Source organism: Amycolatopsis bullii (assembly GCF_014654205.1).
GTDB classification, from domain to species: Bacteria; Actinomycetota; Actinomycetes; order Mycobacteriales; family Pseudonocardiaceae; genus Amycolatopsis; species Amycolatopsis plumensis.
In genome coordinates this window covers 1-107,362 of sequence record NZ_BNAW01000029.1, presented here as the reverse complement: position 1 = coordinate 107,362, position 107,362 = coordinate 1, and the positions used below count along the sequence as shown (strand labels likewise).

The 107,362-nt window shown below is 71.9% G+C and carries 113 protein-coding genes and 1 pseudogene; 35 read left to right on the top strand and 79 right to left on the bottom strand.

All coding sequences use genetic code 11. The features are described from left to right. Nucleotides 1-714: serine/threonine-protein kinase (locus IE317_RS28180; protein ID WP_191314372.1), on the bottom strand; the 714-nt coding region annotated here is incomplete at its 3' end. Between the two features lie 137 nt (nt 715-851). On the opposite strand from IE317_RS28180, the gene IE317_RS28175 reads away from it, so the two are divergent. After that, nucleotides 852-1,310, top strand: coding sequence for a hypothetical protein (locus tag IE317_RS28175; protein WP_191314363.1), 459 nt, complete (start codon nt 852-854; stop codon nt 1,308-1,310). 23 nt (nt 1,311-1,333) lie between these two features. Here IE317_RS28175 and IE317_RS28170 read toward each other — a convergent pair whose 3' ends face one another. From IE317_RS28170 to IE317_RS28140, 7 genes are all read right to left on the bottom strand, one after another. Continuing rightward, entirely contained in the window at nt 1,334-1,933 is a 600-nt protein-coding gene (locus IE317_RS28170; protein WP_191314362.1) for a dihydrofolate reductase family protein, read from the bottom strand. Nucleotides 1,934-1,997: 64 nt separating this feature from the next. After that, entirely contained in the window at nt 1,998-2,819 is an 822-nt protein-coding gene (locus IE317_RS28165; protein ID WP_191314371.1) for a helix-turn-helix domain-containing protein, read from the bottom strand. 49 nt (nt 2,820-2,868) lie between these two features. After that, nucleotides 2,869-3,633 (bottom strand): PIG-L deacetylase family protein, encoded by a 765-nt coding sequence (locus IE317_RS28160; RefSeq protein WP_229902956.1) that lies wholly within the window; start codon nt 3,631-3,633, stop codon nt 2,869-2,871. 217 nt (nt 3,634-3,850) lie between these two features. Beyond that, nucleotides 3,851-4,636, bottom strand: a complete 786-nt coding sequence (locus IE317_RS28155; RefSeq protein ID WP_191314360.1) for a tyrosine-protein phosphatase — start codon at nt 4,634-4,636, stop codon at nt 3,851-3,853. A 46-nt stretch (nt 4,637-4,682) separates the two neighbouring features. Further along, on the bottom strand, nt 4,683-5,888 hold the full coding sequence (locus tag IE317_RS28150; RefSeq protein WP_191314359.1) for an RNA polymerase sigma factor: 1,206 nt from the start codon (nt 5,886-5,888) through the stop codon (nt 4,683-4,685). Then, nucleotides 5,885-6,238 (bottom strand): YciI family protein, encoded by a 354-nt coding sequence (locus IE317_RS28145; protein ID WP_229902959.1) that lies wholly within the window; start codon nt 6,236-6,238, stop codon nt 5,885-5,887. The genes IE317_RS28150 and IE317_RS28145 overlap by 4 nt, the downstream gene beginning before the upstream one ends. 23 nt (nt 6,239-6,261) lie before the next feature. Continuing rightward, nucleotides 6,262-6,987 (bottom strand): dihydrofolate reductase family protein, encoded by a 726-nt coding sequence (locus IE317_RS28140; RefSeq protein WP_191314357.1) that lies wholly within the window; start codon nt 6,985-6,987, stop codon nt 6,262-6,264. Nucleotides 6,988-7,269: 282 nt separating this feature from the next. Between IE317_RS28140 and IE317_RS28135 the strand changes: the two genes are divergently transcribed. Then, nucleotides 7,270-8,235, top strand: a complete 966-nt coding sequence (locus IE317_RS28135; protein WP_229902955.1) for an SMP-30/gluconolactonase/LRE family protein — start codon at nt 7,270-7,272, stop codon at nt 8,233-8,235. 31 nt (nt 8,236-8,266) lie between these two features. Here IE317_RS28135 and IE317_RS28130 read toward each other — a convergent pair whose 3' ends face one another. Further along, on the bottom strand, nt 8,267-8,635 hold the full coding sequence (locus IE317_RS28130; protein ID WP_191314355.1) for a VOC family protein: 369 nt from the start codon (nt 8,633-8,635) through the stop codon (nt 8,267-8,269). A gap of 88 nt (nt 8,636-8,723) precedes the next feature. Here IE317_RS28130 and IE317_RS28125 point away from each other — a divergent pair, with 88 nt between their 5' ends. Then, nucleotides 8,724-9,347, top strand: coding sequence for a winged helix-turn-helix transcriptional regulator (locus IE317_RS28125; protein ID WP_191314354.1), 624 nt, complete (start codon nt 8,724-8,726; stop codon nt 9,345-9,347). An 11-nt stretch (nt 9,348-9,358) separates the two neighbouring features. Here IE317_RS28125 and IE317_RS28120 read toward each other — a convergent pair whose 3' ends face one another. From IE317_RS28120 to IE317_RS28110, 3 genes are read right to left on the bottom strand one after another with little or no spacing between them, the layout of a single operon-like run. Next, nucleotides 9,359-10,252, bottom strand: a complete 894-nt coding sequence (locus IE317_RS28120; protein ID WP_191314353.1) for a LysR family transcriptional regulator ArgP — start codon at nt 10,250-10,252, stop codon at nt 9,359-9,361. 50 nt (nt 10,253-10,302) lie between these two features. Then, complete coding sequence (locus tag IE317_RS28115; protein WP_229902954.1) at nt 10,303-10,863, bottom strand: phosphoribosyltransferase family protein; 561 nt, start codon at nt 10,861-10,863, stop codon at nt 10,303-10,305. Nucleotides 10,864-10,903: 40 nt separating this feature from the next. Further along, a complete protein-coding gene (locus IE317_RS28110; protein WP_191314352.1) occupies nt 10,904-11,764 on the bottom strand; it encodes a helix-turn-helix transcriptional regulator in 861 nt (286 codons plus the stop codon). Nucleotides 11,765-11,847: 83 nt separating this feature from the next. Between IE317_RS28110 and IE317_RS28105 the strand changes: the two genes are divergently transcribed. The 5 genes from IE317_RS28105 (at nt 11,848) to IE317_RS28085 (ending at nt 15,118) form a co-directional block, all read left to right on the top strand. After that, nucleotides 11,848-12,228: a nuclear transport factor 2 family protein gene (locus tag IE317_RS28105; RefSeq protein WP_191314351.1), complete on the top strand. Its 381-nt coding sequence runs from the start codon at nt 11,848-11,850 to the stop codon at nt 12,226-12,228. A gap of 89 nt (nt 12,229-12,317) precedes the next feature. Then, nucleotides 12,318-12,683 carry a YciI family protein gene (locus IE317_RS28100; protein ID WP_444859549.1) on the top strand — a complete coding sequence of 122 codons (366 nt, stop codon included), beginning with the start codon at nt 12,318-12,320 and terminating at the stop codon, nt 12,681-12,683. After that, complete coding sequence (locus tag IE317_RS28095) at nt 12,680-13,906, top strand: RNA polymerase sigma factor (RefSeq protein WP_191314349.1); 1,227 nt, start codon at nt 12,680-12,682, stop codon at nt 13,904-13,906. Before IE317_RS28100 ends, IE317_RS28095 begins: the two co-directional genes overlap by 4 nt. Continuing rightward, the gene (locus IE317_RS28090; protein WP_191314348.1) at nt 13,903-14,709 is read left to right on the top strand and encodes a hypothetical protein; all 807 of its coding nucleotides are present in this window, start codon (nt 13,903-13,905) and stop codon (nt 14,707-14,709) included. Before IE317_RS28095 ends, IE317_RS28090 begins: the two co-directional genes overlap by 4 nt. Before the next feature lie 67 nt (nt 14,710-14,776). Then, a complete protein-coding gene (locus IE317_RS28085) occupies nt 14,777-15,118 on the top strand; it encodes a VOC family protein (RefSeq protein WP_191314347.1) in 342 nt (113 codons plus the stop codon). A gap of 21 nt (nt 15,119-15,139) precedes the next feature. Here IE317_RS28085 and IE317_RS28080 read toward each other — a convergent pair whose 3' ends face one another. Beyond that, nucleotides 15,140-15,724: a CGNR zinc finger domain-containing protein gene (locus IE317_RS28080; protein ID WP_229902953.1), complete on the bottom strand. Its 585-nt coding sequence runs from the start codon at nt 15,722-15,724 to the stop codon at nt 15,140-15,142. Nucleotides 15,725-15,802: 78 nt separating this feature from the next. On the opposite strand from IE317_RS28080, the gene IE317_RS28075 reads away from it, so the two are divergent. Beyond that, nucleotides 15,803-16,972, top strand: coding sequence for an MFS transporter (locus IE317_RS28075; protein WP_191314346.1), 1,170 nt, complete (start codon nt 15,803-15,805; stop codon nt 16,970-16,972). Here the strand turns inward: IE317_RS28075 and IE317_RS28070 are convergent. Beyond that, entirely contained in the window at nt 16,969-17,859 is an 891-nt protein-coding gene (locus tag IE317_RS28070) for a LysR family transcriptional regulator (protein WP_191314345.1), read from the bottom strand. The genes IE317_RS28075 and IE317_RS28070 overlap by 4 nt on opposite strands. Before the next feature lie 83 nt (nt 17,860-17,942). On the opposite strand from IE317_RS28070, the gene IE317_RS28065 reads away from it, so the two are divergent. Continuing rightward, nucleotides 17,943-18,791 carry an EamA family transporter gene (locus tag IE317_RS28065; protein WP_229902952.1) on the top strand — a complete coding sequence of 283 codons (849 nt, stop codon included), beginning with the start codon at nt 17,943-17,945 and terminating at the stop codon, nt 18,789-18,791. Here the strand turns inward: IE317_RS28065 and IE317_RS28060 are convergent. The 13 genes from IE317_RS28060 to mraZ all read right to left on the bottom strand — a co-directional run bounded on the left by IE317_RS28060 (nt 18,788) and on the right by mraZ (nt 34,623). Next, nucleotides 18,788-19,618 (bottom strand): NAD(P)H-binding protein, encoded by an 831-nt coding sequence (locus tag IE317_RS28060; RefSeq protein WP_191314344.1) that lies wholly within the window; start codon nt 19,616-19,618, stop codon nt 18,788-18,790. The genes IE317_RS28065 and IE317_RS28060 overlap by 4 nt on opposite strands. 135 nt (nt 19,619-19,753) lie before the next feature. After that, on the bottom strand, nt 19,754-20,590 hold the full coding sequence (locus tag IE317_RS28055; RefSeq protein WP_191314343.1) for a cell division protein FtsQ/DivIB: 837 nt from the start codon (nt 20,588-20,590) through the stop codon (nt 19,754-19,756). A gap of 4 nt (nt 20,591-20,594) precedes the next feature. Beyond that, complete coding sequence (murC, locus tag IE317_RS28050) at nt 20,595-21,983, bottom strand: UDP-N-acetylmuramate--L-alanine ligase (protein ID WP_191314342.1); 1,389 nt, start codon at nt 21,981-21,983, stop codon at nt 20,595-20,597. After that, nucleotides 21,976-23,100 (bottom strand): undecaprenyldiphospho-muramoylpentapeptide beta-N-acetylglucosaminyltransferase, encoded by a 1,125-nt coding sequence (gene murG / locus IE317_RS28045; protein ID WP_191314341.1) that lies wholly within the window; start codon nt 23,098-23,100, stop codon nt 21,976-21,978. The genes murC and murG overlap by 8 nt, the downstream gene beginning before the upstream one ends. After that, nucleotides 23,097-24,599: a putative lipid II flippase FtsW gene (gene ftsW, locus IE317_RS28040; RefSeq protein ID WP_191314340.1), complete on the bottom strand. Its 1,503-nt coding sequence runs from the start codon at nt 24,597-24,599 to the stop codon at nt 23,097-23,099. Before ftsW ends, murG begins: the two co-directional genes overlap by 4 nt. Continuing rightward, the gene (gene murD, locus IE317_RS28035; RefSeq protein ID WP_191314339.1) at nt 24,586-25,992 is read right to left on the bottom strand and encodes a UDP-N-acetylmuramoyl-L-alanine--D-glutamate ligase; all 1,407 of its coding nucleotides are present in this window, start codon (nt 25,990-25,992) and stop codon (nt 24,586-24,588) included. Before murD ends, ftsW begins: the two co-directional genes overlap by 14 nt. Nucleotide 25,993: 1 nt before the next feature. After that, entirely contained in the window at nt 25,994-27,076 is a 1,083-nt protein-coding gene (gene mraY / locus IE317_RS28030; protein ID WP_043785144.1) for a phospho-N-acetylmuramoyl-pentapeptide-transferase, read from the bottom strand. Continuing rightward, the gene (locus IE317_RS28025) at nt 27,073-28,575 is read right to left on the bottom strand and encodes a UDP-N-acetylmuramoyl-tripeptide--D-alanyl-D-alanine ligase (protein ID WP_191314338.1); all 1,503 of its coding nucleotides are present in this window, start codon (nt 28,573-28,575) and stop codon (nt 27,073-27,075) included. Before IE317_RS28025 ends, mraY begins: the two co-directional genes overlap by 4 nt. Then, entirely contained in the window at nt 28,572-30,116 is a 1,545-nt protein-coding gene (locus IE317_RS28020; protein WP_191314368.1) for a UDP-N-acetylmuramoyl-L-alanyl-D-glutamate--2,6-diaminopimelate ligase, read from the bottom strand. Before IE317_RS28020 ends, IE317_RS28025 begins: the two co-directional genes overlap by 4 nt. A gap of 260 nt (nt 30,117-30,376) precedes the next feature. After that, entirely contained in the window at nt 30,377-32,302 is a 1,926-nt protein-coding gene (locus tag IE317_RS28015; RefSeq protein ID WP_191314337.1) for a peptidoglycan D,D-transpeptidase FtsI family protein, read from the bottom strand. Continuing rightward, nucleotides 32,302-33,033: a hypothetical protein gene (locus IE317_RS28010; protein WP_191314336.1), complete on the bottom strand. Its 732-nt coding sequence runs from the start codon at nt 33,031-33,033 to the stop codon at nt 32,302-32,304. The genes IE317_RS28015 and IE317_RS28010 overlap by 1 nt, the downstream gene beginning before the upstream one ends. Continuing rightward, complete coding sequence (gene rsmH / locus IE317_RS28005; protein WP_191314335.1) at nt 33,030-33,977, bottom strand: 16S rRNA (cytosine(1402)-N(4))-methyltransferase RsmH; 948 nt, start codon at nt 33,975-33,977, stop codon at nt 33,030-33,032. The genes IE317_RS28010 and rsmH overlap by 4 nt, the downstream gene beginning before the upstream one ends. Nucleotides 33,978-34,191: 214 nt before the next feature. Then, the gene (gene mraZ, locus IE317_RS28000; RefSeq protein ID WP_014467434.1) at nt 34,192-34,623 is read right to left on the bottom strand and encodes a division/cell wall cluster transcriptional repressor MraZ; all 432 of its coding nucleotides are present in this window, start codon (nt 34,621-34,623) and stop codon (nt 34,192-34,194) included. 506 nt (nt 34,624-35,129) lie between these two features. Here mraZ and IE317_RS27995 point away from each other — a divergent pair. After that, on the top strand, nt 35,130-36,095 hold the full coding sequence (locus tag IE317_RS27995; RefSeq protein ID WP_191314334.1) for a hypothetical protein: 966 nt from the start codon (nt 35,130-35,132) through the stop codon (nt 36,093-36,095). A 53-nt stretch (nt 36,096-36,148) separates the two neighbouring features. Here IE317_RS27995 and IE317_RS27990 read toward each other — a convergent pair whose 3' ends face one another. Genes IE317_RS27990 through IE317_RS27975 form a run of 4 tightly spaced genes read right to left on the bottom strand, consistent with a single transcriptional unit; the run spans nt 36,149 to nt 38,322 of the window. Beyond that, nucleotides 36,149-36,874: an ESX secretion-associated protein EspG gene (locus tag IE317_RS27990; RefSeq protein WP_191314333.1), complete on the bottom strand. Its 726-nt coding sequence runs from the start codon at nt 36,872-36,874 to the stop codon at nt 36,149-36,151. Beyond that, nucleotides 36,871-37,428: a PPE domain-containing protein gene (locus IE317_RS27985; protein ID WP_191314332.1), complete on the bottom strand. Its 558-nt coding sequence runs from the start codon at nt 37,426-37,428 to the stop codon at nt 36,871-36,873. The genes IE317_RS27990 and IE317_RS27985 overlap by 4 nt, the downstream gene beginning before the upstream one ends. 14 nt (nt 37,429-37,442) lie before the next feature. Continuing rightward, complete coding sequence (locus IE317_RS27980) at nt 37,443-37,988, bottom strand: DUF3558 domain-containing protein (RefSeq protein WP_191314331.1); 546 nt, start codon at nt 37,986-37,988, stop codon at nt 37,443-37,445. Beyond that, nucleotides 37,981-38,322, bottom strand: a complete 342-nt coding sequence (locus IE317_RS27975; protein WP_191314330.1) for a hypothetical protein — start codon at nt 38,320-38,322, stop codon at nt 37,981-37,983. Before IE317_RS27975 ends, IE317_RS27980 begins: the two co-directional genes overlap by 8 nt. Before the next feature lie 273 nt (nt 38,323-38,595). Between IE317_RS27975 and IE317_RS27970 the strand changes: the two genes are divergently transcribed. The 4 genes from IE317_RS27970 to IE317_RS27955 are packed head-to-tail and all read left to right on the top strand — an operon-like array spanning nt 38,596 to nt 43,791. Next, nucleotides 38,596-39,663, top strand: a complete 1,068-nt coding sequence (locus IE317_RS27970) for an AAA family ATPase (RefSeq protein ID WP_191314329.1) — start codon at nt 38,596-38,598, stop codon at nt 39,661-39,663. Between the two features lie 29 nt (nt 39,664-39,692). Beyond that, entirely contained in the window at nt 39,693-40,967 is a 1,275-nt protein-coding gene (locus tag IE317_RS27965; RefSeq protein WP_191314328.1) for a DUF58 domain-containing protein, read from the top strand. Next, entirely contained in the window at nt 40,964-41,230 is a 267-nt protein-coding gene (locus IE317_RS27960) for a hypothetical protein (protein ID WP_191314327.1), read from the top strand. The genes IE317_RS27965 and IE317_RS27960 overlap by 4 nt, the downstream gene beginning before the upstream one ends. Further along, the gene (locus IE317_RS27955; RefSeq protein ID WP_191314326.1) at nt 41,227-43,791 is read left to right on the top strand and encodes a transglutaminase family protein; all 2,565 of its coding nucleotides are present in this window, start codon (nt 41,227-41,229) and stop codon (nt 43,789-43,791) included. Before IE317_RS27960 ends, IE317_RS27955 begins: the two co-directional genes overlap by 4 nt. 327 nt (nt 43,792-44,118) lie before the next feature. Here IE317_RS27955 and IE317_RS27950 read toward each other — a convergent pair whose 3' ends face one another. The 3 genes from IE317_RS27950 to IE317_RS27940 all read right to left on the bottom strand — a co-directional run bounded on the left by IE317_RS27950 (nt 44,119) and on the right by IE317_RS27940 (nt 46,826). Continuing rightward, complete coding sequence (locus IE317_RS27950) at nt 44,119-44,523, bottom strand: DUF3040 domain-containing protein (protein ID WP_191314325.1); 405 nt, start codon at nt 44,521-44,523, stop codon at nt 44,119-44,121. 250 nt (nt 44,524-44,773) lie between these two features. Further along, a complete protein-coding gene (dinB, locus tag IE317_RS27945) occupies nt 44,774-45,994 on the bottom strand; it encodes a DNA polymerase IV (protein WP_191314367.1) in 1,221 nt (406 codons plus the stop codon). A gap of 106 nt (nt 45,995-46,100) precedes the next feature. Then, a complete protein-coding gene (locus tag IE317_RS27940; protein ID WP_191314324.1) occupies nt 46,101-46,826 on the bottom strand; it encodes a methyltransferase domain-containing protein in 726 nt (241 codons plus the stop codon). Between the two features lie 106 nt (nt 46,827-46,932). On the opposite strand from IE317_RS27940, the gene IE317_RS27935 reads away from it, so the two are divergent. The 5 genes from IE317_RS27935 to IE317_RS27915 all read left to right on the top strand — a co-directional run bounded on the left by IE317_RS27935 (nt 46,933) and on the right by IE317_RS27915 (nt 51,810). After that, nucleotides 46,933-47,835, top strand: a complete 903-nt coding sequence (locus IE317_RS27935; protein WP_191314323.1) for a ParA family protein — start codon at nt 46,933-46,935, stop codon at nt 47,833-47,835. A gap of 3 nt (nt 47,836-47,838) precedes the next feature. Beyond that, nucleotides 47,839-48,648 (top strand): DNA-formamidopyrimidine glycosylase family protein, encoded by an 810-nt coding sequence (locus IE317_RS27930; protein WP_191314322.1) that lies wholly within the window; start codon nt 47,839-47,841, stop codon nt 48,646-48,648. 124 nt (nt 48,649-48,772) lie between these two features. Further along, nucleotides 48,773-49,819, top strand: a complete 1,047-nt coding sequence (gene add, locus IE317_RS27925) for an adenosine deaminase (RefSeq protein ID WP_191314321.1) — start codon at nt 48,773-48,775, stop codon at nt 49,817-49,819. Nucleotides 49,820-50,186: 367 nt separating this feature from the next. Continuing rightward, nucleotides 50,187-50,747: a GNAT family N-acetyltransferase gene (locus tag IE317_RS27920; protein WP_191314320.1), complete on the top strand. Its 561-nt coding sequence runs from the start codon at nt 50,187-50,189 to the stop codon at nt 50,745-50,747. A 31-nt stretch (nt 50,748-50,778) separates the two neighbouring features. After that, complete coding sequence (locus tag IE317_RS27915) at nt 50,779-51,810, top strand: quinone-dependent dihydroorotate dehydrogenase (protein ID WP_191314319.1); 1,032 nt, start codon at nt 50,779-50,781, stop codon at nt 51,808-51,810. On the opposite strand, the gene IE317_RS27910 is transcribed toward IE317_RS27915, so the two are convergent. The 7 genes from IE317_RS27910 to rimO all read right to left on the bottom strand — a co-directional run bounded on the left by IE317_RS27910 (nt 51,782) and on the right by rimO (nt 58,875). Further along, nucleotides 51,782-53,191 (bottom strand): allophanate hydrolase-related protein, encoded by a 1,410-nt coding sequence (locus IE317_RS27910; RefSeq protein WP_191314318.1) that lies wholly within the window; start codon nt 53,189-53,191, stop codon nt 51,782-51,784. The two genes, IE317_RS27915 and IE317_RS27910, sit on opposite strands and share 29 nt — an antisense overlap. Before the next feature lie 499 nt (nt 53,192-53,690). After that, nucleotides 53,691-54,671 (bottom strand): phage shock envelope stress response protein PspM, encoded by a 981-nt coding sequence (gene pspM, locus IE317_RS27905; RefSeq protein ID WP_191314317.1) that lies wholly within the window; start codon nt 54,669-54,671, stop codon nt 53,691-53,693. Between the two features lie 25 nt (nt 54,672-54,696). Further along, nucleotides 54,697-55,542: a PspA/IM30 family protein gene (locus IE317_RS27900; protein ID WP_191314316.1), complete on the bottom strand. Its 846-nt coding sequence runs from the start codon at nt 55,540-55,542 to the stop codon at nt 54,697-54,699. A gap of 236 nt (nt 55,543-55,778) precedes the next feature. Then, entirely contained in the window at nt 55,779-56,237 is a 459-nt protein-coding gene (locus tag IE317_RS27895) for a helix-turn-helix domain-containing protein (RefSeq protein WP_191314315.1), read from the bottom strand. 99 nt (nt 56,238-56,336) lie between these two features. Beyond that, nucleotides 56,337-56,798: a CinA family protein gene (locus tag IE317_RS27890; RefSeq protein ID WP_191314314.1), complete on the bottom strand. Its 462-nt coding sequence runs from the start codon at nt 56,796-56,798 to the stop codon at nt 56,337-56,339. A gap of 2 nt (nt 56,799-56,800) precedes the next feature. Next, entirely contained in the window at nt 56,801-57,442 is a 642-nt protein-coding gene (pgsA, locus tag IE317_RS27885; RefSeq protein WP_191314313.1) for a CDP-diacylglycerol--glycerol-3-phosphate 3-phosphatidyltransferase, read from the bottom strand. Next, nucleotides 57,439-58,875: a 30S ribosomal protein S12 methylthiotransferase RimO gene (gene rimO, locus IE317_RS27880; protein WP_191314312.1), complete on the bottom strand. Its 1,437-nt coding sequence runs from the start codon at nt 58,873-58,875 to the stop codon at nt 57,439-57,441. The genes pgsA and rimO overlap by 4 nt, the downstream gene beginning before the upstream one ends. Nucleotides 58,876-58,962: 87 nt before the next feature. Here rimO and IE317_RS27875 point away from each other — a divergent pair, with 87 nt between their 5' ends. The 3 genes from IE317_RS27875 to IE317_RS27865 all read left to right on the top strand — a co-directional run bounded on the left by IE317_RS27875 (nt 58,963) and on the right by IE317_RS27865 (nt 60,631). Then, on the top strand, nt 58,963-59,481 hold the full coding sequence (locus IE317_RS27875) for an amino-acid N-acetyltransferase (RefSeq protein WP_373309128.1): 519 nt from the start codon (nt 58,963-58,965) through the stop codon (nt 59,479-59,481). Nucleotides 59,482-59,569: 88 nt separating this feature from the next. Continuing rightward, nucleotides 59,570-60,004 carry a phospholipase gene (locus tag IE317_RS27870; protein ID WP_191314310.1) on the top strand — a complete coding sequence of 145 codons (435 nt, stop codon included), beginning with the start codon at nt 59,570-59,572 and terminating at the stop codon, nt 60,002-60,004. A gap of 15 nt (nt 60,005-60,019) precedes the next feature. Further along, nucleotides 60,020-60,631 carry a nitroreductase family protein gene (locus IE317_RS27865; RefSeq protein WP_191314309.1) on the top strand — a complete coding sequence of 204 codons (612 nt, stop codon included), beginning with the start codon at nt 60,020-60,022 and terminating at the stop codon, nt 60,629-60,631. Here the strand turns inward: IE317_RS27865 and IE317_RS27860 are convergent. Together IE317_RS27860 and IE317_RS27855 are read right to left on the bottom strand one after the other, a co-directional pair. Continuing rightward, nucleotides 60,624-61,046, bottom strand: coding sequence for a hypothetical protein (locus IE317_RS27860; RefSeq protein ID WP_229902950.1), 423 nt, complete (start codon nt 61,044-61,046; stop codon nt 60,624-60,626). The two genes, IE317_RS27865 and IE317_RS27860, sit on opposite strands and share 8 nt — an antisense overlap. A gap of 39 nt (nt 61,047-61,085) precedes the next feature. Beyond that, nucleotides 61,086-63,572: a DNA translocase FtsK gene (locus tag IE317_RS27855; protein ID WP_191314308.1), complete on the bottom strand. Its 2,487-nt coding sequence runs from the start codon at nt 63,570-63,572 to the stop codon at nt 61,086-61,088. A gap of 156 nt (nt 63,573-63,728) precedes the next feature. Here IE317_RS27855 and IE317_RS27850 point away from each other — a divergent pair, with 156 nt between their 5' ends. Continuing rightward, nucleotides 63,729-64,535 (top strand): lysophospholipid acyltransferase family protein, encoded by an 807-nt coding sequence (locus IE317_RS27850; protein WP_191314307.1) that lies wholly within the window; start codon nt 63,729-63,731, stop codon nt 64,533-64,535. Nucleotides 64,536-64,637: 102 nt separating this feature from the next. Further along, nucleotides 64,638-65,252 (top strand): NAD(P)H:quinone oxidoreductase, encoded by a 615-nt coding sequence (wrbA, locus tag IE317_RS27845; RefSeq protein WP_191314306.1) that lies wholly within the window; start codon nt 64,638-64,640, stop codon nt 65,250-65,252. Nucleotides 65,253-65,287: 35 nt separating this feature from the next. On the opposite strand, the gene IE317_RS27840 is transcribed toward wrbA, so the two are convergent. The 3 genes from IE317_RS27840 to IE317_RS27830 all read right to left on the bottom strand — a co-directional run bounded on the left by IE317_RS27840 (nt 65,288) and on the right by IE317_RS27830 (nt 66,988). Continuing rightward, entirely contained in the window at nt 65,288-65,851 is a 564-nt protein-coding gene (locus IE317_RS27840; protein WP_191314305.1) for a hypothetical protein, read from the bottom strand. A gap of 70 nt (nt 65,852-65,921) precedes the next feature. Further along, complete coding sequence (locus IE317_RS27835; protein WP_191314304.1) at nt 65,922-66,464, bottom strand: hypothetical protein; 543 nt, start codon at nt 66,462-66,464, stop codon at nt 65,922-65,924. 47 nt (nt 66,465-66,511) lie between these two features. After that, on the bottom strand, nt 66,512-66,988 hold the full coding sequence (locus IE317_RS27830) for a hypothetical protein (RefSeq protein WP_229902949.1): 477 nt from the start codon (nt 66,986-66,988) through the stop codon (nt 66,512-66,514). On the opposite strand from IE317_RS27830, the gene IE317_RS44710 reads away from it, so the two are divergent. The 3 genes from IE317_RS44710 (at nt 66,981) to IE317_RS27820 (ending at nt 69,749) form a co-directional block, all read left to right on the top strand. Then, nucleotides 66,981-67,166 carry a hypothetical protein gene (locus IE317_RS44710; protein ID WP_229902948.1) on the top strand — a complete coding sequence of 62 codons (186 nt, stop codon included), beginning with the start codon at nt 66,981-66,983 and terminating at the stop codon, nt 67,164-67,166. The two genes, IE317_RS27830 and IE317_RS44710, sit on opposite strands and share 8 nt — an antisense overlap. A gap of 183 nt (nt 67,167-67,349) precedes the next feature. Next, the gene (locus IE317_RS27825) at nt 67,350-68,297 is read left to right on the top strand and encodes an EamA family transporter (RefSeq protein ID WP_191314303.1); all 948 of its coding nucleotides are present in this window, start codon (nt 67,350-67,352) and stop codon (nt 68,295-68,297) included. Between the two features lie 75 nt (nt 68,298-68,372). Beyond that, the gene (locus IE317_RS27820; protein ID WP_191314302.1) at nt 68,373-69,749 is read left to right on the top strand and encodes an amino acid permease; all 1,377 of its coding nucleotides are present in this window, start codon (nt 68,373-68,375) and stop codon (nt 69,747-69,749) included. 119 nt (nt 69,750-69,868) lie between these two features. Here the strand turns inward: IE317_RS27820 and IE317_RS27815 are convergent, their stop codons facing one another. The 8 genes from IE317_RS27815 to thyX form a co-directional block, all read right to left on the bottom strand. Then, nucleotides 69,869-71,512: a VWA domain-containing protein gene (locus tag IE317_RS27815; protein WP_191314301.1), complete on the bottom strand. Its 1,644-nt coding sequence runs from the start codon at nt 71,510-71,512 to the stop codon at nt 69,869-69,871. Between the two features lie 140 nt (nt 71,513-71,652). Next, nucleotides 71,653-73,302 (bottom strand): ribonuclease J, encoded by a 1,650-nt coding sequence (locus IE317_RS27810; protein ID WP_373309131.1) that lies wholly within the window; start codon nt 73,300-73,302, stop codon nt 71,653-71,655. A 44-nt stretch (nt 73,303-73,346) separates the two neighbouring features. Beyond that, a complete protein-coding gene (gene dapA / locus IE317_RS27805) occupies nt 73,347-74,360 on the bottom strand; it encodes a 4-hydroxy-tetrahydrodipicolinate synthase (protein WP_191314299.1) in 1,014 nt (337 codons plus the stop codon). 90 nt (nt 74,361-74,450) lie between these two features. Next, nucleotides 74,451-75,932, bottom strand: a complete 1,482-nt coding sequence (locus IE317_RS27800) for a serine/threonine-protein kinase (protein ID WP_191314298.1) — start codon at nt 75,930-75,932, stop codon at nt 74,451-74,453. A 196-nt stretch (nt 75,933-76,128) separates the two neighbouring features. After that, the gene (locus tag IE317_RS27795) at nt 76,129-76,563 is read right to left on the bottom strand and encodes a hypothetical protein (RefSeq protein ID WP_191314297.1); all 435 of its coding nucleotides are present in this window, start codon (nt 76,561-76,563) and stop codon (nt 76,129-76,131) included. Nucleotides 76,564-76,587: 24 nt separating this feature from the next. Continuing rightward, a complete protein-coding gene (locus IE317_RS27790) occupies nt 76,588-77,829 on the bottom strand; it encodes an Nramp family divalent metal transporter (protein WP_191314296.1) in 1,242 nt (413 codons plus the stop codon). A 137-nt stretch (nt 77,830-77,966) separates the two neighbouring features. Continuing rightward, complete coding sequence (locus IE317_RS27785) at nt 77,967-78,356, bottom strand: ACT domain-containing protein (RefSeq protein WP_191314295.1); 390 nt, start codon at nt 78,354-78,356, stop codon at nt 77,967-77,969. Next, nucleotides 78,356-79,108 (bottom strand): FAD-dependent thymidylate synthase, encoded by a 753-nt coding sequence (gene thyX / locus IE317_RS27780; RefSeq protein ID WP_191314294.1) that lies wholly within the window; start codon nt 79,106-79,108, stop codon nt 78,356-78,358. The genes IE317_RS27785 and thyX overlap by 1 nt, the downstream gene beginning before the upstream one ends. Nucleotides 79,109-79,226: 118 nt before the next feature. Here thyX and IE317_RS27775 point away from each other — a divergent pair, with 118 nt between their 5' ends. Together IE317_RS27775 and IE317_RS27770 are read left to right on the top strand one after the other, a co-directional pair. Continuing rightward, nucleotides 79,227-79,745 (top strand): toxin-antitoxin system HicB family antitoxin, encoded by a 519-nt coding sequence (locus IE317_RS27775; protein ID WP_191314293.1) that lies wholly within the window; start codon nt 79,227-79,229, stop codon nt 79,743-79,745. A gap of 12 nt (nt 79,746-79,757) precedes the next feature. Then, nucleotides 79,758-80,681, top strand: coding sequence for a DUF4097 family beta strand repeat-containing protein (locus IE317_RS27770; protein ID WP_191314292.1), 924 nt, complete (start codon nt 79,758-79,760; stop codon nt 80,679-80,681). A 145-nt stretch (nt 80,682-80,826) separates the two neighbouring features. Here the strand turns inward: IE317_RS27770 and IE317_RS27765 are convergent, their stop codons facing one another. Both IE317_RS27765 and IE317_RS27760 read right to left on the bottom strand, forming a co-directional pair. After that, nucleotides 80,827-81,423, bottom strand: a complete 597-nt coding sequence (locus IE317_RS27765) for a TlpA family protein disulfide reductase (protein WP_191314291.1) — start codon at nt 81,421-81,423, stop codon at nt 80,827-80,829. A gap of 1 nt (nt 81,424) precedes the next feature. Beyond that, nucleotides 81,425-82,639 carry a winged helix-turn-helix domain-containing protein gene (locus IE317_RS27760; RefSeq protein WP_191314290.1) on the bottom strand — a complete coding sequence of 405 codons (1,215 nt, stop codon included), beginning with the start codon at nt 82,637-82,639 and terminating at the stop codon, nt 81,425-81,427. A 113-nt stretch (nt 82,640-82,752) separates the two neighbouring features. Between IE317_RS27760 and IE317_RS27755 the strand changes: the two genes are divergently transcribed. After that, the gene (locus tag IE317_RS27755; protein ID WP_191314289.1) at nt 82,753-83,310 is read left to right on the top strand and encodes a GNAT family N-acetyltransferase; all 558 of its coding nucleotides are present in this window, start codon (nt 82,753-82,755) and stop codon (nt 83,308-83,310) included. Between the two features lie 66 nt (nt 83,311-83,376). Here the strand turns inward: IE317_RS27755 and IE317_RS44705 are convergent. After that, a pseudogene (locus IE317_RS44705) lies at nt 83,377-83,679 on the bottom strand (GtrA family protein); the annotation flags it as partial. Nucleotides 83,680-83,925: 246 nt separating this feature from the next. On the opposite strand from IE317_RS44705, the gene IE317_RS27745 reads away from it, so the two are divergent. After that, nucleotides 83,926-84,444 carry a hypothetical protein gene (locus IE317_RS27745; protein WP_191314288.1) on the top strand — a complete coding sequence of 173 codons (519 nt, stop codon included), beginning with the start codon at nt 83,926-83,928 and terminating at the stop codon, nt 84,442-84,444. Here the strand turns inward: IE317_RS27745 and IE317_RS27740 are convergent. The 15 genes from IE317_RS27740 to IE317_RS27670 all read right to left on the bottom strand — a co-directional run bounded on the left by IE317_RS27740 (nt 84,409) and on the right by IE317_RS27670 (nt 99,273). After that, nucleotides 84,409-84,588, bottom strand: coding sequence for a DUF397 domain-containing protein (locus tag IE317_RS27740; protein WP_308443409.1), 180 nt, complete (start codon nt 84,586-84,588; stop codon nt 84,409-84,411). The genes IE317_RS27745 and IE317_RS27740 overlap by 36 nt on opposite strands. A 13-nt stretch (nt 84,589-84,601) precedes the next feature. Continuing rightward, complete coding sequence (locus tag IE317_RS27735) at nt 84,602-85,435, bottom strand: helix-turn-helix domain-containing protein (protein ID WP_191314287.1); 834 nt, start codon at nt 85,433-85,435, stop codon at nt 84,602-84,604. 23 nt (nt 85,436-85,458) lie between these two features. Then, a complete protein-coding gene (locus IE317_RS27730) occupies nt 85,459-86,013 on the bottom strand; it encodes a hypothetical protein (RefSeq protein WP_229902947.1) in 555 nt (184 codons plus the stop codon). A 261-nt stretch (nt 86,014-86,274) separates the two neighbouring features. Next, nucleotides 86,275-86,721, bottom strand: coding sequence for a tetratricopeptide repeat protein (locus IE317_RS27725; RefSeq protein ID WP_191314286.1), 447 nt, complete (start codon nt 86,719-86,721; stop codon nt 86,275-86,277). Beyond that, the gene (gene dapB / locus IE317_RS27720; RefSeq protein ID WP_191314285.1) at nt 86,718-87,458 is read right to left on the bottom strand and encodes a 4-hydroxy-tetrahydrodipicolinate reductase; all 741 of its coding nucleotides are present in this window, start codon (nt 87,456-87,458) and stop codon (nt 86,718-86,720) included. Before dapB ends, IE317_RS27725 begins: the two co-directional genes overlap by 4 nt. Then, a complete protein-coding gene (locus IE317_RS27715; protein ID WP_191314284.1) occupies nt 87,455-88,819 on the bottom strand; it encodes a M16 family metallopeptidase in 1,365 nt (454 codons plus the stop codon). Before IE317_RS27715 ends, dapB begins: the two co-directional genes overlap by 4 nt. Before the next feature lie 78 nt (nt 88,820-88,897). Then, nucleotides 88,898-91,153 carry a polyribonucleotide nucleotidyltransferase gene (locus IE317_RS27710; protein ID WP_191314283.1) on the bottom strand — a complete coding sequence of 752 codons (2,256 nt, stop codon included), beginning with the start codon at nt 91,151-91,153 and terminating at the stop codon, nt 88,898-88,900. Nucleotides 91,154-91,375: 222 nt separating this feature from the next. After that, nucleotides 91,376-91,645 (bottom strand): 30S ribosomal protein S15, encoded by a 270-nt coding sequence (rpsO, locus tag IE317_RS27705; protein WP_003084034.1) that lies wholly within the window; start codon nt 91,643-91,645, stop codon nt 91,376-91,378. A gap of 132 nt (nt 91,646-91,777) precedes the next feature. Further along, the gene (gene thpR / locus IE317_RS27700) at nt 91,778-92,281 is read right to left on the bottom strand and encodes an RNA 2',3'-cyclic phosphodiesterase (RefSeq protein WP_191314282.1); all 504 of its coding nucleotides are present in this window, start codon (nt 92,279-92,281) and stop codon (nt 91,778-91,780) included. Beyond that, nucleotides 92,281-92,754, bottom strand: a complete 474-nt coding sequence (locus IE317_RS27695) for a helix-turn-helix domain-containing protein (protein WP_191314281.1) — start codon at nt 92,752-92,754, stop codon at nt 92,281-92,283. Before IE317_RS27695 ends, thpR begins: the two co-directional genes overlap by 1 nt. Nucleotides 92,755-92,831: 77 nt before the next feature. Next, nucleotides 92,832-93,815: a bifunctional riboflavin kinase/FAD synthetase gene (locus IE317_RS27690; RefSeq protein WP_191314280.1), complete on the bottom strand. Its 984-nt coding sequence runs from the start codon at nt 93,813-93,815 to the stop codon at nt 92,832-92,834. A gap of 27 nt (nt 93,816-93,842) precedes the next feature. Continuing rightward, entirely contained in the window at nt 93,843-94,748 is a 906-nt protein-coding gene (gene truB, locus IE317_RS27685; protein ID WP_191314279.1) for a tRNA pseudouridine(55) synthase TruB, read from the bottom strand. A 150-nt stretch (nt 94,749-94,898) separates the two neighbouring features. Further along, nucleotides 94,899-96,221, bottom strand: coding sequence for an MFS transporter (locus IE317_RS27680; protein ID WP_191314278.1), 1,323 nt, complete (start codon nt 96,219-96,221; stop codon nt 94,899-94,901). 299 nt (nt 96,222-96,520) lie between these two features. Next, nucleotides 96,521-97,843 carry an MATE family efflux transporter gene (locus IE317_RS27675; RefSeq protein WP_191314277.1) on the bottom strand — a complete coding sequence of 441 codons (1,323 nt, stop codon included), beginning with the start codon at nt 97,841-97,843 and terminating at the stop codon, nt 96,521-96,523. Nucleotides 97,844-98,283: 440 nt separating this feature from the next. Then, nucleotides 98,284-99,273: a DHH family phosphoesterase gene (locus tag IE317_RS27670; protein ID WP_191314276.1), complete on the bottom strand. Its 990-nt coding sequence runs from the start codon at nt 99,271-99,273 to the stop codon at nt 98,284-98,286. A gap of 25 nt (nt 99,274-99,298) precedes the next feature. On the opposite strand from IE317_RS27670, the gene IE317_RS27665 reads away from it, so the two are divergent. Further along, nucleotides 99,299-100,330, top strand: a complete 1,032-nt coding sequence (locus tag IE317_RS27665; RefSeq protein WP_191314275.1) for a TRM11 family SAM-dependent methyltransferase — start codon at nt 99,299-99,301, stop codon at nt 100,328-100,330. 12 nt (nt 100,331-100,342) lie between these two features. Here IE317_RS27665 and IE317_RS27660 read toward each other — a convergent pair whose 3' ends face one another. Both IE317_RS27660 and IE317_RS27655 read right to left on the bottom strand, forming a co-directional pair. Then, a complete protein-coding gene (locus IE317_RS27660; RefSeq protein ID WP_229902946.1) occupies nt 100,343-101,479 on the bottom strand; it encodes an SPFH domain-containing protein in 1,137 nt (378 codons plus the stop codon). A gap of 35 nt (nt 101,480-101,514) precedes the next feature. Then, nucleotides 101,515-101,742 carry a hypothetical protein gene (locus IE317_RS27655; RefSeq protein WP_003084005.1) on the bottom strand — a complete coding sequence of 76 codons (228 nt, stop codon included), beginning with the start codon at nt 101,740-101,742 and terminating at the stop codon, nt 101,515-101,517. A 160-nt stretch (nt 101,743-101,902) separates the two neighbouring features. Between IE317_RS27655 and IE317_RS27650 the strand changes: the two genes are divergently transcribed. Further along, a complete protein-coding gene (locus IE317_RS27650; RefSeq protein WP_191314273.1) occupies nt 101,903-102,445 on the top strand; it encodes a TetR/AcrR family transcriptional regulator in 543 nt (180 codons plus the stop codon). Then, nucleotides 102,442-103,068, top strand: a complete 627-nt coding sequence (locus tag IE317_RS27645) for a class I SAM-dependent methyltransferase (protein WP_191314272.1) — start codon at nt 102,442-102,444, stop codon at nt 103,066-103,068. Before IE317_RS27650 ends, IE317_RS27645 begins: the two co-directional genes overlap by 4 nt. Before the next feature lie 51 nt (nt 103,069-103,119). On the opposite strand, the gene IE317_RS27640 is transcribed toward IE317_RS27645, so the two are convergent. From IE317_RS27640 to infB, 5 genes are all read right to left on the bottom strand, one after another. Further along, nucleotides 103,120-103,524 (bottom strand): hypothetical protein, encoded by a 405-nt coding sequence (locus IE317_RS27640; RefSeq protein WP_191314271.1) that lies wholly within the window; start codon nt 103,522-103,524, stop codon nt 103,120-103,122. Nucleotides 103,525-103,630: 106 nt separating this feature from the next. Then, entirely contained in the window at nt 103,631-104,449 is an 819-nt protein-coding gene (locus IE317_RS27635; RefSeq protein ID WP_191314270.1) for an alpha/beta hydrolase, read from the bottom strand. Nucleotides 104,450-104,452: 3 nt separating this feature from the next. Beyond that, the gene (gene rbfA, locus IE317_RS27630; protein ID WP_191314269.1) at nt 104,453-104,938 is read right to left on the bottom strand and encodes a 30S ribosome-binding factor RbfA; all 486 of its coding nucleotides are present in this window, start codon (nt 104,936-104,938) and stop codon (nt 104,453-104,455) included. Nucleotides 104,939-104,957: 19 nt separating this feature from the next. Then, nucleotides 104,958-105,251 (bottom strand): DUF503 domain-containing protein, encoded by a 294-nt coding sequence (locus IE317_RS27625; RefSeq protein ID WP_091315631.1) that lies wholly within the window; start codon nt 105,249-105,251, stop codon nt 104,958-104,960. Between the two features lie 76 nt (nt 105,252-105,327). Continuing rightward, nucleotides 105,328-107,362, bottom strand: a 2,035-nt coding sequence (gene infB / locus IE317_RS27620; protein WP_191314268.1) for a translation initiation factor IF-2, incomplete at its 5' end; no start/stop codon positions are given.

Sequence of the window (107,362 nt, the reverse complement as noted above, 5' to 3'; positions counted from 1 at the left end):
GGCCATCAGCGCCTCGAGCACCGGCGCGAACCGCCCGGCGCGCTCGGTGGGCGCGGTGCGCCCGGCGGCGGCGCGGCGCACCTGCGCGAACGGGCCGTCCTCGCCCGAGCCCCACGGCGACCGGCCTTCGATCGCGGCGTAAAGGGTCGCCCCCAGGGAAAAGACGTCCGAGGCGGGCCCGGCTTCGGCGCCGTCGGCCACCTCCGGCGCGACGTACCCGAGCGTGCCGGTGAGCTGGGCGCCGCCGGTGCGGGTGACCTCGGTCCAGCGGGCGATGCCCAGGTCGGTGAGCTTGGCGACGTCGTCCGCGGTCACCAGGACGTTGCCCGGCTTGACGTCGCGGTGGACGATGCCGCGCGCGTGCATGTCCGCCAGCGCCGCGGCGAGCTGTGCGCCGATCCGCCGGACCCGCTCCTCGGGCAGCGGCCCGTCGTCGTCGACGAGCTCTTCGAGGGTCCGGGCGGCCAGGTACTCGGTGACCAGCCACCGGGCGTCGCCGTCGACGACCGTGTCGAACACGGTGACGACGTTCGAGTGCAGCAGCCCGGCGCCGATCCGCGCCTCCCGCCGGATCTGCCCGGCGTCCTCGCCCAGCGCGCGTTTGAGCGTCACCTGCCTGCCGAGCTCGAGATCGACCGCCCGCCAGACGACGCCCATCCCACCCCGGCCGAGCTCTTCCTCCAACCGGTAACGGTTGGCCACGACCCTCCCCATGCCCACCCATGGAGTGTACGAAATCCCGTGTCGGACCGCTGACCCCGCGTCACCGGAGCGGCTTTCCGGGACCGGTCCCCGAGACCCAGCCCGATACTCCGGAAGCAGCACCCGGTGCGGGAAGTCGTGAGGGAGCAGTGACCGAGACAGGCGAGTTTCCGCGGGTGCGTCTGGCCTGCGTCCACAGCGAGCGGTACCGCGAGTACCTGGCGCCGGCCACCACCGTCCGGTACTCGCTGAGCGACATCCCGGTTCCGAGGCCCGCCACCGGACTCGTCGAAGCCACGGTGACCTGCGGCTCCTGTGGGAGCCGGGTGCGGGTGCGGGTATTCGGCCGCGCGCGGCGCCGCCGGTGGAAGCTGGCCTGGTTCGGCCTGTTCCTGCTGGGGGCGTTGATCGCCACGCCGTCGACCGGCCGTCTGGTCGCCTTGGACGCACTCGGCGAGCCGGCCGCGCTGCCGTACGTGCTGCCGATGCTGGCCGAAGTCCTCGGTCTTGGCGCGGCGGTGGCGGGAGCCACGTTCTTCTGCACCGACGACGGGGTGCGGCTGACCTCGTTGTGGGGCGACGCCGGGCACCGCCTCCGCCGGTGGTGAGGAGGCGGGAGCCAGGCGCGGGATCAGCCTTCGCCGCCGGTCCCGCCGCGCACCCGATAGCGCAGGTGAAGCACCCGGTTGCCCCGGATCACCACGTCGGGATCCTCCAGCAGGTGCTGCGCGTCGACCGGCCCGAAGTACCGCTTGCCGGACCCGAACACCACGGGGACGACGTCCATGCGCACTTCATCGACCAGCCCCGCGGCGAGCACCTGGCCTCCGACGTCGCCGGCGGCGACCTCGACCACGCGGTCACCCGCGAGCTCCTGGGCCTTGGCCACGGCTGCCTCGATGCCGTCGGCGAAGTGGAACGGTGCCTCGGGGTTCCAGCCCTCGGGTGGCGGCCGGTGCGTCACGACGACCACGTGGCCGACCCCGCTCGGCGGCTTGCCGTCCCAGCCGTCCGTGATGTCGAAGACGTGGCGGCCGGCGATGGTCACCGCGATCTCGTCCCAGTACGGCCGGAGGTAGTCGTAGGACTGCTGCGACACCTTCACCACGCCACTGTCGTCCAGCGGGACGTCACCTCCGGACAGCCAGTCGAACAGCGGTCCGGGCTGGTCGTTCTCGTCCGCGACGAAGCCGTCCACCGACACCGAGCCGTACATGACCACCTTGCCCACGGCACTCTCCTCTGCTTGGGGGTGCCCAAATTAGCCGCTCGTGCGCGGTGGCTCTTGTAAGAAATCAATCGGACGGCAGCGGCCAGCCGTTCAGCACGTGGCCGGGGTGTTCGCGCAGGAACCGCCGCCGGACTTCGACGTACCGGGTCGGCGTGAGCCCGGTGAACGCCCGGAACTCGTGGCCGAAGTGGGCCTGGTCGAAGTAGCCCGCGCCGCCGGCGAGGCCGCTCCAGTCGATCGGTCCGGCGGGGTCGATCGCGAACACGGTGGCGGTGAAGCGGTGGGCGCGGGCGAGCCGCTTCGGGGTGACGCCGACGAGTTCCTTGAACCGCTTCGCCAAATGAGTGCCGCTGACACCGGCGGCCGCGCTGAGGTCGCCGATCGCCACCGCCCCACCGGCCGCCGCGATGACGCTGCCGGTCCGGCTGACCAGTCCCAGACCGGCGGTCTCACGCAGCCGTTGCCGCAGCTCTTCCTCGAACAGCGCCAGCATCTCGTGCGGTCCGTCCGCCGTGGCCAGCCGGTCCCGCAGCCCGGCAACCGCGGCCCGGCCCCAGATCTGCTCCAGCGTCACCGGCCGGTCGCACAGCTCGGCCGCGGGCATCGGCAGGAACGGCGCCAGTCCCCACGGCTTGACGTGCGCGCCGACGGACCGCGTCCCCGGCGGGTAGCCGAACTCGAACGCGCGGGTCGGCATGCTGATCACGCAGCCGTCGGCGTACTCGGCCGGCTCGGCGTCGGTGCCGCCGCGGATGCGGAACGGCGCCCCGAGGTTGACGACGAGCAGCGCGGTCGGGGCCGGCGGCAGCGTCAGCCGGGCGTACGGCGGCGCACCCTCCAGGTAGTAGAGGTCGTCGATCAGCCCGTCCAGCGGCGGCCGCGGCACCCGGGACACGTACTCCACCCCCCAGCTCCTCCCGCCGGCCGGACCCGAGTCAGTCTTCGGTGGTTTCCGTGGGGAGTTCCGGCGGTGCCTGCAGGTCGTGGGCGCGGAAGAGCACGGCGTGCTCGACACCCAGGGCTTTGCCGCCCATCGCGGCGAACTGCGGGATGAAGTCGGCGGGCGCCGGGTGGTCCGGGAGGGCGGCCAGGTAGGCCGCGTGCGCCTCCAGTGAGGCGACACCGCGGCGCAGTGGTTCGCCGGTGATGTCGACGCCGTGGGTCGGGTTCGTCATGCCCGGGGTGAGGTACCAGCGCGCGGAATGCGGTTCGAGGCCTTCGTCGTCGATCTGCTCCGGGAAGACCCACCGGTTGCCCGCGTCCCGGATCGCGTCCAGCGTCGCGAGTCCGGCCGCGCGGTGGTCGGCCTGGTCGAAGCCGTACGGCGTCTCGACTTCGAAGCTGCTGCCGAAGACGACGTCGGGTTTGAAGCGGCGGATCTCCCGGCAGATGTCCCGGCGCAGGTCGAGACCGTGGACGAGGACGCCGTCCGGGTGTTCCAGGACGGTCAGGTGCTCGACGCCGACCGCGGCGCAGGCGGCCTGCTGCTCGGCCACGCGCAGGCGGGCCGTTTCCTCGGGCGGGTTCGGCATGCCGGCCTCGCCGCGGGTGAGCAGGAGGTAGCCGACCTCGATGCCGCGGGCGGTCCAGCGCGCGACGGCCGAGGACGTGCCGTACTCCATGTCGTCGGGATGCGCGACGACGCAGAGCACACGCCGGAAGGACTCCTCGGGCAGAACTGGCAACGTCATGCCGGACATCCTGCCGCATTCCGGGCCCGTCGGGGGCGACGACGAACCCGGCACCGTCAGTCGACGGAGATCGCGTCGAGCGCGCGGCGGACGAGGCCCGGCAGCGCGAGGACGACGGACGTTCGATCGCCCGTTCGGCCGATGGCACCCTGCGGCGAACGGCTGGAAATCAGGTGATGATCCTCTACGACCGAGAGCGCGGGCAGGGCCGTTCGGAGCCGGCGCCTCAGTGCCGGGGCTGCCCCAAGAGCCTGCCGCGCACGCTCTGGAGTTCGCTCGCGGTGACCCCGGCGCCGAGCAAGTACTGCTCGGCCTCGAAATCGTCGAGGGTCGCCAGGACGGCCTCCTCGGTCGTGGTCCCGCGGGCCGCGAGCATCGCCTGGATGACCGGTTGCTGGTCTTCGGTTCCCATCGCCGCGTACAGGGCCTTGAGCGCCTCGGCGGACAGGGCGTAGTCCGCCGCGATGGCGCGGGGTTCGACGTCGGCCAGTGCCAGCAGCAAGAGTGCGACCAGCCCGGTCCGGTCCCGGCCGCCGCCGCAGTGGAACAGGACGCCGCCGGGCTCGGCTCGGGCGATCGCCTTGATCACCGCGGCGCACCGCCCGGCCTTCTGCCGGAGGAAGACGGGGTAGTAGAGCGGGCTGCCGTTGAGCCCCTCCCGGTTGACGCGCTGCCAGAACTCGAGGTCGTCGATGTCGTCGAGCGGAACTTCGACCCGGCCGACGGCCGCCGGCGTGGTGGGGCCGTCCGGGGCGGCGGCGAACTGCGCCGAGCCCGCCTGCGCCGTCACCGGACGTTGCGCCGGCCGGATCTCGTCCGCGTTCCGGAGGTCGATGATCGTGCGGACGCCGGACTCGCGCGCCTGGGTCCAGCCCGCCTCCGTGACGAACCGGAGGTCCGCGCCCCGGAAGAAGGCGCCGAAGGCGGTCGTGCCGCCGGACCTGGTGGGCAGTCCGCCGAGGTCCCTGGTGTTGAAGAAGCCTTCCCAGGCCACCGCTCTGCTCGTGTTCATCGCCGGCCGCTCCGTCCTGGCTGTGTCGTCGGTCTGGTCAGGGGTATCACCTCAGCCGCGCGGCGCGGGCGAGGAGGTGGCGCCGCTCGGGTTCGCTGGTGGTGCGCCGGGCCGCCTCCTGGTAGCCGGCGCGCGCCGCCGCGTGGTCGCCCGCCATTTCCTGCAGGTGTGCCCGCACGGACACGAGGTGGTGGGAGAACGAGCTGCGTTCGTCGGCGGAGAGGGCGTCGAGCAGCGCCAGCCCGGCGGCCGGTCCGTGGACCTCGGCCACCGCCACCGCCCGGTTGAGCGTCACCGCCGGGTTGGGGGCCACCCGCTCCAGCACCGTGTACAGGGCCAGGATCTGCGGCCAGTCGGTGACCTCGGCCGTGGGTGCTTCGTCGTGGACCGCGGCGATCGCGGCCTGCAGCTGGTACGGGCCGACCGGGCCGCTCGCCAGGGCACCGGTCACCAGCGCCACGCCCTCGGCGATGGCTTCGGCGTCCCAGCGCGTCCGGTCCTGTTCGCCCAGCGGCACCAGCGACCCGTCCGGGGCCGTGCGGGCCGGCCGGCGGGCGTCGGTCAGCAGCAGCAACGCCAGGAGCCCGGCCACCTCGCCGTCGCCGGGGACCAGCCGGTGCAGCTCGCGGGCCAGCCGGATGGCCTCGGCCGTCAGCTCGGCCCGCACCAGCCGCGTCCCCGACGTCGCCGTGTAGCCCTCGTTGAAGACGAGGTAGACCACGTGGAGCACGGCGCCGAGCCGCGCGGCCTGTTCGGCGGGCGGCGGCAGCTCGAAGCCGGCTCCGGCCGCCTTGATCCGGTGCTTGGCCCGGCTGATGCGCTGGGCCATGGTCGCCTCGGGCACGAGGAAGGCCCGGGCGATCTCGGCGGTCGACAGCCCGCCGACGGCCCGCAGCGTCAGCGCGATCTGCGACGACGGCGTCAGCGCCGGGTGGCAGCACAGGAACAGCAGGGTGAGGGTGTCGTCACCGGCTTCGGCCTCGCCGCCGGCGGGAGGAGTGCGGAGCGCGTCGGCCTCCTCCCGCCGTCGGCGGGCGGCGTCGCTGCGGACCTGGTCGGCGAGGCGGCGCGAAGCCACCGTCACCAGCCAGGCCCGGGGGTTCTCCGGCCACCCCTCCGCCGGCCACTGGGCCGCGGCCGCCAGCAGCGCTTCCTGGACGGCGTCCTCGCAGGCGTCGAACCGGCCGTAGCGGCGCACCAGCACGCCGAGCACCTCCGGGACCAGCCGCCGGACGGCCTGCCACCCGGTCACGGCTCGACGTTCGCCTCGTGCATCAACGGCCGGACCTCGACCCCCCAGTAGCGCGCCGACGGGGCGCGGGCGGCGATCTCCAGTGCGCGGTCCATGCCGTCGCAGTCGACGATCATGAAGCTGCCCAGGAACTCCTTGGCCTCCGCGTAGGGACCGTCGGTCACCACCGGTGTCCCCCCGGTGACCCGGACCATCTTGGTGTTCTCCTCGTCGGCGACGCCGTAGGCGCCGACGAGCTCGCCGGACTCGAACAGCTCCTGGTTGAGGGCGTCGGTCTCGCGGATGATCTCGGCGAGGGTCTCCGCACCCACCGAGTTGAAGGCTTCCTCGTTGCCGTAGATCAGGAGCATGTACTTCACGGGACGTTCCTCTCTCACTGCCCGGCCGTGGCCGGTCCGACCAGCTCGCCGCTCGCACCGCGATCGTCCAGCACCAGCTCCGACCGTCCGGTCACGGTATAGCGGACGTGGGTGACCCCGGGCGACTCGACGACCCGGACCGGCGCCAGCTCGATGCCCTCGCCCGGGCCGAGGCCCAGACCGGGGCCGAACAGCCGCTGGCCCTCGCCCAGCAGCACCGGCGCGATGTGCAGGTCGAGCTGGTCGAGCAGCCCGGCGGCCAGCACCTGGCGCAGCAGCTCCCCGCCACCGGCCACCGCCACGTCCTTGTCCCCGGCGGCGGCCCGGGCCAGCTCGACGGCCCGCTCGGGCCCCTCGGTGACGAAGGTGAAGGACGTGCCACCCCGGCGTTCGAGCACTTCCCGGGGCCGGTGGGTGACGACGAAGACCGGGGCGCGGAACGGTGGTTCCTCGCCCCAGGGCACCTCGCCGGCGTCGAACATGCGCCGTCCCATGACGTAGGCCCCGGCGGACGCGAACATCTCCGCGACGATCTCCGAGTCGGCGGACTGCTCGCCGCCGGCGAAGCCCTGCCGCTCCCGCCAGGCCATGGCGTCGACGGCCCAGCGGGTCACCCGGAAGAACCCGGGAGCTTCGGGGCCCCGCATCCAGCCCTTCATGTCCTGCTCGCCCCGCGGGTCCCGCGGCCCGGTGTAGCAGCCGTCGAGGGACACCGACATCTGGGCGGTCACCTTGGTCATCGTTCGCGCTCCGCTCGTGGTGGCGGCCCCTTTCCGGCCGCCGATACCCCCCAGTCGGAGCCGGTTTCCCGTTCTCGACACGAGTCGGCGAGAAATCCGGAGAAAGTTCGACCGGGGTGGTGCCCTCCGGGGACCGCGGTGAGTTACCCACTCACCGGTCTTGCCGGTGGTCAGCGGATTACGCTACGGTGCGATTGGGAGCGCTCCCAGGATCCGGCCGAGCACGGAAGGAGAGCCGCCATGGCTCACCACGGGACAGCGCGTCACCGTCGCAAGTGGACAGTGACAGCGGCGGCGGTCGTCCTCGCGGGCGCGGTGGCCCCCGCGGCCTCCGGCGCCACCACGGCCTCACCGTGCACCCCCGGAGCGACCTACGGCGCGCCGTTGCCGAGCCGGTCGGTGGCTGCCCAGCTCATCCGGAGCGGGTTCAGCTTCCTGGAAGGGCCCACGTGGGACCAGGGCACGGGCACCCTGTTGCTGTCGAACATGCAGAATCCGACAGGCCCGCAGGGCGTGCAGCCGTCGTCGATGCTCCGGTACACGCCGCCGGCCACGTTCGAGACGTTCATCGCCGACTCCGGCAGCAACGGCCTGGCGATCAGCGCCGACGGCACCCGGGTGCTCGCCGCCACCCACGACAACCGCACCATCTCCGCCTACCGCCTGGCCGACCGCAGCCGGACGACCGTCGCGGCCGGCTACCTCGGCCACGCGTTCAACTCGCCGAACGACCTGACCACCGGCCGCGACGGCACCACCTACTTCACCGACCCGAACTACCAGCGCGGCAACCGGGCGGACGAACAAGGCGGCCACACCAGCGTCTTCCGCGTCCGCGACGGCGTGGTCGCCCTCGTCGACGACACGCTGCCCCAGCCGAACGGCATCGTCCTGTCCCCCGACGGCAAGACGCTCTACGTGGGAGCCACCGGGGCCAACGCGATCATGAAGTACACGGTGTTCCCGGACGGCACCACCGGCAACCGCACGACGTTCGCGAGCATGAAGACCCCCGACGGCGCGACCATCGACTGCGCGGGCAACCTGTACTGGGCCTCCTACGACGAAGGGCTCGTCCACGTCTTCTCGCCGTCAGGCACGCAGCTCGGCACCATTTCCGCCGGCCGCAACACGACCAACGCGGCGTTCGGCGGACCGGACGGGCGAACCCTGTACATCACCTCCGGCGTGTCCGGCGGGTTCGGCCTCTACCGGACGCACCTCGACGTGCCCGGCAATCCCTACTGAATCCGCCGGTTCACGGTTTCCGGCGCGCCCGTCAGGCCGGCCCCGCGAGGCCGACGAGGTTGCCCTCCGGGTCGGTGAAGTGGGCCACCACCAGGTCGCGCCCCGGTGCGCGGTCCGGCCCCATCCGGCGGGTGCCGCCGAGGCGTTCGGCCTCCGCGAGCGCCGCGGCGACGTCCGGGACGCCCACGTAGAACACCACGTGCCGCTCGTAGGCCGCACCACCGCCGACGCCGCCCGGGATGCCGTCCGTTTCCACGAACCCGTAGCCGTCCGGTTCCGACACCCGCTCCGACACCGGGCCGGAGGTGTCGAACTCCCAGCCGAACAGCTCGCCGTAGTACCCGCGCAGCCGCGCCGGGTCGGTGCCGATGATTTCGAAGTGCACGACCGGTCGGCCCATGACCGTTCCTTCCCGTCGACGTCCGGACACGGCCCACCGTACGCCGGTGTAGTTGTTAAAAACAACCACGCAGTTGTAGATTGAAAGCATGCCGACGAGCCGCAGCTACGGGGACGCCTGCACGATCGCCCGCGCGCTGGACGTCGTCGGGGAGCGCTGGGCCCTGCTCGTGGTGCGCGAGCTGCTGCTCGGGCCGCAGCGGTTCTCCGACGTCCGCCGCGCGCTGCCGGGCGCCAGCTCGAACCTGGTCACCGACCGGCTCCGCGAGCTCGAGGGCCACGGCGTCGTGGCACGCCGGAAGCTGCCGCCCCCGGCCGCGGCGACCGTCTACCAGCTCACGGAACCAGGCCGCGAGCTGGAGCCGGTCGTGCTCGCGCTGGGTGCGTGGGGCGCGCGACTCCCGCGCCCCGAGCCGGCATCGCTCGGGGCCGTCTCCGTGCTGCTGTACCTGCGCGAGTCCGCCCGGCCGCGCGCCACCGCGTGCTACCGCCTCGAACTGGACGCTCGCGTGTGGACGGTCCGCACCGAGCCGGGCCGCCTCACCGTCGAGCCGGGCGAGCCCGCCGCCCCGGACGCCACGGTCCGCACCGATCCGCCGACGTTGAACGCCCTGCTCGAACGCCCCGCCCACCTCGCCGGCGCGATCGACGACGGCCGGCTGGCGATCGAGGGCGACCTGGCCGCCGTCCGCCGGCTGCTGCGCGAACACTGACCCGTGCGGGTTCAGGAACCCGGGCCGCGCAACGACGACGACGCCGCGGCCGCGACCGCTTCGGCCACTGTGGACAGCGCGGGCAGGTCCAGTTTCCACTGCTGCCAGTAGAGCGGCACGTCCACCGGCCGGTCCCGCACGAGCGGCACCAGCGTCCCGGCCCGCAGCCCCGGCGCCGCCTGCACTTCCGGCACCATGCCCCACCCGAGGCCGGCCGCCACCGCGGCGACAACCATCTCCGACGCCGGGACGTGGTGGCGCAGCGCGCTCGCCCCGGCCCCGCCGAGCAACCGCACGAACGCGTCCTGCAGGTCGTCGTGGTCGTCGAACACGACGACCGGTGCCGCGGACAGGTCCGCCCGCAGGTCGCCGGTCACCCACCGCGCCACGAACCCGGGGCTGGCCAGCGGGAGGTAACGCAGGGCGCCGAGCGGGCGCACCGAGCAGCCCTGCACCGGGGTGGCCGAGGACGTCACCGCCGCCATCACCCGGCCCTCCCGCAGCAAGGTGGTGGTGTGCTCCTGGTCCTCGCGGTGCAGTTCGAAGCAGATCGGCGGGTCGGCGACCACGCCGGCGAGCGCCGGCAGGAACCAGGTGGACAGCGAATCGGCGTTGACCGCGATCGGCACCCGGACGGGCTCGCCGCTCATGCCCAGCTCGGCTCGCGCGTCCCGCTCGAGCGCCGCGAGCCGCCGCGCGAACCGGACCACCACCTGCCCGGAGCCGGTGACCCGCACGGGTTTCGTGCGGGTCACCAGCACGCTCCCGGTCCGCTGTTCGAGCGCCTTGACCCGCTGGCTCACCGCCGACGGCGTCACGTGCAGCACGGCGGCGGCGGCGTCGAACGTGCCGGCGTCGACGACGGCCAGCAGCGTCCTGACCTGGTCCAGGGGCAGATCTGTCATCACGCACATTGATGTTACGACGGGATCATCAGCAGCCCTGTTGGCGCGCGTCAGAGCTCCCGGACGTGCAGCAGGGACCGCACGTTCAGGTGCCGACGCACCCGGGCGCTGTCCAGCGCGTCGACCACGGTCGCGGCGCCGAGCCAGGTGGCTTCGGCGTCCTGCGTGAGCAGGTGGGCGACGTGGGCCTGGCCGCCGGTTTCGATCCAGTCGTCGACGAACAGCACCCGGTCGCCGCTGCCCACCAGCCGGCGGCGGAAGCCGAGGCTGAGGTGCCGGTCCTGGTAGTCGGGTGGGGTCGTCCGCCGCAGCCAGGCGTCACTGTCGACCGGCGTCCCCCGGTTCTTGCACACCTCGACGAACCCGACGCCGAAGTGGAGCGCGACCAGCGGTCCCAGCAGGCACCCGCTGGCCTCCGGGCCGAGGACGACGGTGGGCGGCCGGTCGGCGAACAGCCGCGCCAGCGCGGGCCCCAGGCCGGCCAGCAGCTCGGGCCGGCGCCACCAGCCCGTGACGTCGGCGTACCAGCGCTCGTCCGTGCGGTCCCCGCGCCACGTGAAGGCGCGGCGAAGCCCGGACTTCACCTCGTCCAGCCGCACGTCGGAGTACATCAGCCGATGATCGCTGCGCCGGCGCACCCGGGCAATCGGTTTACCCCCGCTGCCGCACCATGACCCGGAACCCGATCGGCGTCTGCCCGGTGCGGGCGCGGAAGTACTTGCTGAAGTGCGTCGCGCTGGGAAACCCCAGCCGGACGGCGATCCCGGCCGCGGTGTGCTCGCTGTGGGCCAGCAGCCGCCGGGCTTCGAGGACGACGCGCCGATCGATGAACTCCTTCGCGCCGACCCCCGCCGCGGCGAGCGTGGCCCGGGAGAGGGTCCGGGCCGAGTAGCCGAGGGCGCTCGCGTAGTCCTCCACCCGGCGCGTCCAGGCGAAGTCCCGCTCGACGGCGTCGCGGAACCGCAGGTACGTGGGATCGGGCTCGGGAGCCGGGCGGCCGGTGGTCAGGTGGGCCAGCCGCAGCACGAGCACGGCCAGCAGGTGGCGCAGAACCGCCGTGTGGACCTCCAGGGGCAGCCGGCCGAGGGCGTGGAACTCGGCGGCGAGGTGGCCGGCCGCCAGGTCCAGGGCCGCGGCGTCCTCCGGCAGCGGGCGGCGCAGGACCGGGGCGTGCGGGTCGTCGATCCCGGCGGTGGCGGGGGCGGGGAAGTCCGGCCGGAACAGGATCAGCGTGCCCTCGGCGTGGCCGAGGTCGCCCCACTGGTGGACCTGGCCGGGACGCACCCACAGCCAGGAGCCCGGTTCGAGGGTGTAGCCGGTGAAGTCCGCCGTGTGCCGCAGCCGGCCGGCGGTGAGGGTGAGCAGGTGGTGGAAGTCCGGCCGCCGCGGGACGGCGAGCTCCTCGGCCGGCACCCGGCGGCGCAGGTCGGCCAGCGACAGCACCTCGACCCCGGCGGGCGTGCCGGCCGGGGCGGTGAAGGAGATCTCGGGAATCTGTCGGATTTTGGCCATCTCTGGTCGCCAGCGTATCCGCCTGGGCTGGATTTTCGCCGCTAGCTTGACGACGAGCCGTCCGAAAGAGACAAGGAAGACCCGTGACCGATCCGGAGCAGAACAAGGCCACCGCCCAGGCCTTCTACGACCTGATGTTCAACCAGTGCCGCCCCGCCGAGGCCATCGACCGCTACGCCGGCGACACCTACACCCAGCACAACCCGCACGTCGCGGACGGCAAGCAGGCGTTCGTCGACTACTTCGAGCGCATGGCCGCCGAGTACCCCGGCAAGCACGTCACCTTCAAGCGCGCCTTCGCCGAGGGCGACCACGTCGTCCTGCACTGCCACCAGACCTGGCCCGGCGAGGACTACGCGGGCATCGACATCTTCCGCTTCGACGAAGCCGGGAAGATCGTCGAGCACTGGGACGTCCTGCAGATCATCCCGCCCACCTCGCGCAACGGCAACACGATGTTCTGAGCGACGCCGCCTGTCGAGTTACGGTTGCGCTGTTCGTCATCCTCTTCGACGCGAGCACCACCGTCCGAGCTGGAGGACACGTGCAGTACATGCTGCTGATCTTCGACTGCGACCGCCCCGAACCCGGCGACCCGCGCTTCCCCGAGGCGCTGGCCAGGGTGAACGCCTTCGCCGACGAATGCCGCCGGCGCGGTGCCTTCGTCGCCGCGCACCCGCTGCAGGGCGAGCACACCGCGACCACCGTGGCGGTCCGCGACGGCAAGACGCTGATCACCGACGGTCCCTTCCTCGAGACCCACGAGCACCTCGGCGGCGCCTACGTCCTCGACTGCCGCGACCTCGACGAGGCGCTGGAACTGGCCGCGCTGTGTCCGATGGCCACGCAGGGCACCATCGAGGTCCGGCCGCTGGCCGGCGTGCCGGGCCTGAACCACCGGACGACGACGGGCGCATGACTGCCGCGCCCGTCCTGCAGGCGGCCTACCGCGAACACCGATCACGGATGCTCGCCGCGCTGGTCCGCGTCCTGGGCGACTTCGAACTCGCCGAGGACGCGCTGCAGGAGGCGTGCGCGCTGGCCCTGCGCAAGTGGGACGACGCCGGGCCGGACGACCCCGTCGCCTGGCTGCTGACCGCGGCCCGCAACAGCGCGATCGACCGGCTCCGCCGGGCCCGGCGCGGCCGGGAGAAACTCGCCGAGCTCGACGCACCTCCGGAGGCGACGACCGTGGATCCCGGCGCGGAGAGCCTGCTCGGCGTGGGCGACGAGCGGCTCAGCCTGATCTTCACCTGCTGCCACCCCGCACTGGCCGAGGAAGCGCGCGTCGCGCTGACGCTGCAAGCCGTCGCCGGGCTGACCGCGGGGCAGATCGCCCGCACGTTCCTGGTCGGCGAGCCCACGCTGGCCCAGCGGCTGGTGCGCGCCAAGCGCAAGATCCGCGACGCCGGGATCGCCTTCGCCGTCCCGGCGGACCACCTGCTGCCCGAGCGGCTCTCGGGTGTCCTCGCGGTGCTCTACCTGATCTTCACCCAGGGCTACACCGCGGTCCCGGACCAGCCGGAGTTCCGCGAGCTGCAGCAGGAGGCGATCCGGCTCGCCGAGCTCGTCGCGACCCTGATGCCGGACGAACCGGAAGCGCTCGGCCTGGCCGCCCTGCTCCTGCTCCAGGACTCCCGCGCCGCGGCCCGCTACACCGCCGACGGCGACGTCGTCCTGCTCGAAGACCAGGACCGCACGCGCTGGGACCGCGCCGAGATCGCCGAAGCGGCCGGATTGCTCGACCGGGCCCTGCGGCTCGGGGCACCCGGGCCGTACCAGCTGCAGGCCGCCATCGCGGTCCTGCACGCCCAGGCACCGGACACGGCCCGGACGGACTGGGCGGGCATCGCCGGTCTCTACGGCCGGTTGCTGGAGCTGAACCCGTCCCCGGTGGTCGCGCTGAACCACGCGGTCGCCGTCGCGATGGCCACCTCCCCGGCCGAGGGGCTCGCGCTCATCGACCGGATCGGCGGCCTCGACCGCTACCACCTGCTGCACGCCGCCCGCGCCGACCTCCTGCGCCGCCTCGGCCGCACCACCGAAGCCGCGGCCGCGTACCGGCGCGCCCACGACCTAGCCACCAATCCGGCCGACCGGCGCTACCTCACCGGCCGGTTGCACGCCTTGGAGTCCACATGAGACTGTCCGTTCTCGACAACGGCCACCGCCGCCGCGCCAAGCTGTTCCTCGCACTGACCTCCAGATCGTCCGGAGTGGACAGTCCCGACATCGTCAAGATGCTGCTGTACCGGCCCGGGTTCGGCAGCCGCCCGCTGCTCGAACTCACCGCGGACGCGATGCGCGGGCCGTCGTACTGGACCGCCGGTGAACGCGAATACCTCGCCATGGCCACCGCCCAGGTGCACGAGTGCCCGTTCTGCGCGGTCACGCACGCCGAACTCACCCGGATCGCCGGTACCGGTGAAATCGACCCTGGTGACCCCGCTTCGGCGCGTCCCGAACTGGCCGCCGTGCGGGTGTTCCTCGAGAACGTCAGCCGGGACCCCGCCCACGTCGATGCCACCGCCGTCGCCGGCCTGCCCCGGCAGGCGGTCCTCGACGCGCTGCGCGTGAACCTGGTGTGGAACGTCGTCAACCGCCTCGCGAACGCGTTCGGCTTCGTCCTCCGGGACGGCCAGCTCGAGACGGGGACGCGGTCCCTGCACCGGTTCGGCTACCGCTTCCCGCGGTTCCTGCTCGCCGACGGCCCCCGCACCGAGCTGGCCGACGTCGCCGCCCGGCTCGACGACGAGCTCCCCGAGCCCCTACGGGCGTACGCGCAGACCGTCCGCGAGGCGTCCCACCGCATCACCGACGCCGACATCGAGCGGCTCCGGTCCGCCGGCCACAGCGAAGACGAGATCTTCGAGGTCACCGTCGCCGCGGCGGTCGGCGCCGCCTTGACCAGCTTCGAGGCGGGCCGCCGGGCGGCCGGGGTGTGATCCTGTCGAGTCTCGCCGCCGCCGTTCGTCCTCGGGTGAGTCAACCGACGCACCGGAAGGAACCGACATGCCCGGACAGGTCAACTGGATCGAGCTCCCCGCCGCCGACACCGCCAAGGCGCGCACGTTCTACGGCGCGCTGTTCGGCTGGGACACCAGCGAGTTCGGCGGCGACTACCACGTCATCGGCAACGGCCCGGCCGGTGCCATCACGGCCGCCGAACCCGGTTTCACCCACCCGAGGGTCTACTTCGCCACCGAAGACGTCGACGCCTCGGTCAAGCGGCTGCACGAACTCGGCGGGCGCAGCGAGGACGTGCAGACGGTCCCGGGTGTCGGCCGGATCGCCCACTGCCACGACGACCAGGGAACGCCGTTCAGCCTCTACGAACCCGCCGACCCCAGCTGAGCCGACGCCGGCGACGGCGGTTCAGGAGCTGAACGTCGTCGCCGGCTCGTCCGCGCCACCCAAGGCCTGGAAACCGGTGGTGACCTTCGCTCGATAAGTCGACTTCTTCGCCTGGTTCCCGCAAACCCCCATCGAGCACCACCGCCGCGTCCCCGGCCGGGACGTGTCCAGGAACAACGCGCCGCACCGGGCTCCCGCGCACTTCCGGACCCGCGCGAACTCCGGTGACGTGACCAGCTCCAGCGCGTCCCGCGCCAGCAGCGCGAGCATCGCCGACGCGGGATCCGCGGCCTGCCAGCGCAACTCACCCGACGGCGTCAAGGAAGGCGCCGGTACCGGCAGCGCCGCGACCCGGTTCAGCCGCTGCCGCGTCGACGGGCGCACCGAGGTCGTCAGCAGCTCGTGAATCGCCTCGCGGACGGCACGGGCCTCGTCGGCCGACTCCGGCCGGACCGGCGCGGCGAACGGGCCGAACCGGTCGATCCACGCGCCCCACGCCGACGCGTCCGGCAGCTCCTCGGTTTCCGACGGGGTGCCCCGGTACCGCAGCGTCCGGATGAAGTCGAGGCACAGGCGCCCCGCTCCCGAGCGGAATCTGTCCGTCATAAGCGTCACAGTACGCCGGAACCGGTTTGACTGGTACCGTCGAGAACCGATCAAACCGGTTCCACGATGGGGGCGCACATGACCGAGACCGAGCAGAAGGCCCCGCCCGGCTGGCTCGTGCTGCTGCTGGCCGTCTCCTGTGGACTGACCGTGGCGAACCTCTACTACGCCCAGCCGCTGCTCGCCGAGCTGCGCCAGACCTTCGGGATCGGCGAGGCCGCCGCCGGTGGGGTCGTCACCGCCACGCAGATCGGGTACGCCGCCGGGATGCTGCTGCTCGTGCCGCTGGGCGACCGGCTCGAGAACCGCGGCCTCGTCGCGACCCTGCTGGCGGTCGCCTGCGCCGGACTGGTCGCCACCGGCATCGCGCCCGGGTTCGCCGTGCTGCTCATCGCCTCGCTGGCCGTCGGGGCGGCGTCGGTCGTCGTGCAGATCCTCATCCCGTTCGCCGCCGACATCTCCCCCGACGCCATCCGCGGCCGGATCGTCGGGCGGGTCGTCAGCGGGCTGCTGTTCGGGATCCTGCTCTCGCGCGTCGTCGCCAGCCTGCTCGCCGCGGTGACCGGCTGGCGGGTCGTGTTCCTGATCTCGGCCGGGGCGATGGCGGCGCTCGCCCTGGTGCTGCGGTTCATCCTGCCGCCGCGCGCGCCCAAGACCGACGTCCGCTACGGCGAACTGCTCCGCTCGACGTTCGCCATGGCGCGGAAACACCCGCCGCTGCGCCACCGGGCGCTCTACCAGTCGGCGATGTTCGGCGCCTTCAGCGCGTTCTGGACGACCATCGCGTTCGTCCTCACCGCGCCGCCCTTCAACTATTCCCAGCTCGGCGTGGGCCTCTTCGCACTGGCCGGTGCGGCCGGGGCCGCGGTGGCGCCGCTGGCCGGCCGGTGGTCGGACCACGGCCACGGCCGCCGGCTCACCGCGGGCGCCTTCGTGCTCTGCGCGGCGGCCTTCGCGCTCGCCGGTTTCGGCGCGCACAGCGTCATCCTGCTGGCGATCGCGGCGATCGCCATCGACACGGCGGTCCAGGCGACGCTGGTCACCGGCCAGCACGTGATCTACCAGCTCGACCCGGCGGCCCGCGCCCGCGTCAACAGCGTCTACCTGGGCACGTTCTTCGTCGGCGGCGCCATCGGCTCCCAGGCCGGGTCGATCGCCTACCACCTCGGCGGCTGGACGGCGGTCGTCGTGTTCGCCGGCGTGCTCCCGCTGCTCGGCCTGGCCGGGATGACCCGCACCCGCGTCTAGCGGGCCAGCAGACCCAGCACCAACGCCAGCGGCGGCCACGCCTCCCGCCCCCGGAGCGTGCACGCGAAAGCACGCTGCCGCACGTCCGGACCTGCGAGCGGGAGCAGCGTCACCCCCGGCCGCGTGGCACGGTCCGCCGGCAGCAGGCCGACCGCCGGGGCCGGGCCGGTCGCGATGAGGTCCTCGACCAGCTCGAGGGTGTCCGCGCGGTGCGTCAGGCGGGGCTCGAACCCCGCCATCGCCGCCAGCCTGCGGACCACGTCCCCGTCCGTGCTGTCGCGGGAGTTGACGATCCAGCCGTGGTCGCGGAACGCCCCGAAGACCGCCACCGTCCCGTCGCCGCGCACCCGGGCCGCGTCGGCGGCCGGCACGGCGAGCCCCCACTTCGCCGTCCACAGTGGACGCGCCTCGACCGCCGCGTCGGTGCCCGCCGGGGCGAGTTCGTAGTCGTAGGTGAGGGCGAGGTCGATGTCGTCGGCCAGCAGCGCGGCGAACGCCTCGGGCGGTTCGTACTCGCTGATCTGCAGCTCGACCCGCGGGTGGTGCGCGGCGAGCGCGGCCGCGGCCGGCAGCAGCGAGCGCCGCACGGCGGTGGCGAACCCGGCGACGCGCACGGTGCCGGCCGGCTCGGCGTGCGGGTCGAGGTCGGCGCGGGCGGCCTCCACGGCGGCCAGGATCGTGACGGCGTGCTCGGCCAGGCGCCGTCCCGCGGGGGTGAGCCGCACGCGCCGGCCGTCCGGTTCCAGGAGGGGCACGCCGGTTTCCCGGGCCAGCACCGCGATCTGCTGCGAGACCGTGGACGTGGTGGTCCCGAGCAGGTCCGCCACCGCACGCATCGAGCCGTGCCGGGACAGCTCGAGGAGGAAGCGGAGCCGGCGGGTGTCCACGGTGCCATTGTCCAGGAATGACGAACGGAATGTCCATGATTGCCACGTGGACGTGAACGGTCGCGGTGGGCTTTGCTGGAGCCGTGCCCTCCTCGTCCCGCACCGGAGCGACCCTCGCCGTCGCCGCCATGCTCTGCGTCCAGCTCGGTCTCGCCGTGTCCGTCGGGCTGTTCGACCGCATCGGCCCCGAGGGCGCGGCGTGGCTGCGCCTGGCCTGGGCCGGGGTGCTGCTGCTCGTCGTGGTCCGGCCGCGTCCGTCCTCCTTCCGGCGCAGCACCTTCGCGGCCTGCTGCGCCCTGGGCGTGGTCACCGCGGGGATGACGATGCTGTTCATGGAGGCCGCCGCCCGGCTGCCGCTCGGCACGGCGAGTGCGCTGGAGTTCCTCGGACCGCTGACGGTCGCCGCCACCCGTGGCCGCAGTCGGCTTTGGCCCGCCCTCGCCGCGGCGGGGGTGGTGCTGCTGACCCAGCCGTGGCGGGGCGGCGCGGACCTGGCGGGCATCGGCTGCGCGCTCGGCTCCGCCGCCTGCTGGGCCGGCTACATCGTGCTGACGCAGCGGGTCGGTGACGAGGTGGCGGGCGTGCGCGGGCTGGCGGTGTCGATGCCGGTGGCGGGGATCGTGGCGACGCTCGTCTACGGGCCCGGCGTGGTCGAGCACCTGACGTGGCCGCTGCTGGTCACCGGCCTCGGGCTCGCGGTGCTGCTGCCGGTGGTGCCGTTCACGCTCGAAATGCTCGCGCTGCGACGGCTGACCGCTCCCGCGTTCGGGACGCTGATGAGCCTGGAACCGGCGATCGCCCTGCTGATCGGGTTCCTCGTGCTCCACCAGGTCCCGGACGCGAGCGCGGCGGCGGGCGTGGTGTTCGTCGTGGCGGCCGGGATCGGCGCGGAGCGGACGGGGACGCGGGAGCCGGCCGGGCAGCCGGCCTAGGCGAAGACCGCCCGGTTCGCCTCGGCCCATTCCGCGTACGTCGTGCCCGGACGGCCCAGCAGGTCCTCGACGACACCGGTCGGCACCTGCGGGTGCCGCAGGGTTTCCGCGAAGCCTTCGAGCAGCCAGCCGACGGCGTCTTCCGGGATGCCGTACCCGATCCACTGCGCGCGCTGCTCGGCCGGGGTCAGCTCGCGAAACCGGATTTCCTTGCCCAGTACCGTTCCCAGGGTCTCGGCCTGTCCGCGCAGGGTGATCGCTTCCGGTCCACTGAGGACGTAGGTGGCGCCCGTGTGCCCTTCGGACGTCAGCACCCGGGCGGCCACCGCGGCGATGTCGCCGAGGTCGATGGGCGTCTGCGTCGCGTCGCCGTAGGCCATCGCGACCTCGCCCGCGCGGACCATGGGTGCCCAGTCGAGCGTGTTGTTCATGAACACGCCGGGCCGCAGGAACGTCCAGGCGAACCCGGCGTCCCGGACGGCGGCTTCGACGGCGGCGTACTCGTGCCCGCTCGACCCCTCGTGCTCGTCCCCCACGCTGCTGCCCGACAGCGCGACGACCCGCGCGACCCCGGCGTCGGCCGCCAGTTCGCAGAACCGCCGGACGGTCCGCGCCATCGGCGCCAGGTACACCGCCGAGACACCCTCGAGCGCCACCGGCAAGGTCGACGGCCTCGCCAGCGACCCGACGACCACCTCGGCCTCGGCCGGCAGCTTCGCGCGTCCGGGATCGACGGTCAGCGCCCGCACGGGCACGCCCGCCGCGACGAGTTCGTCGACCACCAGCCGGCCGACGCTGCCGGTCGCGCCGGTCACCAGGATCGTCATGAGCGTCCTCCCTCGTTCTCGTATGCCGTACGAGATCGTACGCCATACGAGAACCCGCCGCACACGGTTTGCCAACCCCAAGAAGGAGACCAACCTGCGTACCCTGAGGGTCAGCCTGCGTACCTGGAAGGTCGGTCAGGAGGTGATGGTCGGCAGTTCCGGTGCCGCGACGTCGTAGACCTTGCCGTCCTGGGTGAGGAGGGCGGCCAGGACCTTCGCCTTGCGGTCCGTCTGCTCCGCCGTCCCCCAGCGGACGATCTTTCCGTTGGCCAGCGTGAACTCCACGCTCGCCGGTGTCTTCGCCGTCGCCGTCGTGACCTGCTTGAGGAGCTGCTCCGGGATGACCCCGAGCACCGCCGTCACCGCGCGGGTCACCGGGTCGTCGGCCGACACCTTCGGCAGCTTGAGCTCCGGCAGGCCCGGCGGGCGCGCCGCGACCGTCTTGAACACCACGCCCCCGCCGTCGACGAGGTGGACGCCGTCGCCGCCCGGGCCGCTGTCGAAGAACGCGATCGCCGTCCGCTCGGTCACCGTGATCTCGACCGTGTTCGGCCACGAGCGGGACACCTCGACCGTCGCGATGCCCGGCATCCCCGCCACCCGGTCGCGGATCTCGTCGGTGCTCAGCCGCAGCATCGGCTTGTCCGCCGGCACCGCCGCCACCGCGCGGATCTGGTCGGCCGGCACCGTGCGGGCCCCGCTGACCGAGACGTCCTGCACCCCGAGCATCGAGCTGAAGAAGAGCAGGTAGACCAGGGCCACCACGGTGAGCACGGACAGCAGCGCGACCCACCGGCGGCGGATCTCCGCCTGCCGGTTGGGCCGGTTGCGCGGCGACGGCTTGGCACGCGCGGCGCGGGTCCGGCGGCGCTCCTCCTCGGAGCGCCGCCCCCGTCGTTGCCGGGCCAGGGACGCGCGATCCTCTTCCGCGGAGGAGGCGGACGGCGGACGACGTTCCCTGGTCGGACTCATGGCCTCAGCGCTTGTCCAGCTCGGCGAGGATTTCCGGCCCCAGCTGCGTGACGTCGCCGGCGCCCATGGTCACCACGAGGTCGCCGGGCTTGGCCAGCCCGGCCGCCAGCGGCGCCGCGACGTCGAACGCGGGCTCGTAGTGCACCGACGCGGTCACCTGGTCCGCGATCAGCGCGCCGGTGACGCCCGGCTCGGGCTCCTCGCGCGCGCCGTAGACGTCCAGCACCACGACCTCGTCGGCCAGCGACAGCGCGGAAGCGAACTCCGCCGAGAAGGTCTTGGTCCGCGAGTACAGGTGCGGCTGGAAGACCACGATCACCCGCCCGGACCCGGCCGCCGTCCGCACCGCGCGCAGCTGCGCGGCCACCTCGGTCGGGTGGTGGGCGTAGTCGTCGTACACCCGCACGTCGCCGGCCCGGCCCTTGAACTCGAACCGCCGCCGCACCCCGCCGAACGCCGCGAGCCCCTCGACCATGCCTTCGACCGGCGCCCCGAGCTCGATCCCGGCCAGCAGGGCCGCGACCGCGTTCAGCGCCATGTGCTCGCCCGGCACGGCGACGCGCACCGAAACCTCGGTCCCGTCCAGCTCGAGCCGCACGACCCCGCCGTCCGGCGCCGGGACGTAGTCCAGCACCCGCGCGTCGGTGGCCGTGCGGCCGTAGCGGCGGACCCGGACGCCCAGCTCCGCGGCCTGTGACCCTAGCTCGTCCGCCGCGGCGTCGTCGGCGCAGACGATCAGCAGCCCGCCCGGCACGATCCGGCTCACGAACTCGGTGAACACCTTCGTGTAGGCCTCGGCCGTGCCGTGGTGGTCCAGGTGGTCCGGCTCGACGTTCGTCACGACCGCGACCGACGGCGAGTAGGTCAGGAACGAGCCGTCGCTCTCGTCGGCTTCGGCGACGAACACACCGCCCTCGCCGTGGTGGGCGTTCGCGCCGGACTCGTTGAGGTCGCCGCCGATGGCGAACGACGGGTCGAGCCGGCAGTGCTGCAGCGCCACGGTGAGCATCGACGTCGTCGACGTCTTGCCGTGCGTGCCCGCGATGCAGGCGACCCGGTGGCCCTCCATCAGCCCGGCCAGCGCCTGCGCCCGGTGCAGCACCGGGATGCCCGCCGCCCGCGCCGCCGCGAGCTCGGGGTTGGTCTCCTTGATCGCCGTCGAGACGACCACGGCCGACGGCGGCTCGGAAAGCGCGGAGATGTTCGCGGCCGCCTGGCCGACGAACAGCTCGGCACCCTGGGCACGCAGCGACAGCAGCGCGCGCGACTCCTTGGCGTCCGAACCCGACACGAAAGCCCCGCGGGCCAGCAGGATCCGCGCGATCCCGGACATCCCGGCCCCGCCGATCCCGATCAGGTGCGCCCGGCGCAGTTCCTCAGGCAACTCAAGCACCGGCAGCCTCCAAGACGATCCGGGCGAGGGTCTCGTCGGCCTCGCGGTGGCCCATGCCGACCGCCGCCGCGCCCATCTTCGCGACGCGGTCGGCGTCGGTGACCAGCGGGACGACCAGCTCGGCGACCTTGGCCGGGCTCAGCTCGGCGTCGTCGATCATCAGCGCGGCCCCGGCGTCGACCGCGGGACGGCCGTTGGTGGCCTGCTCGCCGTTGCCGATCGGCAGCGGGACGAACACCGCGGGCAGCCCCACCGAGGTCACCTCGGCGACGGTCATCGCGCCCGACCGGCAGATCGCGACGTCGGCCGCGGCGTAGGCCAGGTCCATCCGCTCCAGGTACGGCACCGGCACGTACGCCGGCTTGCCCGGGAACTCCTGCACGACCAGGGTGTTCTTCGGCCCGTGCGCGTGCAGGACGCCGACCCCGGCGTCCGCGAGGTCCTTCGCCGCGCCGGACACCGCGGCGTTGATCGACTGCGCGCCCTGCGAACCGCCGAAGACCAGCAGCGTCGGCGCGTCCGGGTCCAGGCCGAAGAACTCGCGCGCCTCGGCCCGCAGCGCGGCCCGGTCCAGGGCCGTGATCGACCGCCGCAGCGGGATCCCGACCACCTCGGCGTTCGGCAGCGTCGTCCCCGGAACGGCGACCGCCACCCGGCGAGCGAACCGCGCACCGACCTTGTTGGCCAGGCCGGCCGACTTGTTGGCCTCGTGCACGACGATCGGCACGCGCCCGCGCGCGGCCAGGTAGGCGGGCAGCGCGACGTACCCGCCGAAGCCGACGACGACGTCCGCGCCGACGCGCTCCAGCACCTCGCGGGTCTTGCGCACCGAGTCGCGGACCTTCAGCGGCAGCTTCACCAGCTCCGGCGTCGGCTTGCGGGGCAGCGGCACCGGCGGGATCAGCTCGAGGGGGTAGCCGCGGGCCGGGACGAGCTTGTTCTCCAGGCCGCGCTCGGTGCCGAGGGCGACGACCTTCGCGTCCGGGCGCAGCCGCATGACGGCGTCGGCCAGGGCGAGGGCGGGTTCGATGTGTCCTGCGGTGCCACCTCCGGCGACCACGACCACCGGCGCTTTGCCCGTGGCGGCTCGCTCGGTTCCCTTGACGGGCTTACTCACCTATGACCTCTCCGGTTCGCGGTACTCCGGGTACCACGGCTCGCTGTTGTCCGCGCGGCCCCGCCGCGAGACGTGGCCGTGCTCGTCCGTGCCGCGCTGCGGCGCACCGGCTCGCGGACCGACCTGCGTCGTTCCTGCGCCGGGGCGGGCCGGGCCGCACGGGGCGCCGGCCGGGCCGCCTTCGCCCCACTGCGCCCCGCCCCCTTGCGCGTGGCGGGCGGACGGTACGGGTCGGGCGCGGGCAGCCGCAGCAGACGCCCGAATTTACCCGGCCCCTGCGTGCGCAGCGCGGCCACCGCCTCCGGTTCGTGCCGGGCGGCGTTCGCGAGCACGCCCATGATGAGCATGGTGATCACCAGCGAGGTGCCACCGTAGGAGATGAGCGGCAGCGTGACGCCGGTGACCGGCAGCAGGCCGACGACGTAGCCGATGTTGATGCCGGCCTGCGCCACCAGGAACACGGTCAGCGTGCCGGAGACGATCCGGATCCACGGGTCGATGTTGCGGGTGGCGATCCGCAGCCCGACGACGGCGACCCCGCCGAACAGGACGAGCACCACGACGCAGCCGATCAGCCCGAGCTCCTCGCCGATCAGGGCGAAGATGAAGTCGTTCTGCACGTTCGGCAGGTAGCCCCAGTTGGACGTGCCCTGGCCGAGCCCCTTGCCGAGGAAGCCGCCGTCGGCCAGCGCGAGCTTGGCCTGGTTGGCCTGGAAGCCCTCGGCGCTGACGTCGGCGTCCGGCGAGAGGAACGACATGACCCGGGCGAGCCGGTAGGGCGCGATGACGGCCAGCACGAGCACCCCGGCCAGGCCACCGGCGAGGATGACGCCGAACAGCCGTTTCGGGGCGCCGGCGAACCACAGCAGCGCCAGCAGCACCACCGCCAGGGTGACCGTGCCGCCGAGGTCGGGCTGCAGCATGACCAGGGCGAACATCAGCAGCGCGATCGGCACCACCGGCACCAGCAGGTGCCGCCACTGGTGGATGACGTTGTACTTGATCACCAGGATGTGGGCGCCCCAGAAGGCCAGTGCGACCTTCGCGGCTTCGACCGGCTGGAAGGTGAACTCGCCGATCTTGAACCAGCCCTGCGAGCCGTTGACCTCCGAGCCGAGCGGGGTGAGCACGAGCACCAGCAGGCCGAGGCAGATCACCGTTGCGGTGGCCGACATCCGCCGGATCCGCTCGAGCTTGACCCGCAGGCCCAGCCAGAACACGACCGAGCCGAGCGCGACGAACACCAGGTGCTTGATGAACAGCGAGTACACGCCGCTGCCGGTCTTCGGGTTGTAGGAGGCGACCGACGACGCCGAGAGCACCATGACGATGCCGATGACGGTGAGCACGCCGGTGAGGGCGAGCACCAGGTGGAACGACGCCAGCGGCCGCGAAAGCCACGCGGTCAGCGCGGTCCGGAAGGCGACGAAGCCGCTCTCCTTGCGCTCGCGGCGCGGCCGCTTCGGCGGCGGTTCCGGCTTGTTTTCAGCTGTCGTCACTCGGCTCCCCCGCTGCGTCGTCGCGGAGGACACGCACGGCCGCGGCGAACGCGTCGCCGCGCTCGCCGTAGCTCGAGAACATGTCCAACGACGCCGCGGCGGGTGCCAGCAGCACCACGTCACCGGGTCGGGCCATCGCGCTGGCCGCATTCACCGCCGCAGTCATGGGTTCATCGTCACCCGGACGGAGGCTGTTCACCGGGACATCCGGCGCGTGTCGCGCAACCGCGGCGGCGATCACGGGTGAATCCACGCCGAGGAGCACAACCCCGCGGAGGCGGCCCGAGATGCTGCTCACCAGTTCGTCGACCGAGGCGCCCTTGAGCTGGCCCCCGGCGATCCACACGATCGACTCGTGCGCGCGCAGGGACCCGGCGGCCGCGTGCGGGTTGGTCGCCTTCGAGTCGTTGACGTACCGCACGCCGGCCACCTCGGCGACCTCGACGGCCCGGTGCGGGGCCGGCTGGTACTCGCGCAGGCCCTTCAGCACGGCCTCGGGCGTGACGCCGTGGGCGCGGGCCAGCGCGGCCGCGGCGAGGGCGTTCGCGACGTTGTGCGGGCCCGCCGGGCGGACGTCCGTCAACGTGGCCAGTGCTTCGGCGCTGTTCGCCGGGTCGGCCACGAAAGCGCGGTCGACCAGCAGGTCCTCGACCACGCCGAGTTCCCCGGCGCGCGGGGTGTCGAGCTGGAAGCCGACGCGGCGGGCGCTCTCGGGCGCGTGCTCGGCGGCGATCCGGGTGGACCAGTCGTCGTCGGCGTTGTGCACGGCTACCTTGGCGCGGGTGTAGACGCGGCCCTTCGCGGCCGCGTACTCCGCCATCGAGCCGTGCCAGTCGATGTGGTCCTCGGCCAGGTTCAGCACCACGGCCGCGTCCGGGGCCAGCGTCGAGGACCAGTGCAGCTGGAAGCTCGACAGCTCGACGGCCAGCACGTCGTAGCCCGCGCGGACCGCGTCGAGCGCCGCGTACCCGATGTTCCCGCAGGCCACGGCGTTGGCACCGGCGGCCTTGAGGATCGACTCCAGCATGCCGGCGGTGGTCGTCTTGCCGTTGGTGCCGGTGATCACCAGCCAGCACGGCGGGTGCTCGCGCAGCTGCCCGACCCGCCAGGCCAGTTCGACGTCGCCGATCACCTCGACACCCGCCTCGGCCGCGGCCACCAGCAGCGGCGACGTCGGCCGCCAGCCGGGGCTGGTGACGACGAGGACGACGTCCGAAGGCGGCTCGGTCAGGCCCGGCACCAGCTCGGCGCCGAGGCCGTCCAGCTCGGCCAGGCGCTCGGCGTTGCCGTCGGTGACGGTGACGCGCGCGCCCAGCTCGACCAGCACCGGCACCACGGACTTGCCCGTGACCCCGGCCCCGGCGACGAGTACGTGACGACCGGCAACATCCATGTCAGCCGCCGAGGCCCAGCTGCTCGCTGTAGAACAGGCCGAGGCCGAACATGCAGCAGATCGCCGAGAGCAGCCAGAACCGGATGATCACCGTGGTTTCGGCCCAGCCGGCCAGCTCGAAGTGGTGGTGGAACGGCGCCATCCGGAACAGCCGCCGCCGGGTCGTCCGGAACACCGCGATCTGCGCGACCACCGAGATCATCTCGACCATGAACAGGCCGCCGATGACGATGGCGAGCAGCTCGGTGCGGGTCGTCATGGACAGCCCGGCCACCAGGCCGCCGAGGGCCAGGGAACCGGTGTCGCCCATGAAGATCTTCGCCGGGGCCGCGTTCCACCAGAGGAACCCGACGCAGGCGCCGGTCGCCGCGGCGGCGACCACGGCCAGGTCCAGCGGGTCGCGGACGTCGTAGCAGGCGGCGGCCGGCGCGTTGGCGCAGGACAGCCGTTCCTGCCAGAACGAGATGACGACGTAGGTGGCCAGCACCATCGCCGCCGCGCCGCCGGCCAGGCCGTCGAGCCCGTCGGTGAAGTTCACCGCGTTCGACCAGCCGGAGATCACGATGTAGCAGAAGATCACGAAGATCACCGAGGGGAAGGTGATCAGCGCGAGGTCGCGGACGTAGGAGAGGCTCTCCGACGCCGGCGTGATGCCGTGCTCGTTCGGGAAGTTCAGCACCAGCACCGCGAACGCGATGGTGACCACCAGCTGCCCGACCAGCTTCGCGGTCTTGTTCAGCCCCAGGTTGCGCTGCTTGCGGATCTTGATGAAGTCGTCGAGGAACCCGACGATCCCCAGGCCCACCGCGAGCATCAGGACGAGCAGCCCCGACGCCGTCGGCGCGCCGCTGCGGGAGTTGAACATCCAGTTGATCAGGTGCGCGGCGAAGTACCCGACGACCATCGCGATGATGATCGCGACACCGCCCATGGTCGGGGTACCGCGCTTGGACTTGTGTCCCTGGGGGCCTTCCTCGCGGATCTCCTGGCCGAAGCCCTGCCGGGAGAAGACCCGGATCAGGTAGGGCGTGAGCAGGATGGAGATCAGCAGGCCCGCCGCGGCCGCGATCAGGATGCTGATCACGCGTCACCACCGTTCGAGCGATTCTCGGAGTTGTCGGTTTCCCGGGGTTCGAGCAGGGCTTCCGCGACCCGCCAGAGGCCGGCCGCCTTGGAGGCCTTGACCAGCACCACGTCCCCGGGGCGGAGCTGATCATGCAGCAGGGCGACGGCGGCCTCGACGTCGGGTACCAAAGTGGACTCCTCGCCCCAGGAGCCTTCCTGGTGCGCCCCCTGGTGCATGGCCGCCGCCTCAGGGCCGATGACGACGAGCTTCGAGATGTTGAGCCGGACGACGAGCCTGCCGATCTCGTCGTGGGCGTTGACCGAGTCGGCGCCGAGCTCGCCCATCACGCCGAGCACGGCCCAGGACCGGCGGCCGGTGTCCCGCGTCATCGCCGCGAGGGCCTTCAGACCGGCCCGCATCGACTCGGGGTTGGCGTTGAACGAGTCGTTGAGGATCGTGACGCCGTCTTCGCGGGTGACGACCTCCATCCGGCGCGCCGAGCGCCGCTCGGCGGCGGACAGCCGCGCGGCGATCTCGTCCGGCGACGAGCCCAGCTCCAGGGCGATCGCGGCGGCGGCGAGCGCGTTGCTCACGTGGTGCTCACCGTGCAGCGGCAGCTGGACGTCGGCCTCCCCGGCCGGGGTGACCAGCCGGAAGGACGCGCGGGCCTGATCGTCGAGGGTGATTCCGGTCGCCCGGACCTGCGCGGACGCGCTTTCGCCGAAGAACACCACGCGGGCCTTCGTGCGGCTCGCCATGGCCGCGACCAGCGGGTCGTCGAGGTTGAGCACCGCGACGCCGTCCTCGGGCAGGGCCTCGACCAGCTCGCCCTTGGTCTTCGCGATGCCCTCGCGCGAGCCGAACTCGCCGACGTGCGCGCTGCCGACGTTGAGCACCGCACCGATCCGCGGCGGGGCGATCTCGGCGAGGTGGGCGATGTGCCCGGGCCCGCGCGCGGACAGCTCCAGCACGAGGTGGCGGGTCCCGGCGTCGGCGCGCAACGCCGTCCACGGGTGGCCCAGCTCGTTGTTGAACGACCCGGGCGGCGCGATCGTCGGGCCCAGGGGCTCGAGCAGCTGCGCGATCAGGTCCTTGGTCGAGGTCTTGCCGGACGAGCCGGTGACCCCCACGACCGTCAGGGTCCCCTCGGCCAGGCGCTGGACGACGTGCCGGGCGAGCTTGGCCAGCGCGGCCAGCACCGCGGCGCCGGAGCCGTCCTTGTCGCCGGTCAGCGCGACCGACCGCTCGTGGGCCTCGCCCGCCGGCAGCGGCGGCACGACGATCGCGGGCGCGTCGACCTCGCGGGCGGCCAGCACGGCCACCGCGCCGGCCTCGACGGCCTGCGCGGCGAAGTCGTGGCCGTCGACCTTCTCCCCCGGCAGGGCGGCGAACAGGCCGCCGGGGGTGAGCTTCCGGGTATCGAACTCCACGGTGCCGGTCACCTGCGCGCCCGGCTCGGCGCGGTGCAGCCGGCCGCCGACGACGTCGGCGATCTCGGCCAGGCTGAGCACGATCACACACTCACCTCGAGTTTGTTGCGGATGGCCGCGGCCAGCTCGTCGCGGTCGGAGAACGGGTGCACGACACCGCCGGCCTCCTGGCCGGACTCGTGCCCCTTGCCGGCGAGGAAAACGATGTCGCCCGGCTCGGCCAGGGAAACGGCGTGCGCGATGGCCTCGCGGCGGTCACCGATCTCGATGACCTCGCCGCCCTCGGCGGGACCGACCGCGCGGGCGCCGGCCAGCATGGCGGCGCGGATCGCCGCCGGGTCCTCGGAGCGCGGGTTGTCGTCGGTGACGATCAGGACCTCGCTGCGGCGGGCCGCGGCCTCGCCCATCATCGGGCGCTTGGCGGTGTCCCGGTCGCCGCCGCAGCCGAGCACGGTGATGATCCGCCCCTCGGTGCGGGCCCGCAGCGCGTCCAGGCCCTGGGCGACCGCGGCCGGCTTGTGGGCGTAGTCGACGACGGCGGTGAACTCCTGGCCGACGTAGACCCGCTCCATCCGGCCCGGCACCTGCACCTGGGCGAGGCCGGTGACGATGTGCTCCAGCGACACGCCCGCGGTGCCGAGGATCGCGGCGGCGAGCACGGCGTTGGCGACGTTGAACTCGCCGGGCAGCGGGATCCGGGCCGCAGCGCGGACGCCGCCCGGGCCGTGCAGGGTGAACGTCTGCTCGCCCTGCGGGGTGGCCTCCAGGTCGGTGGCCTTCCACAGGGCGTCGGTGCCGGGGTCGGTCGTGACGGTGATCGTCTGCGGCGTGAGCAGGGCCTGGCCCCACGCGCTGTCGACCACGACGACCTCGTGCGTCGAGCGGCCGTCGAACAGCAGGGCCTTCGCCTCGAAGTACTCCTGCATGTCCTTGTGGAAGTCCAGGTGGTCCTGGGAGAGGTTCGTGAAGGCGCCGACGGAGAACCGGGTGCCGTTGACCCGGCCCAGCGCCAGGGCGTGGCTGGAGACCTCCATCGGCACGTGCGTGACGCCGCGTTCGAGCATCACCGCGAGCAGCGCCTGCAGGTCCGGCGCCTCGGGCGTGGTGAACCCGCTGACCAGGCGTTCGCCGGCGATCCGGGTCTCCACCGTGCCGATCAGGCCGGTGGTCAGCCCGGCCGCCTGCAGGCCGGCGTCGACGAGGTAGGACGTGGTGGTCTTGCCGGAGGTGCCGGTGACGCCGAGGACGGCCAGCTTGAGGGACGGCTCGCCGTAGATCCAGGCGGCGATCTCGCCCAGGGCCGCGCGCGGGTCGGCGTGGACCAGGATCGGCACGCCGGCGTCGCGCAGGGCGGGCCGCTCGGCACCGGCGGCGTCGGTGAGGACGGCGACGGCCCCGGCCGCGACGGCCTGGTCGCTGAAGTCGGCGCCGTGGGCACGGGCGCCCGGGAGCGCGGCGAAGAGGTCACCGGGCAGCACGTGCTGCGCGCGCAGCGTGGTGCCGGTGACGGTCAGCTCGGCCGCGTCGGGGCTCTCCGCGATCAGGCGAGCGTCCGCCCTGGCGAGCAGCGTCGCCAGCGGGACCGGGTCGATGCGCGCCGGGCGGGGCGGCGCGGGGACCGCTTTCACCGGGCTTTCCGGCACCTGGGAACTGGACGAGGACACGGACACGGCCAAGAGGCTACCGGCGGCCGCTCCGGGCCCCCGCACGCGGTACGGCGATTGCGTGCGGCCCGGGCACATGTGCTAGGCCCCCGCCCGCTCCTCCTTGCCCCGCAACACTTTCCCCCTTGCCGGCCCATGTGGACGCCAGCCCGAACGCAGTGAATGACTCATTCCTGGCGTCCGACGCCAGGAATGAGTCATTCACTGCACCCCCGCGAGGGTGCCTATGGGGTGATGATGAGCGGGACCTCCGGCGAGGGGCCGTCGGACAACGGGATCTGGTACCGCTGCGTCACGTAGGAAGCGATGGTGTGGAACAGCGGCGCGGCGGAGTGCCCGACCGGCAGCGTCGTGTCCGGCGCGTCCAGCCGGATCCCGACGACGAACCGCGGGTGGTCGGCGGGCAGGATGCCGGCGAAGGTGATGTTGTACAGGTGGTCGCTGTAGGCCTTCGTCCGCGGGTCGACCTGCTGGCCGGTGCCGGTCTTCCCGGAGATCTGGTAGCCCTCGACGGCCGCCGTCGGCGCGGTGCCCTTCTGCAGGCCCTTGCCGTTCTGGGCGACCGCGCGCATCATGTCGCGCACCGTCTTGGCGGTCTCGGGGCTGACCACCCGGACCGACTTCGGGGCCGGCTCGGGCACGGTCGTGCCGTCCGGGTTCACCTTGGCCTTGACGATCCGGGGTTCCACGCGCACGCCGTCGTTGGCGATCGCCTGGTACATCCCGGCCATCTGCAGGACGGTCATCATCAGGCCCTGCCCGATCGGCAGGTTGCCGAAGGTGGTCGCCGACCACTGGCTGCGTGCGGGCACCACGCCCGCGCTCTCGCCGGGCAGGCCGACGCCGGTGCGCTGGCCGAGGCCGAACAGCTTGAGCAGGTTCGAGTACCGCTCCTCGCCGATCTTCTGCGCCAGCAGCAGCGTGCCGATGTTGGACGACTTGGCGAAGATCCCGGTGGTGGTGAACGTCTGGGTGCCGTGCGTCCAGGCGTCGTGCACCGTCTTGTCGGCCACCTGCAGCGCGCCGGGCACCTCGACCGTGGACTCCGGCGTCGCGATGCCGTAGTCGATCGCCCCGGTCGCGGTGACGAGCTTGTTGACCGACCCCGGTTCGAACGGCGTGGTGACCGCCGGGTTGGCCAGGTCGTCGGTGTTCCAGGTGCTCTGGTCGTTGGGGTCGAACGTCTTGTCGTTGGCCAGTGCGTAGACCTCGCCGGTCTTGGCGTCCATGACGACCGCCTGGCCGCCCTTGGCGTGCGACTGCTGGACGTAGTCCGCCAGCTGCCGCTGCACCTCGTACTGCAGGTCGGAGTCGATGGTCAGCTCGAGGTCGGAGCCGGGGACGGCGGCCTGCAGGTCGCGCTCGGTGCCCGGGATGACGACGTTGTCGCTGCCGTTCTTGGTGTTGACCATCATCCGGCCCGGCGTACCGGCGAGGTCGTTGTCGCGCAGCAGCTCCAGCCCGACCAGGCCGTGGAGGTTGTGCTTCGACACGTCCTTGTCTTCGGAACGCCAGTTCGCGGCCCCGACGATGTTGGCCGCCAGGCCGCCGCCCGGGTACTCGCGCAGCGCGCGCTTCTCGACGCCGATCCACGCGAAGTGCTTCACGATGTCGGCGGCGACGGACGGCTCGACGTTGTTCACCAGGTACGTGAAGGACGCCTGCTTGTGGAACAGGTCCAGCAGCTGCTGTTCGTTCAGCTGGTTCGGCACCTTGGCCGCGATGTACTTCGCGGCCGCGGCGGTCTCGCTGTCGAACGTCTTCTTGGTGCCGGGGTTCTTCGCGGCGAAGTCGTCCATGCTCTTGTGCAGGGCCTTGAGGTTCACCGACAGCGTGCGCACCTCGACGCTGAACGCCAGCTTCGCGCCGTTGCGGTCCACAATGGACCCGCGCTGGGCGGGGATGTCGATGGTCTGGGTGCGCTGCCGTTCGGCCGCGGCCGAGAGCGCCGCGGCGTCGAACCACTGCACCTGCACCAGTTTCACGCCGGCGACGAGCAGCACGGCGACCAGCAGCAGGCGCACGGCGGAGAACCGGCTCCGGTGCCCGCCGTTCCCCCGGCGCGCGGCCGCGCTGCGGGTGCCCGCGGCGTAAGTCCGCCGAGCGCTGCCCACGGCGCGCGCGCGAGCCTGGTTGCGGCCCGAAGCCATCACTGGCCGCCTCCCGGCTGGGCCGGCGGCTGTTCCTCGGCGGGCACGGCGGGCTGGTCGCCCTCGATCGGCGCGCCCTGCTGCGACTGCGTACCCGCCGCGGGCGCGGCGGGCGGCGCGGCCGGCACGACGGGAGCGTCCGCCTTGGCCTTCTTGGGCTCGCCGACGAGCGAGGTCTTCCCGTCCGGGCCGACGACGATGCGCGCCGGGTCACCGCCGGGCACCATGCCCAGCTGCTGGGCCGCGGGGGCCAGCGAAGCGGGCGACTCGGCCTTGGCGACGTCGCGCTGCAGCTGTTCCTTCTGCTCGGCCAGGTTCGCGTTGGTGGTGCGCAGCTGCTCGAGCCGGTAGGAGTCGGCGATCGCCTGCGTGGTCAGCCACAGCGTGGTCGCCACGCCGGCGGCCAGCAGCGCCATCATCATCAGCACGAACGACGCGCGCGACTTCGGCAGCAGCAGCTTCAGCTTGAGCTTCGGCTTCTCCACCGCCTCGGCCGGCCGGGCCTTCGGCTCCGGGCGCGCCTCGCGTTCCTTCAGCAGGTCGGCACGCTGCGCACGGCGGGCGTAGGCGCGCTCGGCCGCGGACGTGCGGCCTCGCGACCCACGCCGTGACGGCGCCGGCGCCGGCTGCTGGTCCGGCTCGACGGTCGTCGAGGTGCGGGCGGCCTCGGTGCGACGGCTCCCTGTCGCCGGCGCGGCCCGGCGACGGGAGGACTTCGCGGGAGCGGTCATCGCGGCTCTCCGATCCTCTCTGCGGCCCGCAGCCGCACCGAGGCGGCACGCGGGTTCCGTTCGATCTCCTCTTCGCCGGCCTTCTCGGCGCCGCGCGTGAGGAGCTTCAGCTCCGGTCCGTGCCCCGGCAGCTCCACCGGGAGCCCTTCCGGGGTGCGGGACTTCGCGAGCTCGGCCAGCGCCTGCTTGACCAGCCGGTCTTCCAGGGACTGGTACGACTCGACGACGATCCGGCCGCCGACCTTCAGGGCGCCCAGCGCCGCCGGCATGGCGCGGCGGAGCACCTCGAGCTCGCCGTTGACCTCGATCCGCAACGCCTGGAAGGTGCGCTTGGCCGGATGCCCGCCGGTGCGGCGGGTGGCGGCCGGGACGGCGTCGTAGAGCAGCTCGACCAGGCGCCCGCTGGTGGTGAACGGCTCCTGTTCGCGGGCTTTGACGACGCTCTTGACGATCCGCTGCGCGAAGCGTTCCTCGCCGTAGTCGCGCAGGATCCGGACCAGCTCGCCGGGCGCGTAGGTGTTGAGGACGTCGGCGGCGGTGAACCCGGTCGTCGGGTCCATCCGCATGTCGAGCGGGGAGTCCTTGGCGTAGGCGAACCCGCGCTCGGTCCGGTCCAGCTGCATCGACGAGACGCCGAGGTCGAACAGGATGCCGTCGGCGTGGCTCAGGCCCACGCTGCGGAGGGCTTCGGGAAGCCCGTCGTAGACCGTGTGCACGAAGTCGACGCGGTCGCCGTGGCGGGCCAGGCGTTCTCGCGACTTCTCGAGTGCGGCGGGGTCGCGGTCCAGCGCGACGAGCCGCAGCCGCGGGAAGGCCTCCAGAAGGGCGTCCGAATGCCCGCCGAGGCCGACCGTCGCGTCGACGAGGACGCCGTCGCGGTCGGCGAACACGGGGGTGAACAGCTCGACGATCCGGTCGAGCAGCACCGGGACGTGCTCGGTCATCGTGGTCTCCCCCTCTCTCGCCTGGGCGGCCCGGGGGAAATATGACGGATGCCGTCAGGTCCCTGTCCGCCCGCTGCTGACCTGGTACCGGGGAAGGTGCACCAGGGCCATTGAGCGGACAGAGGCCTCACGGCATCCGGGTGGGCTTCCCCTCCTCGCGCGGGCGGGCGAACCTCTCGTCCCCCGACGACGAAGGTGCACCGCGACCGCACGACTAGAAGACGCCCGGCAGTACTTCCTCTCGAGCCTTCGCGTAGCTGTCTTCGTGCTCCTCCAGGTAGCCCTGCCACGCTTGGGCGTCCCAGATCTCCAGCCTGGTGATCGCCCCGATCACCACGCACTCCTTGCTGAGCCCCGCGTAGCGGCGGAGCTCGGGCGCGATGGTGATGCGCCCCTGCCCGTCAGGGCGTTGTTCATCCGTGCCGGCGAACAGGTAGCGCTGGTAGGCCCGAACCGCCTCGTTCGTGAACGGGGCCTCGGCGACCTTCCGCGCCATCTGCTCGAACTCGGCGCGGGGGAAGACGAAGAGGCAGTGGTCCTGCCCCTTGGTAAGCATCAGCCCACCCGCCAAGGCGTCACGGAACTTCGCGGGCAGCGCGAGCCGCCCTTTGTCGTCCAGCTTCGGGGTGTGGGTGCCGAGGAACACGGCCTCCACCTCCCTACCGTCCACGGTGGCGAACCACCCCGGACGGCCACGGGGCTTCCCTTCCGCCCCACTGGCCACCACCGTACCCCACTTTTCACCACAGTCAACGCGACAAACGGGCAGACCACTCCGTCGTGTGTTCCGTTTGCGCAGGTCAGCCGGGTGGGGCCTGGTGGGGGGCATGGTGGGGGACGGTGGCCAAGATCCCCCGCACCGGGGTCCGGAGCAACCTCAGCTGTTCCCCGCGCGTCCGCATAACGGCCGCGACAGAACCCTCCACCCCCCAAGTGGGGCTCCGTGGGGGACGCAGGTGGCCCAAAGTGGGGAACCAGGGGCCCCGGGCGCCGGCCCCAACGTCAGGAATGAGTCATTCACTGCATCCGACGCCAGGAATGAGTCATTCACTGCACCGCCAGGTTGTCCACAGCCGGACGCAGATACCCCGAGTAGTCCACAGATCACACAACGACACCTCCGAACGCGGCCCCATCCGTCACGATCGGCGGATGGACAGAAGATCTTGGACTCGCGACGCGGAGAGACTCTTCGCCGCCAGCCGCCGTGGCGTGATCACCGTGACCCAGCTGGAAGCCTTGGGGGTGCCACAGGAGACCAGCTACCGGCGGTGCCTTCCCGGCCGCCCCTGGCGGCGGCTCCTGCCAGGGGTGGTGCTGCTCCGCACCGGTGAGCCCACACGTCGGCAGCTGCTCGAAGGTGCCCTTCTCCACTGCGGTGACAACGCGATCATCACCGGTATGGAGTCATGCCGGCGCCAAGGCCTGAGGCGGGAGGTGGGCACGGATGAACCGGTCCACCTGCTCCTGCCCGCCCATCTGAAGACCACCAGCTGCGGTTACGTCCTCGTCGAGCGGACCACCCGCATGCCCGTCCCGGTCCACCGCGACGGGCTCCCGCTGGCCCCCGCACCGCGAGCGGTGTTGGACGAGTGCCGGCGGTTGCGCGAACATCCGCCCATCCGGGCGTTGCTCGCCGAAGCCGTCCAGCAGCTCGGACTCGACCCGGCCGAGCTGAGCGCGGAGCTGGAAACCGGCAGCCGCCGGGGAACCGCAGTGCCCCGCGCGGTCCTCCGGGAAATCGCTCGTGGTGCCCGGTCCGCGGCGGAAGGCCTGGCGATGGGCTTGTGGCGCCGCACCGGGCTGCCGGAGCCGGTTTGGAACTTCGAGGTCCACGACGAGCACGGCCGTTACATCGCCACCCCGGACGCCCGGTGCGACGAGGTGGCCTTCGCCTGGGAGATCGACTCCTACGAGTTCCACTTCGGGCAACCGGGTTACGCGGCCACCCTCGCCCGCAACAACCGGTACGCCGCCGCCGGGATCGCCCTGGTCCAGACCGTGCCGAGCCGATTGCGCAACGAGCCACGCGCGGTAGTCGCCGAACTGGTCTCCGCCTATCGCACCGCCGCCGCCCGCCCGCGCCCGCCCGTCAAGCTCGCCGCACGCAGTGAATGACTCATTCCTTGCGTCGGACGCCAGGAATGAGTCATTCACTGCGCTGAAGCGGCTCAGTCTTCCGGGCTCAGGAGGGACGTGACGCGGGCCGCGAGCCGGGTGCTGTCCACCGGGCTGACGGTCACCCACCCCGCCCCACCCCGGCCCGGCGTCTTCGTCGCGCAGTACGCCCCGACGTCGGTGTCGAACCACGTCAAGCCGCCCACCCGCGCCACCCGGCCCGACGCCGACCGGCGGAGCACGCTGAACTGCCCCGCCGCGTACACCGGCCGCGCCTGGATCGCCCGGACCTCCTCGAGCTGCGCCGACGCCGTTCCGGACCCGACCTCCGAAGCGAGCGTCGACGCCGGCAGGCTGATGCCGTACCCCGGTCCCGCCGACAGCTCCGGCAGGACGTCGACGATCGCCGTCGCGAGCTCGCCCGAGCTGATGGAGTCCAGGCCGATCGTCTGCTCCGGCTGGGTCGCCAGCACCCCGCGGCGCCCGCGGACCGCCGTCACCGCTCGGAACGGCAACGACGCCGTCATGTCCGCCAGCGCCTCGCACGCGACGAACACGTCCGCGTCCGCCAGCAGCTGCAGCCGCGCGGCCAGGGCCGGCTCCAGCCGGGACCCGTCATAAAGGCCCCGCGAAGCAAGATTCTCGTAGACGGCCTTCCGGACCTCGGCGCGTTCGGCATCGGTCACGCCGACGCTGCGGACGCTCAGCGGTTCCGGCGGGCGGTCGTGGCCGAGGTCGGTCCACAGGATGTCGAACGCCGACGCCGAAATCCGGATCAAGCCCGCCCCAGCGCCGGCGGGGCGGGGAACTCCTCGGCGGGCACGTGCCCGCGCAGCGCGGTGTCCCGGGTCCGGAGGACGTCGATGGCCTTCTGCCGCGCGGCCTCCGCCTCGGCCCGGCGCGCCGCCATCTCCCCGGCCAGCCCGGCGAGCACGAACACGCTCCCGCTGGACGCCGCGTCGCGGATCATCGACGCCGGGTCGTAGGACACCGGCGGCGGCATGTCGGCCCGGGCCCGCGCGGCCACCTCGGCCTGCGCCCCGACCGCCTGGCCGACCGACGCCGAGACGGCGGCGGAGTGCGAGAGCCACTGCGCGGCCCGGCCCAGCGCCGCGCGCGCCGCGTCACCCGCCTGGCCACGCCAGTGCTCGTCCGAAGCCGCGATCAGCGCCGCGACGTCGGCGGTGGACTCCTGCAGCCGCTTCGCCAGCCCGTCCCAGCGCGCGCCCGCCTCGCCCGCGGCGACCGGGTCGTTGCCGCGCTCGACCTCCGCGGCCATCGCCTCGTGGCTGTAGGCCTCGTACCGCGCGGTCGGGACGGGTGGTTCGGGCACGGCGCACCTCCTGGTCAGGGCAGCTTGGGTTCGACCAGCCCGGCCACCGTGCCCGCGCGACGGCAGGCGAGCGGGGTGTCCGAGAAGCCGGTGTTGCTGACGTCGATCTGCACGCTGGCGCCGTCGCCGACGCCGAGGAGGACCGCGCAGGTGCCGTCGGCGGCCTTCTTGTCGGCGACCTTCAGCGCGGGGTGGGCGCCGACCGTGGTCTTGGTGACGTTCTTCTTCGCGACCTCCAGGTCGGCCAGGCCGTCGGTGGCGCTGAGGGTCACGGTGACCCCGAAGCTGCCGGGCACGGTCCAGTCGCACGCGCGGGCGCCGGCGATCTCCTTCGGCTTGCCGAGGACGCCGATCCCGGCGGTCGACCGGTCCTGCGGGGTGAGCAGCGTGCAGGGGTCCAGCGCGGCGAGACCGGTCCAGGCGACCGGCGGTGGCGCGGTCGTGGCGGACCGGGACGACGCGGAGGTGTGCCCGGCCTCGGCGGGGTGCTGCCCGCAGCCGCCGAGCCAGAGAAGAAGGACGGGCGCGAGCCACCGGACCGTCCGCCGCCGCTCATCCACCCGTGCAGTCCACCCCTTCGGCTGCCTGCTCGTCCGCGTGCTGGTACTTCGCCAGCGCCTCGCCGATCCGCCGCTTGAGCGTCTCCAGCTCCTTGCCGAACGCCGTCAGCTGCTGCACCGCCGAGCCCTGGCCACCGATGCCATACTCCGCCATGAACGCGCCGATCTCCCCGGCGTACCCGCCGCCCAGCGGCACGCTCCGGCCGAGCACCTTGGCCTCGCGGACCATCTCGCCGACGACGTCCTGCAGCCGGCCGAGCTTCGCGTAGGCGTCCGTGGCCAGCTCCGGCGCGACCGCGAAGCCGCGCAAGTCGTAGGGCAGCACCTCGCTCATAAGCGGTTACGCCTCTCCGTAGCCGGGCGACCTCGAACCGCAGCATACGACAGAGCAGGACGTCAGCGGGAGCACCCAGAATCGGGTGAACACCCACCCGTTCGGGGTATCGTCGCTGCTTGCGCAGTGTCATCGCGGGGTTCCACCCCCCGGTTCGCCCGGGTTTGACACACTGGGTGGAAGGCTGGTCGCTGCGCGCGGACAGCAGCGAGGGGGCCGTTTCGGCCCGGCGGTGCGCACAACGCGCGCGGCCATGCGCCACCAGGAGGTCGAGTGACGTCGAGAATCCAGTCTGCCGCGCCCGGATCGGGCGAGCAGGCATCCGGGCGGCCGCCTTACCCGGCGGAGCCCTCGGGCAACGGCCGGGTCCACGGCCACCCCGGCAGAGTGCCGCTGGACGAGCTGCACGACACCGCCCGGCGGATCGCCGCCAACGTCGAGCGCGTGCTGGTCGGCAAACCCGACGTCATCCGGATCGCGCTGGTCACGCTGCTCGCCGAAGGCCACCTCCTGGTCGAAGACGTGCCCGGCGTCGGCAAGACGTCGCTGGCCAAGGCCCTCGCGCGGTCGATCGACTGCACGGTCAGCCGCATCCAGTTCACCCCCGACCTGCTGCCGAGCGACGTCACCGGCGTCTCCATCTACAACCGCCAGTCCGGCGAGTTCGACTTCCGCCCCGGCCCGGTGTTCGCGAACATCGTGGTGGGCGACGAGATCAACCGCGCCTCGCCGAAGACGCAGTCGGCGCTGCTGGAGTGCATGGAAGAGCACCAGGTCACCGTCGACACCTCGACCTACCGCCTCGAGCAGCCGTTCATGGTCATCGCGACCCAGAACCCAATCGAGATGGAAGGCACCTACGCGCTGCCCGAAGCCCAGCGCGACCGGTTCACCGCGCGGGTCTCCATCGGCTACCCCGACCAGCAGGCCGAGCTGGCCATGGTCGACGAGCACGCCGGCCACAACCCGCTGGAAGACCTGCAGCCGGTGTCCGACGGCGAGACCGTGCACAGGCTGATCGAGACGGTCCGCGGCGTGCACATCGCGCCGGAGGTCCGCCGGTACGCCGTCGACGTCGTCGCGGCCACCCGCGGTGTCCCGGAGATCCGGCTCGGCGCGTCCCCGCGGGCCACGCTGCACCTCGTCCGCGCGGCGCGGGCGCAGGCCGCATTGTCGGGCCGCGAGTACGTGGTGCCGGACGACCTGCACACGGTGGCCGTCCCGGTGCTGGCGCACCGCCTGGTGCTGACCACGGAAGCCCACGCGGCCCGCCGGTCGGCGACCGACGTCGTGCGCGCGGTGCTGCACCGGGTGCCGGTGCCGCAGGGCGCCCGGCCCTAGCTTTCACCTCCAACGGGGAAGAGAACGGCATGCTGCGTGCCCTGTCCGGCCTGACCACCCGCGGCCGCTGCCTCCTGGCCGCGGGGATCGCCGCCGCGGTGTGCTCGTTCGTGCTCAACGAACGCGACCTGCTGCGGGTCGCGGTCTTCGTGGTGGCGCTGCCGCTGCTGGTCGCCGCGTTCATCTCGGCGACGCGGCTGCGCATCGGCGCCACCCGCACCCTGCGCCCGCAGCGGGTCGCGGTCGGCGGCGGCAGCGAGGTGCAGCTGGAGCTGTGGCGCAGCGGACGGCTGCCCGCCGGCGAGATCCTGCTCGAAGACGGCGTGCCGTACGCGCTGGGTTCGCGGCCGCGGTTCGTCGTCGAACGGCTCCCGCACGACCGGCGCGTCGCCCTGCGCTACCCGCTGCAGCCGGTGCTGCGCGGGATCCAGCAGGTCGGGCCGCTGCGCGCGACGATCACCGACCCGTTCGGGCTGTGCGAGTTCGAGCGCGAGCTGATCGGGCACTCGCGGCTGGTCGTGGTACCCCGCGTCGTGTCGCTGTGGGGCCTGCCGAGCGGCGCGGGCATCGGCGTCGGCGACGACGGCACGGTCCGGCTGCACGCCGGGCAGGGTGAGGCCGACGTGATCGTCCGCCAGTACCGCCAGGGCGACGACCTGCGGAAGGTGCACTGGCGCTCGACCGCCCGCCGCGACGAGATCATGGTCCGCGTCGAGGAACGCCCGTGGCGCGGCGGCACGACGGTGCTCCTGGACCACCGAGCGGCCGCACACCACGGCGCCGGCCCGGCGGCGAGCCTGGAGTGGGCGGTGTCGTTCGCGGCATCGGCGGCCCTGCACCTGCGCCGGTCCGGCCACCGCGTCCGGCTGGTGAGCGAGCACGGCGTCACGCTCGCGGACACCCCGGGCGACGGCGGGGACCATTACGACCACGTGGTGCTCGACGCACTGGCCGCCCTGCAGCCGGCGCACCAGCGCGACATCACGCTGGCCGGCGACCCGGCCGAGGGCCAGGAGCTGATCGCGGTGCTCGGCACGGTGAGCACGGAGGCGGTGCACGAGCTGACCCAGTACCGCCCGCGCGGCATCCGGAGCTTGGCGGTGCTGCTGGACACGCCGACGTGGTCGGCGGGGGTTTCGGCACCCGAGCAGAGAGCCGCGGCAACGGAGGACTCGGCGGCGCTGCTGCGCGCGGCCGGGTGGGGCGTGATCGTCGCGGGGCCGGGGTCGCCGATGCCGCAGGTGTGGGCCGAGCTGTGCCGCAGCGGGGCCCGCCGCGGGACGCTGATCGGAGGCCCGCGATGAGCGCCGCCCGGCACGCACCGGAGCACGACCCGGGCGGGGTTGCGCTGCCGGACCAAGGCGCGCAGCAGCCGCGCACCGACCGGCGGCCCGCCGTGAGCCACGCCCGGCACGCGACAGCCCGCAACCCCCGCCAAGCCGCGCAGCAGCCGTGCACCAACCGGCGGCCCGCCATGAGCCGCGCCCGGCACGCACCAGCCCGCAACCCGCGCCAAACCACGCCGAGCACTGCCCGCCACCACGTCCTGATCGGGGGTCCGCGATGAGCACCGCCGCCCCGCCGCGGAAGTTCGACCGGCCCGCGCCCCGGCCGGAGCGGCCGCTTTCCGCCTGGCGCAGCAGCGTTCTCGCGCCCGTCGCCGCCGGGATTGCCACCCTGTGCGCCGCCACCTCGGTCACCAGCGTCGTCTCCGGGCTGGCCTGGTTCGGGTACCTGTTCGTCGCCGTCCTGCTCATCGGGGCCGCCGGGCTGGCTCTCCGCTCGCTGCAGGCGCCGACCGTCCTCGTCGGCTTCGGGCAGCTGCTCGTCCTGCTCTTCCTCATCACCGGCGCCTTCACCACGCACGGCATCCTGCAGGTCATCCCCGGCCCGGAAGCGTTTTCCGAGATCGGGACCACGCTGTCGAGCGCCGCCGAGCAGATCCGCGTCGGACTGCCGCCGGTCGAGGGCAGCCAGCCGATCCTGTGCCTCGTCACCATCCTCATCGGGCTGGTCGCCGTCCTCGTCGACACGCTGACCGTCGCCGCCGCGGCACCCGCGGCGACCGGGCTCGTGCTGCTCTGCGTCTACGCCGTGCCGGCCGCGCTGAGCGAAGAAATGCTGCCGTGGTGGACGTTCCTGCTCGGCGGGGCGGCGTTCGCCGGCCTGCTCGCCGTCGACGGCAACCACCGGCACCGGCGCTGGCGCACCCGGGAGGCCCCGGGGCGCAGCGGCAAGCCGGGCGTGCTGTCCGCGCCGGTCGCGGTCGTCTGCGCGGCGATCGTGCTCGGCCTGCTGGGCGGGGCGATCTCCTGGGTCGGCACCATCGGGCGGATGCCGTTCGGCGAGGGCGGCAACGGCCCCGGCGCCGGCGCCGGCGGCTTCGGCATCCAGCCGTTCACCGAGCTGCGCGGCATGCTCGACCAGGGGTCGAACCGCGAGCTGTTCAAGGTCCGCGGCCTCGGCACCGACCGGCGGCTGCTGCGCGCGATGACGCTGGACACCTACTACCCCAACAAGGGCTGGGGCCTGCACGACGAAGGCCGTTCGCAGCAGGGCGTCCCGGTCGGCCCGCAGCTGCCGCCCGCCCCGGGCGACGACGGCACCGGCACCGCGCGCCGGATCGACGTCGAGCCGGCCAGCTGGCGGGATAACTGGCTGCCGGTGTACGGCGCGCCGCGCGTGATCGACGGCGCGGGCACCGGCTACCTCTACGACCAGATCAGCGGCACGGTGTTCACCACCCGCAGCGAAGCGCCGCCGGCGTACACCGAATACGCGTCGCTGAGGGAACCGACGGCCGCGGAACTGCGCGTGACGCCGCGCGTCGACGACCTGCCGCCGCGCTACACCCAGCTCGACCGGGTCGACGACCGCGTCCGCGCGAAGACCGAGCAGCTGATCGCCGGCGCGTCCAACGACTTCGACCGGGCCACGGCGATCTGGCGCTACTTCACCGCGCAGCAAGGGTTCGTCTACGACACGAAGACCGCGCCGGCGAACGACGCCGACGCGCTCGCCGACTTCATCCTCAACGGCAAGCGCGGCTTCTGCGAACAGTTCGCTTCGGCGATGGGCGTGATGCTGCGGGTGGCGGGCATCCCGTCGCGGGTGGCGATCGGCTTCACGCCGGGCGTGCAGGTCAACGACTACCTGTCGATCACCACCCAGGACGCGCACGCGTGGGTCGAGGCGTACTTCGGCGACAAGGGCTGGGTGACGTTCGACCCGACGCCGCTGTCCGACGGCCGCGGCATCACCCCGTCTTACCTGCAGGCCGGCCCGCAGAACGGCAACCAGCCCGACGACACCCAGGTGGCGCCGAGCACGGTGCAGTCGAGCGCGGCGCCGACCGGCGTGCCCCGCGACAACGAGCCGAACCTCCCGGCGCAGGCGGCCAAGGACACGTCGAGCGGCGACGACTGGCTGTTCGACGTCGCGGTGGCGCTCGCCGCACTGGGCGCGGTCGCGCTGGCCGCCGCGGCGCTGCTGCGGCGGCTGCTGGATCGCGGACGTCCACGGCCGGGCGACGGCGCTCCGGCGCCCGGGCCTGCCGACGGCGACCGGAGCGAGGGCTCACTGCTGGTGAGAGCGCCGGCGCCGGTCGCGGCGCCGTCCCGGTTCCAGGCGCTGGCCGGCTGGCTGCCGCTGCTGGCGGTGGCGCTCTGGATCACCGCGCTGGGCCTGCTCGCGGCGTCGGTGGTCTGGTGGCTCGGGCTGCTGGTGGTGGTGCTGCAGCTCCTGCTGGCGGGCCCGGCGCTGGCCCGCGAGGTCGTCCGACGGCGGCGCCTGCAGCGCATCGTCCAGCACCAGCCGGGCGCGTCGGACGCCGCCTGGGCAGAGCTGCGTGCGGAGTGCGCGGACCGCGGGCTCCCGATCCCGAGCAGCGACACGGTCCGCGTGGCGGGCCAGAAGCTGGCGGCGAAGCACCACCTCGACGACGAGGGCCGCCAGAGCCTCCGGACGGTCATCGGCGTGCTGGAGAGGTCGTGGTACGGCGAAGACGACGCCCCGCAACCGGAGCTCCCGCCGGCGTTCGAGGGACTCCGGCGCAGCCTTCGCCGCAACGCGCCGCTCTCGTGGAAGGGAAAGCTGTTCCCCCGCTCGATCTTCCGCAACCGCACCTGACCACCCCCACCCGAGGTCCCGGTCTCGCGCGTGCTGGGAAGGGCATCTCGCGTGATCAGCCGGGCATCACTCGTGTCTGGAGGGGCATCACGCGTGATCCGCGAGGCTTCATCGTGATGCCCCGCTGATCACGTGTGATGCCCCTCTGATCACGTGTGATGCCTCCGCAAGCACGCGAGATACCTCTTTGGTCACGGGCGGGGTCACCCGGGTGGGGGTCACCCCGTGTTACCGCGGCCGGGTGGGATGTCGTGGGGTGGTTGAGCACACAAGAAGATCCGCGTCCCGCCCTGTTCGGCGGGACGCGGATCTCGTCGTCTTGCGGCGCTACTGCTCCTCGAAGCGCTGGCGGAAGCGCTCCTCCATCCTCTGGGTGAAGGAACTCCGGCGGCCCGATGGCTTGCCGCCGCGGGTGGCCGGCCCACCGGCCCTGCCGTCTCCGTCGGCGCCGTGCCGAATCGATGTGACGGCCATCATGACTCCGAAGAACATCACGAGGAACCCGAGCACGCTGATCAGCGGGATGTCGGCCACCCGGAACTGCGGCACCACCACGCCCAGCACCAGCAGGGCCACGCCCACTACGAACAGGGCGATGCCCTGAATACGCCGTCGGCGAGCGGGGCGACGCAACCGGGTGCCACGCACCGTGGATGCGAACTTGGGGTCCTCGGCATAGAGCTCGCGCTCGATCTGATCGAGCAGCCGCTGCTCATGCTCGGAGAGTGGCATCTTTCCTCCTCCGGCACAGCTGTCGCGGGCGCCGGGCCGCGCAACGTCCTGGACCCAACAGCCAACCCCAGGCGGGGTGGCACTGTCCAGGATACGAGGCCCGCCCCCCCACGACTACCCGATCCCGCATCCAGAAGGGATCGAATTGGGCTAAATCCCGACTGAAGGGCGTTGCGGACCGTCACCGTCGCCGATCGTGACCGTTTTGCGGCTCGGCCGCCGTTGTGGGGGAATGCCGCCAAGCGGAAGATCACCGTCCGTGCTCCCGGGGCCCCAGCAGTGACGCGGGCCGCACCGCCGCCGAACCGAACTTCGACCGCGCGACGTCGGCCGCCACCTCCGCGTCGCGCCAGCGCGGTGCCGGGGATTCGAACACCAGCTGCTCCCCCGCCTCCCCCGTGTCGAGCCCTTCGACGCGGACGCCGATCAGCCGCACCGCCCCGGTCGGCGCGTGCTCGGTGAGCAGCGCCACGGCGACCGCGTGGATCTCGCGCGCCACGTCCGTCGCCGCGACCAGCGTGCGGGCCCGGGTGATCGTCCGGAAGTCCGCGAACCGCACCTTGATCGACACCGTCCGGCCGCGCACCCCGCGCTCCCGCAACGTCGCGCCGACCCGCTCCGAAAGGCGCAGCAGCTCCAGCGCGAGCGAAGCCCGGTCGTGCCGGTCGACGTCGAAGGTGTGCTCCGCGCCGATCGACTTCTCCGGCGAGTCGACCACCACTGCCCGCTCGTCGACCCCGTGCGCGAGCCGGTACAGGTGTTCCCCGGCCGCCACGCCCAGCGACTTCTTCAGCCGCTCCGGCGGGAACGCGGCGACGTCGGCGATCGTGGCCAGGCCCAGGCGCCGCAGGTGCTCCTCGGTCCGCGCGCCGACGCCCCACAGCGCCGACACCGGCAGCGGGTGCAGGAACGCCAGCGTCTCCGCCGCCGGCACCACGACCATGCCGTCCGGCTTCGCCATCCCCGACGCCAGCTTCGCGACGAACTTGACCTTCGCCACCCCCACCGAGCAGGTGATCCCGTGCTCGGCCGCCACCCGCGAGCGGATCTCCGCGCCCAGCGACGCCGGTGTCGCGCCCAGCCGCCGCAACGCCCCGCTGACGTCCAGGAACGCCTCGTCCAGGCTGAGCGGTTCGACCAGCGGCGTCAGCTCGCGGAAGATCCCCATCACCCCACGCGACACCGAGCTGTACAGCCCCGACGTCGGCGGGATGTTGATCAAGTGCGGGCACAGCCGCTTCGCCGTCGAGAACGGCATCGCCGAGCGCACGCCGAACTTCCGCGCCGGGTAGTTCGCCGCGGCCACCACCGCCCGCGGCCCGCCCCCGGACACCACGACCGGCTTGTCCGCCAGCTCGGGCCGGGTCCGCAGCTCCACCGACACGAAGAACGCGTCCATGTCGACGTGCAGCATCCCGCACCCGGTGTCGTCCGGCACCGGCTCTCCCGGCCGGACGCGGAACCGGCCCATCCCGCCCGGCAACTCGGCATTTCGCCCCACACCCGGGACGCTACCGGCCACCCCCGACAGTTTCGGATCACCGGGCAGCGCGACGGCGGAAACCCGCCGGAAGAGGTCAGGCCGGGCGCGCCACCGCGTGCAGCCGGCCCGCGATGTCCCGCAGGGCCGGCGTCCCCGCCGCGACCCGCTCGAACTCCGCCAGCTCGTCGTCCCGGACGTCGCCGGTGACCAGGTCCGAGATCACCCGGTCGCCCTGCAGCAGCGTGACTTCCAGGCCGGCCGCCTCCAGGCCGGCACGCAGGCCTGCGGCGGAGAAGCGGCGCAGCACCGTGTCGCCCGCGACGACTCCGTCGGCGCTCTCGAGCAGCTGCCGGGCCTCGCCGACCCGGCCGGCCAGCGCGCGGTGGAACGCCGCCGCGTGCCGGTTCGCGACCAGCACCGACACCGCGCCACCCGGCGCGACCGCCGTCGCGAGGGCCGCGAGCACCGCGGCCGGGTCGTCGACGATCTCCAGCAGCCCGTGCGCCAGCACCAGGTCGGCCGAGCCGGCCTCGACGTGCCGGCCCAGGGCGTCGGAGTCGTCCGCGACCACCGTGATCAGCTCGGAGACGCCTTCTTCCTCGGCCCGGCGCTGCAGGGTGGCCAGCGCGTTCGGGCTCGGTTCGACGACCGTCACCCGGCAGCCGGCCGCCGCGAACGGCACCGCCCAGCCGCCGCTGCCGCCACCCACGTCGACGACGCGGGGGTGCTCGGCGCCCCGCGCGCGGGCGGCCTTCAGCTCGGCCTCGAGCACCCGGCGGACGGCGCCCGAACCCCGGGCGGCCACGGTCTCCGTCTTCATGTCGCACAGGGTAGTGCCCGCCTCCGCCCGCCTCCCGAGCTCCTCCCTTCGAGTGAACGGCCCTAGCCCGGCGGCGCCTTTCCCGCGCACCCGTAGGCTGGAGACCGTGCACACGGTCGCCGTACTCAGCCTCAAGGGAGGCGTCGGCAAGACGACGGTCGCTCTCGGTATCGCGTCCGCCGCTTTGCGTAGGGGCACGCGGACGCTGGTCGTCGACCTCGACCCGCAGGGCAACGCCACCACCTCGCTCGACCCGCCCTTCACCGACGCGACCCTCGCGGACGTGCTCGAGACCCCGACCCGCGAAACGCTGGAACGCGCGATCGCCCCGAGCGTCTGGAGCGAGGACGTCGACGTCCTCGTCGGCACCGAAGAGCTGGAGCTGCTCAACGACCCGGACGCCGACAGCCGGCGCCTGGCGAACTTCTCGCGCGCGCTGGACGAGCTGCACCGCACGCCGCTGCGCGAAACGCCGTACGAGCTGGTGATCCTCGACTGCCCGCCGTCGCTGGGCCGCCTGACGAAGTCGGCGCTGGTCGCCGCGGACAGCGCCCTGATCGTCACCGAGCCGACGATGTACGCCGTGGCCGGCGCGGGCCGCGCCCTGGAGGCGATCGAGAAGATCCGCAAGGAGCTCAACCCGGACCTGCGCCCGATCGGCGTTCTGGTGAACAAGCTGCGCGTGCGCTCCTACGAGCACCAGTTCCGGATCGCCGAGCTGCGCGAGAACTTCGGCTCGCTGGTGATGCCGACGGCGATCACCGACCGGCTCGCGGTGCAGCAGGCCCAGGGCGCGTGCAGCCCGATCCACGAGTGGCACTCGCCGGGCGCCCAGGAGATCGCGCTGACGTTCAACATGGTGCTGGCGAAGATCCTGCGCTCCAACCGGGCGGGCCGGCACCGCATCGCCGGCGAGGACGCCGAGGGCCCGGACTGGCCCGAAGGCCCGGCCCCGGAGACCCCCGAGGCCCCCGACACGCCCGCCGAGGTGTCCGAATCCGCGGGGTGAGCCGTGCCCGAAGGTGACACCGTCTTCCTGGTCGCCAAGCGCTTCGCGAAGGCGATGGCCGGGAAGACGTTGCTGCGCGGCGAATTCCGCGTGCCGCAGCTGGCCACTGTGGACCTTTCCGGCCGCGAGGTGCTCGGGGTCGGGACGGTGGGCAAGCACCTGTTCACCCGCTTCTCCGGCGATCTGACGCTGCATTCGCACCTGATGATGGACGGGATGTGGGACGTCTACCCGGCCGGTGCCAAGTGGCGGCGGCCCGGCCACCACGCCCGCGTGATCTTCACCGCGGCCGACGTCCAGGTGATCGGGTTCCGTGTCCACGACCTGAAACTCGTGGCCACGAGCAAGGAACACGACCTCGTCGCCCACCTCGGCCCGGACCTGCTCGATCCGAAGTGGACGGAGGAACACGCGGCCCGCGCGGCCGCGGCCCTGGCCGCCGACCCGGCTCGCGAACTCGGGCTCGCCTTACTGGACCAGCGGGTCATGGCGGGCGTCGGGAACCTCTACAAGTGTGAAATAGCTTTCCTGCTCGGGGTCACGCCGTGGACGCCGGTGTCCGAAGTGGACGCCGCACGCACGGTCGCGCTGGCCCGCAGGCTGTTGCTGGCCAACGCCCTCGCCGGGCGCTTCGACCAGAGCACCACCGGCCACCTCGACCGCAACCGCAAGAACTGGGTGTACGAGCGCACCCGCCAGGGCTGCTTCCGCTGCGGCGGCAAGCTCCTGGTCCGCACCCAGGGCCACGACGTCCGGCGGCGGCCGACGTGGTTCTGCCCGAAGGACCAGACAGGCCCGTACCCCGAGCAGTAAGCTGGGTCACGTGACGACGTTCAAGCTCCCGCTCTACGGGGCCGACACCGAACGCGGCGACCTCGCTCCCTGAGCCGCGCGCGCTCCTTCCGTCACCTCACCCGAACACCCAGGGAGCTCTGTCATGCCCGGAATCCTCTCCGGGCAGGCGCTGCGCGCGTTCGCGCACGCCCTGCCCAAGGTCGAACTGCACGTCCACCTCGTCGGCTCGGCGAGTCTGCCGACCGTGCTGGAACTGGCCCGGAGACGTCCCTCCGCAGGCGTCCCCACCGACGAACGCGACCTCGCGGAGTTCTTCACCTTCCGCGACTTCGCCCACTTCCTCACCGTCTACCTCGCGGTGACCTCGCTGGTGCGCGACCGCCACGACGTCCACACGCTCGTGGCGGGTCTGGCCGCGGATCTCGCCGCGCACAACTGCCGCTACGCCGAAGTCACCGTGACGCCGTACAACCATCTGCTTGACGGCGTGTCCGGCGACGACCTGCTGACCGGACTGGAAACCGGCCGGGCCCGCGCCGCCGAACTGGGCGTCGAACTGGCCTGGTGCTTCGACATTCCGGGCGAAAAGGGCAGCCGGGCCGGGCAGGAGACCCTCGTGTTCGCGCTGCGCGAACGCCCCGAAGGCCTGGTGTCGTTCGGGCTCGGCGGCCCGGAGCTCGGCGTCGGGCGGGCGCAGTTCGAGCCGTACTTCACCCGGGCGCGGGAAGCCGGGCTGCACAGCGTCCCGCACGCCGGGGAGACCACAGGGTCGGCCACCATCTGGAGCGCGCTGCACGACCTCGGCGCCGAGCGGATCGGCCACGGCACCAGCTGCGCCGCCGACCCGGCGCTGCTCGAACACCTTGCCGCGCACCGGATACCGCTCGAAGTGTGCCCGACGTCGAACGTGCGGACCGGCCAAGTCCCGGACATCACGGCGCACCCGGTGCGGCGCATGCTCGACCACGGCGTCGTCGTGACGCTCAACACCGACGACCCGCCGATGTTCGGCGCCACGCTCACCGGCGAGTACGTCGCCGTCGCCGAGGCACTGGGCCTCACCGCGGCCGAACTGGGCCGGCTCGCGGAGAACGCCGTCGACGCCTCCTTCCTCGACGAGCAGCGGAAAGCCGTCCTGCGGACCGAAATCACAGAAATGACGTTGCACGGCACGCCGAACTTCACCTAGCGTGGCAGTACACGAGAAAGGAGGTGGTCCTAAGTTGTATTCCAACAGGACTCGTGAGGTGACTGTCCGCTAGCGGATGGCACGTGGAGGACTTTGAGCAGCGATACAACCGAGCCACCTTCGGCTCATCGCCTGCTTCACGTGGTGCCTGATAGCGAATACCAGGCAGTCACCGTGCCCCCGGGGTTCCCGAGCACCAGTCCGGCTCGGGCTCAGGCGTTTGACGGCGCTTGAGAGCACCCCCGGGGGCCCCTTTATTTCGCTCATTCGTGCAGGTCGTGCCACCCGGCGTAGCAAGACGACCGTCCGGCGATCAGCGTTCCGGTGTTCTGTCCCCCGGACGGCTGAAGCTCGCTAGCCTGGACGCATGCTCAGGCCCGACTACCCGATCACCACGGCGCGGCTGATCCTGCGCCCGTTCACGTCCGGGGACCTCGACGCGCTGAACTCCTTCCAGTCCCGCGCCGATGTCGCCCGCTACCTCTACTGGGGTCCGCGCAGCCGCGCCGAGTCGGCCGCGGCGCTCGCCAAACGGGTGCACAGCTCGACGTTGACGAAGGAAGGGCAGTTCCTGGCCGTGGCGGTCGAACTGGCCGCGACCGGCCAGCTGATCGGCGACCTGAACCTGGAGTGGCTGAGCAGCGAACACCGCCAGGGCGAGATCGGGTTCGTCTTCCACCCGGACCACCACGGCAAGGGCCTGGCCGCCGAGGCCACCACCGAACTGCTGCGGCTGGGCTTCGAAGACCTGGGCCTGCACCGCATCATCGGCCGCTGCGACGGCCGCAACACCGCGTCCGCCGCGCTGATGGAACGCCTCGGCATGCGCCGCGAGGCGCACCTCAGGGAAAACGAGATCGTCAAGGGCGAGTGGACCGACGAGCTGATCTACGCGATGCTCGAAGACGAGTGGAAGGACCGCGACTAGCGGGTTCCGGGCGGTTTGGCAGCATAGGGGCGTGTTCTTCGACAAGATCGTCCGCCCGGCGCTGTACCGGCTGTCCTACCACGACCCCGAGCTGGTGCACGAGCGCACGATCGGCGTCCTGGCCCGGCTCGGCAAGTTCGCACCGCGCGGCGTTCTGCGCGTCGACGACCCGGTGACCGTGCTGGGCCTGAGGTTCCCCAACCGCGTCGGCCTGGCCGCGGGGATGGACAAGAACGGCCGCGCGCTGCCGGCGTGGGCCGCGCTGGGCTTCGGGTTCGTCGAAGTCGGCACGGTGACGCGGCTGGCCCAGCCGGGCAACCCGAAACCGCGGCTGTTCACCCTGCCCGCCAGCGACGCGATCATCAACCGCATGGGCTTCAACAACGACGGCGCGGCCGCACTCGCGGCGAAACTCGCCCGCGACGGCAAGCCGGGCGTCCCGCTGGGGATCAGCATCGGCAAGTCGAAGGTGACGCCGCTCGAAGAAGCCGTCGAGGACTACCGGTTCTCGCTGCGGGCGCTCCACCCGTACGCGGACTACTTCGCGATCAACGTCAGCTCGCCGAACACGCCGGGGCTGCGGCAGCTGCAGGACCGCACCGCGCTCGCCGAACTGCTCGGCGAGCTGCGTTCGACGTCCCTCGAGCTCGCCGGTGGGGCATCGCCGACGCCGGTGCTGGTGAAGGTCGCGCCCGACCTGACCGACGACGCGCTGGCCGAACTGCTGGAGGTCGCGCTCGAACACGGCGTCGCCGGGATCATCGCCACCAACACGACCCTGTCCCGCGACGGCGTCACGCCCGCGGAAAGCGGCCTGGCCGGACAGGCGGGAGGACTGTCCGGCCGGCCGCTGACCACCCGCGCGGCCGAGGTCGTGCGGTTCGTGCACGACCACACCGGCGGGAACCTGCCGATCATCGGTGTCGGCGGGATCCTGGGCCCGGACGACGCGATCCGGCTCGTCGACGCCGGTGCGTCGCTCGTGCAGCTGTACACGGGCTTCGCGCTGCACGGGCCGGGCCTGGTGCGGCGCGTCAGCCGGGGGCTCGCAGCCCGGCGGTAGAGGCGAAGCGCACGTACCCGCGCCAGGATTCGTAGCGGTCCAGACCAGGGCCGTCCGCGGCCGGGTCGCAGCGCACGGCCAGCGGGGTGCTGCCGTCCGCCAGCTCGACGCGCTCCAGGACGAACGGCGGCTTCAGCGTCGCCGCGAAGCGGTCGAACGCGGCCGGCGACAGCCGCCAGCGCTCGCCGTCGAGGGCCGTACCGCCGTCGAGCACGCCCGGCTGCGGCGGCTTCGTGTCCAGGAGCACCATCCGGTAGGCCTCGGTGGTCCGGACCGGCCCGGTGAACCGGGCGCCGAGCTCGACGAGGTCGGCGTTGAGCGGCTGGCCACGCAGGTGGGCACCGAACACGACGACGTCCTCCCCCGGCTCGGGGTAGGGCGTCATCGGCTCGTCCGTGCAGACGGTCGCCAGGTCGAGGGCGATCTGGTCTTCGAACGCGCGCGTCAGGAAGGTGACGCCGAACGGGCGGCGGTCGCCCGGCAGCACCGGGACGGTCACCGCGGCCACGTCGAGGAGGTTCGCGAAAGCCGTGCAGGCGGCCAGGCGGTGGCCCACGCCGGCCGGGTCGGCCAGCGCTTCGGCGATCCCCGGGTGCTCCGGCACGGTCGGCAGGAGCAGGGCGTCGAAGCCGTCGAAACCGCGCTCGGGAAGGGAGATCGGGGTGAGCACGGCGCCGGCCGCGGTCAGCCGGGCGACGACGGTGTGGAGCGCGAGGGTCGCCGCCTCGCCGAGCGGAAGGTCCGACGGGTAGGCGATCCGCGGGTGCTCGCCGGCGCCGAGGCGGACGTCGGCGGGCCAGGAGCGGTCGCCGCCGGTCATCAGCGCGAGCGCGCGGCGGGCCGCGACCAGGCCGCTCGCGTACACGGAGACGGTGTCGGCGGCGGGCAGCAGGCCGCGCGTCGGCTTCACCGCGGTGACGGCGTTCAGCGCGGCCGGGACGGCGCCCCCGGTGCTCAGCGCCAGGTCGACGATGCCGAGCGCGACGGCGACCGCGGCGCCGTTCCCGCCGGCCTTGGTGCGGTCCCAGGCGCCGGAGATCAAGGCGGCGCCGGTCTTGCCGAGCACGACGGCGCCGGCGGCGGTGAGCCGCGCGACGACGGGCGCGCTGGTTTCCGGGACGCCGTGGCCGGAGGGCTGTTTCGCGACGTCGATCAGGTCCTGGACGGCGATGACCGTGCCGGCCAGCGGGAGGTTTTCGCCGGCTTTGACGCGTTCGTCGACGGCCTTGGCGTCGACGAGGACGTCTTCGACGGCGCGCAGGGTGGTCCAGAGTTCGGGGCGGCCGGCCTCGGTGAGGCGTTCGAAGGCCGCGATGACGCGCTGGGAGGCGGTGGGCGGGGTGATCGGCACGGGATCCGGGTCCGGCGGGAGCGTGTTCACGGGGCGTCCTTTCCTCGGCGGTCGAGAAAGTCCACTGTGTACGGTCGGCGCCGGCGATCCTCAGTGCACGGCGGGCCTCCCGGCGAGTGACACCTCGGCATGCATGACAGAAACGTTAGGGCGCGGACGTTTCCGTAGCCATCAGTTTCCGATTACGCGCGGGTTTCGGCCCCGGAAGGTGAACAGGGGGCGACGCCGGGGTGAAACGCACGATCACGCACGCGCGGTGACGACCAGCCGGTACGCCCGGTCGGCGGCACCCGATCGGCCGAGTCCCCGGCCCAAACGGCCCAGCAAAGCCCGAATTCGCGTGATCAGCCCCGAAACCCGCGTGACGGAACCCGGAACTCGCGTGACCGGAGGGGCATCTCGCGTGATCAGCGGGGCATCATCCGTGTCTGGCCGGGCATCACGTGTGTCTGGAGGGGCATCGAGGTGATGCCCCTAGGATCACGCATGATGCCCCTCGGGACACGCGTGATGCCTCTTTCAGCTCGGGTCAGGAGAGTTCGCGGAGGGCCATGGCGAGGCCGGCCAGGCGGTCGGTGGCGTCGGTGAGGGCCTGCTTGGACGTCACCAGGCCGTCGCCGGCCGCGGCGACCGTGTGGCCGGCCGCGGCGACCAGGCCGCGGTAGCCCTCGAGGCCGTCGTCGAGCTGTTCGCGGAGCTTGCGCACCGCCGCGTCGAGGGCCGCCTGCTCACGCGCGGGCGCCGAGTCGCGGCCGCGCTCGATCGCCTGGATGCGGGCCGCCAGGCCGCGCAACGCGGCTGCCGCCTCGGTCGCCGTCTGGCGGGCGTCCGCGACCGACACCTCCGAGACCGGCGGCGCCCCCAGCGAAGACGGCACCGAGAGCTGGCGCAGCAGCTCCGTCAGCGAGGCTTCGCACTCGGCGAGGCGTTCCATCGGCTCGCGGGCCGCCGACCGGGCGGGTGGCAGCGGCGGCGGCCCGGCCGGGGCCGCCGGGATCGGGGTGCGCTTCAGTTCACGCAGTTTCATGCCGGATCGGACGCTGAAGGTGCCGAAGATGACGACGCCGGCGAACGCCGTGATCGCCTGGGGCATCATCGCGGCGTGGGTCGGGCTGATCCAGCCCAGCGCGGCCGCCACGGTGACGATGCCGCACAGGATCGTCAGGATGATCCACAGCGTCAGCGCCTTCGACGTCCGGCGCTTGCGGCGTTCGAGCTTCGCGGCCGGGTGGTTCCAGCGGTCCCACCTGGCCCGGGCTTCGGCGAACGCCGGGACCTGGCCGGCCATGGACGACAGCGAGGCCGTCATGTCGGGCCGCCGCACCGGCGGCCGTTGCAAGGGGTTGGGGCGTGCGTGCTTCCCGCCGGCCTGGTCGGCCGGCGGGAAGTACTTCTGCACCTTCTGGAGCTTCTCCTGGGCGCGCACCGCGTAGTCGGGCAGCTTCTCGATGTGCTTCTCCAGCTTCGCGCTCAGCTCGCCGAAGTCACGCCGTCTGCCCTGCTGCCCCATGGTGCACGCCCCCTTCGGTGTCGCGTCAGGCCGGGTTCTTGCCCTGCTCGGCCTGCACGCGCGCCTGGATCTCCCGCTGGATGTCGGCCGAGCTGCTGGCCGGCTTCTGGGCCGCCGTCTTGCCGCCGTCGGTCACCTGGGCGACCGACTCGCCGCGCATCGACGAGCGGATCTGCTCGAGCCGCGAGTGGCCGGCCAGCTGCGTGGTGGAGGCCTGGACCTCCATCATCCGCCCCTGGACCGAGTTCTGGGCGAGCTCCGCCTGGCCGAGAGCCGTGGTGTAGCGCTTCTCGATCTTGTCGCGGACCTCTTCCAGCGACGGCGTGTTGCCCGGCGCGGCCAGCTGGCTCATCTGGTTCAGCGAAGCGGAGACCTGCTCCTGCATCTTCGCCTGCTCCAGCTGCGAGAGCAGCTTGGTGCGCTCGGCCAGCTTCTGCTGCAGCATCTGCGAGTTGCGCTCGACGGCCTGCTTGGCCTGCGCCGCGGCCTGCAGCGACTGGTCGTGCAGCGTCTTCAGGTCCTCGATGTTCTGCTCGGCCGTGACGAGCTGCGTGGCGAAGCTCTCCGCGGCGTTCTCGAACTCGACGGCCTTCTGCTCGTCACCCTTGGCGCGGGCCTCGTCCGCGAGGACGAGCGCCTGCCGGGTCGAGGCCTGCAGCTTCTCGACGTCGCCGAGCTGCCGGTTGAGCTTCATCTCCAGCTGCCGCTGGTTGCCGATCACGGAGGCGGCCTGCTGCGTCAGCGCCTGGTGGTTGCGCTGCGCCTCCTCGATGGCCTGCTGGATCTGTACCTTCGGGTCGGCGTGCTCGTCGATCTTCGACGAGAACGCCGCCATCATGTACTTCCAGAACTTCACGAACGGGTTGGCCATCTCCTCCGCCTGCCTTCTTGCGTCCCACGGGCCTTAGGTACTCGGGGTGTGGGGCGTCGCTCCCCTGCTGCCTGTTCCAACGCACCAACCCCGGCGTCGGGTTCCATCGTGTCAGGTCGGCCACGTCCGTTCCAGGCGACCCGGCCGAATTCAGGGATGCCCCCGATCACTACCCGTAGACAACGCGGACGGCCCCGGGCGGGTTGCCCGGGGCCGTCGGTCGATCTGCTCTGGACCTACGCGGCGATGGTGGAGGCCAGCTTGGGCTGGCCGATCGTCGTCCGCAAGGTCGTGTTCATCCGCGGTGCCGGGGAAACCCGCAGGTCGGCGAGGTCGTTCCCGATCAGCTCGGACATCAGGCGGCCGCCTTCGATGCCCGCCGACGAAGCCTCTGCGCCCCGCTTCTCCCGGGGTGCGCCTTCCACGATCCGCTCGTCGACCGGTGGGACCTCGACGTTGTCGAGGGCCGAAACGTCCGCCGCCACGTTGTGCAGCAGTTCGCCGAGCGGAAGGTCCAGGGCCTGGCAGATGGACGCGAGCAGCTCGCTCGACGCCTCCTTCTGGCCCCGCTCGACCTCCGAGAGGTAGCCGAGGCTGACCCTGGCGGCGCGGGAGATGTCGCGCAGCGTACGACGCTGGTTGGTGCGGGCATGACGGAGCCGATCACCGATCGCCTCACGCAACAGCACGGTCATCACGCGCCTCCCTTCCGAACAAGTACCCCCTACGTTACCCAGAGCGGCGCCCCGGGCGCAGGAGTTGGTGTGCACGTACGCCAAGGGCGAACGCGTGTTTCACGCCAGATGTTCCCCGAGCAGGGCAAACGCCGCCAAGACCGACTCGGTCCTGATCAAATCCCGATCGCCGTCCAAGGCCAGGCTACGGACTGTGCGTGTTCCCGGCCCGGCGAGCCCGACGTGCACGGTGCCCGGATCGACGCCGTCCTGGGCCGACGGGCCGGCCACGCCGGTGAGCCCGAGGCCCCAGGTCGCCCCGCACCGGTCGCGAGCACCCTCGGCGAGCTGAGCGGCCACCTCGGGGTGGACGGCGCCGTGCTCGGCCAGCAGCTCCGGCGAGACGCCGGCCAGCGCCGCCTTCAGGTCGGTGGCGTAGACGACCAGTCCCCCGCGCAGGACCGCGCTCGCTCCCGGCACCCGCGCGAGGGTGGCGCAGACGAGCCCGGCGGTCAGCGACTCGGCCGCGGCGACCGTCTCGCCCCGCGCGGTCAGGGCCGCGACCAGGGCCTTTTCGTCCACCTTCAGCTCCCGGTGACCCGGCGCCCGGCCGCCCGCAGCCGGACCGCGCGGACCAGGTAGTCGACGCCGGTCACGACGGTCAGCACCAGCGCGAGCCCCATCAGCGACCACCGCACCGGGTCCGCCCCGGCCGGCAGCGGCAGCAGGTACGCCACGATCGCGGCGATCTGGGCCATCGTCTTGGCCTTCCCGCCGCGGCTGGCCGGGATCACGCCGTGCCGGATGACCCAGAACCGCAGCAGCGTCACGCCGATTTCGCGGACCGCGATGACGATCGTGACCCACCAGCCCAGCTCGCCCAGCACGCTCAGCCCGACCAATGCCGCGCCCGTCAGTGCCTTGTCCGCGATCGGGTCGGCGATCTTGCCGAAGTCGGTGATCAGGCCGTACTTGCGGGCCACCCAGCCGTCCAGCTGGTCGGTGGCCGAGGCGATCGCGAACAGCCCGGTCGCGAGCGCGCGCCAGGTCGTGTCGTGGCCGTCGCCGACGAACAGCGCGATCACGAACAGCGGCACCAGGACCAGGCGCGACAGCGTCAGGAGGTTCGCGACGTTGAGCGTCGGGACCGGGGTCGGCTCCGGGACCTGGGCGGGGGTGTCGCGGGCCAGGCCCTCGTCGGCGGCGTCGCTGGGGAGCGCACTCACCGGTCGGCGTCCGGTACCGCGCGGACGATCAGGTCCACGCCCGCCGAGTCGACGACCTCGCAGCGCAGGAAGTCACCGACCTGCACCTTCTCCGGCGCGTCGAGGATGACGCACTCGCCGTCGACCTCCGGCGCCTGGTGCGCGGCGCGGCCGGTGAGCTCGCCGTCGTCGTCCAGCTCCACCAGGACGTCGACGAAGGTGCCGATCCGGTCCTCGGCGCGCTGCGCGGTCAGCTCCTCGACCAGCGCGGAGATCCGGGTGACGCGCGCGGCGACCTCCTCGGCGGAGAGCTTGCCGTCGAAGGTCTCGGCCTCCGTGCCGTCCTCGTCCGAGTACCCGAAGACGCCCACGGCGTCCAGGCGCGCGCCGGTCAGGAACCGCTCGAGCTCGCTCAGGTCGTGCTCCGTCTCGCCGGGGAACCCGACGATCACGTTGGTGCGGATGCCGGCCTCGGGCGCGTACTCGCGGATCTGCTCGCACAGCGCGAGGAACGAGTCGGTCGAGCCGAACCGGCGCATCCGGCGCAGCACCTGCTCGCTGGAGTGCTGGAACGACAGGTCGAAGTACTCGGCGACGCCCGGCGTGGTCGCGATGGCCTTAACCAGCTGCGGGCGCGTCTCGGCCGGCTGCAGGTAGGAGACGCGGACGCGCTCGATGCCGTCGATTTCCGCCAGGCGCGGCAGCAGGCGCTCCAGCGCGGTGGCGCCGTCGCGGCCGAAGTCCTTGCCGTAGGAGGTCGAGTTCTCGCTGACCAGGAACAGCTCCTTGACGCCGTGTTCGGCCAGCCACATCGCCTCGGCGACGATCTCGTCCGGCTGCCGCGAGACGAACGAGCCGCGGAACGACGGGATGGCGCAGAACGAGCAGCGCCGGTCGCAGCCGGAGGCGATCTTCAGCGCGGCCACCGGCGAGTCGTCGAGGCGCGTGCGCAGCACCCGCGGGCCCCAGCCCTTCTGCGCGTGGCCGGGGACCTCGACCGTCTCCGCGGCGGCGGGCCGCTCGACCGGGCTGATCGGCAGCAGCTTGCGGCGGTCGCCCGGGGTGTGCGAGGCGATCTTGCGGCCGGCGACGACGTCGTCGAGCCGGGCCGAGAGGTCGGCGTAGTGGTCGAAGCCCAGCACCGCGTCGGCCTCCGGGAGGCTGTCGGCGAGCTCGTGCCCGTAGCGCTCGGCCATGCAGCCGACCGCGACGACCTTCTTGCCCGTGTCGGACGCGGCGAGCAGCGTGTCGACGGAGTCCTTCTTGGCCGACTCGACGAAGCCACAGGTGTTGACCACCACGACGTCGGACTCTTCGGGGTCGGCCGCCAGCTCCCAGCCGCCGGCCGCGAGCCGGCCCGCCAGCTCCTCCGAGTCGACCTCGTTGCGGGCGCAGCCCAGGGTCAGCAGGGAGACGCGTCGGGTGGCAGCTGGGTCCGCGGCAGGGGAAGGCACGACGTTCAGGGTAGCCGCCGGTCCCGGGCGGCCCGACGACGGCGTAGCCCCATGGTGTCACCGCGCGTGCCGGGCGATGTGGCAGGGTTGACGATCGTGCCGTCCGACTCGCCCCGCCCGACCGTCCGCCGCGCCCGGATCGCCGACGTCCGCAAGATCAAGGCCCTGGTCGACGCGGACGCGGGCCGCGTCCTGCTGGAGAAGGACCTGGTCACGCTGTACGAGGACGTCCAGGAGTTCTGGGTCGCCGAAGTGGGTGACGAAGTGGTCGGCGCGGCCGCGCTGCACGTGCTCTGGGAGGACATCGCCGAGCTGCGCACCGTCGTGGTCGACAAGGCCGTCCGCGGCCAGGGCGTCGGGCGCGTGCTGGTCGCCCGGCTGGTCGACGAAGCGCGTGAGCTGGGCCTCAAACGGCTGTTCGTGCTGACCTTCGAGACCAGTTTCTTCGCCGGGCACGGGTTCGTGGAGATCGACGGCACACCCGTTTCGCAGGAGGTCTACGAGGAGATGCGGCGGTCACACGACACCGGCGTAGCGGAATTCCTCGATCTTCCCTACGCCAAGCCCAATACTCTGGGAAATTCCCGCATGTTGCTCGAACTGTGAGTGAAAACCTCCTTTCGGGCGGTGACGTGCGCCACCGCGCTGCCGGAAGCTGATCGGGCACTTTCCCCCATCGGCAAGGAAGCACACGATGCGCACGACACTGCGGAACCTGGGGGCCACCTTGACGGTGGCCGTTTCTGTCGGCGCGGGCGCCCTGCTGGGCACCGGCACCGCGGCCGCCGTCGACATTCCGGCGGTCACCGACCAGTACCTCTTCAGCACTTCGCTCTCGAACTTCGAGACGATCCGGAACTCCGCGCCCTACAACGGCCAGCTCGACTGGTCGTCCGACGGCTGCTCGTGGGCGCCGGACAACCCGTTCGGCTGGAAGTTCCTGCCCGGCTGCCACCGGCACGACTTCGGCTACCGCAACTACAAGAAGCAGGGCCGGTTCACCTCGGCGAACCGGCTGAAGATCGACGACAACCTGTACACGGACCTGAAGAGCGTCTGCGGGTCGAACATCGCGTGCAAGGGCGCGGCGTGGACGTACTACGAGGCGGTGCGCAAGTTCGGCGGCTGAGCCAGGATGGTGATCATGGAGATCGATCACCTGCTCAGCACGACCCGCGCGGTGCGCCGCAAGCTGGACCTCGACCGCCCGGTCGAGCCGGAAGTCCTCGAGGAGTGCCTGAACCTCGCGCTGCAGGCACCGACACCGGGCAACGTCCAGGCGTGGCGCTGGCTGGTCGTCCGCGACCAGACCGTCAAGGACCGGCTCGGCGTGCTGTTCCGCGAGGTCGGCGAGGCCTACCTCGCCAACCTCGCGCAGCACGCCGAACCGCGGGCACTGGCGTCGGGGCGGCACCTGATCGACGTGATCGAGCGCGTCCCGGTGTTCGTGATCCCGGTCCTGGCCGGCCGCCCGGCCGGGGACAACGCGACCGACGCGGCGTTCTACGGCGGCATCTTCCCGGCGGTGTGGAACTTCCAGCTGGCGCTGCGCTCACGCGGGCTGGGTTCGACGCTGACGACGTACCACCTGTCCCGCGAGGCGGAAGCCGCCGAAATCCTCGGCATCCCCGACGGCCACACGCAGGCCGGGCTGCTGCCGGTCGCCTACACGACGGTCCCGGACTTCAAGGCCGCCGCACGCACGCCGCTGTCCGAGGTCGCCTACCTGGACCACTGGGGCACGCCGCTCAGCTGATCCGGACCGTCGCCTCCCCCGCGTCCTCGCTCACCGCCACCAGCTCGATGCGGCTGCCGGCGAACGACGTCGCCTGGGGGCCGGTGCGCACGCCGCTGTGCAGCTCGGCCGTGGTGCTCTCGCCGTGGCCGGGCTGCTTCAGCAGGAACGCCAGCGTCGCCTCGCCCTGCCAGATGCACTGCATGCCGGGACGGCACCGCGAGTCGGCGACGACCCGCAGGTAGCGCACGGTCAGGTCCTTGCCCTGCACGGCGGCCTCCTGGCCCAGGTGCAGGGTGACGTCCTGCCCGGCCGGGACGCTGACGGTCGACGGCGACGCGGCCGGCCCGGAGACAGCGGGCTGCCCGGCGGCGACCGAGCCCACCGTGACGACGGCGAAGGCGAACAGTCCGGCTAGGAATCGCGGTAGGTCCACGCGCTCAGGACGGAACCAGGCCGCAGCGGGTTGCACGCGCTACTCGTCGTCGCTCGTATCGGCGTCCACCGGGCCGCCGCCGCGGATCATGAACAGGACCGACTCCAGTTCCTCCGGCTTGATCAGCACGTCGCGGGCCTTCGAGCCCTCCGAAGGGCCCACCACACCGCGGCTCTCCAGCAGGTCCATCAGCCGGCCCGCTTTGGCGAACCCGACCCGCAGCTTGCGCTGCAGCATCGACGTCGAGCCGAACTGGGACGTCACGATCAGCTCCGCCGCCTGCAGCAGGACGTCGAGGTCGTCGCCGATGTCCGGGTCGATCTCCTTCTTCTCGCCCGCCTTGGCCGCCGTGACGCCGTCCTGGTACTCCGGCTGCGCCTGCTCCTTCGCGTAGTTGACGACCGCGGCGATCTCCTCGTCGCCGACGAACGCGCCCTGGATGCGGACCGGCTTGCCCGCGCCCATCGGCAGGTACAGCGCGTCGCCCATGCCGATCAGCTTCTCCGCGCCCGGCTGGTCCAAAATGACCCGCGAGTCGGTCAGCGACGACGTCGCGAACGCCAGCCGCGAGGGCACGTTCGTCTTGATCAGGCCGGTGACCACGTCGACCGACGGCCGCTGCGTGGCCAGGACCAGGTGGATGCCCGCCGCGCGCGCCTTCTGGGTGATCCGGACGATCGCGTCCTCGACGTCGCGTGGGGCGGTCATCATCAGATCGGCGAGCTCGTCGACGATCGCCATGATGTACGGGTACGGCCGGTACTCGCGCTCGGACCCCGGCGGCGCGGTGATCTCGCCCGAGCGCACCTTCTTGTTGTAGTCGTCGATGTGCCGGACCTTGTTGACCTGCATGTCCTGGTAGCGCTGCTCCATCTCCTCCACCAGCCAGGCCAGCGCGGCGGCCGCCTTCTTCGGCTGGGTGATGATGGGCGTGATCAGGTGCGGGATGCCCTCGTACGGCGTCAGCTCGACCATCTTCGGGTCGATCAGGATCATCCGGCACTCGTCCGGCGTCGAGCGCGCGAGCAGCGACACCAGCATCGAGTTGACGAAGCTCGACTTACCGGAGCCGGTCGAACCGGCGACCAGCAGGTGCGGCATCTTCGTCAGGTTCGCGGTGACGAAGTGGCCCTCGATGTCCTTCCCGAGGCCGATCACCATCGGGTGGTTGTCCTTGACCGTGGTCGGCGCGCGCAGGACGTCACCCAGGCGGACCATCTCGCGGTCGGAGTTCGGCACCTCGATGCCGACCGCGGACTTGCCCGGGATCGGCGCCAGCAGGCGGACGTTGTCGGTGGCCACCGCGTAGGCGATGTTCTTGGTCAGCGCGGTGATCTTCTCGACCTTCACCCCCGGGCCGAGCTCGACCTCGTAGCGGGTCACCGTCGGGCCGCGCGTGAAGCCGGTGACCTGGGCGTCGACGTTGAACTGCTCCAACACGCCGGTGATCGCCTCGATCATGGCGTCGTTGGCCTTGCTGCGGGACTTCGGCGCGTCGCCGAGCTTCAGCAGGTCGGGCGGCGGGAGCTGGTAGTCGCCCTCGACCGTGCGGGTGACCGCGAGCGGCGGTTCCGGAGCCTTCTTCGGCTTCTTCTCGGGGACTTCGACCGGTGCGGGCTTGGGCTTGGGCGGCTTGATCGGCGTCGGCGCCTCGGCGAGCATCGCGTCGATGTCCAGCTGCTCGGGGTTGGCGTCGGTGGCCTGCCGCCGCCGCGACGGCTTGCGCAGCCGCGCGGACTTCGGGTCGGCCTCGGTGACGGTGTCCTCGTCGGTGGCGAAGCCCGGGCGCTGCGCCTCGGCTTCGGCGATCTCCTCCTCGTCGAGGCCCCAGTTGCGCAGCCGGTGCGGGATCTCGCGGACCGGCGTGCCGGTGAAGACCAGCACGCCGAAGAATAGGGCGAGGATCAGCAGCGGCACCGCGACCCAGGTGGTGACGCCCATGGTGAGCAGGCCGCCGGAGAACGCGCCGACGATGCCGCCGGCGTACATCCGGCCGTCGTTCGTCTCGGGCAGCGCGGTGAAGATGTGCAGCATCCCGAGCACCGACAGCACGACCATGATCGTGCCGACGACCATACGCGGCCGCGTCTCCGGGTGCGGCTCGGACCGCATCAGCGCGACGGCGACGACCACCAGCACCAGCGGCAGGGTGACGGCCCCGGCCCCGAGGACGGTCCGGGTGGCGATCTCCACCCCGGCCCCGATCGGGCCGGCCGCCCGCCACCAGACGCCGACGGCCGCGACGATGGCCAGGGCCATCAGCCCCAGCGCGAGCCCGTCACGGCGGTGTTCCGGCTCGAGCTCGCGGGTGCGGCCGACCGTGCGGGCCAGTGTGCCCATGCCCTTGGCCAGCAGGTTCCAGGTCCCGCGGACGCCCTTGCCGAAGATCCCAGGAGTCTTTCGGCGGGCGCGTGGTGCGGGCTTGCGAGCGGCCGGGCGTGACTTCGCGGGTGTACGCGGCTTACGCGCCGCTGCCCCCTTCGCGCCGCTTCCCGTGCTTCTCTTCCTCGTCGCCGACCCAGCCATGCCGTTTACGGTAACCGGCCATCGCGGTTCGTCCCACGCGCCACTCTCGGCCCAGGGTGAACTTCTGCCTCACACCGGCGGCTGAGCGGCCATCCGGGTGAACCGATCCGGCCAGTGCGCAAACGGGTGAAACCGGCGTCTGCCATGCTCTGCCCCATGGTCGCGTTGAACTCCGACAACACCGCCCGCCGGGCGCCCGCCATCTGGCGGACGATGCTGAACATCGACCGGGGGCTGGTGAACCTCGTCGGGCGGCTCACGGTCACCGGCCGGGTGCCCGCGCAGCTGCGGGGCAAGCCGCTGCTGATGACCGCGAACCACATCGGCGTGTTCGACGCCTTCGTGCTGATGGCCGCCTGCAAGCGGATCGGCATCAACCCGCGGTTCATGCTGGCCGGCGGCATCCTCGACGCACCGGTCATCGGGCCGGCGCTGCGGGTCAGCGGGCACCTGCGGGTCGACCGCAAGCACGCCGGGACCGCCGTGGGGCAGTTCGCCGAGGCCGTCGAGGCGATGAGGACCACGCGCGAGCCGATCATCGTCTACCCGGAGGGCCGGATCAGCCACGACCCGGGCCTGTGGCCGGAGCGCGGCAAGACCGGCGCGGCGCGGCTGGCGCTCGCGGCGGGCGTGCCGGTGATCCCGATCAGCCAGTGGGGCGCGCACGAGGCCGTCTACTGGGGCACCGAAACCGTCAACGGCCCGGCCGACCTGGTCCCGCTGGCCCGCTCCGGGCTGAGCGCCCCGCTGCGCCGCCCGCGGTTCCGCGTGCACTTCGGCGACCCGGTCGACCTGTCGGACATCGACACGCAGCGGCCGGGTGCCGGGGTGCGTGCGCACGCGAAGATCATGCAGGCGATCACCGACGGCCTCGTCCCGCTGCGCCGCGACGAGCTCGACCGGCCCAAGTTCCACGACCCGACCCGGCCGACCGACACGGTCAGCCCCTGGAAGCCGCAGTGACAACCGGAGCTTCGCTCCGGGCCGGGGGCTCCGCCACCCGGACCCCCGAAAGCGTCGTCCGCACTGTGAGACACCCCGGCGGGCGGCCTTAGAGTCGGCGACGTGAGCACACGGATACTCGTCGTCTACTACAGCTCGACCGGGAACACCGCCGCCCTGGCCGAGTCGCTCGCCGCGGGCGCGCGCGAGACCGGCGCCGACGTGCGGGTGCGGACGGTGCCGGAGACCGTGCCCGCCGACGCCATCGCGCGCAACCCGCGCTGGCAGGCCTGGGTCGGCACGGGCCCGCACCACGAGCTCGCCACCCTCGGCGACCTCGAGTGGGCCGACGGGCTCGCCGTCGGCAGCCCGACCCGGTTCGGCGGCCCGGCCGCCCAGCTCAAGTCCTATTTGGACAGTACGGGTGGCCTGTGGGCGCAGGGAAAGCTGGCGGACAAGGTGGCCACGTCGTTCACGACGGCGTCCACCGCCCACGGCGGCCTCGAGTCAACGCTGCTGGCGATCAACAACGTCTTCTACCACTGGGGCGCGATCGTCGTGCCGCTCGGCTACACCGACCCGCACCTGAAGGAGTCGGGCAACCCGTACGGCGGCTCGTTCGTGTCCCGGAAGTCGGCGGCGCCGGACGACGTCGCGCTCGACGCCCTCCGCCTCCAGGGGCGGCGGCTGGCCACGATCACCACGCACGTGGCGACCGGGCTGAAGCGCGCGGAGTGAGGGGTCCGGGTGCCGAAGCACCCGGACCCTCCGGTTCAGCGCCGAGCCGCGCGGCGGCGCAGTACCACGGCACCCGCGCCGGCCGCACCCACGAGGGCGACCGCCCCGCCCACGAGCAGCGGCGTGGCGCCGGATTCGTCATCGGCCGGGCCCCCGCCGGTCTGCGGCGCCCCCTGCGGCTTCGCCCCGACCTGCGGCGCGGGCTTCGCCGCCGGCTTGGCCGACTGGGTCGACGGAGCAGGCTTGGGGACGGTGAAGAACCGAGTTACGCCGGCGAAGTCTTTGTCGTGCGTGTCGCAGAAGACTTCGGTCCGGTAGTCCCCCGGCCGCACCCCTTTGAACGTGATGGACCGCTTGTTTCCGTTCAGCGTCAGGGGTCCCCCGCCGAGCACACGGTCACCCGAGCGAGCGAAGTAGCTCGCGTCAGCCGGGACACCACTGGCGACACACGTGGCGGTGACAGTCACCGTGCTTCCCGCGACCGCAACATGCACCGATGCCACGTTTCCCGTGGGCGCTTCCGCGGCCGAAGCAACGACCGGCGACAGCAGCACGAACCCGGCGGCCACACCCGCGGCAGCAGCAATTACCCGCAACATTTCTTTTCCCCTCCAGAAATTCATCGCAAGCCGATTGCCTGCGATGTACGGCTGTTTCGAAAACTTCGGTTCAGCGCCGGGCTGCGCGGCGGCGCAGCGCCACGGCACCGGCTACGCCCACGAGGGCGACCGCACCGCCCGCGACGAGCAGCGTGGCGGTGGATTCGTCCTCGGCCGGGCCCCCGCCGGTCTGCGGCGCACCCTGCGGCTTCACCGCAACCTGCGGCTGGGCCGGCTTGGCGGGCTGGGTCGACGGAGCCGGCTTGGCGGCCTTCCCGACGGTGAAGGCCCGCATGAGGCCACCGAAGCCTTCCCTGTCCTCGCTGCAGGACATGTTGGCTCGGTAGTTTCCGGGCCGCACCCCGGTGAACGTGAAGGACTGCCTTTTCCCGTCCACCGCCATGACGTGGTAGTCGATGTGCTCCTGTCCGCTGGACACACCGATACCCACCTCAGCCTTGACGCCACTGGTGAAGCACGTCCCCGTGATGGTCACCGTGCTTCCCGACACCGTGATCTTCATGGATGTCGGGTCCGCAGCCGAAGCCACGACCGGCGACAGCAGCACGAAACCGGCGGCCACACCCGCAGCGGCAGCAATTACCCGCAGCATTTCTCCCCCTCCAAGAGTTCATCGCGTGCGATTACCCGCGATGCCGCTCAGCGCCGGGCCGCGCGGCGGCGCAGCACCACGGCACCGGCACCGGCCGCGCCCACCAGAGCGACCGCACCGCCCACGAGTAGCGGCGTGGCGGTGGATTCGTCCTCGACGGGTCCACCACCGGTCTGCGGCGCCCCCTGCGGCTTCACCTCCACCTGCGGCGCGGTCTGCGTGGGCTTGCCCGGCTGCGTCGGCTTGGCGGACGGGGCCGGCTTGGCGGGCTGGGTCGACGGAGCCGGCTTGGCGGGCTTCCCGACGGTGAAGGCCCGGATGCCGCTCGGGCGACTCCCGGGGCCGCCCTCCTGGCAGGACATCATGGCTTCGTAGGTCCCCGGCGGCACCCCATTGAACGAGAGGGCGTAGCCCTTGCCGGCCGCCTTCATGACGTTGTAGTCGAGCGGCTCGTGCCCATTGTGCGTGCCGTAACCCGCTTCGGCCTGGATGCCCTTCGTAACGCACGTTCCCGTGATGGTCACCGTGCTCCCCGACACGGTGACCATCATCGTCGTCGGCGCACCCGTCGGCGTTTCCGCGGCCGACGCCACCACCGGCGACAGGAGCACAAACCCGGCGGCCACACCCACGGCAGCAGAAATCTTCCCCAGCATTTTCCCCTTCAAGGATTCATCGCACGACGAACACGTGCGTGAATGAAAAAGAAACTCATTCCCCGCCGGATCAACCGCGGGGCCCCCTGTTTCTTGAGACATCCGGAAGACGTCCACCCGCAGACCCGGTTCCCACCGGAAAGTAACGAAACGGACTCGGCACCCTCGTGACCCGAGTAACCGGGATAATCGTTTCGGCGGTGACGCCGGGGCACCTACAGTCGCGACGGTGACCACCGAACTCCCCGTCGTCGCGCCGCCCCGGGTTGCCCACCGGGGCCGCGGGACCACCTATGTCCTGCTCGCCGCCCTGTTCTTCAGCACGTCCGGCACGCTCGGCAAGTCCGCGATGTCCGCCGGGATCACGCCGCAGCAGGTGGCCGCGGCGCGGATCGCGCTCGCCGGTGTCGTGCTGCTCGCCGGGGTGGCGCTGGTGGCGCCGCGGAAGCTGCGGGTGCGCCGGGCCGATCTGCCCGTCCTGGCCGGGTACGGCCTGCTCGGCGTGGCCGGCGTGCAGCTGCTCTACTTCGTCGCGGCGGGCCGGCTCCCGGTCGGCATCGCCATCCTGCTGGAGTTCGTCTCACCGGTGCTCATCGCCTTGTGGGTGCGGTTCGTGCGGCGGCACCGGCTGCCCCGGGCGGTGTGGGGCGGCATCGCGCTGGCCATGGCCGGGCTCGCACTGGTCGCCCAGGTCTGGGAAGGCGTCACGCTCGACGGGCTCGGCCTGCTGGCCGGGTTCGGCGCGGCGCTGTGCTCGGCCGGGTACTTCCTGCTCGGCGAACGCGCGGTGGCCGGCATCGACCCGCTCGGCCTGGTCACCTGGGGCATGGTGATCGGCGCGCTCGCGATCAGCTTCGTCGCGCCGCCGTGGACGTGGCCCGTCGGGCTGCTCGACGCGGAAGTCGGGTTCGGCGTCTGGCACCCGCCGGTGTGGCTGCTGCTGACGCTGCTGGTGCTGGTCGCGACGGTTCTCGCGTACGTCTGCGGGACCTCGTCGCTGCGACACTTGCCCGCGTCGGTGGCGAGCGTGCTCGGCCTGGTCGAACCGGTGATCACGACGGTCGCGGCGTGGCTGCTGCTCGGCGAGCAGCTCGCCTGGCCGCAGCTGCTCGGCTCGGCGATCCTGCTGGCCGGGGCGTACTTCGTGCAGCGGAACTCGGAAGTCCTCGCCCGCTGAGCTTGCGCAAATTCTGCACCGGGTGCGGAGCGGGTGCGAAAATTCCGCCACCCACGTCCCCGGGGAGGAAGCACCTTGACCACCAAGTCCGGGCTGCGGCCCGACCTGCGGCAGCGGCACGTCCGGATGATCGCCCTTGGCGGCATCATCGGCGCGAGCCTGTTCATCGGCAGCGGCGCGGTGATCCACACCGTCGGGCCGGCCGCCGTGCTCTCCTACGCCATCGGCGGGCTGCTCGTCGTGCTGGTGATGCGGATGCTCGGCGAGATGGCGACGGCGGCGCCGTCACTGGGCTCGTTCATGGAGTACGCGCGCGACTCGCTCGGCGGCTGGGCGGGCTTCACCATCGGCTGGCTGTACTGGTACTTCTGGGTCGGCGTGGTCGCGTTCGAGGCCGTCGCGGGCGCGAAGATCCTGCAGGGCTGGATCCCCGGCGTCCCGCAGTGGGTGTTCTCGCTGGCGCTGATGCTGCTGCTGACGGCGACGAACCTGGCGTCGGCGCGGTCCTTCGGCGAGACGGAGTTCTGGCTGGCGTCGATCAAGGTCGCCACCATCATCGTGTTCCTGCTGCTCGGAACGCTGTTCGTGCTCGGCCTCTGGCCGGACGCGCACTTCTCGGTGGGCAACATCGGGCTCGACGGCTTCGTCGCGAACGGGCCGTTTTCGGTGGTCCACGGCGTGGTCATCGTGATCTTCTCGTACTTCGGCGCGGAGATCGTCACGATCGCGGCGGCGGAGTCCGACCAGCCGGAGACGGCGGTCCGGAAGGCGACCTCGACGATCGTCTGGCGTGTGATCGTGTTCTACGTCGGTTCGGTGGCCCTGCTGGTGATGATCACCCCGTGGCGCGAGATCCCGAGCGAAACGAGCCCGTTCGCGGCGGCGTTCGGCCGCTTCGGCGTCCCGGCGGCGTCGACGATCGTCTCGGCGGTGGTCCTGACGGCCGCCTTGTCGGTCCTGAATTCGGGGCTGTACACGGCATCCCGGATGTTGTTCGCGCTGCGGCGCCACGGCTGGGCGCCGGGCTGGATCGCGGACACGAACGCGCGCGGCGTGCCGTGGAAGGCGATCCTGGCGTCGACGTCGGTCGGGTACGTGGCGGTGGTGATGAGTTACGTGTCCCCGGACAAGATCTTCTACTTCATCATCAATTCGGCGGGCGCGGTGGCGTTGTTCGTGTACGCCATCATCTGCGGCTCCCAGATCCGGATGCGGCGGCGGCTGGAGGCGTCAGAACCGGAGAAGCTGAAGCTGCGGATGTGGGGCTACCCGTGGCTGAGCTGGGTGACGTTGGTGCTGACGCTCGTGGTCGTGGCCTCGATGCTGTTCGTCGACGAGGACGCGCGGGCGCAGCTGTACCTGAGCTTGATCAGCCTGGCGGTGATCCTCGGTGTCTACGTCCTCATCCGCCGGCGATCCCGCCGTGCGCCAACCGGCATCACGCGTGATTGAAGGGGCATCATGCGTGCTTGGCGAGGCAACTCGCGTGATTGAAGGGGCATCGCGCTGATGCCCCGCGGATCACGCGTGATGCCCCTCGGGACACGCGTGATGCCCGCCGGCGCACGGGCTCATCCGCCGGCGATGCGGGACAGGGCCCCGAAAAACACGTCCGTGATCTTCGCCGGGTCGGGGGCCACGAAGGCCTGGCCGCCGGTGGCCGCGGTCAGCTGGTCGAGTTCGGCCTTGTCCGCGTCCGGGCCGATGCCCACGCCGATCAGCGGGATCGGGCGGCGCGGGTCCTGGAGCTTCGCCAGCTCGGCCAGCAGGTCCTCGCGGGAGATGCCGTGCGGGTCGTCGTTGCGGCCGTCCGTCATCACGATCACCACGTTCAACCGGCCCGCCTCCCACTCCCGGCGGGCCGTGCGGTAGGTGTCGAGGACGCTGTCGTAGAGGCCCGTTCCGCCGTCCGGGGTGGCCTTCACCTGGTCCAGCTTCTCCAGGGCTCCGCTCGCCAGGTGCTGGGCGACCGGGGCCATCGGGAGCAGCTCGCGGTAGTCCTTGTCGCCGTCCAGGCGCGTCGAGAACGCCAGCATGCGCAGCTGGGTCGCCGGCTTGAACAGGTGCATCGCCTTCGCCGCCGCCTGCATCGTCACCTGCATGCGGTTCAGGCCCGTTCCCGGGACCTGCGCGTTCATCGAGCCCGACACGTCGACCAGCACCTGCACCCGCGCGCTGAGATTGACACCCGCCCACTGATTGAGCAGCTCGTCGACGGCCGGCGCGAGCGGGAGGTTCGCCGTCCGGATGCCCTGGGGCTGCACCCGCGGGTCGTCGGGGTGGTTGCGCAGTGCCTGGCCGCCCGCCGCGCGCAGGCCCGTGCGGGCGATCGCGTCCGCTCCGATGTCACCGAGCACCGCGTCGCGGAAGGCCTCGACGATCGGGCGCTGCTGCGGGCTGATCCCGCCCAGCTCCGCGAACGGGTAGTCCAAAGTGGGCACCGCCGCCGAATAGACCGCGACCAGCGGAGGCTTGGGGTCCTCGACGTTGTGGCGCAGCAAGGAGTTCTCGGACGCGGGGAACGCCGTCACCGCGGCCGTGCCGCCGCCGTCGCTCGAGCCCGGCAGCCGGGCGATCAGCTCCGTCTCCGCGCCGAGCGTGTTGGCGGAGAACCGCCGCAGCGTCGCCACGTACGCGGCCGACGGCTCGGGCGACGCCGCGACGCTGTCCCGCAACCCGAGCAGCGCCAGCGCGCCGACCGCGTCGCGGGCCGGGTCCGGCATCCCCGGCACCGCGCCCGGCGCGGCCAGTACCTCCGCCCAGGTGGGCACCCGCTCCGGCCAGCCGAGGCCCTTGGCGACGTCGGCGGCGACCGCGAGCACCACCGGCGAGCTCGCCACCGACGCGCCGGTTTCAGGGACGTCGGAGGCGCCGAGCTGGTGGGCGCGCCGCAAGGCGAGGGTGGAGTCCGGCACCCAGATCTGCGGCCGCGGGCTGCCGTCCGAGATGGCGAGCCGTTCGGCCGCCTGCGTCGCCTCCCGGGTCTGGATCTCGATGCTGCCGCACCCCAGGTCCAGACCGCGCGCGACGAGCGACAGCGCGGGCGCGATGTCCGCGGACGCGGTGACGAGGACCTTCGCGGGCTGCTCGCACGACGGCCGGGCACGCACGGTCGTCACCGTCACCCACGCGGCGGCTCCGAGGACGAGCACGAGACCGGTCGCGAGGGCGGGCACGAGCAGCCGGCGTCGTCTACCGTCCGAATGACGTCCCATCGGCGCGGCCTCTCTGCGCGAGGCGGGGTGGGATCAAGGTTATCCCGCGGGAAAGCGGTGTCCAGTGGGCCGGACGGCGTAACAAGCCGAAAGGCCGCACCGAGGGGATTCCCGGTGCGGCCTTCACGGACGGATCCGGTCTAGACCGGGATGACCGTCGGGACGATCATCGGGCGGCGGCGGTAGGTGTCGGCCACCCAGCGGCCCACGACCCGCCGGACCGCCTGGGCGATCCGGTGCGTGTCGGTGATGCCCTCGGCCTCCGTGCGCGCCAGCTCCATCTCCACCAGCGGCACGACGGCGGCGAGCGCCTTCGGGTCGTCGGAGAAGCCGCGGCCGGACACTGTGGGGCTGCTGACCGCGCGGCCGGTGCTGGAGTCCACCGCGACGCTGATCGAGATGAACCCGCCTTCGCCGAGGACCAGGCGATCCGACAGCGTCGACTCGCCGACGTCACCGACCGACAGGCCGTCGACGTACACGTGACCGACTTCGACGCGGCCGGTGCGGGACGCCTTGCCGTCCACGAGGTCCACGACCACGCCGTCCTCGGCGATGACCACGTTCTCCGGCGCGACACCCGTGCGGATCGCCAGCTCGCCGTTCGCGCGCAGGTGCTTCCACTCGCCGTGGACCGGCATGACGTTGCTCGGGCGCACCGCGTTGTACAGGTAGAGCAGCTCCCCCGCCGACGCGTGGCCGGACACGTGCACCTTCGCGTTGCCCTGGTGGACGACGTTCGCACCGAGCCGGGTCAGGCCGTTGACCACGCCGAACACCGCGGTCTCGTTGCCCGGGATCATCGAGCTGGCCAGCACGACCGTGTCGCCCGCGCGGATCGAGATCTGCCGGTGCTCGCCGCGCGCCATCCGCGACAGCGCCGAGAGCGGCTCGCCCTGCGAACCCGTCGAGACGAACAGGACCTTGCTCTCCGGCAGGGTGCTCGCCTGGTCGAGGTCGACGAGCAGGCCGTCCGGCACGTTCAGCAGGCCCAGCTCGGCGGCGATCCCCATGTTGCGGACCATCGAGCGGCCGACGAACGCGATCCGGCGGCCGTGCCGGTGGGCGGCGTCCAGCACTTGCTGGACGCGGTGGACGTGGCTGGCGAAGCAGGCCACGATGACGCGCTGGTCGACCTTCCGGATGACGTCGTCGAGGACCGGGCCGATGTCGCGCTCGGGCATGACGAACCCGGGGACCTCGGCGTTGGTCGAGTCGACGCAGAACAGGTCGACGCCCTCGTCGCCGAGCCGGGAGAAGCCGGCCAGGTCGGTGAGGCGCCCGTCGAGCGGGAGCTGGTCGAGCTTGATGTCGCCGGTGTGCAGGACCACGCCGGCCGGGGTGCGGATCGCCACCGCCAGTGCGTCCGGGATGGAGTGGTTGACCGCGAAGAACTCGAGGTTGAACACGCCGACGTCGCGGCGCTCGCCCTCGCGGACCTGGATCAGGTTCGGCCGCTGCCGGTGCTCCTTGGCCTTGGCCGCGAGCAGGGCGTTGGTGAACTTCGAGCCGTAGATCGGCAGGTCCGGCCGCAGGCGCAGGAGGAACGGGACGGCACCGATGTGGTCTTCGTGCCCGTGGGTGAGCACCAGGCCTTCGATGTCGTCGAGGCGGTCCTCGATCGCGCGGAAGTCCGGGAGGATCAGGTCGACGCCGGGCTGGTCGTCCTCGGGGAAGAGCACCCCGCAGTCGACGATGAGCAGCCGGCCGCCGTACTCGAAGACGGTCATGTTGCGCCCGACTTCGCCGATGCCGCCCAGCGCGACGACGCGCAGGGCTCCTTCGGGCAGTGCGGGCGGGGCGTTGGTGGGGCCTGGGCCGACGAGAAGTGAGCTCACCGAGGCAGGGTCCCAACGCTGGTGTGCGAGGTCGGCGCGACGTAGGCCGCTCGCGAATCTGCTTGTGCCACCCGCTCACCATGCCAGTCCTGGGCCGCCGTGTCGCCCAGCGGCACGCCGCCCTGGGCAAGATCGGCAGCGATCAGGGCTGTCTGCTCGCTCGTCGGGGCGACGATCGGCAGCCGCGGGTCGCCGATGTCGAAGCCACGCAGCCGCAGCGCCGCCTTGCTGAACGCGACCCCGCCGACCCGCGACATCGCGCGTAGCACCGGCAGCATGCCGCGGTGGTTGGTGCGCGCGGTGGAGGTGTCGCCGTTCTCGTAGGCGTCGATCATCGCGCGGATCCGGCCCGCGACGACGTGACCGATCACACTCACCACGCCGACGCCGCCGACGGAGATCCACGGCAGGTTCAGGCCGTCGTCGCCGGAGTAGTAGGCGAGGTGGGTGTTGGCGATGACCTCGGACCCGGCGATGAGATCGCCCTTGGCGTCCTTGACCGCGACGATCCGGGGGTGCTCGGCCAGCCGCAGCAGCGTGTCGACCTCGATCGGCACGACCGAGCGCGGCGGGATGTCGTAGAGCAGCACGGGCAGCCCGGTGCTGTCGGCGACCGTGGTGAAGTGCGCGAACAGGCCGGCCTGGCTGGGCCGCGAGTAGTACGGCGTGACGACCAGCAGGCCGTGCGCCCCGGCTTCTTCAGCCTGCTTGGCCTGCTCGATGCTGTGTGCGGTGTTGTTGGTGCCCGCGCCCGCCACGACGGTCGCGCGGTCGCCGACGGCCTCGACCACGGCGCGGATCAGGTCCTGCTTCTCCGCGTCGCTCGTGGTCGGGCTCTCGCCGGTGGTGCCGTTGACCACGAGGCCGTCGTTCCCCAGCTCCACGAGGTGCTCGGCCAGCTCCTGCGCCCGCTTCAGGTCCAGCGCGCCCTCGGCGTCGAACGGGGTGGCCATCGCGGTGAGCACGCGCCCGAACGGCCGTCCGGGCGCTGCGGTAGGTGGGTTGGACATGGGAAGAAGGTACCCCGAGGGTCCGACGAAAACCGCGTCGACCTGGTCACCAGGAGGATTTCCCGGAGTCGGCCGTTCGTCGCGGAACTTCTACTTGACCTTGGTCACGATCGGGGCCGTGATCGGCCCGCCGTCGGCGCGGGCGAGCAGGCAGTAGAACTCGCGGGCGGGTTCCTCGTTCTTGACCGGCGTGGCTTCCCACTCGGCCTGGGTGGGGACGATGGCGCGGTAGGTGAGGTCCGGCCGCCGGGATTCGGGCACGATCGACGACCGGAACGCGGTCGCGCACGCCGCTTCGGCACTGGCCGTCACGGCGGGCAGGCTCGGATAGGCCGCGATCTTGGCGTCGTCGGAGCTCCAGTTCTCCACCGAGAGCAGGTTCCCGATCTCGTAGACCTCCAGGGTGTGGCTCTTGCTGCACTCGCTCGACTTGTTGTCATCGTCGCTGATGATCGAGCCGTCCTGCACCGTGGTGTTGAAGCACCGGAAGTAGCCGCCGATGTCGGTGCGCAGCTGCCCGCCGACGCCGTAGGTCATGGTCGGCTGCTTCTGCTTGTCCACCGCGGGCGTCTCGTAGGCCTTGCCCGCGAAGAACCCGCCGATCAAGGCCGCCACGACCAGCACGGCGGCCGCCGCGAGCCACAGCGCGCGGTGGGGCTTCTTCGCGGGCGGCTGCGGCGCGGGGGCGCCGAGCATCGCCGTGCCGTGGGGCGGGGTGGGCCGCATGCCCTGTGCCGTGGTCAGCAGGTTCTGGGCCTGGGCCGCGGTCAGCCGCGCGTCCGGGTTGGTGACGAGCAGGCCGAGGATGGCCGCCGCGATCGGGCCTTGGCCGCGGGTCAGGTACGGGATCTCGGTCATGATCGCGTGCAGCGTCGCGGCGGTGGTCGCGCGTTCGAACGGAATCGAGCCTTCGACGGCGAAGAACAGCGTCGCGCCGAGGGACCACAGGTCGGACGCCGGCGTCGCGTCCCGGCCCTCGACGCGCTCCGGCGCCATGAAGGCGGGCGAACCGACGATCATGCCGCTGGTGGTCAGCCGCGGGTCGTCGACGGCGTGGGCGATGCCGAAGTCGGTGAGCTTCACGCGGCCGTCCGGCGCGACGAGGATGTTCGCCGGCTTGACGTCCCGGTGCACGATCCCGGCCGTGTGCGCGGCCTGCAGCGCCGCGAGCACCCGCTCCCCCAGCCGGGCGGCCTGGGCGGCGGGCATCGGGCCGCGCTGCCGCACGAGGTCGGCGAGGCTGGGCGCTTCGACGAGCTCCATGACGATGAAGGTGGTCCCGCCGTCGGTGACGACGTCGTAGACGGTGACGATCGCGGGATCGTTGAGCCGCCCGCCGGTGCGCACCTCCCGCAGGGCGCGTTCGGAGAAGACGGCGGCCGACTCGGCGTCGGGCAGCCGCAGTTCCTTGACCGCGACCTGCCGCCCGATGACCTGGTCCCGCGCCCGCCACACGACGCCCATGCCGCCCCGGCCGAGTTCGCCGAGCAGAAGATAGCGGCCCGCGACGACCCGCTGACCAGGCGTGATGGGTGCCTGCGGCGGATAGGGTCGGGTCTGTTCGTCGGTCACGGTGCTCCTTTTGGCGGCGGTCGCGCAGATGCTAGTCGGACCGCCGCGGGGCGCCGCGGGTTCCGCGGAATTCGTGCCCGGACCGGCGTGCTTGCGGGTCGGCTCGCCGAGCCTAGGGATAATTGTCACAGCGACGAGGCAGTAAATAACCGCCACATCACTGGGACAGTTATCCCTAGGGAGCCGAAGGGTGGGGTCAGCGGTGGGTTTCGCCGCGGTAGGGCAGCCAGCGGTAGCCCGGGGCGAAGTCGCTGAACTCGGCGCGCTTGCCCGTCGCGGCCCAGATGTCCTCGGACACGACGAGACCGGGGAAGATCGTCAGGTCCGGCTCCGCCATGAGCTCGTCGCAACTGCGGAACCCGCCGGTCTCGACGCCGGCGAGCGCGTAGCGGTACACCGGCGGCGCGGTCCGCAGCAGCCAGTAGAGCCGGCGCCCGGCCGCAGTCATGGCCGTTGCGTCCTCGGGCGAGCCGATTCCGGACCGGCTGAGACCTTCCGGGGTCACCCCGCACCACCAGCCGGGGCCGTCGGAGAAGACCCGCACCGGCCAGCCGTCGAAGTGCCGGGCGAGGTCGCGGGCGTGGGTCTCGCGCTCCCCGCATTCGGCGTTGAGGGCGAAGATCCAGGCCATGGCCGCGTGTCCCCGTTCCTTGGGTCAACCGGTGACCGTGAGGTAGATGAGCACCAGGTTGAGAGCGATGATGATCGCCGCGATCACCGAGGCCGCCACCGTCGTCGAACGGCGGTTCACGTCCTCCCCCATCAGATCACGGTCGGCCGTCAAGCGGATCAACGGCACCAGCGCGAACGGGATCCCGAACGACAGCACCACCTGGGAAACGACCAGCGCCGCACTGGGATCGGCGCCCAGGGCGAGCACCACGATCGCCGGGGTCAGGGTCACCAGGCGGCGCAGGACCAGCGGAATCCGCTTGTGCAGCAACCCCTGCATGATCATCGCGCCCGCGTACGCGCCCACCGACGTCGACGCCAGGCCCGAGGCCAGCAGGCCGATCGCGAACAGCAGCGCGACGCCCGGGCCGAGCGCCGCGGCGACCGCGCCGTGCGCGCCCTCGATGCTGTCCACGCCCTCCTGGCCCTGGAGGTTCGTCGCGGCCAGCAGCAGCATGCCGAGGTTCACCGCGCCCGCCAGGAGCATGGCGAAGCCGACGTCGACCCGGGTCGCGCGCAGCAGGCGGTGCCGCCGGACGCCGTCGGGACGACCGTGGCGGTCGCGGACCAGGCCCGAGTGCAGGTAGACGGCGTGGGGCATCACCGTCGCGCCGAGCATGGCCGCCGCGATCAGGACGCTGCCCGAGCCGTCGAACTTCGGGATCAGGCCCCCCACCGTCGCCGCGGCCGACGGCGGCTCGACGAACAGGCTCGCCAGGAAGCCGACGGCGATCACCACCAGCAGGCCGGTGACGACCCGCTCGAACGTGCGCTGGCCGCCGCGGTCCTGGACCGCCAGCAGGGTGAGCGACACCGCGCCGGTGATCAAGCCGCCCACGATGAGCGGCAGGTCGAACAGCAGGTTGAGGGCGATCGCGCCGCCGACCACCTCGGCCAGGTCGGTGGCGACGGCGACGATCTCCGCCTGCGCCCAGTAGGCCAGCCGCGCGGGCCGGGACAGCCGGGCGCGCAGGGCCTCGGGCAGTGACCGCCCGCTGACCAGCCCGAGCTTCGCCGAGAGGTACTGCACCAGCACGGCCATCAGGTTCGCCGCGACGATCACCCAGACCAGCAGGTAGCCGTAGCGGGCACCGGCACTGATGTTGGAGGCGACGTTCCCCGGGTCGACGTAGGCGATGGCGGCGACGAACGCCGGGCCCAGCAGGGCCGACCCGGTGCGCAGGCGGGTCACCAGTCTCGGCCGGACAGCCTCGGTCACAGCCATGACGCCCACCTCTCGAAAACCGGATGTCGGGGACCCTAAACCGAAGTTTAGGAGCTCCGAACTTTGTTTTTCAAGGGTGACGGCTCCCACCCTCGACCCCGGATACCCGGTTCGACGGCGGTGAAAAGTGCGAAAAGTCAGGCGACCTCGTGGCCGGACTCGCGCAGGGCGGCGACCGCGTGGTCGAGGTCGCCGGCGCGGACCAGGATGTGGTCGGTGTCGAACGTCGAAAGGGAGAACAGCGCGACCCCGGCCGCGGCCAGCTCCGAGGCCAGCGCGGCGATGATGCCGGTGAGCGTGAACTCCAGCGGGCCGCGGACCGACAGCAGCCGCCAGCCGTCCTCGGCCGCCGTGGCCCCGCCCGGCTCGCGGCCGGCCGGGCAGATCACCGACAGTTCCTCGGGCGTCCGCGTCACCGAAACCAGGCCGTCGCCCGGCTCGAGGAGCTCGGCGGGCACCGCGGCGTCCGCGGGCAGCCGCACGACGGCGTACTCGCCGGGCCGGACATCGATTGCGAGTCGCTTCATCAGGCTTCCAGCACCTTCGGGCTCGTGGCGATTTCGGTGCCGTCCGGCAACGTCGAGATGGTGAAGTCCGCGAACACGTTCGGCGCGGCCTTCTGCAGCTCCCGCAGGCACTCCACGGCCAGCTCGCGGATCTCCACGTCGGCGTGCTCGGTGGCGCGCATGGCGACGAAGTGCCGCCACGCCCGGTAGTTCCCGGTGACGACGATGCGGGTCTCGGTCGCGTTCGGCAGCACGGCGCGGGCGGCCTGGCGGGCCTGCTTGCGGCGCAGGGTCGCGCTCGGGACGTCGGCGAACTTCTCCTCGAGCCCGGCCAGCAGCTCGGTGTAGGCCTCGACGCTCGCCCGGGTCGCGGCGACGAACTTCTCGTGCAGCACGGGGTCGTTCGCGATGATCTCCGGCTCGACGAACTCGGCGTCGCGTTCCGGGACGTACCGCTGCGAGAGCTGGGAGTAGGAGAAGTGCCGGTGCCGGATCAGCTCGTGGGTCAGCGACCGGGAGATGCCGGTGATGTAGAAGGTCACCGAACCGTGCTCCAGCACCGAAAGGTGCCCGACGTCGATGATGTGCTCGAGGTAGCCGGCGTTCGTCGCGGTGGCCGGGTTCGGCTTCTTCCACGACTGGTAGCAGGCGCGGCCGGCGAACTCGGCGAGCGCTTCACCGCCGTCCGCGTCGGTCGACCACGGCACGTCCCCGGGCGGGAAGAACTCGGTCTTCGCGATCAGCTGCACTCTGGGTGACACGGTTCCGGTCACTCGGCACTCCTTCTCCCGGCTCCCGCGCAGCCTAACCGCGTGAGGGCGATCACTTCCGGGGGACACGTGACACCACGCCGACCTTGACTGACATCACGGATGACGTCATAGTGATGTCATGGACCTGACGCCGTACATCGCCAACCTTCGCGAGGACCTCGCGAACACGGCTGCCGCCGGGGACGAGCACACCCGGCGGGCGGCCGCGCTGCTGTCCTCCGCGCTCGAGCCCGCCGTCCGCCTGACCCTGATGAACGCCCTCGCCGACCTCGCCGCCGAGGTCACGGCCGCGCTGCCGGGCCAGGTGGTGGACGTCCGGCTCGACGGCCGCGACGTCCGGGTGGTCGTCACCGGTGACGCCGAGGAGACGACGTCACGGGCGACACCACGTGACACCACACCGCCGCCGCCGATCGACGGCGGTGACATCAGCCGGATCACCCTCCGGCTGGTCGAGCAGATCAAGGGCCAGGCCGAACGGGCCGCCGCCGCGCAGGGCATCTCGCTGAACACCTTCGTTTCGCAGGCGGTCCAGGGCGCACTGGGCCACGGCGCGCTCGGCGGGGGCGGGAGCCACAAGCACCACGGCAAGGGCGGCGGGAGCGGATCGCACCTGCACGGCTGGGTCGAAGGCTGAGGGGACGAGACGATGAGCGAAGAACAGACCACACCGGCCGAAGAGCCGAACGACGAACTGGTCCGGGTCGACGAGTTCGAGACCGACGTCCCGCTGGAGCTCGACCTCAGCGTCACGATCGGCCGCGTCGAGGTCGTCCTCGAGGGCGACTCCGGTGCGCGCGTCGAGCTGCGGCACGACCAGGGCGAGCAGCAGCCGTGGGTGGCGGGGGTCAACAGCCTGCTGTCCTGGGTCGGCGAGCGCTTCGGCGACCAGCTGGGCGTCGACCCGAGTGCCTCCCCCGCCGAGGCGGTGCGGCAGAGCCGGATCGAGAAGCTGGGCAACCGCCTGGTCGTGAGCGCCCCGAAGGCCTGGCAGCTGCGCAACGTCGCCCTCGCGGTGAAGGTGCACGCGCCGGCGGGCTCGCACGTCGAGGTGCGGGCGGGCGCGGCGGACGTCACCGTGACCGGCTCGGCCGGCCGCGTCGACTTGCTGACCGGCTCCGGCGAGGTGAAGCTCGACCGCGCCGACGGCTCGGCCACGATCCGCACCGGCAGCGGCGCGGTCAAGCTCGGCCCGACGCTCGGCGGGCTGCAGCTGCGCAGCGGCAGCGGGCACGTCGAGGCGTCGTCGATCAGCGGGTCGGCGACGCTGGCCACCGGCACCGGTGACGTCTGGCTCGGCGCGGTCTCCGGCGAGGTGATGGCCCGCACGGGCAGCGGCGACCTGTCGGTGGCCGACGCCGCGTCGGGCACGCTCGACCTGATCACCGGCTCCGGCGAGGTTCGCGTCGGCATCCGCGGCGGCACGTCCGCCGAGGTCGACCTGACCTCCAGCGGCGGCCGCGTGTCCAGCGAACTGGACGTGGCCGACACCGCCCCCGAGGGTGGCGTGAAGCTGAAGGTCCGCGCCCGCACGGGCACCGGCAACGCCGTGGTGACGCGCGCGGCGGGCTGAAACAACCGGGCCTCGGGCCCGGGCCGGGGGCTCCGGCACCCGGAGCCCCGAAGAACGGGCTGAGTAAAAGGGGGAGAACGGGCCGTTCCCGGTAGGGGTGCCGGGGACGGCCCGTTCGCGCGAAATACCGGAGAAAGCGCGGGTCTTATTCCGCCCGCACTCGTTCCAGCGCCGGACGCACGTCCTCTTCCAGGATCGACCCGAGGTAGACCGCCGCCACCCGCTGCTGCTTGTCGACGATGAGCGAAACCGGGATACCCGCCAGCGGGATGCCGCGCAACTGCAGGGCGACCCGGCCGGACGGATCGAAGATCGACGGGTAGCCGACGCCGAAGTTGCTGATGAAGTCGGCCGCGTACTGGCGGTTGTCGCGGACGTTGATGCCCAGGACTTCGATGCCCTCGCTCCTGCCCGCGTCCGCGATGGCCTTCAGGGTGTGCGTTTCCGCGCGGCACGGCCCGCACCACGCACCCCAGAGGTTGAGCAGGACGACCTTCCCGGCGTGGTCGGACAGGGACACCGTCTCACCGGGGTTCACCACGTTCGGCCCCGACAGCTCGGCGGCCTTCTTGCGTTGCTCGAGCGGGTAGAAGATCTGCGTCTGCCCACCTGGCGAATCGAACTCGAAGGTGTTCTCCTGTGCCACGGCATCCTTGCCCGTGGCACACGAACTCGCCAGCACGAGCAGGGCGACCGCCGGCACCACCGAGCGGAGCAGGGTCCGGGCCCTTTCGGAGTTCATCTCAGCGGACCAGTTTCGCCAGTGGCGCAGCGAGGTCGCCCCGCTCTCCCACCGCCACGCCGGACAGCCCCAGCCACTCCGCCATGTGCTTCAGCTCCGCGGCCAGCTCCGGCAGCACCCGCGCCACATCCACGCCCTCCTCGGCGAACGCCCCCTGGACCCGCAGCACTCCCGCCGCGCGGTCGGACTTGAGGTCGACCCGCGCGACCAAAGAACCGTCGAGCAGGAACGGGAACACGTAATACCCGTACACCCGCTTCGGCTCCGGGACGTAGATCTCGATCCGGTAGTGGAACCCGAACAACCGCTCGGTGCGGGCCCGCTCCCAGATCAGCGGGTCGAACGGGCACAGCAGCGCCCGGCCCGTCACCGCCCGTGGGGTCCGGGCCGACGTGTGCCGGTAGGCCGGCTGCTTCCAGCCGCGGACCGCGACCGGCTCCAGCTCCCCTGCCTCCACCAGCTCCGCCACCGCCTGGCGGGCCGGGGCCGGGCCGAGGCGGTAGTAGTCGCGCAGGTCCGTCTCCGTCGCCACGCCCAGCGCTCGCGCCGACCGCGAGATCAACCCCCGCGCGCCCTCCTCCGCCGACACGGACCGGGACAGGATCTCCGGCGGGACCACCCGCTCGGTCAGGTCGTAGAGTCGCTCGAAGGAGCGCCGCGTGCCCGTGGTCAGCTGGCCGATGCCGAACAGGTACTCGCAGACGCGCTTGACCTCCGACCGCTCCCACCACGAGCCCGGCCCGCGGCGCTGGGCGTCGGCCTCCACCGCGCGCTCGATGCCGCCCGCGCCGATCGGGCCCAGCTCCTTGACCACCGACAGAATCTCGTCAACCAGGCCCGGGGACTTCTCGATCAGCGACCCGTAGTGCCGCCACCAGCCGTCGCGCTTGGCGCCCGAGCGGATCAGCGGCCAGTCCTCGATCGGCAGCAGGCTCGCCTCGTGCGCCCACGTCTCCACCAGCAGGCGTGGCTGACGGGCCGAGTGCTTCCACGCCGCCGCGTCCAGCAGAGCCGGGTCGTACGCGCCCAGCCGCGCGAACACCGGCATGTAGTGGGCCCGGACCGCCACGTTCACCGAGTCCAGCTGCAGCAACTGGACCCGCGACAACACCCGTTTCAGGTGCTGCCGCGAAGGCAGGCCGGACGGACGCGGGTCGGTGAAGCCCTGTGCGGCCAGGAACGTCTTCCGGGCCGTCGAGACGCTGATCGTTTGCATGGTGAGGTCATGGTGCCACCCACCACCGACAAAAACCGGGCCCCCAGTCCATCCATGCCCCCACCACCGCCCTCAACGGAGGAGCTGCGCTCCGCTGTACTAATTTCAGGCCCATGAGCGACGCCGCCGTCCGTCCCGCCGATCTGTCCGACGCCGCGGAGATCGCCCGCATCCAGCGCGAAACCTGGCACGCCGCCTACGAGGACCTGCTCGGCAAGCAAGCCCTCGCGCAACTGGACGCCACCGACCTCGCCGGCACCTGGACCGAAACGATCGACTACCCCGGCAGCCTCGTCTACGTCGCCACCGAGGGCGAGTTCACCGTCGGCTTCTGCGTCGCCGGCCGCGCGCCCGAAGACGAGGTCGCCCAGGCCGACGGGAGCCTGCCCGAGGACGCGGACACGACCGGGCTGATCGCCACCCTGCTCGTCGAGCCGCGGTGGGGCCGCCGGGGCCACGCCGGACGGCTACTCGCGACGGCCGCCGCGGGCCTGCGGGCCGACGGTGCCTCCCGCGGCATCGCCTGGGTCGCCCAGGGCGACCACGCCACCCTCGGCTTCTACCGCCGGGCCGGCTGGAACCCCGACGGCACCGTCCGCACCCTCGACACCGGCGACCGCATGGTCCGCGAGGTCCGCCTCACCGGCACCCTCGACCTCACCCTGAGCTGAGTCCCGGAAGATCACCCACCGCATCACGGCGTACATGAACACGCCCTCGCACGCACCCGCGACCAGCCGCGAGACGTGGTATTCGACGCCCAGCGCCGTCAGCCCCGCGCCCACACCCAGCAGAAATGCCGCGTAATTGACAGCGATCGCCACGATGTAAAGCCCGAGCTGGATTCCGACGGCGGCGTGGGAATGGAAGTTGAACGTCCGGTTCAGCGCGAAGCTCAGCCCGAACGCGCAGACGTAAGCCAGCGTGATCGCCAGCCACACCGGCCAGCCGAGCACGCCGTGGAAGACGGTGAGCAGCCCGAGGTCGACGCCGAAGGTGAACCCGTTGATCAGGCAGAACCCGAGAAACGTCGGCGCCACGATCCGCGACAGACCCAGTGGCAGGAAGCGCACGACGGTCCGGCAGAGGGCGCCGAATCGGTCAGCGGGCGTACGGGGTCGGTCGGCGGCCACCCCGTCAGTGTTCCGGCGGGAGGTGACCGGAAGCCGTCCGGCAGGTGATCTTCTGGTGCGGACCACCCGCCGAAGACGGGGGCTAACCCCCGTGCGCGGTGATTTCGAACTGATAACTTGGAAGAACGCGAGCGATATTCAGGAGGTGACACGATGAGCTGGATCCTGCTGACGCTGGGCGTCGCGTTCGGTTCGGCCATCGTGCCGCTGATCAACGCCGAGGTGTTCCTGCTGGGCTTGTGCGCGAGCCAGCCGGGGCTGCACTGGCTGTGGCTCGGGGCGGCGGTGGCCGTCGGGCAGATCGCCGGGAAGACGCTGTACTACCTGGCCGCGCGCGGGACGATCAAGCTGCCGAAGCCGCTGCACGACCGGCTGCACCGCGAGCGCCCGCTGACACCCCGGCGCGTGCGCTGGCAGCTGCGGACGAAGCGGGTGCGCGGATGGGTCGACCGGCTGCGCGAGCGGTGCCACCGGCACCCGCACTGGATGGCCGGGACGTACGGGGTGAGCTCCCTGGTGGGGTTGCCCCCGTTCATGGCGACGAGCGTGCTCGCGGGGCTGGTGCGGATGCGCCTGGCGACGTTCTTGACGACGGGTCTCGCCGGAAGGTGGATCCGCTTCAGTTTGATAGCGGCTTCACCTGCGGTCTTCGCGGGCTGGCTCCACCACTGAGATCAGCGCGGACCAAGCGGCGCGCGAGACGGTGAGCTGGCCCAGGTGACGGGCTTTGGTGTCCCGCACCCCGACGGTTTCGGCGAGGAAAACCTCGACGCATTCCGTGTGTGTGGTGTAGCTCGACTTCCGCCACGTGAGCACGATGCCTCCGACCTTATCGCGCCGCCTCCCGAAGCAGGTCCCGCGAGGCGTCTTCGGTCAATGCCTTGTCCTGCAAGAGCTTAACGAGCTTCTGATACCTGACGGTAGCCTCCAACTCGTTGACGAAGGCGCAGGCATGATGATGCTCGATGAACACGATCGACGGCTCACTTGGAAAGTCGAATAAGGCGAACATGCCATTCTTGCCCGGGTGATACTCCACGTCGGCAGGCACGATACGCACTGAAATGTTAGATGTAACAGCTAACCGGAGCAGGTGGTCGATCTGGTCCGACATGATGTCCGCATCGCCGACCACCTCGCGGATCGCCATTTCGGAGATGATGGCATTGAGCCGGACCGGCTCGTAACCGGACAAGATCCGCTGCCGTTTCAGGCGAGCCACCAGCCGCGCATCGACATCCTCAGCCTTGATATCGGAAGCGGAGAGCAAGACGCGCGCGTAGTCGGGGGTCTGCAGCAAGCCAGGAATGATCAGCGGGGACCAGTTGGTGATCAGGCTGGCCGTCCGCTCGCACTGCATCACCGCCGTGAGCGCGGCGGGCAGGTCGGACGGGTTGGAGTCTAGCCAGTTCAGCTCCCTCGCGTGCCGCACCAAGTCCAGGATCCGGCTCGTCACCACCCGATCCACCCGCAGATACCCGAGAATCCGGGCCACCTCCTCGATCGGCGGCACCCGGATCCCCAGCTCCCACTGCGACAGCAACCGCGGATCCACTTCCAGGGCCCGGGCCAGCTCGCGCAACCCGAACTTCCGCGCTTCACGCACCTCACGCAGCGACGCGGACAACGCCCGGCAACCCGGAGAAGACGAAGTCGGTTTCATGCGGCCGATAGTACGAACCGCGCTCATTTCCCGAATGAACGACAACTGTCAGCGAATTGCCACACCCCGGTTCCCAGGACCGCGACCGGGAAAGCCCACCCGCCGATCGGCTCCGCCGGCACCGCCACCAGAAAACAAAACGCCGAAAACCCACCGAGCCCGCGCAGCACTCCGCGCGTGGTCGCCGCGGCCGCCGCCGGACCGGCTTGCGCCAGCGCGAACACGGCCACCACGCTCGTCCCGGTCGGGAAGGGCGCCAGCACGCCCGTCAGGTCCGGGCCGAGGCGTCCGGCCGCGGCCGTCAGGGCCGGCACGAGCGCGGCCGTCGCCACCACGCGGGCGGGCAGGTCCCACCACGGCAGCCGCACCGGCCCTGCTTCCCCCGGCTCCGGCAGGAACCGGATGCCCGCCCAGGCCGCCGCCCACGCCAGCCCGAGCGCCACCCACACCGGCACCGGCGCGAAGGACAGGGCCAAATCCAGCGCCAGGCAGACGAGCCAGCCGACCACCAGTGCGCCCACCCAGCCGCGGGCCCGGGACACCCGCGCGAACACCACGGCGAACGCGGCCAGCGACACCAGCCCCAGCAGCGACGCCGTCGCCGCCCGGGCGACGAACGCCGGGCCGTGCTCCAGGTAGGTGATCAGCAGGATCGGCCCGGCGACGACCGGCAGCGTTCTCTTTGGAGTGGGCTCCCAGCAGGCCGGTCAGGCCCGGCCCCCAGCGCCGTCCGGCCAGCGACGAGCCGACCACCAGCAGCGGAGCCAGCACAAGCTTCAGCAGCAACGTCACTGCGTCCAGCCTGCCAGAGCAGGGCACCTTCACGTGAAAGTGCCCTGTCATCGGTCGGCGGCCTCCAGCTCGACGGCCTTCTTCATCGTCTCGCGGGCTCGGCGCCGGTCGCCGGCGATGTCGTAGGCGTACGCGAGCTTGTACCAGACCCGCCAGTTCCCCTGGTCGGCCTCGACCTCCGCGCGGCGCTGCTCGAACCACGCGTCGGCCGCTTCGCGATCGACGCGGCCCGAGGGGCGGCGCGGGAGGTCCGAGACGTCCGGGAGCGCGCCCTCGGCGTCCAGGCGGCGGGACAGGCGCTGGATCTGCAGGCCGTTGCGCCAGGTCACCACCACGACCCAGATGCCCAGCACCGGCAGCAGCAGGACGCCCGCACCCAGCGCGATCCCGGCCCCCGTGCCTGTCTTGAACAGGGCGAACGCCCGGTCCGCCAGCAGGAACAGGTAGACGATCAGCGCCGCCGTCAGCAGCAGCGCCACATTGCGGGCCTTCACAGGTCGAGGACGTTTTCCAGGCCGACCGTCAGGCCGGGGCGCTTCAGCACCTCGCGCACGCCGAGCAGCACGCCCGGCATGAAGGACGTCCGGTCGAGGGAGTCGTGGCGGATCGTCAGGGTCTCCCCCTCGCCGCCGAACAGGATCTCCTCGTGCGCGACCAGGCCCGGCAGGCGGACCGAGTGCACGCGGACCTCCTCGACCGTCGCTCCACGGGCGCCGTCCAGTTCGGACGTCGTCGCGTCCGGACCCGGCGTCACGCCCGCTTCCGCGCGCGCGGCCGCGATCATCCGGGCGGTGTGCGCGGCGGTGCCCGAAGGCGCGTCGGCCTTGCGGTTGTGGTGCAGCTCGATGATCTCCGCCGAGGCGTAGAACTTCGCCGCCTGGGCCGCGAACCGCATCGCGAGAACCGCGCCAAGGGCGAAGTTCGGCGCGATCAGCACGCCCAGCTCCGGCTTCGGCTCCAGCAGCGCACGCAACGACGCCAGCCGATCCTCGCTGAAGCCGGTGGTGCCGACGACCGCGTGGATGTCGTGCTCGACCAGGTACTCCAGGTTGCCCATGACCGCGTCGGGGTGGGTGAAGTCGACGACCACCTGGGCGTCGGCGAGCGCCGCGAAGTCGTCGCCCGCGTCCAGCGCCGCCACGAGCTTCAGGTCCGACGCGCCCTCGACGGCGTTCACCACCGTCGCGCCCATCCGGCCGCGCGCACCGAGCACACCGACGTTGATGGTCATGAAGCGATCACCTCGTGCAGGTCGTCAGGAAGTTCGTCGGCGTGAGCGTACGGGCCGACGACCGCCGCCGCGGAGACGCCACCGGGCCTGGCGAACAAAGTGCGAGCGAGCGCACACACGTCGTCCGCGGTGACCGCGTCGATGCGGGCGATCGTGTCGTCGACGCCCAGGTAGCGGCCGTAGTTGAGCTCGTTCTTGCCGATCCGCGACATCCGCGACGACGTGTCCTCCAGGCCCAGCACCAGCCCGCCGCGCAGCTGGCCCTTGGCGCGGGCCACCTCGGCGTCGGTGAGGCCGTCGACGCCGACCTTGTCGAGCACCTCGCGGATGACGCCGGCAACGTCGCCGAGCTTCTCCGGCTGGCAACCCGCGTACACGGCCATGTGCCCGGTGTCGGCGTAGCTCGCGACCGACGAGTACACCTGGTACGCCAGCCCGCGCTGCTCCCGGATCTCCTGGAACAGCCGCGAGCTCATCCCGCCGCCGAGGGCCGCGTTGAGCACCGACAGCGCGAAGCGGCGGTCGTCGTGGCGGGACAGCGACCGCAGGCCGAGCATGACGTGCGCCTGCTCGGTGTCGTCGGTGTGCAGGGCCAGCTTCGGCGGGGTCTTGATCCGGGCGCGGCCCTCGCGGGGCGCGATCGGCGTCGCGGTGCCGGCCAGACGCTCGCCGAGCGCCTTGCGGACCAGCCGCAGCACCTGGCTGTGGTCGATGTTCCCGGCCACCGACAGGACCATCCGCGGCAGCGTGTAGCGGCGCTTGTAGAAGTTCCGCAGCGCGGCCGGGGACATCTCGATGATCGACTTCTCGGTGCCGAGCACCGGGCGGCCGAGGGGGTGGTCGCCGAGGATGGCCGTCACGAACGTCTCGTGCAGGAGGTCCTCGGGGTCGTCGTCGCGCATCGAAATCTCTTCGAGGACGACGCTGCGTTCCATGTCCATGTCGCGGTCGGTGCACAGCGCGTCGAAGACGACGTCGGTGACCAGGTCCACGGCGAGCGGGAGGTCGGCGTCGAGCACCTGCGCGTAGTAGCAGGTGTGTTCCTTGGCCGTGAAGGCGTTGAACTCGCCGCCGACCGCGTCGATCTCCTCGGCGATCTGCGTGGCGTCGCGGTGTTTCGTGCCCTTGAACAGCAGGTGCTCGAGGTAGTGCGCGGCACCGGCGACGGCGGCCGGCTCGTCGCGGGAGCCGATGCCGACCCACAGCCCGACCGTGGCCGAGCGCGACGCGGGGACGTGCTCGGTGATCACGCGCAGGCCGCCCGGCAGGACGCTGCGCTTGACGACCGCACCGTCCGAAGTGGACTCCAGCGTGCGGGTGGTGCCGACGGGCTGCTCGTGCCCGGAAACCTGCCGTGCCATGGGTTCCTTACTCAATTTGCCGTGAAGGCCACCTCGGGACATCCCGAGGTGGCCTTCACGAACCAGAAACGAGCTGTCTTACTTGGCGTCGGCCTTGTCGGCGTCGGCCGGCTGCTCGCCGCCCTCGGCGGGCTTGGCGGCCTCGTCGTCCTTGACCACGATCAGGCTGATCTTGCCGCGGTTGTCGATGTCGGCGATCTCGACGCGGAGCTTGTCGCCCACGTTGACCACGTCCTCGACCTTGGCGATCCGCTTGCCGTTGCCCAGCTTCGAGATGTGCACCAGGCCGTCCTTGCCCGGCAGCAGCGAGACGAACGCGCCGAACGCGGCCGTCTTCACCACGGTGCCGAGGAAGCGCTCGCCGACCTTGGGCAGCTGCGGGTTGGCGATGGCGTTGATCTTGTCGATCGCCGCCTCCGCCGACGGGCCGTCGGCCGCGCCCACGTAGATCGTGCCGTCGTCCTCGATGGAGATGTCGGCGCCGGTCTCCTCGGTGATCGAGTTGATCATCTTGCCCTTCGGGCCGATGACCTCGCCGATCTTGTCGACCGGGATCTTCACGGAGGTGACGCGCGGCGCGAACGGGCTCATCTCGTCCGGGCCGTCGATCGCCTCGGCGATGACCTCGAGGATGGTGCTGCGGGCGTCCTTCGCCTGCTTCAGCGCGGCCGCGAGGACCTCCGACGGGATGCCGTCGAGCTTCGTGTCGAGCTGCAGCGCGGTGATGATGTCCTTGGTGCCGGCGACCTTGAAGTCCATGTCGCCCAGGGCGTCCTCGGCGCCGAGGATGTCGGTGAGCGCCACGTACCGCGTCTCGCCGTCGACCTCGTCGGAGACCAGGCCCATCGCGATGCCCGCGACCGGCGCCTTCAGCGGCACACCGGCGTTGTACAGCGCCATGGTGGACGCGCAGACCGAGCCCATCGACGTCGAGCCGTTGGAGCCCAGCGCCTCGGAGACCTGGCGGATCGCGTACGGGAACTCGTCGCGCTTCGGCAGCACCGGGACCAGGGCGCGCTCGGCGAGCATGCCGTGGCCGATTTCGCGGCGCTTCGGCGAACCGACGCGGCCGGTCTCACCGGTGGAGAAGGGCGGGAAGTTGTAGTGGTGCAGGTAGCGCTTCGTCGTCTCCGGGGAGAGCGAGTCGATCTGCTGCTCCATGCGCAGCATGTTCAGCGTGGTGACGCCCAGGATCTGGGTTTCGCCGCGCTCGAACAGCGCCGAACCGTGCGCCCGCGGGATCACGGCGACCTCGGCCGAGAGCGACCGGATGTCGGTGAGGCCACGGCCGTCCATGCGGATCTTCTCCGTGAGGACGCGCTGGCGCATGATCTTCTTCGTCAGGGCCTTGAACGCCCCGCCGATCTCCTTGTCACGGCCTTCGAAGGCTTCGCCCTCGCCCAGGCCGATCTTCTCGATCACGGCGGCCTTGACCTCGTCGGTCGCGGCGTCGCGGTCCTGCTTGCCGGCGATCTGCAGCGCGCGGGCCAGGTCGTCGGTCGCGATGGCGGCGACGGCCTCGTAGACGTCCGGCTGGTAGGCCGGGTAGACCGGGAACTCGCCGGTCGGCTTGGCGGCGTCGGCGGCCAGGCGCTGCTGCGCCTCGCACAGGACCTTGATGAACGGCTTGGCGGCCTCGAGGCCCTCGGCGACCGAGGTCTCGTCGGGCGCCTTGCCGCCGGCGGCGATCAGGTCGAGCGTGTGCTCGGTGCCCTCGGCCTCGACCATCATGATGGCGACGTCGTCACCGACGATGCGGCCCGCGACGACCATGTTGAAGGTCGCCTTCTCCAGCTGGGTCCACGTCGGGAACGCGACCCACTGGTCCTCGATCAGGGCGACGCGCACGCCGCCGACCGGGCCGGAGAACGGCAGGCCGGCGATCTGGGTCGACGCCGAGGCGGCGTTGATGGCCAGCACGTCGTACGGGTCGTCCGGGTTGAGGCTCTGGACGGTGATGACGACCTGGATCTCGTTGCGGAGACCGTCGGCGAACGACGGGCGCAGCGGGCGGTCGATCAGGCGGGCGGTGAGGATCGCGTCGGTCGACGGGCGGCCCTCTCGGCGGAAGAACGCGCCCGGGATGCGGCCCGCGGCGTACATGCGCTCTTCGACGTCGACGGTCAGCGGGAAGAAGTCGAAGTGCTCCTTCGGGTGCTTCGACGCGGTCGTCGCCGAGAGCAGCATGGTCTCTTCGTCGAGGTACGCGACCACGGCGCCGGCGGCCTGGCGGGCCAGCCGGCCGGTCTCGAAGCGGACGGTGCGGGTGCCGAACCGGCCGTTGTCGATGACGGCTTCGGTCTCGTGCACGGTGACTCCGGTGGAGTCGGTCATAGATTGTTCTCCTCTTTGGTTCCTTCGTACGACGCGAGTCTCCCACCCTGGGACCCGTTTCGCCTGAGGACGCTCGAGGAATGAGGCCGGTCTTCGATCGAAGCCCCCGGGACGCTTCCCGGAAGCCACTACCGAGGACCGGCGGACGGACCCTCGTGCGCGCTCGCGCCGTGTTCTGTGGCGAGGGGGAGCGACCTCGTGGTCACTCCCCCTCGGGTAAAGCTATCGGCGCAGGCCGAGGCGCTGGATCAGCGCACGGTAACGCTCGATGTCCACCTTCATCACGTAGTTCAGGAGCCGGCGGCGACGGCCGACCAGCAGCAGGAGCCCGCGACGCGAGTGGTGGTCGTGCTTGTGAGCCTTGAGGTGCTCGGTGAGGCCGACGATGCGCTTGGTGAGCAGCGCCACCTGGGCCTCGGGGGATCCGGTGTCCGAGTCGTGCACGCCGTACTCGGCCAGGATCGACTTCTTCTCTTCGGTGGACAGCGCCACTTGTGTTGCTCCTCGAAATAATCAGTGCCGTGCGGCCCCGGACGCCGGATGCACGCCGGGAAGACGGTCACGGCCGCCACGGACTGCAGCCGGACCCGGTCGTTGAGGTTACCAGCCCGCTGAACTGCCTGTTCAGCCGCGGTCCAGCTCGAAGGCGCGGGCCACGGAGTACCGGTGACCGCCCCGCTCGCGCTCGCTGGTCATCAGCACCACTTCGGTAGCCCGCCAGCTCCGGCTGGTGAAGCTCTCGAGGCTCTTGGTCCAACGCGCGGCGAGCCCCGGTTCTTCCCGGGGGAACCGCGCGAGCGTCAGATGCGCCCGGTATGGCCTCGGTTCGGCGTCGGCGCCCGCGGCGTTCGCGAGCGGTGTCAGCTCCGGTCCGACGGCAGTCAACCACAGCACCCCGGGGAACGTCGCGGCCTTTTCCAGCCGGACGTCGACACCCCCGCGCCCGGCCAGCCGCTCGCCCAGCCAGGCGGCGCGGGTTCCGACGTCGTCCGGCCCGTAGTAGGCGAGGGTGATGTGCCAGCGCTCCGGCGGTTCCCAGCGAAGGCCTTCCCCCGGGTCGCCCAGGGCCGCGGTGATCTCTTCGACGACGTCCTCCGGCGGGAGCAGCGCGCTGAACAGGACCGGCATCAGGCGCTGTTGCCCGCCCGGCGCAGCAGGTCGGCGATGGCCGGGAAGTCGTCGTCGAGGCGCTTGGCGGCCTCGCCCAGGTCCTCGTCCTCGGCCAGGTCGCGCAGGTAGGCGAGGACTTTCTGGTCTTCGTTGACCACCGGGATGTTGTCGCGGCCGACGGTGGGGCGGGAGTCGCGGACGTCCTCCATCGCGGCCAGCATCGCGTCGCGGTTGCCGGCGGCGACCTCGGGCACCAGGATCTTGCGCTCGAGCATGATCATCCTGGCCAGCACGACCGGGTTGCCGATCTTCGCGCGGCGCCCGCTCATCACCTGGCTGAGCATCGGGGCGCTGATGCCGAGGACCTCGGCCAGGAACGCCTGCGAAACGTCGAACGCGACGACGAGCCGGCGCACGCGGTCACCGAGCGGCTCCCCGTACCACTCGCGCTGCAACGCGATGTTCCGCTGGACGATCTTGTGGTCCTCCACCAGCTCCCCTTTTTTTTTCGCGCACACCGTCCGTGAGCATCTTGCCATCGCTGCCCGGTTCGTGGACGCGGAATCCCCTATTCGTCCCCGGTCAGGGCGTCCGGGGGCAGTTCGAGTGCCTTCCTGGTCTTCACCACGTCGTCGTCGATCTGCGCGACCAGCCCGGCCGAGTCGGCGAACCGCACCTGGTCCCGCAGCCGCGTGACGAAGTCGATGGCCACGTGCTGGCCGTAGAAGTCCTCGTCGACGTCGAGGACGAAGGCCTCCACGGTCCGCTCGCGCCCGGAGAACGTCGGGTTGGTGCCCACCGAGACCGCCGCGCGCAGGCGGCGCTGGGGGTCGGCCGAACGGGTGAACCACGCGCTGTAGACACCGTCGGCCGGGACCGCGGCGAAACGCGGGGTCGACAGGTTCGCCGTCGGGTAGCCGAGCTCGTGGCCCCGGCCGTCGCCGCGGACGACGATCCCTTCGAGGCGGTGCGGGCGGCCGAGCGCCTCGGCGGCGGCGACCACGTCACCGGCGTCGATGCACGACCGGACGTAGGTGCTGGAGAAGGTGATCGCCGACTGGTCCTCTTCGGACAGTTCCTTGCCCTGCAGCTCGGCACCGAACGCGGCGAAGCCGAACCGGCGGCCGAGGGTGCGCAGCATGGCGACGTCGCCGGCCGCCTTGGCGCCGAAGGTGAAGTTGTCGCCGACGATCACCGCGGCCGCGTGCAGCCGGTCGACCAGCACCTCGTGCACGAACTCCTCCGGCTGCAGCCGGGACAGCTCGAGGGTGAACGGCAGCACGCAGAAGACGTCGACACCCAGGCTCTCGACGATCTCGGCCTTGCGCCGCAAGGTCGTCAGCTGCGCCGGGTGGCTGCCCGGGCGCAGCACCTCCGACGGGTGCGGGTCGAACGTCAGCATCACGCTCGGCAGGCCGCGCTCGGCCGCCGCCGCCACCGTCCGGCTGATCAGCTCCTGGTGCCCGCGGTGGACACCGTCGAACACGCCGATGGTGACCACGCACCGGCCCCAGCTGCCGGGAAGGTCCCCCAGCCCACGCCACCGAAGCACGTCAGACTCCCGTCTCTCGAGCCCACCCTAGGCGGGCAGCAACACGACCACCGCGCGGGACACGCCTTGTTCGTCGGCGGCCAGGGCGAGCACCCGGCCGTCGGGACCGAAGAGCCCGTACGTGCCTTCGACACCGGCCGCCGGGATGCGCTGGCCGTGGCGGACCGCTTTCGCCGTGGCGGCGTCGAGGTCGCGGCGCGGGAACGCGGCGGCGACGGCGGCGTCGAGGTCGAGGCTCAGTTCGGGCTGTTCTTCGAGCTGGTCGAGGGTCCTCGCCTTGGCCAGGGTGAACGGGCCGACCGTGGTACGGCGGAGTGCCTTCAGGTGGCCGCCGACGCCGAGGTCCGCGCCCAGGTCGCGGGCCAGCGCACGGACGTAGGTGCCCGAGGAGCACTCGACGACGGCGTCGACCTCGACGTGGTCCTCCTCGTGACGGACGGCGAGGACGTCGAAGCGGTAGACGGTGACCGGGCGGGCCGGGATGACGACGTCCTCGCCGGCGCGGACGCGGGCGTAGGCGCGCTTGCCGTCGATCTTGACCGCGCTGACCGCGCTGGGTACCTGCTGGATGTCGCCGGTGAGCTTCTCGACGCCGGTGGCGATGTCTTCGTCCGTTACTTTTTCCGTCTCGGCTTGGCTCAGCACTTCACCCTCGGCGTCGTCGGTCGTGGTGCTGCTGCCGAGGCTGAGGGTGGCCAGGTAGGTCTTGCGGTCCAGGGCCAGGTGGCCGAGCAGCTTGGTGGCGCGTTCGATGCCGAGCACGAGGACGCCGGTCGCCATCGGGTCGAGCGTGCCGGCGTGCCCGACCTTGCGGGTGCCCATGATCCGGCGGGCGCGCGCGACGACGTCGTGCGACGTCATGCCGGCGGGCTTGTCGACGATGAGGAGGCCGGGGGGCGGCGCGGGGCGGCGGGGCGGTTTGGGGCTCGACACGCGGCAACCCTAGCGGCCGCTCCTTGCGGATCGATCAGGCCGCTGGTGCAGGCTCGGCAAGCGCGCCAATGTGGCCTTCGGTGCGTCAGACGCAACCAAGGCGGCCTTCGGTGCGGAAGACGCAACCAAGGCCGCCTTGGGGCGCATGAGTCAGGCGGCGACGATCGGCGTCTCCGGCAGCGCCGCGTCCCAGCGGCGGCGGGTGATCCGGACCGGGAGCTCCTCGCCGCGGGCCTCGGCGAGGAACAGGTGGGTGCGGGTCCGGCGCCACCACACGAGCATGCGGACCGTGCCGAAGGCCAGCACGGCGACCAGGGCCAGCAGCGCCAGCCGGAAGTTGCCGCCGGTGACCTGGAGGAGGACGCCGACCGCCAGCGCGGCGATCGTCGTCGCCACGAAACCGCCGACGTTGACCACGCCCGTCGCCGTGCCGACGCGGGTGAGCGGGTTGTAGTCGCGGGCCAGCGCGAAGCCGATCATCGACGCCGGGCCGCCGAGGGCGAGGAAGGCGAACGCGGGCACCAGCACCGGCAGGGGCACCTGGCCCGGCCAGCCCAGCAGCACTGCCCAGACCAGCGCGGCCCCGCCGATGTAGCCGCCGACCAGCGGCATCCGCAGCGACGGACGCCGTCCGATCAGGCCGCCGAGGGCCGGGCCGCCGGCCATCGAGCCGAAGACGAACACGGTGAGCAGCGCGCTCGCCGTCGCCTTCGACTGGCCTTGGCCCTGGACCAGCCAGGGGACGCCCCAGAGCAGTGTCAGGGCGTTCGGGGCGAACATCGTGCTGAAGTGGACCCAGAAACCCAGGCGCGTCCCCGGCGTCCGCCAGGCCTCGGCGACCTGGCCGGCGAGCTCGCGCGGGCGGACTTCTTCGCGCGCGGGCGGCTGTTCGCCCGCCGGGACGTCGCGGACCCGCAGGGCCACGACGGCGGTGTAGAGGACCGTGATGGCGCCGACGGCCAGGAACGTGGGCGTCCAGCCGGCGCCGTCGAGGACCAAGGCCAGCGGGACGGTGGCGGCGAGGTTGCCGATGTAGCCGACGGCCGCGGTGAACGACGTCAGCAGCGCGTACTGCCGGCCCGGGAAGTGGGCCGCGACCAGGCGCAGGACGCTGACGAAGGTGAGCGCGTCGCCGAGGCCGAGGACGCCGCGGGCGAGCAGGCCGAGGCCGTAGGAGTGGGCGACGCCGAGCAGGAGCTGGCCGGCACCGAGGATCAGGACGGCGGCGGTGAGGACGCGGCGGGGGCCGTAGCGGTCGACCAGGACGCCGGTCGGGATCTGCATCGCGGCGTACACACCGACCTGCAGGACGGTGAAGGTGCCGAGCGCGGCCGCGCCGACGCCGAAGCGCTCGGCGGCCTGCAGCCCGGCGACCCCGAAGGACGTCCGGTGGAAGACGGCGAGGAGGTAGACGGTGACGGCGGCGAGCCAGATCAGCCAGGACCGGGCGGTGGCACGGCCGGTGGCGGGCACAGGTTCCTCCAGAGGTGGGCGGTTCGGGGCGCAGGACGCCCACGCTGCCGTCCCTACTACTTGTATCGCCTAAGCAACCACGAACCATAGCCACGACCCGCGTGGCTTTCCCCACAGGTAACCCCCATCACCCGTGCTCAGCGGGGCATCACCCGTGATCGAGCGGGCATCTCACGTGCTTGGAGGGGCATCACGCGTGATTGAGGGGGCATCGGGCTGATGCCCCGCTGATCACGCGTGATGCCCGCCGGATCACACGTGATGCCCCTCCGGACACGCGTGATGCCGGTTTGCGCACGTCAGGCGGGGCGGGTGGCGCCGGTGACGGCCCAGTTTCCGGAGCGCCAGCGGGCCAGGACCGCGGCCAGGCGGAGGAGCATGAAGAGGGAAAGACCGGTCCAGATGCCCGTGAGGCCCCAGCCGAAGCCGAGCGAGGCCCAGATCAGCGGGAGGAAGCCGAGGGCGGCGCTGCCGAGCGTCGCGTTGCGGAGGAAGGCCGCGTCGCCCGCGCCCAGGAGGACGCCGTCCAGGGCGAAGACCACGCCCGCGATCGGCTGCAGGGCCACGAAGAACCACCACGCGTGCGGGATCTCGGCGAGCACGCCCGGGTCGGACGTGAACGCGTGCGGCAGCACCCAGGACAGCGCCGCGAACAGCACCCCCAGGAAACAGCCCATCAGCAGTCCGTACCCGGTGATCTGCGACGCGACCCCGCGCGCCTGCCGGGCCGAGTTCGCCCCCAGCGCCGCCCCCACCAGCGACTGCGCGGCGATCGCCACCGAGTCCAGCACCAGCGCCAGGAACGTCCACAGCTGCAGCACCACCTGGTGCGCGCCGACCGCTTCGGTCGACGTCCGGGCCGCGACGGCCGCCGCCGAGACGAAGCACGCCTGGAAGGCCAGGCTGCGCAGCACCAGGTCGCGGCCGAGGCCGAGCTGGGCGCGCATCACCTTGAAGTCCGGCCGCAGGCCCACCTTCTCGCGCACCAGCGCCAGGATGAACAGCGACGCCGAGATCACCTGCGCCGCGACGTTCGCGATCGCCGAACCCTCCAGGCCCAGCCCCGCCCAGTAGACGAGGACCGGGCACAGCACGGCCGAGATCCCGTTGCCCGCCAGCACGTACCGCAACGGCTTCGCGGCGTCCTGGACTCCGCGCATCCAACCGTTGCCGGCCATGGTGACCAGGATCAGCGGCGCTCCGAACAACGCGATCCGCAGCCAGGAGACGGCGGCCGAGGCGATCTCGTCGCTCCCCGAAAGGACCCGCGCGATCGGCCAGGCCAGCAGCTGCCCCGCGGCCAGCACGACGAGCCCGACGAACACCGCCAGCCACGTCGCCTGCACGCCTTCGCGCACCGCGTCGGCCCGGCGGCCGGCGCCGTGCAGGCGGGCGGTGCGGGACGTCGTGCCGTAGGACAGGAACGTCAGCTGGCTCGACACCTGGGCCAGCACGACGCCGCCGAGCGCGAGCCCGGCCAGCGGCAAGGCATCGAGGTGACCGACCACGGCGGTGTCGACCAGCACGTACAGCGGCTCGGCGGCCAGCACGCCCAGCGCGGGCACGGCCAAGCCCAGCACGCGCTTCGCCGGGACCCGCTCGATCTCCTCCACGTTCGCCACGATCCGGACTCTAACCGCCGCCACCGACAGTTCCGGCCGGCGGGAACCTCGTTCGGCGCGGACCTCGCCGGGACGCGGGTCCAGGCACACGCGATCGCGCAGTCGCCGGCGCGCGGAGACCGACCACCGGCGGGGCGTGCCCGCTTCGCCGTGATGGACAGCTCCGTGCGGTCGTCGAGCGTGCCCATCGCCGGGAAGCGGAGGTCGAGCAGCAGCCGGTCGGCCGGGGCGGCCGGCCCGGTCACCGCGTCGGTCCGGTCAGCAGCCCGTCGCCGCGGTCGCCCGCCGCTTCGGTCGGTTCGGTCATGCCCGGCCTCCCTTCGCTCCCCGGCCTAGTGCGGCGGCCGGTGAAGGCGTGCCGGATGCCGTGCCGCGCCATGTGTTCCACACAGGACCGGACGGTGATCACCACGGGAAGGCGCGAAAGCGCGACCGGCGCGCTACAGCAGCGGCGCCCGCTCCAAGGCCGCGCGCAGACCCGCGACGACCTCGTCGGCCGGGCCCGCGATCGTGCAGCCCGCGGCCTGCCGGTGCCCGCCGCCGCCGAACTCGGCCGCCACCGCCGAGACGTCGATCCCGGTGGAACGCAACGAGATCTGCCACTGCTCCGGGTGCGCCGGGTCCTGTTTGAGCACGGCCGCGACGGCCGCATCGCGCACCGAGCGGACGACGTCGACGACCGACTCGACCTCCTCGCTGCGGACCGTGCGCGCGGCTTCGGCGGAAACCACCGCGTGCACGAAACCCCGGCCCTGCGCGGCTTCCGGCTCCAGCCGGGCCTCGCGCAGCACGGACGAGAGCATCGGCAGCCAGGCGAACGGGCGCTCGTCGACGATCCGGCGCACGATCGCCTCCGGGTCGGCCCCCGCTTCCAGCAGCCGGGCCGCCATCCGGTGCGTGTCCGGGCTCGCCCGGCGGAACCCGCTCGTGTCGGTGACGATCCCCGCGTAGAGCCCGCGCGCGATCGGCTCGTCCAGCTCCGCGCCCAGTGCCTCCAGGACGCGGAACACGAGGACCGCGCTGGCCTCGGCGCGCTCGTCCACGACGTGGCAGGTGCCGTAGAAGGTGTTGGTCGCGTGGTGGTCGATCACCAGCACCGCGCCGGCGAGCTCGACGCGCCCGGCGAGCCGGCCGAGCCGCTTCGGCGTCGGCGTGTCGACGCACACGAGCAGCTCCTCGGAGTCCGGGAGTGTGTCCGGGTGGGTGAGCAGGCCGTCTTCGTCGAGCCACCGCAGCGTCTCCGGGGCCTCGTCGGGCTCGCCGAAGGAGACGCGCACGCGGGCGCCGCGCTGCCGCAGCGCCCGGCCGAGGGCCAGTGCGCTGCCCAGCGCGTCCGCGTCCGGCCGCACGTGGCCGAGGATCGTCACGTCGCCGGCCGACGCGAGCAGGGCCGCCGCGGCCCGGATGTGCTGCACCGAAGGAGGGGTCACGGTGCGTCACGCTACGCTCTGCGGGATGCCTGAGTACGCGATGCTGGTCTACCCCTCGGCCAACCGGGTCTACGCCGCCTCCTCCCCCGCGCTGCTGCGCGCCGAGCTGGCGGTGTTCGGCGCGGGCCTGGCGGCCGAGCTGTCCGCCATCGAGGAGGTCGAGCTCGGCGGCGTCGGCTACGTGCGCTTCACCAGCTCGGCGCCCCTCGGCGAGCGCGACCTCGCGCTGCTGTCCAACCTCTCGTCGCTGTATGCCCTGTTCGAGCTGGGTGACGGCGTCCTCCGTCCGGTGCGCGTGACACCGCTGGCCAAGGCCGATTCGGACCTGCTGACCATCCAGAAGTACGCGGGCAAGACCAACGAGCTGTTCACCAAGCTGCTGGTGAACGTGACGCTGCTGGCGACCGCGGACCCGTTCTCGGACCGGCCGAAGTACCTGCTCGACCCGCTGTGCGGCCGCGGCACCACGCTCAACCAGGCGATGATGTACGGCCTGCACGCGACCGGCCTGGACGTCGACGCCAAGGACTTCGAGGCCTACGAGGCGTTCATCAAGACGTGGCTGCGGAACAAGCGCGTGAAGCACACCGCCGAGTCGGGCCAGCTGCGGCGCAACAAGGTCCGGCTCGGCCGTCGCCTCGACATCGAGTACGCACTGGACAAGGAAGCGTACAAAGCGGGTGACACGCGCAAGCTCACCTACTTCAACGCCGACACGCTCACGACCGACGAGGTGCTGCGGGCGAACTCCTGCGACGTGATCGTCACGGACGCGCCGTACGGCGTGCAGCACGGCAGCCACCGCGAAACCGGGTTGCAGCGGAGCCCGCGCGACCTGCTCGCGGCGGCCGTCCCGGTGTGGACGCGGGTGCTGAAACCCGGTGGGGCGCTCGGCATCTCGTGGAACACCACCGTGCTGCCGCGGGAAGAGCTGGTCGAGGTGCTCCGGAAGGCCGGGCTCGACGTGCGCGAAGGCGGGCCGTGGGAGGAGTTCGCCCACCGCGTCGACCAGGCCATCCTGCGTGACCTGGTCGTCGCCGTGAAACCCGCGTCCTGAGTCGACAAAGCGCTACGCGGTGAGCTCGGGCTTCGCCGGCGCCTGCCCGTTCGCTTCCGGTGCCGCCGCCGGAGCCGGAGCGGGCGGCGTGCTCAGGCCGCGCTTCACCGAGTCCAGAATGGACAATCCCTGGCCGACCAGCCCGGCGGCCATCTCGCCGAGGCCGTCGGCGCCGTTGAGGATGTTGACGTTCGCCCCCGACAGGCCCCGCCCGGCTTCCTTGACGATCTGCGGCAGCTGGTCGATGAGCATCCGGTCGAGCGCGACCCGGTTGTGCGACGCCGCCGCCTCCGCCTGGATGCGCATCTTCTCCGCCTCGGCGACCGCCAGGATGCGGATCCGCTCGGCCTCGGCGTCGGCGGGCTTGATGACCTCGGCCACCAGCTGCTGCTGCCGCAGTTCGGCTTCCCGCTGGGCCAGCTCGGTGCGCGCGTCGATGACCTCCTGCTGCGCCCTCGCCTGCGCGAGCGGACCGGCCTGGCCGGCCTGCGCCTGCGCCGCCTCGACCTCGGCGCGGTACCGCGCCTGCACGATCGACGTCTGCCGGGCGTACTCGGCCTGCGTCCGCTGCGACTCCTGCTCGGCCTCCGCCGCGGTCTTGTTCGCCACGGCCTGGGCGATCTGCGCGTCCCGCTGGATGGCGGCGTTGTGCGGTGCGGCCATCGCGGCGATGTAGCCGAGCTTCATGTCGTCGATCGACTGGATCTGCAGCGCGTCGACGGTGAGCCCGATCTTCGCCATCTCCACCGCGGAGCCGTCCAGCACCTCGGTGGCGAGCTTCTGCCGCTCGGTGATGATCTCCTCGACGGTCATCGACCCGATGATGGACCGCAGGTGCCCGGCGAAGATCCGGCCGGTCAGCACGGACATCTGGTCCTGGTCGGAGAGGAACCGCTGGCCGGCGTTGACGATGCTCTCGGTGTCGTTGCCGACCTTGAACGCGATCACCGCCCGGACCGTGAGGGCGATGGCCTGCTTCGTCACGCACACTTCGGTCACCTCGGCTTCGCACATGGCGAGCGTGAGGAACCGGACTTTCCGGAAGACCGGCATGACGAAGGCACCGTGGCCGGTGACGACCCGGAACGGCGACGCGCCCTTGCTGTTCTTGCCCCCGGAGATCAGCATCGCCTCGTTGGGAGCAGGCACGCGATAACCGAACATCGGCTGTCCTTTGGAAAGCACTAAGAAGCGGGATCCGAGGCGTCCCACGCCACGACGTCGACCGTGCGCCGTCCCCGGGTTTCCACGACCAGGACGGTCGTGCCCTTCGGCAGCTCCGTGTCGGACCAGGCAAGGAAGGTTTCCAGGCCGCCCCTGATCCTGATCAGCACCTCCCCGGGGCCCCGCTGCCCGCGGGTGCCGACCAGGAGGACTCCGGTGCGGCCGGACGGGGAAAGGTCGGAGTGCACGGGTGCCGACCTCCCTCGGTGGCCGTCTCGGTGCGGGGCGAACCCCCGCTCGTCCCATTGTGCTCCCGCCGGACGCACGCGGTGGGCACTGTGAGGTTCCGATCAGGCAGGCAACCGGGCGGGCCGCCCGAGCGTACAGCCGTCGCTATACTCGCCGACTGTGACCGTCGAGCAACGTCCCCTGCGCGCGGACGCCCGGCGCAACCGCGAGGCGCTGGTCGCGGCGGCGCGGGAAGTGTTCGGCGCCAAGGGGGTCGACGCCCCGCTCGACGAGATCGCCCGGCGCGCCGAAGTGGCGATCGGCACCCTCTACAACCGGTTCCCGACGCGGGCGGACCTCGTCGAAGCCGCGTTCCTGCCGACGCTCGAAGAGGCGCAGGCCGTGCTGGAGGAGGCCCTCGCGTGCGAGGACCCGTGGGACGGTTTCGTCCTGTTCCTCGAACGTTCGGTGCTGATGCAGGTCTCCGACCGCGGCTTCACCGAGGTGTGCTCGCGGACGTTCGACCCGGCGTCGGGGCTGGAGAAAGCCAAGCAGGCCAACGGTTCCCGGATGCACCGGATCATCACGCGCGCCCAGGAGGCCGGTGCGCTGCGGAAGGACTTCCGGGGAACCGACCTGCCGATCGTGTTCGCGGCGGCGACCGCCACCCCGGACTGGCGGCGCGCGCTCGGCATCGTCCTCGACGGCCTGCGCGCGCGATGACCTGGCTCGCCGACACCGCCACCTCCTACGACACGGTGGCTGCGAGCTACGCGGACTTCGTCTCGAACGCGCTGGAGAAGCAGCCGTACATGCGGGCCGCGCTGGCGTTGTTCGCCGCGGAGGTCGACGGGCCCGCGGTGGACGTCGGCTGCGGCCCGGGGCACTTCACCGCGCACCTGGCTTCGCTCGGGGTCGACGCGTGGGGTATCGACCTGTCCCCGGGCATGGTGGACCTGGCCCGGCGAACCCACCCCGAACTGCGGTTCGAGGTGGGGTCGATGACGGACCTCCCGCTGCCCGACGCGTCCGTGGCCGGGGTGCTGGCGTTCTGGTCGCTGATCCACGTCCCGGACGATGCGGTGCCGGCGGCGCTGGGCCACTTCCACCGCGTCCTGCGGCCGGGTGGCCTGCTGGTGATCGGCTACCACGTCGGCGCGGGCACCCGGCTCAAGACCCAGGGCTACGGCGGGCACCCGATGAAGGTCAGCGTGCACCTGCGGCAGCCGTGGTGGCTGGCGCGGCGGGTGCGGGAGGCCGGGTTCACGGTCGAGGCGGAGTGGGCGCTCGACCCGGAAAACCCGGTGTCGCAGGCGATCCTGTTCGCCCGGCGCGGTCGTGAGTGAAAAGAGGGTCAGAACCCTCTTTTTCACTCACGACAGGCGGTGCCGGGGCTCCTAGTCGCGGATGTCGTTCCACTGGTCGGAGCACTTGAACGCCCCGCCGTCGCCGGTGATGCAGGCCTGGCTCCTGATCCGGTTGATGCCACCGACGAGGTTCGGGTCCCCGATCGAGAAGTAGTCGGTGTCCGCAATCGTCACGCGGCTGTCGATTTTCCTGGAACCCGCGAACGCGTCGAAGTGCCCGGTCATGGTGGCGCCCTGGTGGTCCACCGTCATGCGGGCCGTGCGGTTGCCCCAGTAGATCCAGCCCTCCAGGTAGACCGTTCGGCAGTCCCAGCCGTCGATGCACAGCTTGAAGTGGTCCGTGGCGTACGCGGGCGCCGCGTTGGCCGGCAGTTGTCCGAGGCTCAGTCCCGCGACAGCCAGCGCCGCGGCTACCTGCCATCTTCTGATCGCCATGTCCTCACCTTTCCTGACGGTGTACGTCCGGAGAGGAAACGCCTCAGCGGTCCAGTCGGTTGAGTCTGACTCTAGGCGAACGCCTGCACGGCCTTGGACACCGCGGTCACGACAGGCGCTCCCCCACGAACTTCACGATCTCCGGGAGTACGCCTCGCCAGTATTCGTCATCGTGGCCGCCCGGCGAGAAGCGGGACACCTCCGGCGAAACCGCCTTCACCAGCCGCCGGTCGGCGGCCAGGAACGGGTCCGACTCGCCGCACCACACGCCCAAGGCGCCGGGGCGGAGCTCGGCCGGGTGCCGCAGGGGTTCCGCATCGCGCCAGTTCGCCTCGTCCGCGAACACCTTGCGGCTGCGGGCGTCCGGCCAGCTGGCGAACAGCGCCGCGCTCGCCGTGGCCACCGCCTTCAGCTCCGGGTGGGTGCGGGCGAACCGCAGGGCGCCGAAGCCGCCCATCGAAATGCCGAACACCGCCGACGGCGGGCGCAGGTCGCGGGCCGTCAGCCAGCCCGGGACTTCGTCGGCCAGCATGCGCTGCGGGTCGTCGTCACCGCCGGTTTTCACCCAGTAGTGGTCGCCGTCGAGGGCCGCGATCGCGAACGGTGGCGTTCCGGCGCGGACCGCCGCCGTCAGCACCGCCGGGACCCCCAGGGAGAGGAACGTCCGCGCCCGGGCGCCGCGGCCGTGCAGGGCCAGGCAGACCGGCAGGCCCGCGGCCGGGACGCCTTCGGGCGTCATCAGCACCAGGTCGACGTCGGTGCCGCGGGCCGCCGAGGGCATGCGCTGGACCGTCACCGGGTCACGCGGTGCGGCCGGCCGGGTGGGTGCCGGCACCGGCGGCGGTCCGGGTGGGGGTTCGGCAGCCGAGCAGCCCGCCAGCAGCGCCAGTGCGCTGCCGGCGAGCAGACGGCGGCGGGAGAGCACGGGTCAGCCCCGGCTCTCCTCCTCCGCGAACTCGGCGTCTTCGGCGTCTTCGGTCTCTTCGCGCGGTGCCTTGTACGGGTCGGCGTCGCCCGCGTGCTGGGCGCCGGTCGCGCGGCGGGCGACCTCGGCGTCGGCCTCGCGGGCCTTGGCCAGCAGGTCCTCGATGCGCTTCGACTCCTCGGGAATCGTGTCCGCGACGAAGGTCAGCGTCGGCGTGTAGCGGACGCCGGTGCCCTGCCCGACCTTCGTGCGCAGCACCCCGCGCGCCGATTCGAGCGCGGCCGCCGCACCGGCGAAGTCCGGGACGGAGTCCAGCTTCTCGCCGAGGACCGTGTAGTACACCGTCGCGTCGTGCAGGTCGCCGGTGACCTTCGTGTCCGTGATGGTCACGTAGTCCAGCCGGGGGTCCTTGACCTCGTGCTCGATCGCCGACGCGACGATCTGCGAGATCCGCTTGGCGAGCTTGCGAGCCCGAGCAGGATCGGCCATGTCGTTCTCCTAGGAAGATCTAATCATCGGGGCCGAGCAGCCGGCGGCGGGCGGAGAGCAGTTCGAACTCCGGCCTGCTCGCCACGTACCGCTCACACGAGTCGAGCACGTCCCGGACGTGCTCGCCACCTTCGGCGACCACGGCCACCCCGATGAGGGTCCGGCGGTGCAGGTCGGCGTGCCCGGCTTCGGCCACCGACACGGCGAAGCGCTTGCGCACCTCGGCCAGCACCGGACGGACCACGGATCGCTTCTGCTTCAGCGAATGGACGTCACCGAGCAGGATGTCGAGCTCGAGAGCTCCGACGAACATAGGCAAGTTTGGGTGTGTCGTAGGGATGGGAACCCCGGGTGTGCGGCGGTGAGCCGCACACCCGGGGACACAGGCATTACGCCCGCGGCTTCTCGCGCTGCTCGTACGTCTCGATCACGTCGTCGACCTTGATGTCGCCGTACGAACCGAGCGTCAGACCGCACTCGTAGCCCTCGCGGACCTCGACCACGTCGTCCTTGAACCGCCGCAGCGAGCTGATCGGCAGGTTCTCCGCGACGACCGTGCCGTCGCGCAGGAGACGGGCCCGGGCGTTGCGCCGGATCTCGCCGGACATGACCAGGCAACCCGCGATCGTGCCGATCTTGGAGGACTTGAAGACCTCGCGGACCTCCGCGCGGCCCAGCTCGACCTCTTCGTACTCCGGCTTGAGCATGCCCTTGAGGGCCTGCTCGATCTCGTCGATCGCCTGGTAGATGACCGTGTAGTACCGGACGTCGACGCCCTCGCGGGTGGCCCGCTCGGTCGCCTTGCCCTGGGCGCGGACGTTGAACCCGAGGACGATCGCGTCGGACGCGGTCGCCAGGTCGATGTCCGACTCGGTCACGCCACCGACACCGCGGTGGACCACGTTCAGCTCGACCTCGTCGCCGACGTCCAGCTGGAGCAGCGAGGCTTCGAGGGCCTCGACCGTACCCGAGTTGTCACCCTTGATGATCAGGTTGAGGCTGTTCGTCTCCTTCAAGGCGGAGTCGAGGTCCTCGAGGCTGACCCGCTTGCGGCGCGACGCGTTGAGCGCGTTGCGCGTGCGAGCCGACCGGCGCTCGGCGATCTGCCGGGCGACGCGGTCCTCGTCGACCACCAGGAAGGTGTCACCCGCACCCGGCACCGACGTGAAGCCGATGACCTGGACGGGCCGCGACGGCAGCGCCTCGGTGACGTCGACGTTGTGCTCGTCGACCATCCGGCGGACGCGGCCGTAGGCGTCACCCGCCACGACCGAGTCACCGACGCGCAGCGTGCCGCGCTGGACCAGGACGGTGGCCACCGGGCCGCGGCCGCGGTCGAGGTGCGCCTCGATCGCGACACCCTGGGCCTCCATGTCCGGGTTGGCCCGGAGGTCCAGAGCGGCGTCGGCGGTCAGCAGGATCGCCTCGAGAAGGCCGTCGATGTTGATGTTCTGCCGCGCGGAGATCTCGACGAACATCGTGTCGCCGCCGTACTCCTCGGCGACCAGGCCGTACTCGGTCAGCTGCTGCCGGATCTTGTCCGGGTTCGCGCCTTCCTTGTCGATCTTGTTGATCGCGACCACGATCGGGGCCTTGGCGGCCTGCGCGTGGTTGATCGCCTCGACCGTCTGCGGCATCACACCGTCGTCGGCCGCCACCACGATCACCGCGATGTCGGTCGAGTTCGCACCACGGGCACGCATGGCGGTGAACGCCTCGTGACCCGGGGTGTCGATGAAGGTGATCAGGCGCGGGTTGCCGTCGAGCTCGGTCTCGATCTGGTACGCACCGATGTGCTGCGTGATGCCGCCGGCCTCGCTCTCGCGGACCTTCGTCTTCCGGATCGTGTCGAGCAGGCGGGTCTTACCGTGGTCGACGTGACCCATGATGGTCACGACGGGCGGCCGGACCTGCAGGTCCTCTTCCTCGCCGGAGTCTTCGCCATACGTGATGTCGAAGGTCTCCAGGAGCTCGCGGTCCTCCTCCTCGGGGCTGACGACCTGAACGTTGTAGTTCATTTCGCCGCCGAGCAGCTCGAGGATGTCGTCGGACACGGACTGCGTCGCGGTGACCATCTCGCCGAGGTGGAAGAGCACCTGCACCAGCGAAGCCGGGTTGGCGTCGATCTTCTCGGCGAAGTCGGTCAGCGAGGCACCGCGCGGCAGCCGGATCGTCTCGCCACTGCCCTTGGGCAGGCGGACGCCGCCGACGCTGGGCGCCTGCATGTTGTCCATGTACTCCTGGCGCTTCTGCCGCTTCGACTTGCGGCCCTTGCGCGAGGGACCACCGGGACGCCCGAAGGCACCCGCGGTACCGCCACGGCCACCGGGGCCGCCACGACCGCCGCCGCCACCGCGGAAGCCGCCGCCACCGGCCGGGGCACCGCCACCGGGACCGCCGCCACCCGGGCGGAAGCCGCCGCCA

Bases quoted from the DNA above. Each gene is read 5' to 3' on its own strand.
- IE317_RS27665 (WP_191314275.1), top strand. From the start codon at position 99,299: ATGCCTGAGTACGCGATGCTGGTCTACCCCTCGGCCAACCGGGTCTAC.
- IE317_RS27855 (WP_191314308.1), bottom strand. From the start codon at position 63,572: ATGGCTGGGTCGGCGACGAGGAAGAGAAGCACGGGAAGCGGCGCGAAG.
- IE317_RS28080 (WP_229902953.1), bottom strand. From the start codon at position 15,724: ATGACGGACAGATTCCGCTCGGGAGCGGGGCGCCTGTGCCTCGACTTC.
- IE317_RS27785 (WP_191314295.1), bottom strand. From the start codon at position 78,356: ATGAAGCGACTCGCAATCGATGTCCGGCCCGGCGAGTACGCCGTCGTG.
- IE317_RS28010 (WP_191314336.1), bottom strand. From the start codon at position 33,033: ATGACCGCTCCCGCGAAGTCCTCCCGTCGCCGGGCCGCGCCGGCGACA.
- IE317_RS27715 (WP_191314284.1), bottom strand. From the start codon at position 88,819: ATGGCACGGCAGGTTTCCGGGCACGAGCAGCCCGTCGGCACCACCCGC.
- rsmH (WP_191314335.1), bottom strand. From the start codon at position 33,977: ATGACCGAGCACGTCCCGGTGCTGCTCGACCGGATCGTCGAGCTGTTC.
- IE317_RS27950 (WP_191314325.1), bottom strand. From the start codon at position 44,523: ATGCCACTCTCCGAGCATGAGCAGCGGCTGCTCGATCAGATCGAGCGC.
- IE317_RS27795 (WP_191314297.1), bottom strand. From the start codon at position 76,563: ATGGCCTGGATCTTCGCCCTCAACGCCGAATGCGGGGAGCGCGAGACC.
- IE317_RS27900 (WP_191314316.1), bottom strand. From the start codon at position 55,542: ATGGCCAACCCGTTCGTGAAGTTCTGGAAGTACATGATGGCGGCGTTC.
- IE317_RS27775 (WP_191314293.1), top strand. From the start codon at position 79,227: ATGGACCTGACGCCGTACATCGCCAACCTTCGCGAGGACCTCGCGAAC.
- IE317_RS28015 (WP_191314337.1), bottom strand. From the start codon at position 32,302: ATGGCTTCGGGCCGCAACCAGGCTCGCGCGCGCGCCGTGGGCAGCGCT.
- dapA (WP_191314299.1), bottom strand. From the start codon at position 74,360: ATGTCCAACCCACCTACCGCAGCGCCCGGACGGCCGTTCGGGCGCGTG.
- IE317_RS27865 (WP_191314309.1), top strand. From the start codon at position 60,020: ATGGAGATCGATCACCTGCTCAGCACGACCCGCGCGGTGCGCCGCAAG.
- IE317_RS27840 (WP_191314305.1), bottom strand. From the start codon at position 65,851: ATGTTGCGGGTAATTGCTGCTGCCGCGGGTGTGGCCGCCGGGTTCGTG.
- IE317_RS27965 (WP_191314328.1), top strand. From the start codon at position 39,693: ATGCTGCGTGCCCTGTCCGGCCTGACCACCCGCGGCCGCTGCCTCCTG.
- IE317_RS27745 (WP_191314288.1), top strand. From the start codon at position 83,926: ATGAGCTGGATCCTGCTGACGCTGGGCGTCGCGTTCGGTTCGGCCATC.
- IE317_RS28140 (WP_191314357.1), bottom strand. From the start codon at position 6,987: ATGACCAAGGTGACCGCCCAGATGTCGGTGTCCCTCGACGGCTGCTAC.
- pspM (WP_191314317.1), bottom strand. From the start codon at position 54,671: ATGGGGCAGCAGGGCAGACGGCGTGACTTCGGCGAGCTGAGCGCGAAG.
- IE317_RS28155 (WP_191314360.1), bottom strand. From the start codon at position 4,636: ATGAACACGAGCAGAGCGGTGGCCTGGGAAGGCTTCTTCAACACCAGG.
- IE317_RS27940 (WP_191314324.1), bottom strand. From the start codon at position 46,826: ATGAAGACGGAGACCGTGGCCGCCCGGGGTTCGGGCGCCGTCCGCCGG.
- IE317_RS27770 (WP_191314292.1), top strand. From the start codon at position 79,758: ATGAGCGAAGAACAGACCACACCGGCCGAAGAGCCGAACGACGAACTG.
- murD (WP_191314339.1), bottom strand. From the start codon at position 25,992: ATGGATGTTGCCGGTCGTCACGTACTCGTCGCCGGGGCCGGGGTCACG.
- IE317_RS27870 (WP_191314310.1), top strand. From the start codon at position 59,570: ATGCGCACGACACTGCGGAACCTGGGGGCCACCTTGACGGTGGCCGTT.
- IE317_RS28075 (WP_191314346.1), top strand. From the start codon at position 15,803: ATGACCGAGACCGAGCAGAAGGCCCCGCCCGGCTGGCTCGTGCTGCTG.
- IE317_RS27760 (WP_191314290.1), bottom strand. From the start codon at position 82,639: ATGCAAACGATCAGCGTCTCGACGGCCCGGAAGACGTTCCTGGCCGCA.
- IE317_RS27640 (WP_191314271.1), bottom strand. From the start codon at position 103,524: ATGGCGATCAGAAGATGGCAGGTAGCCGCGGCGCTGGCTGTCGCGGGA.
- IE317_RS28060 (WP_191314344.1), bottom strand. From the start codon at position 19,618: ATGACGATCCTGGTGACCGGCGCGACCGGCAGCGTCGGCCGGCTGGTG.
- IE317_RS27955 (WP_191314326.1), top strand. From the start codon at position 41,227: ATGAGCACCGCCGCCCCGCCGCGGAAGTTCGACCGGCCCGCGCCCCGG.
- IE317_RS28090 (WP_191314348.1), top strand. From the start codon at position 13,903: ATGAGACTGTCCGTTCTCGACAACGGCCACCGCCGCCGCGCCAAGCTG.
- IE317_RS27765 (WP_191314291.1), bottom strand. From the start codon at position 81,423: ATGAACTCCGAAAGGGCCCGGACCCTGCTCCGCTCGGTGGTGCCGGCG.
- IE317_RS28110 (WP_191314352.1), bottom strand. From the start codon at position 11,764: ATGGCCAAAATCCGACAGATTCCCGAGATCTCCTTCACCGCCCCGGCC.
- IE317_RS27625 (WP_091315631.1), bottom strand. From the start codon at position 105,251: ATGTTCGTCGGAGCTCTCGAGCTCGACATCCTGCTCGGTGACGTCCAT.
- IE317_RS27895 (WP_191314315.1), bottom strand. From the start codon at position 56,237: ATGACCGTGCTGTTGCGTGAGGCGATCGGTGATCGGCTCCGTCATGCC.
- IE317_RS27790 (WP_191314296.1), bottom strand. From the start codon at position 77,829: ATGGCTGTGACCGAGGCTGTCCGGCCGAGACTGGTGACCCGCCTGCGC.
- IE317_RS27995 (WP_191314334.1), top strand. From the start codon at position 35,130: ATGGACAGAAGATCTTGGACTCGCGACGCGGAGAGACTCTTCGCCGCC.
- add (WP_191314321.1), top strand. From the start codon at position 48,773: ATGCCCGGAATCCTCTCCGGGCAGGCGCTGCGCGCGTTCGCGCACGCC.
- IE317_RS27710 (WP_191314283.1), bottom strand. From the start codon at position 91,153: ATGACCGACTCCACCGGAGTCACCGTGCACGAGACCGAAGCCGTCATC.
- IE317_RS27835 (WP_191314304.1), bottom strand. From the start codon at position 66,464: ATGCTGCGGGTAATTGCTGCCGCTGCGGGTGTGGCCGCCGGTTTCGTG.
- IE317_RS28160 (WP_229902956.1), bottom strand. From the start codon at position 3,633: ATGTCCGGCATGACGTTGCCAGTTCTGCCCGAGGAGTCCTTCCGGCGT.
- IE317_RS27735 (WP_191314287.1), bottom strand. From the start codon at position 85,435: ATGAAACCGACTTCGTCTTCTCCGGGTTGCCGGGCGTTGTCCGCGTCG.
- IE317_RS28055 (WP_191314343.1), bottom strand. From the start codon at position 20,590: ATGAGTCCGACCAGGGAACGTCGTCCGCCGTCCGCCTCCTCCGCGGAA.
- IE317_RS28115 (WP_229902954.1), bottom strand. From the start codon at position 10,863: ATGTACTCCGACGTGCGGCTGGACGAGGTGAAGTCCGGGCTTCGCCGC.
- IE317_RS28120 (WP_191314353.1), bottom strand. From the start codon at position 10,252: ATGACAGATCTGCCCCTGGACCAGGTCAGGACGCTGCTGGCCGTCGTC.
- IE317_RS27645 (WP_191314272.1), top strand. From the start codon at position 102,442: ATGACCTGGCTCGCCGACACCGCCACCTCCTACGACACGGTGGCTGCG.
- IE317_RS27975 (WP_191314330.1), bottom strand. From the start codon at position 38,322: ATGAGCGAGGTGCTGCCCTACGACTTGCGCGGCTTCGCGGTCGCGCCG.
- IE317_RS28125 (WP_191314354.1), top strand. From the start codon at position 8,724: ATGCCGACGAGCCGCAGCTACGGGGACGCCTGCACGATCGCCCGCGCG.
- IE317_RS27920 (WP_191314320.1), top strand. From the start codon at position 50,187: ATGCTCAGGCCCGACTACCCGATCACCACGGCGCGGCTGATCCTGCGC.
- IE317_RS27850 (WP_191314307.1), top strand. From the start codon at position 63,729: ATGGTCGCGTTGAACTCCGACAACACCGCCCGCCGGGCGCCCGCCATC.
- IE317_RS27815 (WP_191314301.1), bottom strand. From the start codon at position 71,512: ATGGGACGTCATTCGGACGGTAGACGACGCCGGCTGCTCGTGCCCGCC.
- IE317_RS27755 (WP_191314289.1), top strand. From the start codon at position 82,753: ATGAGCGACGCCGCCGTCCGTCCCGCCGATCTGTCCGACGCCGCGGAG.
- dinB (WP_191314367.1), bottom strand. From the start codon at position 45,994: ATGGGCCGGTTCCGCGTCCGGCCGGGAGAGCCGGTGCCGGACGACACC.
- IE317_RS44710 (WP_229902948.1), top strand. From the start codon at position 66,981: ATGGTCACCGTGCTCCCCGACACGGTGACCATCATCGTCGTCGGCGCA.
- thpR (WP_191314282.1), bottom strand. From the start codon at position 92,281: ATGCCGGTCCTGTTCAGCGCGCTGCTCCCGCCGGAGGACGTCGTCGAA.
- dapB (WP_191314285.1), bottom strand. From the start codon at position 87,458: ATGACCATCAACGTCGGTGTGCTCGGTGCGCGCGGCCGGATGGGCGCG.
- IE317_RS28095 (WP_191314349.1), top strand. From the start codon at position 12,680: ATGACTGCCGCGCCCGTCCTGCAGGCGGCCTACCGCGAACACCGATCA.
- IE317_RS28145 (WP_229902959.1), bottom strand. From the start codon at position 6,238: ATGCTCCTGATCTACGGCAACGAGGAAGCCTTCAACTCGGTGGGTGCG.
- IE317_RS28085 (WP_191314347.1), top strand. From the start codon at position 14,777: ATGCCCGGACAGGTCAACTGGATCGAGCTCCCCGCCGCCGACACCGCC.
- IE317_RS28130 (WP_191314355.1), bottom strand. From the start codon at position 8,635: ATGGGCCGACCGGTCGTGCACTTCGAAATCATCGGCACCGACCCGGCG.
- IE317_RS27960 (WP_191314327.1), top strand. From the start codon at position 40,964: ATGAGCGCCGCCCGGCACGCACCGGAGCACGACCCGGGCGGGGTTGCG.
- rbfA (WP_191314269.1), bottom strand. From the start codon at position 104,938: ATGGCCGATCCTGCTCGGGCTCGCAAGCTCGCCAAGCGGATCTCGCAG.
- IE317_RS28100 (WP_444859549.1), top strand. From the start codon at position 12,318: ATGCTGCTGATCTTCGACTGCGACCGCCCCGAACCCGGCGACCCGCGC.